The 114835-nt window shown below is 70.7% G+C and carries 109 protein-coding genes, 4 pseudogenes and 1 CRISPR repeat array (2 of these 114 cut by a window edge); of the genes and pseudogenes, 49 read left to right on the top strand and 64 right to left on the bottom strand.

Features of this window, described 5'->3' with window-relative positions; genetic code table 11:
* Window positions 1-628: the 3' portion of a type I-E CRISPR-associated endonuclease Cas1e gene (gene cas1e / locus EMA09_RS01530; protein WP_206306026.1), read on the top strand. Its footprint begins 293 nt before the window's first position; the window shows 628 of its 921 coding nt (coding positions 294-921); its start codon lies off the left edge, out of view; the stop codon is at window positions 626-628.
* 3 nt (window positions 629-631) lie between these two features.
* Window positions 632-949, top strand: a complete 318-nt coding sequence (gene cas2e, locus EMA09_RS01525; RefSeq protein WP_129838119.1) for a type I-E CRISPR-associated endoribonuclease Cas2e — start codon at window positions 632-634, stop codon at window positions 947-949.
* A gap of 18 nt (window positions 950-967) precedes the next feature.
* A CRISPR array of direct repeats spans window positions 968-4110; the repeat unit is 29 nt; unit sequence GTGCTCCCCGCGCAGGCGGGGGTGGACCG.
* 314 nt (window positions 4111-4424) lie between these two features.
* On the opposite strand, the pseudogene EMA09_RS29405 reads toward cas2e, so the two are convergent.
* From EMA09_RS29405 to EMA09_RS01435, 18 genes and pseudogenes are all read right to left on the bottom strand, one after another.
* Window positions 4425-4613: pseudogene (locus EMA09_RS29405) on the bottom strand (DnaB-like helicase N-terminal domain-containing protein); the annotation flags it as partial.
* Entirely contained in the window at window positions 4613-5713 is a 1101-nt protein-coding gene (locus EMA09_RS01515; RefSeq protein ID WP_129838117.1) for a DNA cytosine methyltransferase, read from the bottom strand. The pseudogene EMA09_RS29405 and the gene EMA09_RS01515, both read right to left, overlap by 1 nt.
* A 246-nt stretch (window positions 5714-5959) precedes the next feature.
* Entirely contained in the window at window positions 5960-6820 is an 861-nt protein-coding gene (locus tag EMA09_RS01510; RefSeq protein ID WP_129838115.1) for a hypothetical protein, read from the bottom strand.
* Between the two features lie 19 nt (window positions 6821-6839).
* Window positions 6840-8630, bottom strand: coding sequence for a type IV secretory system conjugative DNA transfer family protein (locus EMA09_RS01505; RefSeq protein WP_240796186.1), 1791 nt, complete (start codon window positions 8628-8630; stop codon window positions 6840-6842).
* A gap of 52 nt (window positions 8631-8682) precedes the next feature.
* Window positions 8683-9468, bottom strand: a complete 786-nt coding sequence (locus EMA09_RS01500) for a DUF317 domain-containing protein (RefSeq protein ID WP_240796185.1) — start codon at window positions 9466-9468, stop codon at window positions 8683-8685.
* On the bottom strand, window positions 9465-9854 hold the full coding sequence (locus tag EMA09_RS01495; protein ID WP_129838113.1) for a hypothetical protein: 390 nt from the start codon (window positions 9852-9854) through the stop codon (window positions 9465-9467). The genes EMA09_RS01500 and EMA09_RS01495 overlap by 4 nt, the downstream gene beginning before the upstream one ends.
* Window positions 9855-9887: 33 nt before the next feature.
* On the bottom strand, window positions 9888-10283 hold the full coding sequence (locus EMA09_RS01490) for a hypothetical protein (protein WP_129838111.1): 396 nt from the start codon (window positions 10281-10283) through the stop codon (window positions 9888-9890).
* 6 nt (window positions 10284-10289) lie between these two features.
* Window positions 10290-10997 (bottom strand): hypothetical protein, encoded by a 708-nt coding sequence (locus EMA09_RS01485; RefSeq protein WP_129838109.1) that lies wholly within the window; start codon window positions 10995-10997, stop codon window positions 10290-10292.
* A gap of 43 nt (window positions 10998-11040) precedes the next feature.
* Window positions 11041-11463, bottom strand: a complete 423-nt coding sequence (locus EMA09_RS01480; RefSeq protein ID WP_240796184.1) for a hypothetical protein — start codon at window positions 11461-11463, stop codon at window positions 11041-11043.
* Window positions 11464-11644: 181 nt separating this feature from the next.
* Entirely contained in the window at window positions 11645-12052 is a 408-nt protein-coding gene (locus tag EMA09_RS01475) for a hypothetical protein (protein ID WP_129838107.1), read from the bottom strand.
* Window positions 12053-12220: 168 nt separating this feature from the next.
* Window positions 12221-12619, bottom strand: coding sequence for a hypothetical protein (locus EMA09_RS01470; protein ID WP_129838105.1), 399 nt, complete (start codon window positions 12617-12619; stop codon window positions 12221-12223).
* A gap of 33 nt (window positions 12620-12652) precedes the next feature.
* The gene (locus EMA09_RS01465; protein WP_129838103.1) at window positions 12653-14134 is read right to left on the bottom strand and encodes an ATP-binding protein; all 1482 of its coding nucleotides are present in this window, start codon (window positions 14132-14134) and stop codon (window positions 12653-12655) included.
* The gene (locus EMA09_RS01460; RefSeq protein WP_129838101.1) at window positions 14131-14565 is read right to left on the bottom strand and encodes a DUF6238 family protein; all 435 of its coding nucleotides are present in this window, start codon (window positions 14563-14565) and stop codon (window positions 14131-14133) included. The genes EMA09_RS01465 and EMA09_RS01460 overlap by 4 nt, the downstream gene beginning before the upstream one ends.
* Window positions 14562-16031, bottom strand: coding sequence for an SCO6880 family protein (locus EMA09_RS01455; RefSeq protein ID WP_129838099.1), 1470 nt, complete (start codon window positions 16029-16031; stop codon window positions 14562-14564). Before EMA09_RS01455 ends, EMA09_RS01460 begins: the two co-directional genes overlap by 4 nt.
* 83 nt (window positions 16032-16114) lie before the next feature.
* Window positions 16115-17416, bottom strand: coding sequence for an ATP-binding protein (locus EMA09_RS01450; protein WP_129838097.1), 1302 nt, complete (start codon window positions 17414-17416; stop codon window positions 16115-16117).
* 69 nt (window positions 17417-17485) lie between these two features.
* Window positions 17486-18160: a hypothetical protein gene (locus tag EMA09_RS01445; RefSeq protein WP_129838095.1), complete on the bottom strand. Its 675-nt coding sequence runs from the start codon at window positions 18158-18160 to the stop codon at window positions 17486-17488.
* On the bottom strand, window positions 18160-18462 hold the full coding sequence (locus EMA09_RS01440; RefSeq protein WP_129838093.1) for a DUF6112 family protein: 303 nt from the start codon (window positions 18460-18462) through the stop codon (window positions 18160-18162). The genes EMA09_RS01445 and EMA09_RS01440 overlap by 1 nt, the downstream gene beginning before the upstream one ends.
* 70 nt (window positions 18463-18532) lie before the next feature.
* Window positions 18533-19537 carry a C40 family peptidase gene (locus tag EMA09_RS01435; protein WP_240796183.1) on the bottom strand — a complete coding sequence of 335 codons (1005 nt, stop codon included), beginning with the start codon at window positions 19535-19537 and terminating at the stop codon, window positions 18533-18535.
* A gap of 377 nt (window positions 19538-19914) precedes the next feature.
* Here EMA09_RS01435 and EMA09_RS01430 point away from each other — a divergent pair, with 377 nt between their 5' ends.
* The 13 genes from EMA09_RS01430 (at window position 19915) to EMA09_RS01370 (ending at window position 38321) form a co-directional block, all read left to right on the top strand.
* Window positions 19915-20670 carry a site-specific DNA-methyltransferase gene (locus tag EMA09_RS01430; protein WP_129838089.1) on the top strand — a complete coding sequence of 252 codons (756 nt, stop codon included), beginning with the start codon at window positions 19915-19917 and terminating at the stop codon, window positions 20668-20670.
* A gap of 108 nt (window positions 20671-20778) precedes the next feature.
* Complete coding sequence (locus EMA09_RS01425) at window positions 20779-21399, top strand: DUF4913 domain-containing protein (protein WP_129838087.1); 621 nt, start codon at window positions 20779-20781, stop codon at window positions 21397-21399.
* A complete protein-coding gene (locus EMA09_RS01420; protein ID WP_129838085.1) occupies window positions 21396-21848 on the top strand; it encodes a hypothetical protein in 453 nt (150 codons plus the stop codon). Before EMA09_RS01425 ends, EMA09_RS01420 begins: the two co-directional genes overlap by 4 nt.
* Window positions 21845-22231, top strand: a complete 387-nt coding sequence (locus tag EMA09_RS01415) for a DUF3631 domain-containing protein (RefSeq protein ID WP_129838083.1) — start codon at window positions 21845-21847, stop codon at window positions 22229-22231. The genes EMA09_RS01420 and EMA09_RS01415 overlap by 4 nt, the downstream gene beginning before the upstream one ends.
* Window positions 22228-22965, top strand: coding sequence for a hypothetical protein (locus EMA09_RS01410; protein ID WP_129838081.1), 738 nt, complete (start codon window positions 22228-22230; stop codon window positions 22963-22965). Before EMA09_RS01415 ends, EMA09_RS01410 begins: the two co-directional genes overlap by 4 nt.
* Window positions 22962-23675, top strand: coding sequence for a hypothetical protein (locus EMA09_RS01405; RefSeq protein WP_129838079.1), 714 nt, complete (start codon window positions 22962-22964; stop codon window positions 23673-23675). The genes EMA09_RS01410 and EMA09_RS01405 overlap by 4 nt, the downstream gene beginning before the upstream one ends.
* A gap of 131 nt (window positions 23676-23806) precedes the next feature.
* Window positions 23807-24214 carry a hypothetical protein gene (locus EMA09_RS01400; protein WP_129838077.1) on the top strand — a complete coding sequence of 136 codons (408 nt, stop codon included), beginning with the start codon at window positions 23807-23809 and terminating at the stop codon, window positions 24212-24214.
* Window positions 24215-24237: 23 nt separating this feature from the next.
* Window positions 24238-25065 carry a winged helix-turn-helix transcriptional regulator gene (locus EMA09_RS01395; RefSeq protein ID WP_240796609.1) on the top strand — a complete coding sequence of 276 codons (828 nt, stop codon included), beginning with the start codon at window positions 24238-24240 and terminating at the stop codon, window positions 25063-25065.
* Complete coding sequence (locus EMA09_RS01390) at window positions 25062-25874, top strand: DUF317 domain-containing protein (protein ID WP_129838073.1); 813 nt, start codon at window positions 25062-25064, stop codon at window positions 25872-25874. The genes EMA09_RS01395 and EMA09_RS01390 overlap by 4 nt, the downstream gene beginning before the upstream one ends.
* 186 nt (window positions 25875-26060) lie before the next feature.
* Window positions 26061-26414, top strand: coding sequence for a DUF317 domain-containing protein (locus tag EMA09_RS01385; RefSeq protein ID WP_240796182.1), 354 nt, complete (start codon window positions 26061-26063; stop codon window positions 26412-26414).
* A gap of 1 nt (window position 26415) precedes the next feature.
* Window positions 26416-26661, top strand: coding sequence for a hypothetical protein (locus EMA09_RS01380; RefSeq protein WP_129843772.1), 246 nt, complete (start codon window positions 26416-26418; stop codon window positions 26659-26661).
* Between the two features lie 116 nt (window positions 26662-26777).
* Window positions 26778-27449 (top strand): DUF317 domain-containing protein, encoded by a 672-nt coding sequence (locus tag EMA09_RS01375; protein WP_168220618.1) that lies wholly within the window; start codon window positions 26778-26780, stop codon window positions 27447-27449.
* Between the two features lie 495 nt (window positions 27450-27944).
* Window positions 27945-38321 carry a LamG-like jellyroll fold domain-containing protein gene (locus EMA09_RS01370; RefSeq protein ID WP_129838069.1) on the top strand — a complete coding sequence of 3459 codons (10377 nt, stop codon included), beginning with the start codon at window positions 27945-27947 and terminating at the stop codon, window positions 38319-38321.
* 850 nt (window positions 38322-39171) lie between these two features.
* On the opposite strand, the gene EMA09_RS28775 is transcribed toward EMA09_RS01370, so the two are convergent.
* The 12 genes and pseudogenes from EMA09_RS28775 to EMA09_RS01320 all read right to left on the bottom strand — a co-directional run bounded on the left by EMA09_RS28775 (window position 39172) and on the right by EMA09_RS01320 (window position 50144).
* Window positions 39172-39528: a hypothetical protein gene (locus EMA09_RS28775; protein WP_240796181.1), complete on the bottom strand. Its 357-nt coding sequence runs from the start codon at window positions 39526-39528 to the stop codon at window positions 39172-39174.
* Between the two features lie 84 nt (window positions 39529-39612).
* Window positions 39613-40014 (bottom strand): hypothetical protein, encoded by a 402-nt coding sequence (locus EMA09_RS28770; protein WP_240796180.1) that lies wholly within the window; start codon window positions 40012-40014, stop codon window positions 39613-39615.
* The gene (locus EMA09_RS01360; RefSeq protein ID WP_129838068.1) at window positions 40014-41024 is read right to left on the bottom strand and encodes a thiopeptide-type bacteriocin biosynthesis protein; all 1011 of its coding nucleotides are present in this window, start codon (window positions 41022-41024) and stop codon (window positions 40014-40016) included. The genes EMA09_RS28770 and EMA09_RS01360 overlap by 1 nt, the downstream gene beginning before the upstream one ends.
* Window positions 41025-41078: 54 nt before the next feature.
* Window positions 41079-42272 carry a lanthionine synthetase C family protein gene (locus tag EMA09_RS01355; RefSeq protein ID WP_240796179.1) on the bottom strand — a complete coding sequence of 398 codons (1194 nt, stop codon included), beginning with the start codon at window positions 42270-42272 and terminating at the stop codon, window positions 41079-41081.
* Window positions 42269-43276: a thiopeptide-type bacteriocin biosynthesis protein gene (locus EMA09_RS28765; protein ID WP_240796608.1), complete on the bottom strand. Its 1008-nt coding sequence runs from the start codon at window positions 43274-43276 to the stop codon at window positions 42269-42271. Before EMA09_RS28765 ends, EMA09_RS01355 begins: the two co-directional genes overlap by 4 nt.
* A 51-nt stretch (window positions 43277-43327) precedes the next feature.
* A pseudogene (locus EMA09_RS28760) lies at window positions 43328-45339 on the bottom strand (lantibiotic dehydratase family protein); the annotation flags it as partial.
* Between the two features lie 92 nt (window positions 45340-45431).
* Window positions 45432-45587 carry an FxLD family lanthipeptide gene (locus EMA09_RS01345; protein WP_206305883.1) on the bottom strand — a complete coding sequence of 52 codons (156 nt, stop codon included), beginning with the start codon at window positions 45585-45587 and terminating at the stop codon, window positions 45432-45434.
* 55 nt (window positions 45588-45642) lie between these two features.
* Complete coding sequence (gene fxlM, locus EMA09_RS01340) at window positions 45643-46881, bottom strand: methyltransferase, FxLD system (protein ID WP_129838066.1); 1239 nt, start codon at window positions 46879-46881, stop codon at window positions 45643-45645.
* Between the two features lie 14 nt (window positions 46882-46895).
* Complete coding sequence (locus EMA09_RS01335) at window positions 46896-47228, bottom strand: hypothetical protein (RefSeq protein WP_129838064.1); 333 nt, start codon at window positions 47226-47228, stop codon at window positions 46896-46898.
* Window positions 47229-48037: 809 nt separating this feature from the next.
* A complete protein-coding gene (locus tag EMA09_RS29400; protein WP_346655863.1) occupies window positions 48038-48328 on the bottom strand; it encodes a 2'-5' RNA ligase family protein in 291 nt (96 codons plus the stop codon).
* Window positions 48329-48453: 125 nt separating this feature from the next.
* A pseudogene (locus EMA09_RS29395) lies at window positions 48454-48525 on the bottom strand (2'-5' RNA ligase family protein); the annotation flags it as partial.
* 257 nt (window positions 48526-48782) lie between these two features.
* Window positions 48783-50144: a hypothetical protein gene (locus EMA09_RS01320; protein WP_240796177.1), complete on the bottom strand. Its 1362-nt coding sequence runs from the start codon at window positions 50142-50144 to the stop codon at window positions 48783-48785.
* A gap of 129 nt (window positions 50145-50273) precedes the next feature.
* On the opposite strand from EMA09_RS01320, the gene EMA09_RS01315 reads away from it, so the two are divergent.
* Together EMA09_RS01315 and EMA09_RS01310 are read left to right on the top strand one after the other, a co-directional pair.
* Complete coding sequence (locus tag EMA09_RS01315; RefSeq protein WP_129838062.1) at window positions 50274-50873, top strand: GNAT family N-acetyltransferase; 600 nt, start codon at window positions 50274-50276, stop codon at window positions 50871-50873.
* Window positions 50874-50915: 42 nt separating this feature from the next.
* Window positions 50916-51530: a hypothetical protein gene (locus EMA09_RS01310; RefSeq protein WP_129838060.1), complete on the top strand. Its 615-nt coding sequence runs from the start codon at window positions 50916-50918 to the stop codon at window positions 51528-51530.
* A 27-nt stretch (window positions 51531-51557) separates the two neighbouring features.
* Here EMA09_RS01310 and EMA09_RS01305 read toward each other — a convergent pair whose 3' ends face one another.
* The 3 genes from EMA09_RS01305 to EMA09_RS01295 all read right to left on the bottom strand — a co-directional run bounded on the left by EMA09_RS01305 (window position 51558) and on the right by EMA09_RS01295 (window position 53361).
* Window positions 51558-52190 carry an NUDIX domain-containing protein gene (locus tag EMA09_RS01305; RefSeq protein WP_129838058.1) on the bottom strand — a complete coding sequence of 211 codons (633 nt, stop codon included), beginning with the start codon at window positions 52188-52190 and terminating at the stop codon, window positions 51558-51560.
* A gap of 82 nt (window positions 52191-52272) precedes the next feature.
* A complete protein-coding gene (locus EMA09_RS01300; RefSeq protein WP_240796176.1) occupies window positions 52273-52671 on the bottom strand; it encodes a gamma-glutamylcyclotransferase family protein in 399 nt (132 codons plus the stop codon).
* Window positions 52672-52833: 162 nt separating this feature from the next.
* Window positions 52834-53361 carry a hypothetical protein gene (locus EMA09_RS01295; protein ID WP_129838054.1) on the bottom strand — a complete coding sequence of 176 codons (528 nt, stop codon included), beginning with the start codon at window positions 53359-53361 and terminating at the stop codon, window positions 52834-52836.
* A gap of 460 nt (window positions 53362-53821) precedes the next feature.
* On the opposite strand from EMA09_RS01295, the gene EMA09_RS01290 reads away from it, so the two are divergent.
* A protein-coding gene (locus EMA09_RS01290) for an IS5 family transposase (protein ID WP_240796607.1) occupies window positions 53822-54651 on the top strand; the annotation gives its coding sequence in 2 pieces (ribosomal slippage) (window positions 53822-54161 and window positions 54161-54651; 831 coding nt in all).
* Between the two features lie 197 nt (window positions 54652-54848).
* Here EMA09_RS01290 and EMA09_RS01285 read toward each other — a convergent pair.
* From EMA09_RS01285 to EMA09_RS01275, 3 genes are all read right to left on the bottom strand, one after another.
* Window positions 54849-55367, bottom strand: coding sequence for an endonuclease domain-containing protein (locus tag EMA09_RS01285; protein ID WP_240796175.1), 519 nt, complete (start codon window positions 55365-55367; stop codon window positions 54849-54851).
* A 65-nt stretch (window positions 55368-55432) separates the two neighbouring features.
* A protein-coding gene (locus EMA09_RS01280) for an IS3 family transposase (RefSeq protein ID WP_240796174.1) occupies window positions 55433-56625 on the bottom strand; the annotation gives its coding sequence in 2 pieces (ribosomal slippage) (window positions 55433-56352 and window positions 56352-56625; 1194 coding nt in all).
* A gap of 69 nt (window positions 56626-56694) precedes the next feature.
* Window positions 56695-57096: an ATP-binding protein gene (locus EMA09_RS01275; protein WP_276324151.1), complete on the bottom strand. Its 402-nt coding sequence runs from the start codon at window positions 57094-57096 to the stop codon at window positions 56695-56697.
* 13 nt (window positions 57097-57109) lie between these two features.
* On the opposite strand from EMA09_RS01275, the gene EMA09_RS01270 reads away from it, so the two are divergent.
* The 4 genes from EMA09_RS01270 (at window position 57110) to EMA09_RS01255 (ending at window position 59616) form a co-directional block, all read left to right on the top strand.
* The gene (locus tag EMA09_RS01270) at window positions 57110-57679 is read left to right on the top strand and encodes a GNAT family N-acetyltransferase (protein ID WP_129838050.1); all 570 of its coding nucleotides are present in this window, start codon (window positions 57110-57112) and stop codon (window positions 57677-57679) included.
* Window positions 57680-58165: 486 nt separating this feature from the next.
* Window positions 58166-58567, top strand: coding sequence for a DUF317 domain-containing protein (locus EMA09_RS01265; RefSeq protein ID WP_129838048.1), 402 nt, complete (start codon window positions 58166-58168; stop codon window positions 58565-58567).
* Window positions 58564-58818 carry a hypothetical protein gene (locus EMA09_RS01260; protein ID WP_129838046.1) on the top strand — a complete coding sequence of 85 codons (255 nt, stop codon included), beginning with the start codon at window positions 58564-58566 and terminating at the stop codon, window positions 58816-58818. Before EMA09_RS01265 ends, EMA09_RS01260 begins: the two co-directional genes overlap by 4 nt.
* 117 nt (window positions 58819-58935) lie before the next feature.
* Window positions 58936-59616: a DUF317 domain-containing protein gene (locus EMA09_RS01255; RefSeq protein WP_346655800.1), complete on the top strand. Its 681-nt coding sequence runs from the start codon at window positions 58936-58938 to the stop codon at window positions 59614-59616.
* 153 nt (window positions 59617-59769) lie between these two features.
* On the opposite strand, the gene EMA09_RS01250 is transcribed toward EMA09_RS01255, so the two are convergent.
* The 7 genes from EMA09_RS01250 to EMA09_RS01220 form a co-directional block, all read right to left on the bottom strand.
* Entirely contained in the window at window positions 59770-61881 is a 2112-nt protein-coding gene (locus tag EMA09_RS01250) for an FtsX-like permease family protein (RefSeq protein ID WP_129838042.1), read from the bottom strand.
* Window positions 61878-62552 (bottom strand): ABC transporter ATP-binding protein, encoded by a 675-nt coding sequence (locus EMA09_RS01245; protein WP_240796173.1) that lies wholly within the window; start codon window positions 62550-62552, stop codon window positions 61878-61880. Before EMA09_RS01245 ends, EMA09_RS01250 begins: the two co-directional genes overlap by 4 nt.
* 154 nt (window positions 62553-62706) lie before the next feature.
* Window positions 62707-63048, bottom strand: a complete 342-nt coding sequence (locus EMA09_RS01240; protein ID WP_129838038.1) for a hypothetical protein — start codon at window positions 63046-63048, stop codon at window positions 62707-62709.
* A 1256-nt stretch (window positions 63049-64304) separates the two neighbouring features.
* Entirely contained in the window at window positions 64305-66365 is a 2061-nt protein-coding gene (fxlM, locus tag EMA09_RS01235; protein ID WP_129838036.1) for a methyltransferase, FxLD system, read from the bottom strand.
* Between the two features lie 31 nt (window positions 66366-66396).
* Window positions 66397-67662 carry a lanthionine synthetase C family protein gene (locus EMA09_RS01230; protein ID WP_129838034.1) on the bottom strand — a complete coding sequence of 422 codons (1266 nt, stop codon included), beginning with the start codon at window positions 67660-67662 and terminating at the stop codon, window positions 66397-66399.
* Window positions 67659-70757, bottom strand: a complete 3099-nt coding sequence (locus EMA09_RS01225) for a lantibiotic dehydratase (RefSeq protein WP_129838032.1) — start codon at window positions 70755-70757, stop codon at window positions 67659-67661. Before EMA09_RS01225 ends, EMA09_RS01230 begins: the two co-directional genes overlap by 4 nt.
* A 101-nt stretch (window positions 70758-70858) precedes the next feature.
* Window positions 70859-71017 (bottom strand): FxLD family lantipeptide, encoded by a 159-nt coding sequence (locus EMA09_RS01220; protein ID WP_129838030.1) that lies wholly within the window; start codon window positions 71015-71017, stop codon window positions 70859-70861.
* Window positions 71018-71242: 225 nt separating this feature from the next.
* Between EMA09_RS01220 and EMA09_RS01215 the strand changes: the two genes are divergently transcribed.
* The gene (locus tag EMA09_RS01215) at window positions 71243-72535 is read left to right on the top strand and encodes a helix-turn-helix transcriptional regulator (RefSeq protein ID WP_129838028.1); all 1293 of its coding nucleotides are present in this window, start codon (window positions 71243-71245) and stop codon (window positions 72533-72535) included.
* Here the strand turns inward: EMA09_RS01215 and EMA09_RS01210 are convergent.
* The 10 genes and pseudogenes from EMA09_RS01210 to EMA09_RS28755 form a co-directional block, all read right to left on the bottom strand.
* Window positions 72521-73153 (bottom strand): HAD-IA family hydrolase, encoded by a 633-nt coding sequence (locus tag EMA09_RS01210; protein ID WP_129838026.1) that lies wholly within the window; start codon window positions 73151-73153, stop codon window positions 72521-72523. The two genes, EMA09_RS01215 and EMA09_RS01210, sit on opposite strands and share 15 nt — an antisense overlap.
* Window positions 73154-73162: 9 nt before the next feature.
* On the bottom strand, window positions 73163-73816 hold the full coding sequence (locus EMA09_RS01205) for a hypothetical protein (protein WP_129838024.1): 654 nt from the start codon (window positions 73814-73816) through the stop codon (window positions 73163-73165).
* A gap of 73 nt (window positions 73817-73889) precedes the next feature.
* Window positions 73890-75613: pseudogene (locus EMA09_RS01200) on the bottom strand (mobilization protein).
* A gap of 17 nt (window positions 75614-75630) precedes the next feature.
* Window positions 75631-76149: a plasmid mobilization relaxosome protein MobC gene (mobC, locus tag EMA09_RS01195; protein ID WP_240796172.1), complete on the bottom strand. Its 519-nt coding sequence runs from the start codon at window positions 76147-76149 to the stop codon at window positions 75631-75633.
* A gap of 98 nt (window positions 76150-76247) precedes the next feature.
* Window positions 76248-76532: a hypothetical protein gene (locus EMA09_RS01190; RefSeq protein ID WP_240796171.1), complete on the bottom strand. Its 285-nt coding sequence runs from the start codon at window positions 76530-76532 to the stop codon at window positions 76248-76250.
* The gene (locus tag EMA09_RS01185; RefSeq protein ID WP_129838020.1) at window positions 76519-76707 is read right to left on the bottom strand and encodes a hypothetical protein; all 189 of its coding nucleotides are present in this window, start codon (window positions 76705-76707) and stop codon (window positions 76519-76521) included. Before EMA09_RS01185 ends, EMA09_RS01190 begins: the two co-directional genes overlap by 14 nt.
* Window positions 76704-78086 carry a hypothetical protein gene (locus EMA09_RS01180; RefSeq protein WP_129838018.1) on the bottom strand — a complete coding sequence of 461 codons (1383 nt, stop codon included), beginning with the start codon at window positions 78084-78086 and terminating at the stop codon, window positions 76704-76706. Before EMA09_RS01180 ends, EMA09_RS01185 begins: the two co-directional genes overlap by 4 nt.
* A complete protein-coding gene (locus tag EMA09_RS01175) occupies window positions 78083-78664 on the bottom strand; it encodes a WhiB family transcriptional regulator (protein WP_129838016.1) in 582 nt (193 codons plus the stop codon). Before EMA09_RS01175 ends, EMA09_RS01180 begins: the two co-directional genes overlap by 4 nt.
* Before the next feature lie 103 nt (window positions 78665-78767).
* Complete coding sequence (locus EMA09_RS01170) at window positions 78768-79487, bottom strand: ATP-binding protein (protein ID WP_240796170.1); 720 nt, start codon at window positions 79485-79487, stop codon at window positions 78768-78770.
* Between the two features lie 32 nt (window positions 79488-79519).
* On the bottom strand, window positions 79520-79903 hold the full coding sequence (locus EMA09_RS28755) for a hypothetical protein (RefSeq protein ID WP_240796169.1): 384 nt from the start codon (window positions 79901-79903) through the stop codon (window positions 79520-79522).
* A gap of 1342 nt (window positions 79904-81245) precedes the next feature.
* Here EMA09_RS28755 and EMA09_RS01160 point away from each other — a divergent pair.
* From EMA09_RS01160 to EMA09_RS01145, 4 genes are all read left to right on the top strand, one after another.
* Window positions 81246-81710 carry a helix-turn-helix domain-containing protein gene (locus EMA09_RS01160; RefSeq protein ID WP_129838012.1) on the top strand — a complete coding sequence of 155 codons (465 nt, stop codon included), beginning with the start codon at window positions 81246-81248 and terminating at the stop codon, window positions 81708-81710.
* A 250-nt stretch (window positions 81711-81960) separates the two neighbouring features.
* A complete protein-coding gene (locus EMA09_RS01155) occupies window positions 81961-82506 on the top strand; it encodes a hypothetical protein (RefSeq protein WP_129838010.1) in 546 nt (181 codons plus the stop codon).
* Window positions 82503-83708, top strand: coding sequence for an MAB_1171c family putative transporter (locus EMA09_RS01150; protein WP_129838008.1), 1206 nt, complete (start codon window positions 82503-82505; stop codon window positions 83706-83708). The genes EMA09_RS01155 and EMA09_RS01150 overlap by 4 nt, the downstream gene beginning before the upstream one ends.
* The gene (locus EMA09_RS01145; RefSeq protein WP_129838006.1) at window positions 83705-84283 is read left to right on the top strand and encodes a phosphatase PAP2 family protein; all 579 of its coding nucleotides are present in this window, start codon (window positions 83705-83707) and stop codon (window positions 84281-84283) included. Before EMA09_RS01150 ends, EMA09_RS01145 begins: the two co-directional genes overlap by 4 nt.
* 179 nt (window positions 84284-84462) lie before the next feature.
* On the opposite strand, the gene EMA09_RS01140 is transcribed toward EMA09_RS01145, so the two are convergent.
* Together EMA09_RS01140 and EMA09_RS01135 are read right to left on the bottom strand one after the other, a co-directional pair.
* Window positions 84463-84687: a DUF397 domain-containing protein gene (locus tag EMA09_RS01140; protein ID WP_129838004.1), complete on the bottom strand. Its 225-nt coding sequence runs from the start codon at window positions 84685-84687 to the stop codon at window positions 84463-84465.
* Window positions 84684-85556: a helix-turn-helix transcriptional regulator gene (locus EMA09_RS01135; protein ID WP_129838002.1), complete on the bottom strand. Its 873-nt coding sequence runs from the start codon at window positions 85554-85556 to the stop codon at window positions 84684-84686. The genes EMA09_RS01140 and EMA09_RS01135 overlap by 4 nt, the downstream gene beginning before the upstream one ends.
* Before the next feature lie 292 nt (window positions 85557-85848).
* Between EMA09_RS01135 and EMA09_RS01130 the strand changes: the two genes are divergently transcribed.
* The 5 genes from EMA09_RS01130 (at window position 85849) to EMA09_RS01115 (ending at window position 88828) form a co-directional block, all read left to right on the top strand.
* A complete protein-coding gene (locus EMA09_RS01130) occupies window positions 85849-86280 on the top strand; it encodes an ATP-binding protein (protein WP_129838000.1) in 432 nt (143 codons plus the stop codon).
* A complete protein-coding gene (locus EMA09_RS29225) occupies window positions 86280-86408 on the top strand; it encodes a hypothetical protein (RefSeq protein ID WP_276324150.1) in 129 nt (42 codons plus the stop codon). The genes EMA09_RS01130 and EMA09_RS29225 overlap by 1 nt, the downstream gene beginning before the upstream one ends.
* A 451-nt stretch (window positions 86409-86859) precedes the next feature.
* Complete coding sequence (locus tag EMA09_RS01125) at window positions 86860-87213, top strand: hypothetical protein (RefSeq protein WP_129837998.1); 354 nt, start codon at window positions 86860-86862, stop codon at window positions 87211-87213.
* Window positions 87214-87233: 20 nt separating this feature from the next.
* Window positions 87234-88511 carry a hypothetical protein gene (locus EMA09_RS01120; RefSeq protein WP_129837996.1) on the top strand — a complete coding sequence of 426 codons (1278 nt, stop codon included), beginning with the start codon at window positions 87234-87236 and terminating at the stop codon, window positions 88509-88511.
* The gene (locus tag EMA09_RS01115) at window positions 88508-88828 is read left to right on the top strand and encodes a hypothetical protein (protein ID WP_129837994.1); all 321 of its coding nucleotides are present in this window, start codon (window positions 88508-88510) and stop codon (window positions 88826-88828) included. The genes EMA09_RS01120 and EMA09_RS01115 overlap by 4 nt, the downstream gene beginning before the upstream one ends.
* 349 nt (window positions 88829-89177) lie before the next feature.
* On the opposite strand, the gene EMA09_RS28145 is transcribed toward EMA09_RS01115, so the two are convergent.
* Complete coding sequence (locus EMA09_RS28145; protein ID WP_168220617.1) at window positions 89178-89345, bottom strand: hypothetical protein; 168 nt, start codon at window positions 89343-89345, stop codon at window positions 89178-89180.
* Between the two features lie 319 nt (window positions 89346-89664).
* Between EMA09_RS28145 and EMA09_RS01105 the strand changes: the two genes are divergently transcribed.
* From EMA09_RS01105 to EMA09_RS01075, 7 genes are all read left to right on the top strand, one after another.
* Window positions 89665-89910 carry a helix-turn-helix domain-containing protein gene (locus EMA09_RS01105; protein ID WP_240796168.1) on the top strand — a complete coding sequence of 82 codons (246 nt, stop codon included), beginning with the start codon at window positions 89665-89667 and terminating at the stop codon, window positions 89908-89910.
* 327 nt (window positions 89911-90237) lie between these two features.
* A complete protein-coding gene (locus EMA09_RS01100; protein ID WP_240796167.1) occupies window positions 90238-91287 on the top strand; it encodes a site-specific integrase in 1050 nt (349 codons plus the stop codon).
* 27 nt (window positions 91288-91314) lie between these two features.
* Window positions 91315-92145, top strand: a complete 831-nt coding sequence (locus EMA09_RS01095; protein ID WP_129837988.1) for a HipA family kinase — start codon at window positions 91315-91317, stop codon at window positions 92143-92145.
* Window positions 92142-92528, top strand: coding sequence for a DUF3037 domain-containing protein (locus tag EMA09_RS01090; RefSeq protein ID WP_129837986.1), 387 nt, complete (start codon window positions 92142-92144; stop codon window positions 92526-92528). Before EMA09_RS01095 ends, EMA09_RS01090 begins: the two co-directional genes overlap by 4 nt.
* Before the next feature lie 101 nt (window positions 92529-92629).
* A complete protein-coding gene (gene fabG / locus EMA09_RS01085) occupies window positions 92630-93430 on the top strand; it encodes a 3-oxoacyl-ACP reductase FabG (RefSeq protein WP_129837984.1) in 801 nt (266 codons plus the stop codon).
* Between the two features lie 184 nt (window positions 93431-93614).
* Window positions 93615-94283: a uracil-DNA glycosylase gene (ung, locus tag EMA09_RS01080; protein WP_129843766.1), complete on the top strand. Its 669-nt coding sequence runs from the start codon at window positions 93615-93617 to the stop codon at window positions 94281-94283.
* Window positions 94284-94424: 141 nt separating this feature from the next.
* Window positions 94425-95330, top strand: coding sequence for a Gfo/Idh/MocA family oxidoreductase (locus EMA09_RS01075; RefSeq protein ID WP_129837982.1), 906 nt, complete (start codon window positions 94425-94427; stop codon window positions 95328-95330).
* Between the two features lie 17 nt (window positions 95331-95347).
* Here EMA09_RS01075 and EMA09_RS01070 read toward each other — a convergent pair whose 3' ends face one another.
* Window positions 95348-96259, bottom strand: coding sequence for an undecaprenyl-diphosphate phosphatase (locus EMA09_RS01070; protein WP_129837980.1), 912 nt, complete (start codon window positions 96257-96259; stop codon window positions 95348-95350).
* A gap of 144 nt (window positions 96260-96403) precedes the next feature.
* On the opposite strand from EMA09_RS01070, the gene EMA09_RS01065 reads away from it, so the two are divergent.
* Complete coding sequence (locus tag EMA09_RS01065) at window positions 96404-97279, top strand: fused MFS/spermidine synthase (RefSeq protein WP_240796166.1); 876 nt, start codon at window positions 96404-96406, stop codon at window positions 97277-97279.
* Between the two features lie 8 nt (window positions 97280-97287).
* On the opposite strand, the gene EMA09_RS01060 is transcribed toward EMA09_RS01065, so the two are convergent.
* Entirely contained in the window at window positions 97288-98355 is a 1068-nt protein-coding gene (locus EMA09_RS01060; RefSeq protein WP_129837978.1) for a hypothetical protein, read from the bottom strand.
* A gap of 114 nt (window positions 98356-98469) precedes the next feature.
* On the opposite strand from EMA09_RS01060, the gene EMA09_RS01055 reads away from it, so the two are divergent.
* Window positions 98470-98925, top strand: coding sequence for a DUF4442 domain-containing protein (locus EMA09_RS01055; protein ID WP_129837976.1), 456 nt, complete (start codon window positions 98470-98472; stop codon window positions 98923-98925).
* A gap of 20 nt (window positions 98926-98945) precedes the next feature.
* On the opposite strand, the gene EMA09_RS01050 is transcribed toward EMA09_RS01055, so the two are convergent.
* A complete protein-coding gene (locus EMA09_RS01050) occupies window positions 98946-99806 on the bottom strand; it encodes a DMT family transporter (protein ID WP_129837974.1) in 861 nt (286 codons plus the stop codon).
* A 133-nt stretch (window positions 99807-99939) separates the two neighbouring features.
* Between EMA09_RS01050 and EMA09_RS01045 the strand changes: the two genes are divergently transcribed.
* The 6 genes from EMA09_RS01045 (at window position 99940) to EMA09_RS01020 (ending at window position 107131) form a co-directional block, all read left to right on the top strand.
* Window positions 99940-100515 (top strand): XRE family transcriptional regulator, encoded by a 576-nt coding sequence (locus EMA09_RS01045; RefSeq protein WP_129837972.1) that lies wholly within the window; start codon window positions 99940-99942, stop codon window positions 100513-100515.
* A 34-nt stretch (window positions 100516-100549) separates the two neighbouring features.
* Window positions 100550-101104, top strand: a complete 555-nt coding sequence (locus EMA09_RS01040; protein WP_129837970.1) for a YbaK/EbsC family protein — start codon at window positions 100550-100552, stop codon at window positions 101102-101104.
* 83 nt (window positions 101105-101187) lie between these two features.
* Complete coding sequence (locus tag EMA09_RS01035; protein WP_129837968.1) at window positions 101188-101985, top strand: SDR family oxidoreductase; 798 nt, start codon at window positions 101188-101190, stop codon at window positions 101983-101985.
* A 179-nt stretch (window positions 101986-102164) separates the two neighbouring features.
* Window positions 102165-104831 carry a DUF6531 domain-containing protein gene (locus EMA09_RS01030; protein ID WP_168220616.1) on the top strand — a complete coding sequence of 889 codons (2667 nt, stop codon included), beginning with the start codon at window positions 102165-102167 and terminating at the stop codon, window positions 104829-104831.
* Entirely contained in the window at window positions 104768-106720 is a 1953-nt protein-coding gene (locus EMA09_RS28750) for an RHS repeat-associated core domain-containing protein (RefSeq protein ID WP_240796165.1), read from the top strand. The genes EMA09_RS01030 and EMA09_RS28750 overlap by 64 nt, the downstream gene beginning before the upstream one ends.
* Before the next feature lie 12 nt (window positions 106721-106732).
* Window positions 106733-107131 carry a hypothetical protein gene (locus tag EMA09_RS01020; RefSeq protein WP_129837962.1) on the top strand — a complete coding sequence of 133 codons (399 nt, stop codon included), beginning with the start codon at window positions 106733-106735 and terminating at the stop codon, window positions 107129-107131.
* A gap of 3 nt (window positions 107132-107134) precedes the next feature.
* Here the strand turns inward: EMA09_RS01020 and EMA09_RS01015 are convergent, their stop codons facing one another.
* The 4 genes from EMA09_RS01015 to EMA09_RS01000 form a co-directional block, all read right to left on the bottom strand.
* Complete coding sequence (locus EMA09_RS01015) at window positions 107135-107776, bottom strand: response regulator transcription factor (RefSeq protein ID WP_129837960.1); 642 nt, start codon at window positions 107774-107776, stop codon at window positions 107135-107137.
* Complete coding sequence (locus tag EMA09_RS01010; RefSeq protein ID WP_129837958.1) at window positions 107764-109002, bottom strand: sensor histidine kinase; 1239 nt, start codon at window positions 109000-109002, stop codon at window positions 107764-107766. The genes EMA09_RS01015 and EMA09_RS01010 overlap by 13 nt, the downstream gene beginning before the upstream one ends.
* 65 nt (window positions 109003-109067) lie before the next feature.
* Window positions 109068-109868 (bottom strand): nucleotidyltransferase domain-containing protein, encoded by an 801-nt coding sequence (locus EMA09_RS01005; protein WP_129837956.1) that lies wholly within the window; start codon window positions 109866-109868, stop codon window positions 109068-109070.
* A 61-nt stretch (window positions 109869-109929) separates the two neighbouring features.
* Window positions 109930-111246 carry a PHB depolymerase family esterase gene (locus tag EMA09_RS01000; RefSeq protein ID WP_129837954.1) on the bottom strand — a complete coding sequence of 439 codons (1317 nt, stop codon included), beginning with the start codon at window positions 111244-111246 and terminating at the stop codon, window positions 109930-109932.
* 27 nt (window positions 111247-111273) lie between these two features.
* Here EMA09_RS01000 and EMA09_RS00995 point away from each other — a divergent pair, with 27 nt between their 5' ends.
* Complete coding sequence (locus EMA09_RS00995; RefSeq protein WP_129837952.1) at window positions 111274-112356, top strand: helix-turn-helix domain-containing protein; 1083 nt, start codon at window positions 111274-111276, stop codon at window positions 112354-112356.
* Window positions 112357-112594: 238 nt separating this feature from the next.
* On the opposite strand, the gene EMA09_RS00990 is transcribed toward EMA09_RS00995, so the two are convergent.
* On the bottom strand, window positions 112595-113530 hold the full coding sequence (locus EMA09_RS00990; RefSeq protein WP_129843764.1) for an alpha/beta hydrolase: 936 nt from the start codon (window positions 113528-113530) through the stop codon (window positions 112595-112597).
* Window positions 113531-113758: 228 nt separating this feature from the next.
* Between EMA09_RS00990 and EMA09_RS00985 the strand changes: the two genes are divergently transcribed.
* Window positions 113759-114835: the 5' portion of an SGNH/GDSL hydrolase family protein gene (locus EMA09_RS00985; protein WP_129837950.1), read on the top strand. 258 nt of this gene lie beyond the right edge of the window; 1077 of the gene's 1335 nt are visible here — the first part of the coding sequence; it begins with the start codon at window positions 113759-113761; its stop codon lies off the right edge, out of view.

Here is a 114835-nt window from a genome sequence, read left to right as displayed (position 1 = left end):
CCAGGCCCGAGCCTGGGGCGATCCCATCACCCGCGCGGAGGTCGCCCGCCGCATGTACCGGCGACGCTTCGGGGAAACCGCGCCTCCCGACGCGACCGTGGGCACACTTCGTGGCCTGGAAGGCACACGGATGAAAGCCCTGTACCGCACGCTCGCCAGACAACACGGTCTCAGCCCCTTCAAACGCTCCTACGACCCCGCGGACTGGGACAGCCAGGACCCGGTGAACAAGGCACTCTCGGCCGCGAACACCTGCCTCTACGGCATCGCGCATGCGGCCATCACCGCCATCGGGTGCACCCCGGGCCTCGGCTTCGTTCACACCGGGAAGTCCCACGCCTTCGTCTACGACATCGCCGACCTGTACAAAGCGAGACTCGCCCTTCCCTTGGCCTTCTCCCTTCATGCATCCACCGATCCAGAGGGCGACGCTCGCCGCTCCTTCCGTGAAGATCTCCGTCTTTTCCGGCTCCTGCCGCGCATCGTCGCCGACATCCAGAACCTTCTCGAGCCCGGAACAGGCCCCACAGACGACGACATCGAGGAAGCCACCGAAGAACTCACCCACCTATGGGACCCCGAACTCGGCAACATCCGCGGCGGGATCAACTACGGCGACAAGGACTGAACCATGGCCTCCATGACCGTCATCTCCACCACGGCCGTGCCCGACCATGTCAGGGGCGCACTGTCCCGCTGGATGCTGGAAACCATGCCCGGTCTCTACGTCGGGACCCTTTCCGCCAGGGTGCGCGACGAACTGTGGAAGGCCGTATCCGCCACTATCGCTGACGGCGCAGCGGTCCTGCTCCACCCCCAGGCGAACGAGCAGGGCTTCACCTTGGCCACCGCAGGCACCCGCCGCCGCACACCCATCGACTTCGATGGGCTGACTCTGGTCGCGATGAACCCCCGCGAATCACATAACGACATGGCAAAGCCCGCATGAAACCGCAGGTCAGTAAGTGTGCTCCCCGCGCAGGCGGGGGTGGACCGCCCATCAAGGTCTACCGCCTCGCCGAGGTGGCGTGCTCCCCGCGCAGGCGGGGGTGGACCGCCCACCCCAACACCCCTAGCCAGCCATCCGGTGTGCTCCCCGCGCAGGCGGGGGTGGACCGCGCCGAGGCCGAGGCCGGCCGGGGCGCCGCACGTGCTCCCCGCGCAGGCGGGGGTGGACCGCCACCCCGAGGGCTTGACCAGCCCCCGCGCGGGTGCTCCCCGCGCAGGCGGGGGTGGACCGCACTGAGCACTATTCGACTGGTGCAGACCTCGGTGCTCCCCGCGCAGGCGGGGGTGGACCGGTGCAGCAGCGGACGACGCTCGGTGCGGCGGCGTGCTCCCCGCGCAGGCGGGGGTGGACCGTGTCGGACGCCATGCAGCGGAACCACGCCCGCGGTGCTCCCCGCGCAGGCGGGGGTGGACCGTATGCGCGGATCAGGAAGAGCAACGGCAACGAGTGCTCCCCGCGCAGGCGGGGGTGGACCGCCGCCGTCCCCGATGGAAACCGTCAATGACATGTGCTCCCCGCGCAGGCGGGGGTGGACCGCGACGCGCGTACCAGAGGCATAGCCCGGTTCCGTGCTCCCCGCGCAGGCGGGGGTGGACCGGCTCGCGCGGGCCGGACGGACGGACGGACGGGGTGCTCCCCGCGCAGGCGGGGGTGGACCGCTGTACGGTAGCCGTGCAGGTTGAGGGAGAGGGTGCTCCCCGCGCAGGCGGGGGTGGACCGCCGCTCTCCCTGATGCGGGAACTGGTACGCATGTGCTCCCCGCGCAGGCGGGGGTGGACCGTTGACGCCCTCGGCGTAGCGGCCGTGCGCGGCGTGCTCCCCGCGCAGGCGGGGGTGGACCAGAGGACTTCCTTGGCCGCGTCGCGGTCGGTCATGTGCTCCCCGCGCAGGCGGGGGTGGACCGAGGCGGCCGATGGCCTGCCAGGTGGTGCCCTCGTGCTCCCCGCGCAGGCGGGGGTGGACCGCCCCGGGCCGTCCGCCCCGAGATCGGTCTACTGTGCTCCCCGCGCAGGCGGGGGTGGACCGCCGCCGCCGAGCGCCGGGCCGCCGAAGCCGCGGTGCTCCCCGCGCAGGCGGGGGTGGACCAGACGCGGCGATCGTCCAGATCCGCCCGACCGTGTGCTCCCCGCGCAGGCGGGGGTGGACCGGGCGAGCGGGCGGCGACGTCGGTGGGTCGGTGGTGCTCCCCGCGCAGGCGGGGGTGGACCGACGACCACGACCACGGCGTCGGTCACCGAGTCGTGCTCCCCGCGCAGGCGGGGGTGGACCGCTCGACGCGCAGCTCGCGGTCCTCCTGGCGACGTGCTCCCCGCGCAGGCGGGGGTGGACCGAGGCTCTTGCCGCCCGCTGTGGCGGCGCCCACGTGCTCCCCGCGCAGGCGGGGGTGGACCAACTGCTGGACCGCCCTCTACCCCGACGGCCACGTGCTCCCCGCGCAGGCGGGGGTGGACCGTCCCCCGTGATGAGATGCCACGGAGGACACTGGTGCTCCCCGCGCAGGCGGGGGTGGACCGCCGTCGCAGTCCCCGCAGGACCCGGCGGCGGTGTGCTCCCCGCGCAGGCGGGGGTGGACCGGAGCTGTTCCGCGCGGCCAAGCAATGGTCGCCGTGCTCCCCGCGCAGGCGGGGGTGGACCGACGTTTCTCCCGGCACACCGTCGGCGTCCGCGGTGCTCCCCGCGCAGGCGGGGGTGGACCGAACGCGAGCATGGGACGGCTCGGTCTCAGCGGGTGCTCCCCGCGCAGGCGGGGGTGGACCGCGATGCCGCGCCTCGGCATACAGCACGCCCGGGTGCTCCCCGCGCAGGCGGGGGTGGACCGATGGCGTCCAGGTCGTCGGCCGCTGACGCGCTGTGCTCCCCGCGCAGGCGGGGGTGGACCGGCGACGGGCTTGTCGTCGGTGTCGGGTGGCCCGTGCTCCCCGCGCAGGCGGGGGTGGACCGCAGCGCGCGATTAACGTCAACATCACCAAGAAGTGCTCCCCGCGCAGGCGGGGGTGGACCGCCGGGCGAGCTCGACGAGATCGAGCTCTTCTAGTGCTCCCCGCGCAGGCGGGGGTGGACCGTGAGGTCTCCAATGGACTGGGAACCTGCGGCGGTGCTCCCCGCGCAGGCGGGGGTGGACCGGACGGCGACCGCATTCCGTCTGTCCGCCAGATGTGCTCCCCGCGCAGGCGGGGGTGGACCGGGCGTGCTCCTGGTCCCCGTCGCCCTGGTCCTGTGCTCCCCGCGCAGGCGGGGGTGGACCGCGCCGGACGGACCGGGTTTCGTCATGACGAAAGTGCTCCCCGCGCAGGCGGGGGTGGACCGTGCCGGGTGAGCGGCTGGCGGTGCGGTGCGGGGTGCTCCCCGCGCAGGCGGGGGTGGACCTACTGCTCGCCCAGCGCCCCGCCGAGGAGCGCCGTGCTCCCCGCGCAGGCGGGGGTGGACCGCCGGAGCAGATGGCCGACGGGGTGGGATCGATGTGCTTCCCGCGCAGGCGGGGGTGGACCGCCGGTGGTGACGGTCATGACGGTGTCCTTCCGGTGCTCCCCGCGCAGGCGGGGGTGGACCGCGCTCCTGGATCTGCTCGTGGCCGTTCTCGGCGTGCTCCCCGCGCAGGCGGGGGTGGACCGGCGGCCACGTTCGTGTCGAGCGGGTTGCTCGTGTGCTCCCCGCGCAGGCGGGGGTGGACCGTTCCTGCACGCCCGGGGCGGGACCGCGACGACGTGCTCCCCGCGCAGGCGGGGGTGGACCGGCGCGGTGGGGCGTGCGACGCGTCGCACTGGTGTGCTCCCCGCGCAGGCGGGGGTGGACCGTCGATGAGCCTCCAGTGCTACGACTTCGCGAAGTGCTCCCCGCGCAGGCGGGGGTGGACCGGTACGCGGATATGACGCGGACTACTCGGGCCAGTGCTCCCCGCGCAGGCGGGGGTGGACCGGTACGCGCCGGCACCTACCAGGACCCCAAGCGGTGCTCCCCGCGCAGGCGGGGGTGGACCGAGGCGGCACGCCCAGCTCATGAGCGTTGCCAAGTGCTCCCCGCGCGGGCGGGGGTGGACCGTGGAACGGGATGATCGACTGGTTCAAGGGCCTGCGCTTCCCCGCGCGGGCGCCCGTAGTGGGTGTTGAGGACGTGGTTGAGGAGTGCCTCGTGGGCGCTGGGCAGGGGGCGGACGAGTGTGTGTATGTGAGGATTTTGTCGGTGGCGCTGGTTGCGTCATATGCGTTGAGGCGCGGTTGCTGCGGGTGACGATGCGCGTGGTGGTGCACTGAGGCATGCGGCGAACGGGCCGGGGGCAGGTGAGGACGAGGGTGTGCAGCAGGGCGGCGGTCAGTCCGCGTGCGGATGTGCCGGCGGTGGCGAGGACGGTGTCGAGCCAGGCGGGGTCGGCCTGGTGGAGTGCGGGGTCGGGGAGGGGGAGGGGGAGGGTGCGGATGGCGTGGAAGAGCGCGCGGTGGCCGGCGTTACCGAAGTGCTCCGGCCGCAGGTCGCGGATGTCGGCGCGCCGGTGCGGTTGGAGGAGGAGCGCGCCGAGGAGGGCTTGTTCGGCGTAGTGCGCGGGCCGGGTCGGGGGCAGGTCGGCGAGGCCGGTGTCGGGACCGGGCGGGGGTGTGGGGTGGGGCATCAGGCTGCGAGGGAGAAGTCGCCGGGCGTCACGGTCGTGTTGAGGTGTGGGGCCAGCAGGTGGGCGGCGAGCAGGGGTGGGACGGCGTTGCCGATCTGGGTGAAGCGCTGGCTCTGATTTCCCTGCCAGGGGTAGTCGGCGGGGAAGGTCTGCAGGACGCCGGCTTCGGCGGACGTGATGCGGATCGCCCCGCGGCCGGTCGGGTCGCTGGTGTGTTCGGGGATCCAGACGCATGCGTTCGAGCGGTGTCCGAAGAACAGGGTTCCGGCTGGTTCGTCGGCGCGCCGGGTGGTGGCGTGGGGTGGGTTGGTCCAGTGGCCGTGGTCGCGGGCGTCGGCGAGGGCTTTGCGGGAGCCGGAGGGGAAGGGTTCGGGGCCTCCGCCGGGTCCGCCGCCGGCGCAGAGTGTCGGCACGGGGCGCTGGGTTGCGCCCCATCCCAGGGCTTCGGCCATGGACACCCATCGGCGGCGGCCTGGGCCGAACAGGGACTCGGGTTCGGCGTCGCGGGCGTGAGTGGGCGGCGGCGGGGTCGCGGTGCGGGTGCGGGAGGCGAGGAGGATCGCGCGGCGCCGGGTCTGGGGCGCCCCGAAGTCCGCTGCGTTGAGGATGCCGGCCCAGACGGAGAAGCCCCAGGTCCGCAGGGTGGCCGCGTACTGCCGCCACAGGGCGAGGACGGCGGGGACTTCTTCCATGACGGCCCATTCCGGCTCGCCGACCGTGTTGAGGGCGTGCAGGTAGCGCATGGGTTCGGCGGCCAGCAGCGATCGCTGGTCGCGGCAGGCCGTCAGGAGCCGGGCGCGGGTGTCGCGGCCGGCGGCGAGGTCGGCGATCGCTTGGTGGACGAGCGGCTGGTCGACCAGGCCCAGGCGCCTTCCGGCCGTGGACCACGCCTGACAGGGCGGGCTGGCGATCAGCCCGCGGGTGCGGCCGAGGAAGGGCCGCACCGGGTAGACGGCCGCGTCCGTACGGACGGTCAGGTGGCCGGCGGCGGCGCGGGTCCGGCACGCCCACCGGTCCCACTCGATACCGATGTCCCGCCTGCCCAGGACCCGCAGGGCGTGCGACCAGCCGCCCGGCCCCGCGAACAGGTCCAGGATCAAAAAGCCAGTCCGAAGTCGTCCTGCTCCGCTGCCGCGCCACGGCAGGCCCACGGGGAGCAGCCGTCGGCCGAGAAGGCGAGCATGGCACTGGACTGGACGCTCGCGCCGAGAGAAAAGGCACGGAAAACAGGCTGTTCGGGCAAGAAGAGATCCAGAGGAAGAAGGGTGAGTTGTCGGAGGGCCGACCTGGTACTGGGCGCGCAGGTTCGGACCGGACGGGCACGGCTCGTCCGCTGAGGCAGGGGATTACTGCGCGCGTCCGGCGCGGGGCCGGAGCGCCGACGCTGCTGGAGTGAGCGCGGTGGTGTTCGCCGGAGCGGCACGGTGATGGTCGAGCGCCCTGCGGCCTTCTGTCGTGAGGGCGATGCTCTTGCCCTCGTACAGTGATGTGCGGTTGTCGACGCGGATGAGGGAGCGGGTTTCCAGGGCGCGGAGTGTGGCCTGGGTGATCCGGGTGCCGTCTGCTGTGGAGACGCGGGCGGTTCCCGGCCGGCCGGTTTCCCGCAGGCGTGCGCCGCCGCGGGCGATGGCGTTCAGCGCCGTGTACTGCGGCTCGGTCAGCCTGGCCGGCGGCGACAGGTCGGTTGCCCGGTGGGAGGCGGTCGTCGTGGCCGTCGTGCTGGTGGCCTGGTGAACGGCGGCGGCCGTGTATTGGATCGCAGTCGCGCACAGGGCGAGCTGGTCGGCGGCGTCGGCGAGATACCCGGCGACGGATGGTGCCGTCTTCTTGTGCCGGGCTACGCGGGCCGCGGTTTCGTCGCTGGCGGGGCCGTGCGGGGTGGCGTGGCAGGGGTTGTCGGCCAGGGCGGCGGCGAGGTCGGCGCCGGCCAGCGCGGCGGACACCGTGACGGAGGCGAGTGCGTCGAGGGTCTCTTGGCTGCCGGGGACGGTGGTGTAGGGGCTGGTGGCGAGGGTGCGCAGTTGGGCGAGGAGGCGTCCGGTCGCCTGTTGCACGTCCTGCAGCGGTGGGGAGATGACGTCGAGAGCGTCGGTTGCCGGGGTGATGGTGAGGTTGCGGACCCGGTAGCACAGGGCATCGAAGTCGACGGCGAGCTGCCGCAGGTCGCGGACGGGGTCGGTGAAGTCGTTCACGGGCGTCTGTTCCATGGGGCGTCAGGGGTGATGGTCAGGCTGCTTCCCGTGGCTGGTCGGGTGGGGGAGCGGTCTTGGCGATGGCTCGGGTGGTGATGTCCTGTGAGGCGGTGGTGGATGCGGTGGCCAGGGCGTCGGCGTCCGGTTCGAGGTACCAGGGGCGCAGAGTGAGCATGGCTGGGCGCATCCCGGTGGCGAAACACAGTGCGGTGCCTTTGGGCAGGGCACGGATGGCGTCGGCCGGCAGGATGCGTTCTTGCCGCGTCGAGATGCTGGTGGACTTCCCCGAGTCGGACTGGGACGTGGAGGTTGTCTCGACGTCGTGGTCGCCGATGAGCCTGCTGAGTTTGTCGGCGAAGTCGGGGTCGTCGATGCCGCTTCCGATGACCTTGACGGTGGCGGCGGACCACATGGCGTCCATCCCGGCGTCGCCCCAGACTTTCTGGCCCTGGCGGTAGGACTGCAGGATGGTGATCGGGATGATCCCGCGCGACCCCAGGTGCGAGTAGAGGTCGGGGAGGTCGGAAATCTTGCAGACGTTGGCGGCCTCGTCGAGGATCGCGAGCATGGGCGGGTCCAGGCGTCCGCCGGTGCGTTCGGCTTGGGTGGTCGCGGCGCGCATGACGGCGTCGGCGCAGGCCGCGATCAGGGCGGACGCTCCACCGCCGCCGTCCTTGGACAGCAGGTACAGGGTGTCGCGGGAGCTGACGAACGTCTCGGGCCGGAACTGGTCGGCGTCCGGCTGCGGGGTGACCCAGCGGGCGGTCTCCGCGTTCAGCAGGGCGGCCGCGTACTGCCGGGCCGTCTCGTAGATGCCGTCCCTGGTTTCGGGCGGACCCTCGACGGTGCCCTTGAGCTGGGCGGCCACCCCGGCGAAGTCGTGGTCGCGCAGGATGTCCAGCGGCGTGCGGTCACCGGGGAAGGCGAGCCAGCCCATCACATCGGTGATCGGCCGCCCGCCCAGCGCGGCGGCCAGGAAGAGCTGCGCGAGGATGTTCGAGCCGGCCTTGGACCAGAAGTCGCCCTGCTGCGACGCGTCCACCGACGCGGCCAGGAAGTGGCCGGCGAGCCGGTTCGCGCCCTCCAGCGTCGTGGCGCTCTCCAGCGGGTTCCACCACATGGTGCGCTCCGCGTGGGCGATCTGCTGCGGGTCCAGCGTCCAGGCCCGCCCCACTTCCGCCCGCGCCTGCAGAGTGGCGGTGTAGGCGTCGCCGGCGGCCTTGTTGGAGGTGAGCAGGACCGCGCCGGGTGCGTTGAGGATCGAGGGGATCGCCAGACTGGTCGTCTTCCCCGACCGCGGTGCCATGATCGCCACGGCGACGTCCTCGAATCCCATGCGCACCTCATGGCCCGTGCCCTGCAGATTGCCCAGCAGCACGCCGGTGTCCCGAGCGGCGATGTGCCGGACGTGGCTGAGGCTCGGCCGCAGCGACCGGGCCTTCGCGGTGACGGCCTTGCGCAGCAGCGGCTCGACGTCCATGGGCGTGGCCATGTCCGCCACCGGCCCGCGCCGGCTACGCCGCATCCGGTGCGCCCACCATGCGCATGCGCCGGCGCCGGCGGCCAGGGCGACGGCGGGGATGATCAGCGCGCCGATCAGCAGGGCGGTGGGTCCGGTGCGGGGCCACAGCTGTTCGCGGTGCAGGAGAGCGTCGGCCGGCAGATACGGCGCCCACGGGTCGGCGCCGGTGAGCCGGGCGGTGAGATTTCCGCCCAGCCAGGCGAGATGGGCCAGCGGGACGGCGACGGCCACGGTGGCGAGCAGGATCTTGAAGGCGATGTCGTAGCCGTCACCACCGCCGCGAGCGGACAGGGAAGGAGCCAAGAGGAAGAGCTTTCGGGCTGGTGTTCAGCGGGCCGGGCGTGCGTCCCGCCGGTCAGCGCCAACGGCTGCTGGCGGGGCGACGGGTTGGCCGGGCGGGGGGCGTGTTACGTGCCCAGGTGTCGGCGCGGGCCGTGGTGATCCGGTGCTGCTGCCACCCTCCGAGTTGCCGCGGAGTCAGGGGTACTGGTTCGGCGTGCAGGAGGGTGCTGGGCGGGAGGTGGTTGTGCGGGCGCAGTACGGGGTCCGGTGAGGTGAGTGCCACGGTGAACGCCGTCACGAGGTGGCTCGGTGTGGTGGGGGTGAGCACGGCTTCCCACGCGACGCCTTGGTCGCGTACGCCGGTCCACCAGATGGGCTGGCCGTGGGCGTCCTTGTGGTAGCGGAACCGCGCGGTCGCGTCCGGGCTGGTCGCGGTGTGCTGGGTGCGGTGCTCGATGCGCCAGCCGCCGTTGCGCAGGGGCGTCCAGGGATTGGCGGGGTGTGTGGCGTGGGGCCGGGTGAGGCCGTCGGTGAGCCCGGCGATGATCTCCACGGGGGTCTGCCGGCCGAAGGTCGCGTGCCACGCTTCCTGGCCGGCCGTCGGCCGGCCGGAGATCGTCCACCCGCCGGGGATGGCCTCCATGTCGTAGCCGACGCGGACGGTGCGGTCCGGGCTTTCCAGGGCGAGGCAGCCGGTCGTGGGGCCGTGCGGGCGGAGCGTCTTCCAGCCCGATGCCCGCAGGAAGGCGGTGACGTGGCCGAGGTCGCCCCCGCCTGCCAGGTGGCGGGGAGAGACCAGGTAGTGGAGCATCGTCTGCTGCTGATCGTGCTGTCCCCAGCCCGGCCAGTCCCGTTTCACCGGTGCCTCCGCACAATCAGGGGCGATGGCTCGGACGGTCGCTGGGATGGGGAGCCGGTCGCCGGGGTGCGGTTGGCGGCGGTGCGGAGAGCCTCGGCGTGGGGATCGAGGTCGAGGGTGGTGTCGTGCAGCTCGTTCGACGCTCGGCCCAGTGCGAGCCATACCTCGGCGGGCAGCGTTCCCCGTTCGGCGTGCGGGCGGACCCGGTGGGAACCGGTGGCCATGAGCGTGGCGACGCGCCCGAGGATGCCGTCGTCGGCGTCAAGGAGTGCGCTGATGATCCGTACGGCGTCAGCGGCCGGGGCAGTGATCAGGTGTTCGTTGAGCGCACTGAGGTCGTGGGCGATGGAGTCGGCGAGACGGACGCCGTCCCGGGAATCAGGCATGCTCCTCCAGCATGTCGGGATCGGAGGGTGACGTCAGCGGTGCCTCGCGGGCGGGAGCGCGGGACCGGCCGGACCATGCGGTGCTGGTACGGGGTTTGGTCGGCGTCGGGTTTCGGCGAGAGCGTCGTTGAGTGCGGTCCGGGAGAGGAGTGCCCGGTCGATGTGGGTGACGTGGCCGGCCGCGACGAGTCGCACACAGGCGCGCGCCAGGAGCTGCTCGACGTCCTGTTCGCCGAGTGCCGCAGGGACTTCGTGCCAGGTGTAGACGGGGCCGGACGTTGTCACGCCCTGTCGCTCGAATCCCAGTGTGTCGAGGAGGTCGAGGAGACTGGGCGGGGCGCCGGTCGGGGTCTCGACGCGGATGGTCCGGGAGAGCGGCACGCGGTAGATCTCCACGTCGGTTCCGTTGTCGTCAGCGCGGTTGCTCATGCGCGTTCACCGGTGCCGCAGTGCGGGGGAGGACGCGGTGCGCGCCGGCGCCGTCGGCTCGGGTGGCGCTGTTCGGATGGCGAGGCCGACGCCCAGTTCGGCCAGGCGGGTGGCGGCGTCCCGTACGGCGGCGGCCTGGCGCGCGCTGTCGGCGCCGGGGAGTACGAGTGTGCCGTCGCGGGGTTCGAAGCCGGAGCGGATGAGGGCCTCGGTGACGGCCGCCGGACGGGCGTGAACCCGCAGGTCCCGCCCCGTCCACGTCAACATGACCCGGTCGGTGTCCGTCTTCACCGCCATGGCCTCGCCGGCACGCCGTACCTTCGCGAGTGCTACGTCATAGCGGGGGAGCAGGTCCGAGGTGATGGATGCGGCGGCGAGGGCCGGGTCGTCCGCGCTGATGGCGATGCCGTCGGGTTCGCGGACACCGCGGAACGCTTCCGGCTGCACGCCGGCGGGGGCCATCGCGGCGGCCAGGAAGCCGCGGCCGTGCTCGATGAGGAACAGACGGCGCGGAACGTCGCCGTGGAGGACAGCGCAGTGCTCGACGCGGCGGCGGGCCAGGGCGTCGGCCATCAGGTCGAGGTCCCACACATCGTCGGTCAGTGTCGAGTCCCGATCGCCTGTCAGGTCGTGAGTGGTGGCTTGCCAGTCGCCGGGCAGTTCCTCGGCGAGGATCTCCGCGTAGGTGGTGAGATCGGTGACGGGTTCGGGCATGGTCTCCTCGGTGTCGGGATGAATGAACGGGTGCAGCGGCGCGTCAGCGGTCGGCGATGTGCACGAGCTGGTCGAGGGAAGTCCGGGCGTACCAGCCGGCATCGACGACGGCCTCACGTGCGGTCCTGGGACGGAGATGTTCCTGCAGCGCCCTGAGATGGATGAGGCAGTCGGCGCATCGGCGCCGCACGTGCACGAGGTAGCGCGGGTGCGCGGTGACGTAACTGTGCTGACCGCCGTCGGGATCACGCAGCCGCCAGCCGGCTTCGTCGGTGGGGGTGTGCCAGGACGGCGCGACCACCCGCATCGCATCCCCCCACAGCTTTCCCCGCGCCACGCCCCGGATGACGACGATCTGTTCGCCGGGCCGGAAGTGCTCGTGCGTGATGTCCCTGTGCGGCGTGAGCGGATCGGGAAGCACACGGCGCGTGGTCGGGATCTCAGGGAGAGGCAGTGGATCGATCACGGGATTTCCTGGTGGGAACCGGACAACGACGTGTTCAGGGTCCGGTGGTGCGCCGGTTTCCCCAACCGGTGTCTGTCGGGTAGGTGCCTGCCAGGACCGGAGATCACTGCCGCGACGTGGCTGCGGTGAGGAAGGCGTCTGCCCGCGAGGCCGCTTGTCCGGCCACTTGGTCGCTTCGCGTTCAGTGTCGGTGTGCGGTCCGGGAGGTGGGTTCCGCACGGGCAGGTGTCGCCTTGCCGCGTCCGGCTGAGGGAGTCCTGCGGGCGGGCGCCCACCGTGCCGGATCGTCGCTGAAGGGGGACAGGGGGTTGGTGTCCCAGGGGGCGAGGGCGTTGTAGCCCTCGGGGAGGTGGATGACGTGGATACCGGCCGGCCGCAGCAGGTAGGCCCACTCCAGTCCTTCCGTGTTCGCCTCGGTGGTGGTCATGCGCTGCGGTGGTGTCCCGTCCGGTGTGTGGAGGACGAGGTGCTGGCTCGGGTGGGGGCTGTCGATCAGCCGTGTCCTGACCTCTTCGGGGGCGCCGTCCAGGAGATCGGTGCCCAGTGCCTCCCACCCGACGGCGACTTCGTCGATCAGGTACCGGGACATGGCGTCGAGGTCGTTGTTCCACCGGTGGTTGTAGGCGGTGAGCAGGAGCGGGAGCTGATGGCTGGGGTAGCCATCGAAATGGCAGTAAATGCCAGTGAACCCGTTGTTTCCGTTGGGGCGGGCGATGACGGATCGTGTGGACAGAGCAGGGCCTCCTGGGGCGGGGTGTCAGCGGCGGCGGGTGACGGGAGCCGCTGTGCGGGGAACGGGCGGGGGCTTCGTGGCGGCTTCGGCCGGCGCCTGATCGTGGGGGCGCTGCGGGGTGGCCGTGCCGAGTGAGCGGAGACGGCGGACGGGTTCTTGGAGGTCGTTGCCGAAGTCGCGGAGAGCGGCTGCCGCGTCCTGGAACTCGTAGTGCAGGTCGAAGCCGTCGTCCGCCTCCAGCCCTCTGGCGTGCTCGGCCGCGGCCTCGAAGAAGTCGGCGAGACGTTCGAGCAGTCCGGTCTCCGGGTGGATGACGAGGCGGATCAGGTCGGCGGCTCGTACGGTGTCGGTCGTGGCGTTGAGTGCGTCGGTGAGGTCGGGCACGCGCTCGTGCGGGGCTTCGTGGCCAACGGGAAGATTCATGGGCCTGCTGCCGGTCGATGGGGCACGGAGGGCTCAGTGCATGCGGGTGTCGGTGTCGAAGTATTCGGCTTCGGTGGGGTGGAGGAGGTGCTGGACGATGAAGGAGCGTCCGGCGACTTTCCACAGGCCGCGGCCCCGGTTGAGGTGGGCGATGGCGTCGGTCTCGACTGTGGTGAGGCCGAGGAGGTCGGCCGCGGCGTGGAGCTGGTCGGTCTCCTGGCGGTAGATGATGCGGGTGGAGCAGTCGGCGAGCAGTCCTTCGGCGAGTGCTCGGGGCGCTGTTCCGGCGTCGCCGGCCGTCAGCAGGTCGGAGAGGCGGTGGATGATCGCGAGGTTGGCGATGCCGAGTCCGCGGGCGAGTTTCCACTGGGCCTGCATGTGGTGCAGGAGGCTGGTGTGTCGCATCAGCCGCCATGCCTCGTCGTAGATGATCCAGCGCCGGCCGCCGTCCGGATCGGCCAGGGCGGCTTCCATCCACGCTGAAGCGCAGGTCATGGCCAGCACGAGGGCAGTGTCGTCGCCGGTGTTGCCGAGGCGGGAGAGATCGATGGTCAGCATCGGGGCGTCCGGGTCGAACCGGAGGTTGGAGGGCGCGTCGAACATGCCGGCCAGGTCTCCCTGGACGAGGCGGCGCAGTCCGTGCGCGACGTCCCGTGCCGCGTTCGTGAGCTGTCGGGAGGCGTGCTCGTCGTCGGGGTCGAGCCGTCGGCTGGTGAGGACGAGCGCGACGTCGCCCAGGAGCGGAGGACGTCCGGCGCGTGCGGCGTCGGCGACGGCGGTGTCGAGGGCGACGTAGAGGGCCGTGTGCTCCATGGGCAGCAACTCCCGGGACAGGACGGTGCGGGCCAGGGAGGTGAGCAGCAGCAGGCGGCGGCTGCGGACTTCATCGGCCCAGTCGGCTTCCGGGACGCCGGCGGGGCGCGGGGCGGTGTCCAGCGGGTTGAGCCGTCCCGGCTGGCCGGGGCCGAGTGCGATGGTGGTACCGCCCAGAGCGGCGGCCACGGGCGTCCATTCGGCCTTCGGATCGCAGGGGACGTAGACGCGGTGGCCGAAGGCGCTGCTGCGCAGGGCGAGGCTTTTGGCGAGCGCGGATTTGCCCTGGCCGATGACGCCGGCGAGCAGCACGTTGGGGTTCGTGAAGCCGTCGATGGTGCCGTAGAGGCGGAAGGGGTCGAAGCAGAAGCTCGCCTCGGCGTGGACGTCGCGCCCGATGTAGGTGCCTTCGCCGCCCAGGCCGCCTTCGGCGAGGAACGGGTAGGCGCCGGCGGCGATGGCGGTGGTGAGGTGGTGGTCGGGCAGCCGCAGTGTGCCGGCGCGGGCGGAGTCGGGGCCACGGCGTCCGCCGGGCGGGTGGACCGGCGGGGGCAGGGCAAGCGCCGTGCCCGTCGTGGTTGTGTCGGCGGCCCGGGAGCGGGCGGTGGCCTGGGCGAGGAGGCGGCGTGTCGCCGCGCGGGCCGTCCTGCCGTCGCCGCGGGGGACGAACAGCGGGGCGGCGGTGCGGGAACGGTGGGTCACCGGGGCGGTCCTTCGCGGGTCAGGTCCGAGGGAGTGGTGTGGCGGCGGACGGCGTGGCTGGCCGAGAGATGGCGGCGGCAGATGGTCAGTAGGGGCGGGCCGTCGGCGGGTGCGGGGAGGTGATGGAAAGCGGCGTGGATGCCGGTGGCCGCTTCCCACAGCCGGTTGCGGGCTTCAGCGACGGACCGGCCGGCTGCGGGGTGCTGGGGCCGGACGGTGTTCGTGAGGTGGTCGAGCAGCCGCAGCAGTTCGACGAGGTGGGCGTGGAGTTGGTCGAGATGGTCGCGGGTGGCCGGATCGGTGCCTCGCCGGGTGAGTGCCCGGGTGTGGTGGCGGATGCCCGCGGTGGCGGCCCGCAGATAGAGATCGGCATCGTCCGGATGGGCGGAGGCGACGGGAGTCCTCCTTTCTGCCGGGACATGGTGGTTCACGCGGCGGTGCGGGCCAGGGGCAGCGCGGCCAGGAGGAACGCCTCGGCCTGCTGGTAGGAGAAGCGCCGCAGGTCGATCTGAGCGGCGACGGCGGCGGTTTCGATCTGGGTGCAGGCGGCGTCCAGCGCTGTGTCGTCAGGTGCCGAGATGGTCAGCAGGCCGGTCAGCCCGACGGAGGCGTGCCCCGCGATGAGCTGCCGTTCGCGGCTGATCACGTCCTGGTACTCGACGTCGTCGGCCTCGGCGGCGACCTGTCCGCGGCGGGCGCGTTCGGCGGCGTCCGCCAGGATGCCGGCCTTCGTGCGGCGGATGTCGCGCAGGGCACGGTCGAGATCCTGCGGGGTGTGGATGAGGGACAGGCAGCGCCGCACGCCGCCGGTGAACAGCAACCCGTGCAGGAACGAGGCGCCGGTCTCGGTGCGGGGCCAGTTCTCCACCCAGTAGGTGACGTGCCGCGCGGTGTCGGTGGCGAGCCGGTCGTGCTCCTCGATCTGCACGACGGGTCCGGCGGCGGCCGGATCGGCTTCCGTGCGGCCGGAAGGGGACCACTGCTGGAGCGCCGTACGGGCGGTGGGGTCGTAGGCGCTGCGGATGACGCCGGCGACCTGCGGGGCGGTCAGCCAGCCGGTCACCGTCAGTCCGGCGTTCCGGACGGCCTGGGTGACGCCGGCGGTGGTCTGGGACAGCACGGTGAACGCGCCGCCCAGGCCGCCGCCGGCCTGGCCGATGAGCCGCCGGGCCGCCTTGAGGTCCAGGGCGACCGCGAGATACGTCTCGTGAGGAGCGGCGGCCGGTCCGGCCGCGGCGACCAGTTCGCCGTAGATGTCGGCGGCCGGGCCGGTGTGGTGCCCATGGCGCCTCCAGTGGCGGGCGACCGCGTCACCGGTCGAGTCGGGGACGGTGCGCTCCAGCACCTGGATGGCGGCGATGTGCTCCGTGCGCGCCAGGCTCGCGAGCACGCGTCCCCACCCGGCCACGTGCTGGTGCTGCGTGGCGGGATCGAGCAGGACGTAGGCGCGGGAGGTGACCCGGGCGATGGCGACGAGGACGCGCCGGTGCGGGTCGTACACGGCGGCGGCCTGGTCACCGGGGCCGGAGGGGCTGAGGACCTGGAGGGAGGCGGCGCTGCCGGGCAGGTGCAGCAGCCCTTCGCGGCGGGGCCGGGTGACGGGGCGTGCCAGCCACCGGGTCTGTCCCGTTCGGCGCCGCAGGGCATAGCGGGCGATGACGGGGAGCCAGTCGATCAGCGGGCGTCCCGAGCGGCGGACGGTGACCAGCGTGGCGACCGCTGCCCAGACGGGGCCGAGGGCGACGGCGCTGAGGAGGCCGGCGGACAGCAGGGTCAGCAGCAGGAGCGCCAACGCTGATGCGGCGAGGACGAGTTGGGGGAGGGAGAGGCCGTAGAGGACTCCGCGTCTGGGTCGGTGCGGGAAGACGACGGTGGGAGGGGCGAGCTGTTCGGGCAAGGGAGAACGGTTCCGGGCGAGGACGGGCGGGGCGGCACGCGGACGGGTCCGTCATGGCGTGCCGCCCCCTGGAAGGTGCCGGGTCAGGTGCCGTCGGGCGGGGGCCCGGCAGGTCCGATGGGACCGGGGCTGGATGGACCCGGGGCCGGCTGCGGACGGGACGCGGCGCCCGGGGAAGGCGCCGGGGCGCTCCCGCGGGGGCCGGTGGGCTCGCGGGAGGAGGGCGTTACTTCCGGCCGGCGGCGCCCGGAGTTCCGGCCGGGTAGCGTGCCGGCTCCCTGATCGACGTCGGGCGGCATCGCGGCCTTCGTCATGCCGACCGCAGCTCCTTCGCCGCTGACATGTGCGGTGGCGGCGGGAGAACGGGGGAAGGTCCCGGTCGGAGAGTCCGGCCCTTGGGGTGCGGTGCCGGAGGCGGCAGCCGCACCGCCGACGCCGCTGGCGGCCAGGGCGGCAGCGCGCCGGCCGACATGGGAGGCGTGCTGGCGGGCGACCTGTGCGCCGGAACCGCCGGCGCGGTGGATGTCCTCGCCGCTGGTGCCCTCGGAGGCCCAGTGGACGAACCGGAAGGTCGCGTACGGGCACAGCAGCACGAGCGCCATGATCACGGTGCCGGCCAGGACGTCGGCGAGGGCGCCGATTCCGCCCTCGGCTACGCTGCTGCCGATCGCGCTGATGCCCAGGACGAAGATGACCGTCATCAGCAGTTTCGAGACCACGAGGGTCGCGGTGGCCTCGATCCAGCCCCGGCGCCATCGGCGGGCAACTTCCCAGCCGCCGCCGGCTCCGGCGAAGACGGCCAGGGTGACCAGGACGAGGATCCCGACCTTGCGGACCATCATCACGCACCAGAACAGTGCGGCGCCCAGGGCGGCTGCCAGGGCGGCGAAGACCGCGACCAGCCAGCCCAGGTCGGTGAGTCCGGTGATCTGCCCCACCGACACGACGCGGCGTACGGCGTCGGAGACCGACTGCCCGGATGCGGTGAACAGCCCGTCGCTGAGGGCGTCGGTGACGTCCAGGGCGACGGTGGTCAGTGCGATGGCGGCGAAGGAGAACAGGACGCCGGTCACCGTGCCGGTGAACGCCTGGGCGAGGGCCTGGCCGTCGCGCCGGAGCGCCGCGCGGGTCAGCTGGGCGCAGAAGGTCGCGACGATCAGGACGAGGCCGATCGGCAGGAGCATCTGGTAGTTGTCGATGAACCACTGGGCGCCGAGATCGACATGGGTGGTGGCGTCGACCGCGTCGGCGGCCAGATCGGCGGCCGCGGCGGCGAGTTCGCCGGCGCTGTCGGCCATCCACTCGCCGATGGCCTTGCCGGGATCGGCGGCGAATGCGGCGGCGTCGCCGACCGCGTCGGCGGCCCCGCCGATCGTGTCGACCATGTCACATGCCGAGCCGACGAGAGGAAGATCGCAAAAACCCACGCGCTTCCTTTCTATGTGTGGGTCCGGTCAGGACATGACGGTGGGGGAGACGGCGACCAGGGCGCAGTCGTGCGACGGGCGGCACTGGACGGCCAGGGTGATGGCACGTTCCTCCGAGCCCGCGGCTTCCGTCCCCCCGTCCGGATCGGTCCAGGCGATGCTCTGGGTTCCGTTGACGGTGACGGCGTAGATGTACGCCTCGGTGATGCCGGCGGGGTGTTCCGCGAGTGCCTGCTGGAACGCGGCGGGGAAGTGACCCTCGGGCTCGCGGGCAGCGGTGTGCTGGTCGGAGTCGGCCATGCGGGACCACAGCACGGCGTCAGGCACCTGACCGGCCACGGAAGACCAGTCGGCGTAGCGTTCTTCGCCGGTCATCCACTGTGCCAGGGCGGCGAGGTGCTGCGCCCGGGTCGTCGTGCGGGTGTCGTAGGACCACAGTGCGGTAGCTGCCGCCTCCGCGAAGGCGATGGGCTCGTCGATGTGCGGAGGGCGCGGAAGGCCCTCGGCGGTCGAGGGTGCGGACGGCGACGGAGTGGCCTGCTGGGCCGGTGAAGGGCCGCCGTCCGCCTCGTCATGGCCACCGTCGCCGGTGCGTGCGGTCAGGAACGCGGCGCCGGCGGTCAGGGCGAGCAGTGCGGCGAGCGCGAGCGCGAGCAGCACGACGCGCCGGTTGATCCGCGTGCTGGCGAGGGGGTTGCGCATCAGTGGACCTCCGTGCCGAGTGCGGAAAAGAAGGCGACGATGCCGTTGGCGGCGCCGAGACCGAGCGCGGCGCCGGCGGCTACGACGGCGCCCTTCTTGCCGTTGGCCTCGGCCTGATGGCCGCCGGTGTGGTGGCCCCAGGCCCACACACTCAGGGAGACGGCGAGGGCACCCACGACGGCGAGGATGCAGAACAGGTTGATGCTGTTGACGACCTCGCGCAGGACGGAAAGCCCCGGCAGGCCGCCTTCGGCGGGCGTAACGCCCGGGTCGTACGCGAGGGTGGAAAGGGGAGCGGGGATGGCAACTCCTTGCGGGCCAGGGCCATGTCGTCGGCCTGGCGGGAGAGCGGGATGGGAGAAGAGGGTGCTGTCAGACGACGTGGCGCACGACGAGGACGTCCCAGTCCTCCAGCGGCGTGATCCGTACGGGTTTGCCGGTGCGCGGTGCCTCGATGACGAGTCCCGCGCCGATGGCCATGCCGACGTGTTCGGGCCGTTCGGCGGTGCCTCGGCTGAAGACCAGGTCGCCGGGAGCGATGTCGTCGGGGGAGACGGCCTCGCCTTCCGTCACCTGGGTGTAGGTGGTGCGGGTGAGCGATACGCCCGCGTGGGCGTACGCCTGTTGCACCAGGGAGCTGCAGTCGCAGCGGGCCATGGGGTCGGGGCCGTGCGGGTCGGTGCACGTGCCGCCCCACTGGTAGGGGGTGCCGAGCTGCCCCATCGCCCAGACGATCGCCGTTCGTGCCGCCGGACCGGCGCTTGCGGGGATCGCGTACCCCTCGGGCACGGTCCCTTCGGGGATGGTGTCCCAGTCGGTGCTGTCGCTGTCGGGGCATGCGGCGCCGTCGGACTCCACGGCGGTCTCCGCCAGGACTTCCTGCAGGGCGGTGGCGAGGTCTTCCCACTGGGCGTAGGCGTCCGGATAGGCGGATCGCTGTACGGCCTGAGCGGCCTGCGCGACGGTGAGCTGCTGCCAGCCGTCCACCTGCACCAGCGCCTCGTAGAAACGGGTGCTTGCCGAGGCGGGTTCGAGGATCTCCTCAGCCGTTCCCCAGCCCTGGGAGGGGCGTTGCTGGAAGAGGCCGAGCGAGTCCCGGTCTCCGTAGGGGAGGTTGAGGAGCCCGGACTCCTGCATGGCGGTGGCCAGCGCGATGACCTGCCCACGGGCGGGGATGTCCAGCAGCCGGCCGGTGGAGACGATGACCGAGGCGTTGGCGACCTGCTCGTCCGGCTGGTCCAGCTCGGAGAGCTCCTCGGCGATCGACGCGGCGTCGAGGGCGTCCTGGCAGGCCGTGGGCGACGCGGAGACCGCCGCGTGGCCGGCGAAGGCCACGAGTGCCGTCCCGGTGATGAGAAACGGGGAAAGAACGAGCACCGCCGTTCCGATGAGGACGCCCTTCACGCTGTCCCGTCACCGGGCGGCGGCAAGAATGCGGGAGCGATGGAAGGTGTCACGGTAATCCTCGGAATGAGATCGGCGGCGTCTGTGGCTTCGGCACAGACGCCCGGTGCGTACTGGTGCAATCCCCGGAGCACGGGGCGCCGAGTGGTGCAAGCACCGTAAGGACGGTTCACCGGTTGCCGAAATCAGCCGGATGAAGCGAAGCGCGGCCCGACGGCCGATGAGGCCCGACCGGGGATCCGGCCGTAAGGTGACCGTTCCCTTTCTCGTCACCGTTCCCGAAGCAGGCAGTCTTCCGGGCGGGAGGGGAGGGAATCGCCTTACTCTTTCCCGAAACCCGCGAGGTGTCTTTGTCTTTTTCTCTCCATCATGGTGACGCGCTGAACGTGCTTTCCGGGCTGCCCGACGCTTGCGTGGACAGCGTCATCACCGATCCGCCCTACAATTCCGGCGGCCGCACGGCGATGGAACGCACGTCTCGCAGCGCACGACAGAAGTACAGCAGCGCCGAAGCCAAGCACCGGCTGCCGGACTTCACCGGCGAGAACATGGACCAGCGCTCCTACGGCTTCTGGCTGACCCAGATCATGACGGAAGCCCACCGTCTCACCCGGGACGGCGGGACAGCGCTGCTGTTCAGCGACTGGCGGCAGCTTCCCGTCACAACGGACGCGATCCAGGCAGCCGGCTGGCTGTGGCGCGGGATCCTCGCCTGGCACAAGCCCACGAGCCGACCGCAGAAAGGCCGGTTCACGCAGAACTGCGAATTCATCGTGTGGGCCAGCAAGGGCGCCATCGACGGGGACCGCAACCCGGTCTACCTGCCCGGCCTCTACAGCGCGTCCCAGCCGTCCGGAAAGGCGCGCTGTCACATCACCCAGAAGCCGGTTCCGGTCATGCGTGAGCTGGTGAAGATCGCGCCGCCCGGAGGGACAGTGCTCGACTTCTGTGCCGGCAGCGGCTCCACCGGTGTCGCCGCCCTGCTCGAGGGGCGTGACTTCATCGGCGTGGAAAAAACAACGCATTACCACGAGATCGCCGCTCGGCGGCTCGACGAGACGCTCCAGCAGACCGGAGATCCCGGGGACTTCGAGTTGACGAGCTGACAACTCGCATTGTCGTGGCCGCATAGCAGAGGCGGCCCGGTTGGCGAAATCGGGTCCCGTGAAGACCCTGGGCAGCGGACGATCCCTTCCTGGAATGGAGGAATTCCCTTGCCCGAACCGACCCAAGCCGAAAGCGGAACGGCGCGGCCCGTACGCATTCCCGAGGCTGACCTGGAGACGATCGAGGCCAGCGTGCGCAAGCTGCTGGACCGGTCGGCCGAGCAGGCACGCCGGCTCGACGCGCTCGCCGAGGAGAACCCGGTCCCGTTCGGAGCCGTGGGCAGGCGCCTTCCGTCCGCCCCGGTGCCGGCCGCCCCGCCGGAGCCGCGTCCGATCCTCGAGCTGGACGGCCCGGAACTCGACGACGAGATCGACGCCCTGACGGGCTGGGTGGACGGGTTCCTGATGCCCACCCACGGCGCCGAGGTCACCACCGCGTCACCCTGGTGCCGGCGATGGCAGGAACACCAGGACGTTCTCGCCTGGCTGCACGCCCTGTGGCTGGCCTACCAGCAGCACGCCGAACCCGAAGCCGGACCGGCCGGGATGCTCGTGTGGCACCGCGACTTCCTCACGCACACCATGGCGGTGATCCGGGCGCCCGGCGGGCCGCTGTCCGCCTGCATGACGGACCCGGACCGGCCGGCACACCGCCTCCTGCCCCGGCCCCAGCCCTCGACGCGCACAACGGACAGCGGCACCGACGAGGAAGACGGGGACACCCGGTGACCGGCAGCGAGCTGTTCGCCCTGTCATTCGACCCTCGTGCCCTCTCCGACCTGCTCCAGGCCCCCGGAGACATCCGCGACCTCGCCCTCGCCCAGATCCAGGACGCGGTCAGGGCACAACTCGTCGGCCGCCGTCTCCACGACGACCTGACCGGGTACCGGAAGCTCTACGTGGACTCCCGCAACGCCTGGCGCACGGTCTACACCCAGCGGCCGGCGCCCCGGGGCTCCGCCCGCAGGGTCGAAATCCACGTGGTCGCCTTGCGGCCGCGCGCCGGATACGACATCTACCGCACCGTCCGCGAGCGTCTCGGCCTGGCGCACCCGCCCGTCGGCCCACGCCCCACGGCAGCCCGCACGCGCTCCCCACAGCGTGCCGCTCGGACCGGAACCGAGTCGCGTATTCAGCTTCCCGCTCCACCCGCACGCCAGAAAGGCCCCCTTCCGTGAAGTCACCGATCGTCCTGATCTGGCCGGAGCCCGGCCAGCGCGTCGTCCTCGTCGCCGAAACGACGCACGCGACGCCCCGCTGCTCCTGCACTCAGGCCGGGCGAACCGATTCTCCGGAGCCCATGTCGCTCCTGGACGCGTGCCTCACCGCGTTCTCGACCGCGGGCGATCCTGCCGCCATGGCCTCGGCCGATCTGGTGGCCGGTCTGCGGCACCTGCCCGGAACCGCCGAGGGGCGCTGGCTCTACCGGGACCTCACCCAGCAGCGCCTCGCTCACCTGCTGGCCCCCTACCGCATCCACACCAGGGACACCCGGCTGGGCAACGGACGCCGCCTGAAGGCGTACCACCGTGCGGATCTCGCTGCCCTGGGCAGGCGATGACGGGATCTTCCGGAGGGCGGGCGCCCGGTGCGGTGGAGACGGCGCTGGACGCACAGATTGCCGAGGCGGCCGGCTGCACGGCCGGCGAATTCCTACGGCTGCTGGAGCGCGGACTGCTGGACGGTCCGCGCCTGCGCCTGGCGAATGCCTACCGCCAACTCCTCGAAGCCGAGAAGACGGTCACGTATCAGCTGGCACTCGTGCATCGCCTGACGTCCACGGGGCCTGTCGACCGTTTCCTGCTCACGCGGGTCGACCGTGCTGTCGGGCATCTGCGCGACGCGGCGCGTGACCGGGACGTCCGGCAGGAAACGACGGTCGCGGCCCTGGCACGGCTCGGAACGGTCCCGGAGCGCGGCCCGCGCCCGCCGGGTGAACTGTCGGCCAGGGATACGGCCGCCCTGATATGCATCAGCCGCGGCCAGGGAACCACACTGAGGGAGAACGCCCTCACCCACCGGCTCACCGTCACGACCACGACAGGAGAGTCCCTCTCGCCGGCGCAGGTGCACGACCTGCGAAAGGCGGGGCTGGTACACCTGAACACCTCGCGGACGCTCCTCGCCGGACAGTCGGTCACCCTGACCGCCGCCGGCCGCCACGCCCTGCTGGCAGCCCTCCAGCCGCCGCGCCCGACGAACGCGGCCCCCCGACCTTCTCCAGGGACCTGGCCCCTCACCGACCGCCCCATCAGCGCAAGTCCCGGGCCGGGACGCATCGGGAAGCGGAGATGACCGACTCTCTCGCACTGTCCGACCGGCTTCGTCTGGACGGCTATGAACCGGCACGCGGGGAAGCACCGGGCGAATGGGAATCCCAAAGTTTCGACCTGGACGTTCTGGCCCAACATCACACGGCGGATGACGCACACAGCTACTTTCTCCTGCACGACACTTCCGCCACCTGGGGCTATCCCGGAATGCCGCAGATCGCCGCTCTCCACCTGACGCGGGACCCGGCGAGCATGACATTCTGCTCCGACTTCGTCCGGCTCCCCCTCCCGGCGATGGCCCAGTCATGGCTCATCGCCCGGGGATGCCCGGCCGATGCGATCCAGCTCGGCGAACAGGTCGGCACGAGCGCCGCGGACGATGTGACCCGAGCACTCGAAACCCGGCTGACCTCGGACGGCGATCGGTTCGCGCTGCTCCACAGTTACACCGAAGACTCCGAGCCCGTGCGGATCGCCGCGCTCCTGCGAGCCGTCGACGGGAGCCGCCCACCCTTCCGGATCCTGCTGGAGACGACCGACCTGCAGGCAGGCACCCACACCCTGCGCGAGGCCCCGTTCGCCACCTACGAGGCAGCTACCCAATGGTGGGAGAAATACTGGGAGGGCGAGGTGACCACTCTCCCTGATCCCGCACAGACCACGTCTCTCACCCTTCGGCCGAGCGAATACCCACCGGGCTGCTCCGCCCCGCCCGGACCGAGCCGTCGATAGCAGCGACTTAAGTCGCACGGCCGGTTAGCGAAATCGGCACCGATGCAGACGATGGTCCCGTAATTCCCCCGTTCTGCCGTCGCTGCCATCTCCGTGTTCCGCGACCAAAGACCTGGATCCGAGGCTGCGCCTTGCCCGTCACCCACGAGAAACCCTCCGTCGAGGCCGTCGTCGAGCGGATCGAAGCCCTCTGGGGCCGGCCGATCGCCGAGCTGCGCGCCGAGGCCGAGCAGCGTCCGGAGTCCATGCTCGCCGCGCTCGTCGAAGGACACGACGCCCTGCACCTGGCGGACAGGGCCATCGACCAGCAGCGTCAGCGACTCCACGAACTCACCTCCCCACAGCGGACGTTCGACGGTGCCGACACGGGCCACATCCTCGACTGCTCCCGCCGCATCGCCGACTTCACCGCGATCCGAGACACCCACATCCAGGTCCTCACCGCCGTCCTCCGTGGCCTGCGCCGCGTACCGGAACCCACCGCTCCTGCCCCGACCCGCCCCGCCTCGCCGACCCGCTCGGCCGCCCCAAGCCGCTGACCCCGAGGAACAACCACGTGGCCATGAACGACCCCGACCTTCGCAGAGTCACCGAGACCGTCGCCATGCTCAACGCACGGTGGACCGTGTGGACGCTGATGACCCTCGCCCCCGGCCCTCTGCGCTACACCGAGATCAAGACACGACTGCCGTGGCTCGCAGACGGCCAACTGCACCCACGCCTGAACAAGCTGGCCGCCTCCGGCCTCGTCGAACGCGTCGAACACCGCTCCCATCACGTCACCTACGGCCTCACCCAGCGCGGTGCCGACCTCCGCCCCGCTCTGTCCATACTCGCGAAGTGGGGGAGCGAGCACCTCGAAAAGCCCCTCGCCCCCGACGACGCCGGAGCGCTGCGCCCCCGGCCCGTCCCCGCCGCCGAGGAAGCCGAGGACACCCTCGCGCTCATCTCCGGCCGGTACGCCACCCCGATCCTGTGGACGCTCAAAGCCCGGGGCGCCACCAGCGGCCCGGCCGTCACCGCGGCCGTGGTGACGGCCGGGCGCACCACCACGGCCTACCCACAGTTGCGGCAACTCGAGGCCGACGGACTCGTCGAAGAGGCGGACGACGGCCGTTTCCGCCTCACGGCTACCGGGCACGCATTGGCCCCCGTCTACCAGGGCCTGTCCACCTGGGCCGCCGGCCGCCCGGTCGGCAGCCGACCGGATCATCCTGTCTGGCCGAGCCATCAGCCGCCCGCCGTACCGCGCGTCCGTACCGGACTGACCGTCACCCCCTCCGCCGTAGCACCGACCGTCCCCGCCTGGCGGCCCGGGGATCTCTTCTCCCACCGGCCCGTTCCACCTCCGGCCCGCGCCGCCGTCTCCACGACTGGACCGCGTCGATGAAGTACGACCTGGACGGGGACGTCTACGTCTCCCCCCGCCACCTCGCCGGCACGACTGGAATAGGAGACCCGGCGCTCACCCCCCTCACCGATGCCGGTTTCCACCTCACCCACGACGAACTCGGCAACGCCTACTGCTCATCACCCGACCACCGCGTCCGCCTCGGCTTCCTCCCCGAAGGAGCCGACGACGGGCTGTGGCGTATCACGGCCGCCGCCGAGCCGTTCGACGTCCCGGCGTGGGCCGTCAGTTTCAACGACGCCTGCCCCACCGAATTCGTCACGGCGTTCACCACAGCGCTGGCCCAGGCATACACCGACGGACCTCATGCCTACCTCGCGCCGTGCCACCTGGATATGTCACCCCCCATCCGACCGCTGCTGGAGCAGCAGTGGAGCTACGGAAGCGACGACGTGACGCTCGTCTCCCTGCATTCCCCCGACCGTCTGGCCAGCCTCCAGTACAAGCGATGGCCGTCGAACCGTACGGCCGAGCTGACAACCCTCGATACCAGATGGCTGCTCCAAGGCGGACCGACAGGCAGCCGGTGGTACGCGAGCGCATCCTCCGCCACACCCGTCGAACTCGTCACCGCCATCACCACGTCCGTGGCGGATCCGGTCCCCCTCCTGCGTTGGAAGGAATTCCTCGCCCGCCCACTGAAGGCCGTCGCGCAGCTGACCCCGGTGCAGCCGACTCCGACGCCCCTCGACATCGCGCGCTCCACCCGCGGAGCCACGCCGCCCAGCATCACTCGCTGGAGCACCGCGACACCTCCTCGCCAACCGTCCACAGCACCCAGACGCTGACGGACACGAGTGCCCGAAAAGGGCGCGGTCGACAGAATCGCCATTCTGTCGACCACGCCCTTTTCCCATGCACGCAGGCAGTGGGAGTAGTTCGCTTCGGGCAGACGGGAACGATCTGGCCGAAAGCCGCAGCGCATGTCAACCTCGACCTTCCCTGCCGCAAACCGAGAAGGAGAGGTACCGCCCTTGCCGAACGAAACCACAGCGAAAGACGGCGTCCCACGGCGAAGGCGCTGGAGCCTCGACCCCGGCGACCCGGCGCTCGTCACCGACCAGTTCGCCGCCGACGACTTCGCCCTCGTGGTCGATGACCGGGCGGACACCCACATCAGCAGCCGGGACGGCAGGTGCTACCTCGGCTGGTTCCCGGCCGGCCGTTGCGGCAGCGGGGAGGGCTGGGTGCTCGCGGTGACCGGTACCGCCTCCCAGCCCGGGTGGAAGGTCACCTTCGCCCCCTCGACCCCCGCCGAAGTCGTCGCCGCGGCGGTCGCCGCCACCCTGAACGCCCCCCACCCCGAGAGGGAAGGCAGCAGTGACTGAGATGACCGCGGGAGACCTCGCTGCCCAGCTCTCCGTCCTTCCCCCGGACACGCCGGTACGCCTGGCGCTCAACCCCTTTTTCCCCATGGCCCACCGCATCGGCGCACTCGTCGCGAGCCATGACGAACACGGCCGGGCCATCGCCTTCGTCGCCCAGTACCCCGACGACGAATCGGACACCCACCTCCCACCCGACGTGGCGGAACGGCTGATGTGGCACCCGCCCACTCCCACACCACCGCGCTGATGAACCCGCCGGCGCAACCGGATCCCGGCGTACGGCCATGAGCACCTGGAGGCGACCTGGACACACACTCGACTCCTGACCCGCCCCCCGAGCGCCCCGCGACCCCGGTCTACTGGGTGACTCCCCGTCACCTCGCCGGAGATGACGGGACGCTCGCCACCACGGTGGGCGAACACCTGGCCGACAACGGCTGGACCATGTGGCCCACCGCCCACGCCACCCTCCTGTACCTCAGCCCCGACGGCCTCACATCCGCAGAGTGGGTAAAGGCCGGCTACCCGATCGAAATCGGCGCCCTTCCCGTGGCCTGGCAGATCTCCGCCCGCAGCCACACGCATACGGCTGCGACCGAATGGAGCGCCTACTTCACCGAGGGAATGCCCTTCGAGGCACTGATCGGATTCCTCGACGCCCTCCAGCCCAACGGGCCGAGCGAGGGCAGCGCCGGAGACGAGACAGTTCTCACCGCCCTCACTCGGCTCGGCTGGGAACGCGATATCGACTACCCGGACGCTGCTTCACCCCCCGGACTGACAGCCACCGTCTCCCTCGAATCGGAGCCGCCGCTGATCCGTGCATCCGACCCGCGCGAGACACGCAGAGGCTGGCAGGCATGGGCGGAACCAGCTATCGGAGCCTCCTACCTCTGGTGCGCCTGCTTCTCCGCCGGCTCACCCCCAGACCTCGTGGCCGCCTTCGCGACATCCCTCGCTTCACCCGAGCCCGTCCCTCGGCGCACCCTGCCGAGGAGCGCACAGGGCCATCTCCGAATCGTCCACCGCACATGAGATGGATCGATCGCCCAATAGCACTCGGTGCCAGCCGTGAGCGGCGCCGCCGTCCACATGCGGTGTATGTCGTGTGCAGGTGCGTAGGCGTCGACGCGAGGGTGTGGTCCACTCCGAGTGACACGGCGAGTGACACGGCCTACCGAACGTCCGAGGTGGAGTGGATGCGGTCCACCTCCGGCAGAGGCGAATGAAATGGGCGAGAGTATGCCGAAATGATCATTCGTATGCAGAGGGGCGCTGGTCGGTGCATACGTGCGGTGAAAAGCCAAAGCGCCTTTATGTCTGTATAGCCCTGTCTGAGGGTTATCCCCCATTAGTAGATTGCCCGCTGTCGACTTCTTGGTGTCGAGCGGGTGGACTCTTGTTGAAATCCCAGCCCCAGCATTCCCTGTTGATGTTGAGAGGGGGAACCATGGCGTGGTTGTTTTTCCTGTGCCGTGTGGGGGGATCGTGCGTCGTTTTCGTTCGCTTGTTGTGACGGTCGCTACGCTCATGGTCGTCACAGCGGCTTCGGATCCGGCCGCAGCCGCCGCCCGCCAGTTGCGGGCCTCTTCGTCGCAGCAGGCAGGTGAGTTGCCTGTCCAGGAGTGGTCGGACGCGGCGGGGCGTGGTCACTCTGTCGGAGCGGAGGAGACGACGGCGGACACTGAACCGGACGGCACCGATCCCGGGCGTGCGTCCGACGAGCTTCCGCTGGCACCGAGCGAGTCAACTGTCGAGGATCTGGGGGAAACTGAGCCGTCGGTCGCCGTCCCCGACCCCGAGGTAGTGGAGACCGAGCCGACGGAGCCGGCCTCCGGTTTCAGCGAGGAAACCAGCGTCGAGCTGCCTGCCGAACGTGACGAGCAGTCCCGCACCTATCTCAACGCGGACGGCACCTACACCACCCGGTACTACAACGAACCGGTCAACTTCGCTCTTGGCGACGGTAGTTGGAAGCCCATAGACACCGCGCTGACGCGCACCGCCGAGACCGCGAGCAGTTGGACGACCGAGGCTACCGACGCCGGAATCGCCTTCGCCGCGGAGGCCGACGACGCTCCACTCGTGCGGATGGACCTGGACGCGGAATACAGCGTGGCCTATTCCCTGGCCGGCGCTGCGGCGAGCGTCGGCGAGGTCGACGAGTCCGTCATCACCTACCGTGACGTCTTCACGGAGGCCTCCGTGGAGTTCATTGGCGGTAATGACACGGTGAAGGAAACGCTGGTTCTCGGCTCTCCAGCGGCGCCGAGACAGTGGCACTTCCCTCTGGAACTCGTGGGGCTCACGGCAGCCCTGGACGAACACGGGGGAGTCACCTTCGCCGACGCCGAGGGGATCGTTCGGGCATACGCGCCCACCGGGTGGATGGAGGACGCCGACGTCGGGGAGAACTCAGGACAGGGTGCTATCTCCGCGGGGGTCAGCTACAGCCTTAGTCGGGATGACCAGGACCGCCAGGTTCTGACCGTCACCCTGGACGACGAGTGGCTCGACGCGCCGGAACGGGTCTACCCCGTCCGTGTGGACCCCTCCGTGACTCGTGTCGAGGCTTCCTCCTCCACCTACGTCCAGCGGCCCTACAACACGAACTTCTCCACCGACACGGTTCTCAAGACCGGCACGTACGACGGAGGGGCGCACGCCGCGGCCTCCTTCCTCCGCTTCTCGGGTGTCGAGTCGAGTCTCCGCAACGCCTGGGTCCTGGACGCCAGGCTGGCCCTGTACAACACCTGGTCGTACTCATGCACGGCCCGTCCTGTCACGGTGCGGCCGATCACCGAGAACTGGTCGGCCGGCACACTGGAGGACTATCCCGGCCCTTCCACCGGGGCCGCCCTGGCCACTGACCGCTTCGCGCACGGCTGGCGAGCCGACGGGTATTCCTCGTGGGCCTGCGCACCGGCGTGGGAGACGATTTCGCTGGGCAGCAGCGGCCGCCGCCTGGTCGACGACTGGACGCACGGGCGCAAGAACAACTACGGCCTTGCGATCACTGCGTCCACCACCGACTCACTCGGCTGGAAGCAGTTCGGTTCGACGCGCTACCCCAATGGCGCCCCGAGCCTCGACGTGACCTGGATCGCCTACGGAGCGACCTACCGTGCCGGACAACTGACGGCCGCGGTGACCTCGGCCGGCGAAGGCGTCCAGAAGATCACCGTCACCAACCAAGGGCGGGAGACCTGGCCGGCGAACGGCAAATACACGCTGCGCTACGACCTCTACGACGAGGACGGTACGAAGCTCACTTCCCCCGCACTCCAGCGCGGCGCCGTCATGCCCGAGGACGTATCACCAGGCGAGACCGTCACCCTCGACGCCCGGATCGCTCCACTCGACCCAGGCACCTACACGCTCGACTGGACTATGGCCGTGAACGCGACACGTTTCACGGATCTGGGAGTCCCCGGCACCGCGGTACGGATAGAGGCCGTCAATATTCCCCCGCGCCTCACATCGGCCGCACCGGGCAGCGGCGTCGTGCTCGACACCCTGACACCCACCCTGTGGGCGGAAGGCACCGACCGCGATCACTACCCGAACGCACGCGTGCAGTACAGCTTCGAGGTCTGCGAGGTCGACGGCGAGAACGTCCGCAAGAACTGCCGCACCGGCAGCCGTTCCACCGCCCAGCAGTGGGCCGTACCCAGCGGCTGGCTGTCCTGGAACAAGACTTACGCCTGGTATGCCTACGTCAATGACGGTGAGAGCACCTCGCTGCGCCCGAATCCCTCGCTTTTCACGACTCAGGTTCCCCAGCCATCGGTGACCGGGCACCTCGGTGGCGAGGACGGTCACGAGTTCAGTGGCACGAGCGGCAACTATGCGACGTCCGCGACGGATGCCGCGGTGTCGACGGTAGGCCCCGAGCTTTCGGTGACCCGGACGTACAACTCGCTCGACTTCCGCACCGATACGGCGTTCGGCCCCGGCTGGACGACGCGTTGGGACATGAGAGCGCGCACCGAGGCAGACGGCAGTGTTCTCATCACGCTCCCTGAAGGGAGCCGAGTGCGCTTCGGGCGCAATGCCAACGGCACCTACACCGGTCCCGCGGGTGGCAGCGGGACACTCACACCCGTCTCGGGAGGTGGCTGGGTCCTGCGGGACACCTCGGGCGCGACCTACACCTTCGCCGCCGGGGGCACGTTGAGCACCGTCACCGACAGCGCCGGAAGACAGCAGAACCTCACCTACGACGGTGATCAACTGGCCACCGTCCAGGACATGACGTCGGGTCGGACACTGACTTTCGACTGGCAGGACGGAAGAGTGTCCACGGTGTCCACGAACGCCGTCGCTCCGGACGAACCGGGTCTCACCTGGTCGTACACCTACACGGACGGCCAGCTCACGCGAGTGTGCCCGCCGAGCGGCGAAGAGGAGTGCACCGAGTACACCTACGAGGACGGCTCCCTGTACCGCAGCGCCGTGCTCGACCGGAACCCAGTGGCCTACTGGCGGCTGGACGAGAGCGGCGGAGGCACGGCCGCAAGTACGGCGCCCTCACGAACCGGCTTCAACGATGCCGACTACTACAGCATCGGCTACAGCGCTGAAGGGGCTCTGACCGGCACCTCCGACACGGCGGCCACTTTCAACGGCACCGACTCCGTCGTCCGCCTGCCGCACGACACGATCCGCAACACCACCTTCCTCAGCGTCGAACTGTGGTTCAGGACCACCTCCCCGGGCGTCCTCGTCGGTTTCCAGAGCGACCGTCTGGAGGACGGCAAACCCACATCGTGGAGCCCGCCGCTGACGGTCGACACGAACGGAAAGCTCAGGGGCTACTTCTTCACCGGCGACCGCGGGAACATCACCCCGATCACGAGCAGCGCCAGCGTGACCGACGGCGCCTGGCACCACGCCGTGCTCACCGGCGAAGGCACCTCCCAGACCCTCTATCTCGACGGCGACGAGGTCGGTTCACTCGCCGGACCGATCGACCACCTGGACATGTCCTTCACCTACCTGGGCGCCGGCTACTCATCGTCCGGGTTCGACGGCGCGGCCTCCGGTGTCCGCCGATTCTCCGGCGAGTTGGACGAAGTCGCGGTGTACCACCGCCCTCTGGACGCGACGACCGTCGCCGAGCACTACGCCTTGCGCAACGCCACCGGCCGCATCACAAACGTCACCCTCCCCACCGGCCGCACGCACGCGCACAACGTCTACGACGACATCAGCGGCCGCATCACGGAACACACCGATGAGGACGGCGGCACCTGGCAGATCTCCGCCCCCACCTACAGCGGAGGCTCGGCCGTCTACGCCGACACCGTCCGGGGCCTGGCGCCGTCCGGTTACTGGCGCCTGAACGAACGCAGCGGCGCCGTCGCGGCCAGCGCCCTCGGCGAGAACCTGCCCGGTGAGTATCTCGGTGACGTCCGTCTGGGCGGCCCGGGACCGTTCGCGGACGGCGACACCGTCGCCCCCTACTTCACCGGCGCGCGGGACAGCGCGGTCGAGGTGCCGCGGGAAGCGTGGGGTACCTCGGGAGAACAGACAGTCGAACTGTGGTTCCGCACCAGCGAATCCGGCGTGATCGTCGGCATGCAGAACACACCGATGACCGAGACACCGACCGGATGGTGGCCGGTTCTCCTCGTCGATGGCAACGGGAAGCTCCGCGGACGTCTGCGGCCCGGTGAGGACGCGACCCTCACCTCTCAGCGGCGTGTGGACGATGACCAGTGGCATCACGTCCTGCTGTCCGCGTCCGCCACCGGGCAGAACATGCGGGTGGACGGCACCCTGGTCGGCACGAGCACGGACGGCACCGACACCAGGGGCATGAACTACACCTACATCGGCGGTGGCTACTCCTCGGGAAGCTGGGACGATAAGCCCAACGGCTACCGCCCCTTCACGGGCCAGATCGCGGAAGTCGCCTTTTACGACCACGCACGTCTCGAACTCCCCGAAGCCCTGACCGCCTACCGCGCAGGCATGGGACAGATTTCGGGCAGCGGCGCCGCCTACCGCGGTGCCGTCACGGGGGACGGCCCCGTCGCCTACTGGCGCATGGATGACACGGACAACATCGTCACCGACGAGACGGGAGAGCACCCCGGGACACCGACCGGACAGCTCACCGTGGGCATCAGCAGCATCTTCGCCAACGGGGACGGCGTGTCCACGTACTTGAATGGCGAAGCCATCGCCATCCCAGGGAACCTGCTGACAGGCACTTCCGACGTCACCGCGGAGATGTGGTTCCTCGCACGTGGCCCCGGCGTTCTCTACGGGCTGCAGAGCGCACCTTTGGGCGAGACACCCGCGACGTACCGCCCCGTACTGAATATCGACGAGGCAGGGAAGCTCCGAGGACAGTGGTACGTCCTGGGCGGCAGCACGACGCCCATCACGTCCAGCCAATCCGTGCTGGACGGCAAGTGGCACTACGCCGTCCTCACGGGATCGGGCACCACACAGAAGCTGTACCTCGATGGTGCGGTCGTCGGGACGCTGAACGGCACGGTCACCGGCCAGGGCCAGTCCTACGGCTATCTCGGCGCGGGCGCGGCGAACGACAGCTGGATGGGTGTGCCGGAAGGCACCTACTACTTCAACGGCCATCTCGATGAAGTCGCCCTCTACCGGCACGCCCTGACAGAGGGCGATGTAGCAGCGCACTACGCCGCCCGGAGCCGGCACGCTGCCTCCGCGCTCGGCGCGACCGTCACCGTGACGGACCCCCTGGGGCACACCACCAGCACCACATACGACGCACTGCGCGGCCATCGGAAGGTCGCATCCACCGACGCCGCTGGCGGAGTCACCACCTACGCGTACGACACAGGCGGCTTCCTGCACACCGTGACCGATCCAGCGGGGAACGTCACCATCACCGGCCACGACGCTCGCGGCAACACGGTCTCCAACACCACTTGCCGCGGCCCTCACAACTGCCAGACGTCCTACACGGACCACTACCTCAACGCCGGCGATCCGCTGGATCCGAGGAACGACCGCCCCACCGCCACGGCGGACGCCCGTTCCACCGGGCCGGCCGATCCCGCCTACCGCACGACCATGTCCTACTCGGCCCAAGGCCTCCCCACCGAGACGGTTCTTCCCGACGGCCGCACTACTCGCCGCACGTACACGACGGGAACCGAACCGGCGTTCGGTGGCGGAACAACCCCGGCAGGGCTTCTCGCGACCGACGAGCAGGCCGACGGAACGATCACCCGCTACGCCTACTACGCCAACGGCGACACCGCACGGACCACTCACCCTTCCGGCCTGGTCACCGAGTACACCTACGACGGTCTGGGCCGCGTCCTCACCGAGACCGAGATATCCGACAGCGAGCCGGACGGCGTCACCCTCACCCTGACCTACGACGAACTCTCCCGCGTGGTCACCGAGACCGACACCGGCAGCGAGAACGCGGTGACAGATGAACTGCACACCGCGGAAGTCACCCGCACCTTCGACGCGGACGGCAACCAGCTCACCGAGACGATCGCCGACATCACCGGTGACGACCCACCGCGCTCCACTTCCTACCGCTACGACGATCACGGGCGTCTCGACCGCACCATCGACGCGGAAGGCAACACGTCTTACACCGTCTACGACGAGATGGGCCGAGTGGTGGAGAACACCGATCCGGCCGGCACCGTGATCCGCTACACCTACACCCCCCTCGGCCAGCACGCGACGTCGGTTCTCGAGGACTGGACCGGCGACCCGACCGGCGAAGTCCGCGACCTGACTCTCGAGTCCCACGCCTATGACCCCGCCGGCCGCCTGGCCGCCTCCACCGACGCGATGGGCGCGACGACCGCCTACACGTACTACGGCGACGGCCTGGTCGCCACCGTCACGGCCCAGGACGTCGACGGGCGGGACATCGTCATCGAGGACAACACCTACGACCGGGCTGGCCATCTGCTGCAGCGCGTGAGCAACGGCGGGCTCACCACGGTCAGCTTCGAGGTGGACACCACAGGACGGACGATCGCCAGCGTCCTCGACCCCGACGACCTCAACCGGCGAACCACCTACACCTACGACGACGCCGACCGTCTGCTGGAAGAGCGGCGGCACGGGCCGACCGAGGAAGAGTTCCTCGCCACCGCATACACCTACGACTCCCTCGGCAACCCGCTCACCGAAACGGTGAGCGACGCCGACGGCGAGAGCGTGACCCAGCACACGTACGACCAGCGAGGCCTGCTCACCTCCACCACCACCCCACGAGGAAACACGACCGACTTCGCATACGACGCCCTCGGCCGCCTCACCACTGCCGTCGGCCCCGAGGCCGACGGCACACGCCCTCGCACGGTCACCGGTTACAACACCTTCGGCGACATCACGCACACCAGGGACCCGCTCAACGGCGTCAGCCGCACCGCCTACGACGACCTGGGGCGCCCCACCTCCGTCACCCGGCCGGATTACACGCCTCCCGGCGGCGGCACCATCACGGCCACCGAAACGATCGCCTACGACTCCCTCGGCCGCGTCGCCTCCACATCCGACGCCCTCGGCCGAACCTCCACCTACACGTACGACCAACTCGGCCACCTGATCCGCCGCACGGACCCGGATCCGGGCACCGAGCAACTGCCCTCGCTGCTGTTCACACCTACCGAGACCGAGCCGATCCTCCCCGTCCCCACCGTCACCACCTACAGCTGGACACCGACCGGCCTGCAACTGTCGATGACCGACCCGACCGGTGCCCGTACCGAGGCCACCTACGATGCCCTCGGACGGCAGCTGACCCAGACCGTCATCGAGCGGTACCCCACGACCGCCAACCTGACCACCACCTACACCTGGGACGACGCCGGCAATCAGATCACCTCCCGCACCCCTGCCGGCCGCACCGCCACCGCCACGTACAACGCCGCAGGGGAAGTCCTCACCGTCGCCGACGGACTCGGACACACCACCCAGTACGGCTACGACACGTACGGGCGCCAGACAGACGTCACCGACGCGACAGGCCACCACAGCCGTACGCACTTCAACCACCTGAACCTGGCCGTCACGACGGAGGACTACGGCACCGGCGACACCGTGCTGCGGGCCATCCGGGCCGAATACGACGCCGACGGCAACACGACCGCCACTACTTCGGCGACCGGTACCCGCACCCTCAACACCTACGACGCCCTCGGCCGCCTCACCCAGCGCACCGTCCCGGTCGACGAGGACACCTCGATCACGACCGGCTACGGCTACGACGCCGCAGGCAACCGCACCACCATGACCGACGGCCGGGGCAACACCACCCGATACACCTACACCCCGTGGGGACAGCCGGAGTCCACCATCGAACCGGCGACCGACACCCACCCCGAGGCCGCCGACCGCACGTGGACCACGATCTACGACGCTTCCGGTCAGGCAGTCACCGAGCTGCTCCCGGGCGGAGTCGAACGCCACCGCACCCACGATGCCCTCGGCCGGATGACCCGAGAGACCGGCAGCGGAGCCGAAGCCCCGACCACCGACCGAGTCTTCACCTACGACCTGGCCGGCCGCATGACCGGACAGGCTACGGGCGACCTCACGGGCGGCAACACCTACACCTACAACGACCGCGGCCAACTCCTCACAGCGAACGGCCCCGGCGGCACCTCGGCATACGAGTACAACGCCGACGGCCAAATGACCAAACGCACCGACGCCGCCGGCGCGACGGTCTTCGCCTACGACTCGGTCGGCCGACTCGACTGGGCAGGCGAGGACCTGTATGCCCTGCGGGCCGACTACTACTGGGACGACGCAGGTCGACTCCTCAGCCAGACCTGGATAACCCCCCAGGACGATGCGACCAGGTCAGCCAACTGGGAGATCCACGCCACCCGCCACTACACCTACGACGACCTCGGCCGCCTCACCGGTGACGAACTGGTGAGGGGAAGCGACGACAGCCGTATCACCGCGACCACCTACGACTACGACCTCGACGACCGCCTGACCACCCGGACGACCGACGGAATCACCGACACCTACGGCTACGACGACGCCGGCCGCCTCTCCAGCTGGACCAGAGGTGACACCACCACCGACTACGGATGGGACGCCTCAGGCAACCGCACCTCCGCCGGCGACACCACAGCCGTCTACGACGAACGCAACCGCCTCCTGACAGACGGCGACACCACCTACACCTACACGCCCCGAGGCACTCTTGCCTCCACAGGCGAACGCACCATCACCTCCGACGCGTTCGAGCGCCGCATCACCGACGGCGAGACGACCTACCGCTACGACTCACTGGACCGTGTCACCCAGCACAACGACACATCGTTCACCTATGACGGCGGCTCCAACAACCTGGTCTCCGACGGCACGGCCCTCTACCGGCGCGACCCCGGCGGCGCGCTCCTGGAAGCGGACGGCCAGCCCCTGGTGACCGACCAGCACAGCGACGTCACCGCCATCCTCACCGACAACGGCGCCACACTCAGCGGCACACGCAGCTACGACCCATTCGGCCAGCCTCTCACCGAAGACGGAACACTCCCCGCCCTCGGCTACCAATCCGGCTGGACGGACCCCGACAGCGGCGACGTCAACATGGCGGCCCGCTGGTACCAGCCCGGAACCGGCAGCTTCGCATCCCGCGACACCTGGCTCGTCGAAACCAACCGCTACGCCTACATCGCAGGCTCCCCCCTCAACGGCACGGACCCGACCGGCCACTGCGTCGATGGGTGTGTTATCGAAGTTGCTGTCGCGTTGCTCGGGGCGGCAGCAATTGCCAGCATCGCGGGCTATGTTAGCCAACAGGCTGCCTCGATCGACTGGACGGGTTGGTTGAGCGTGTCTTCCCCATCGTCGTTCTACGATTCGCTAACGGACCTTGTGAGAGATCAAAAGGCCGCAAGGAGCGAGGCAGCGAAGGCCCATTTGGAGGCCGCCAGGAGCGCTCGCGCGCGTGCATCCGAGCTGGAATTCCTACGGAGGGCAGCGCAAAACATCGGTCGCGGCATCAGTACGGCTCGCCCATCGACTGGCTCTGCCGGGTCCTACAGCGGCTACAGCGGCTACAGCGGCGGAGGCGGAATACACAGCGGTTCGTACGCCGGATACGCATCCGCACCTGTCATCACGCCACCCCCGCCCCCACCACCGCAGAACCCGAATCGCGGCCCCAACCCCACCCCCGCCCCCGCCCTCCCGCCAGCCCAACCGCACTGGAACGCAGACGCCGGACGCTGGGAACTTTCCCAGGGGTGGGCCATGTCTATGGGCCGGCAGGCGGTCCTCGATCTCATCGAGGCTAACCGATACGTGCCTGGTGAAGATGAGGATGGTCTTCCTGAGGCGTTCCCCGACGAGTCCAGGGAGCCTGGCGGTGAAAATGGCAATAGTGAAAAATGTGATGACGCGGGCGAGAATGCTCGAGGGAATATTGTATATCTCCCGAGGGAGCGTTTCCGCCCCGGACCGGATGGTTGTCGGGCCACCGGAATAATAGGGATCTTTGACGAGCCGGAGGACATGGAGGGTGGGACCCCAACGGCGTGGAATAATAACTGTGCGATGGGGATGGTGACGCCGTCAGATTATTGGCAGCTCCCCAAGGGGGCTAGGGCTCGGGGGCATCTTGCCGGGTGCCAGTTCGGCGGCTCGGGGACGGACCTGCGTAATCTCGTACCGCTGCATATGAAAGCGAATGCTCCAGCGATGAGTACCATCGAAAACCGTATCGCTGAGCAGGTTATCGCTGGGCAGGATGTGCGCTATATTGTGACTCCCGTCTACGATCCAACGGCCGCTTCAGGGGTACCTGCTTATGTGCATTTGCAGGCTTACGGGAATCGAGGTATGGCCGTCGATTGTTACGTGCATAACGTGGCGCAAAAGGAGTCTCCGATTTGCCTGAATCGGACTTATGTGAGGTGATGGGATATGGATATTGCCACAGTGCTTGGCGATAGGCGCCGGTGCGGGGGTGTCCCTGATGTGAACTGGCGTGAGATTGAGGAGTGGGTTGGCGAGGAGCTGCCCAGTGACTATAAGGCGCTGGTGGAGGGTTATGGCGATGGAGTGATAGCTGGTCACTTGTATGTCTGGCGTTCCGAGCCGGCCAAGTCATTGCTGGACCTCATGAGGGGGGAGAGAGGTGATCTCCATCAGGAGTTTGAATCGGTGGCTAGGCTGCCGGAAAGGGTGACCGCGGTCTGGGATCGGATGGTACCTTGGGGTTACCATGATTGGGACGGTGATACGTGTGTCCTGTTGCCGCCAGTGAGCCCGGACGGAGAGTGGGCGGTCGCTGTCGCCTTTAGGCAGTGTCCCGGATTTCTGGTCTTCGAAGGGGGAGTCGTGGATTTCCTTGCTCAGCCGCTCGTTCACGGGAGGTGGCCGCGAGGATGGCCGACGAATTGGCCTGCCTGGTTGCCCGCTGACGACCCTCGTCTTTCTGGCCCGCCTCAGTGATCCGGTACGGTCTTCATCGCCGCTGCAGCGAATAGAGGAATGGGAACGATGTCTGCAGCGGCCGGAGGCGGTAGCTGAACGTCGGACCGGGTTGACCTCCCGACCGGCAAAGTTCTTGTCGGTCTCGGCCGCCGGTCCGGCGGGAACGGGTTATCGCCTTCGAGTCGCGCGGTACGACTTTGGCTTACAACGGCTGACACAATGAGATGTATCGGGAAAGGGACGGCACCAAAGCTCCTGCCCGGTCGCCCAGGCATCGGCAATTACTCCCAGACGCAGTGCCGTTGATGGCGGTCAGGTCGCCCTCGCCGCCTCATGTGAAGGACAGCAACACGGCTGCCCGCTGGCGGAGTGGTTCGGCGAGTGGGAGGTTGTCGCCGTGGGTGGTGCCTTCGAGGAGTTCGGTGATGACGGCAAGTTCCGCGAAGCGGCCGGCGGGTGTGTTCAGTACGTCCGCGAACTCGCTGCGGATGCGCCGGGTGACGGAGGGGACGAGGAGGCTGTAGCTGTGGAGGGTGGCGGCGTCGTAGCCGGTGGGTGCGCGGCCCCATCCTTCCCAGTCGAGAATGACGAGTTGGGGTGCGCAGAGATTCGCCCAGTTCAGGTCGCCGTGGGCGGTGCTCCAGGACGGGGCTCGGGTGTCGACTGAGGGACCGAGGAATTTCGGCATGGCCCAGTCGAGGTACTGCTGGTCGGTGGTGTGGCGGTCGGTCGGGATCGTGGCGATGGTGCCGAGGGCGGTACGCAGGGATGTTCAGCACGACGTGCGGAGGTCGGGGTCCGTCGTCAGGATCGGGGAGGTCGCGACAGGGTGTTCGTCGACGTAGTCGTAGAGCTCGGCGCGGTAGCGCCACGGTGGCTCGTTCCAGTCGTGGATCGTGCGCAGGCGGGGGTGGGGCACGGTCTCGGGGATGGTGTTGTGGGCGTCGCGTGAGCCGTTCCAGAAGGTGGAGTCGCGCTGGTTGAGGGGTGTGGCGGCGAGGCGGAGCCAAGCCTGGCCGTCGGGGGTGGTGACGGGGTGGCCGAGGGTGCGGCCGTGCCAGCCCCATGCCTCACGCCCGCCCGGATGGAGCCGTGCGTCAAGGGCGGTGCGGGCTCGATGGTGGGCGGACCGCATCCGGGCGACGACTTGGGGGGCGTCGGGTTCGGGGTGCATTACGGCTCCGGGCGTTCGTCGGGCGTGGTGATCAGAGTGGTGCGGGCGGCCCGTGCGAGTACGGCCTGGGTGGCGGCGGGCAGGCCGAGGCGGTTCCAGTGGAAGATCACGTGGCTGGCGAGCGTGTCGCGCAGTCCGCGTTCGAGGGCGCCGTCACGGGCGGCGTCGGCCAGGCGCCTGCCGGTGGTGGCGAAGGCTTCGGACCATTCGGCTGCGAAGGCGAGTGGGTTGTCGGTCGAGAAGAGGGTGCCGGTGGGCGAGGTGTCCAGGCTGATGAGCCGTCGCAGGCCGGGACCCATGGCGTTCAGCTGGTCCGGCGAGGGTTCGCCGGACAGGGGGCGTTCGCGCACGACGCGGTGCCAGACGTCGGCCTGCTCGCCGGTGTCCTGGCGGTCGCCGCGGAACAGGGTCGTGCACAGCAGCACGGACAACTCCCGTCGGCCGACGGTGGGTTTTTTGATGCCTCCTGGCGTGTGCCGCAGGTAGTCAAGGATTCCGCGGCTGTCGGCGTGGAAGAGGGCGTGCGCGAACTCCATGCTCACCGGCCCGCCGAAGGTGATCTCTTCGGGTTCGTAGAGCGATTCCCACCAGCGTTCGACGGCGCCGTCGGCGGTCATGGTGTCCAGCACAGTGCCGACGGCGGCCGTCATCTCGCCTCTGGTGGCCTTCGGGCCGGGGCGGCACCGCAGTCTCCAGCAGGGGTGCTTGCGCAGGAACCACCACTCGGTGATTGTCCCGGCTTCCTGGGCTTGCCGCAGCTGCGGGCCAAGGCGGACGGCGGCGGCCTGTTCGGCACTGTTCCAGTCGGTGAACTGGATCCGGACCTGATACCAGTCGCAGAGGCCGCTGGCCCTCGCGTAGAGGGCCGCGCGTCCGGCGGCCTTGTATACCTCGACGGCCTCGGCGAGGTGGGCAGGCTCCATGGCGGTCTGAGCGGCGGCCGTGTCCAGCGGCGTTCCCGCGAGGACGGCTAGGACGAGAGCTTCTGCGGTGCGGGGGTTCGGGAGCATGCGTGGGCCTCTTCTCGTCGTTCCGGACGGGACCTGCGGCGATGGCGGGCGCGCTCAGCCGGACAGCAGGCAGGCGTCCCAGCCGGAGACGGTGACGCCGTTGCTCTGGTCGGTCAGCAGGGAGAGTTCCCGTCCGGCCTCGCCGTCGAGGAATCCGTCATCGGTGGCCGGCGGCTGTTCCAGGAGCAGGGTGCGCAGGCCGGGTAGGTGCGCGTCGAAGCCAGTCAGGATGGCGTCGCGGGCGACGCGGTGGGTCGTGTGGAGCAGGCCGGCGGCGCCGTGGCAGATCCCGGCCTCGCGGATGCGGCCGAGCTGATCTGGATCGGACAGGCAGGCGAGCAGGGCGCGTTCGGCGAGGCGCTGCCGCTCGGTGTCGCCGAGGGCGAGAGCGGCGAGTTGCTGGGCGCGGGCGAGGCCGGGGGTGCCGTAGCACCAGCTCGGCCGCAGCGGACCGGACTGTGTCACCGTGCCGGTGCCGTACTCGGCCAGGGTGATCCACTGCGGCCACCAGGGGCTGGTCTCGGTGCCCTGCCGCCAGCGGTCCAGAAGGCCGCAGATCCGTTTCATCGCCGCGATCTGGCCCTCCACGACCACTCCCGCCCGCGTACTGATGGCCAGAAGGGACAGAACCCCGGTGACGCCGTGTGCCATGCCCAGGTTCCCGTGCCCGCCGGGGAACTCCGCGGTGCGATGGCCGGAGGGGCCGAGCTCTGTCCACCATCCTGGGAGTTGGTCCGCATCACCGTCGAGGGGAAGCGTGAGTCGCACCAGGTAGGTGAGGACTTCGCGCACGATGGGGGCGGCCCTCTCGCGGCTGAGCAGGTAGGAACCCAGCCCGGTGAGCCCGTAGAAGAGGTCGAACTCGCCGACGCGGGGGCGTATCCGGCGGTCGATGCGCTCATGCGCTGCTTGGATGCGCTGCCGGGTGAGCTGGGTGATCCGGGAGTCGAGGGTGTGCAGGGCACCGGTATAGCGGCCGGTGCCCCGGGCCGCGGAGTGCAGGGCGAAGGCGATGGCCGGGGCGCCGACGTACAGTGAGGCGCTCCCGCCGGCAATGAGGTGCTTGGCGCAGGACGCGAGGTGGGTGTGCACGTCGGCCCAGGGGGTGAGGCCGTGGTGGGCGCGCTCGATGTGCGCCAGCGCGGTGCCGGCGGTGCCGTGGGCGAGCGACTGGGCGTGCAGTGCGCGGGCGGCGGGGTCGTGGCCGGGGGCGGAGTGGTCCGGGCCGGTGGCCGTGGCGGGGTTCACTCGGGGGCTCCTTGATTTCGGGCAGTGTGGGCCAGGGCGGCGGAGCGGGCCAGCCGTGAGCAGACGTCCTCGCCGGCCGGGTCGATCCCGGCCTTCCGCAGGTGGTTCAGGTGCATCAGGGACGGCAGTACCGTCTCCGGCGCCGTCGTTCTGCCCGCCTCCAGGGCTGAGCGGTAGTGCCGCAGGGCCTGGCGGCGCACAGCCCAGGCGGCGGTGAGTGCTTCACCGCCGGGCAGGGCGCGTACGGAGGCGAAGTTGTCGGACGGGTCGGCCAGGCGCATCGCTTCTCGGTGCACCGGGCGGATCGGGTGCGCGGCGCTCGGGTCGATGTGGTCGATCAGCCAGCGCATTGCGGTCGGGGTGTCGCCGGTGAAGGAGACGGCGAGGTCGACGAGACCGGCGGTGGCCACGGCGTGCGGGTCGGCCCCGCTGTCGGCCACGCATGCCAGGTGAGCGCGGGCGGCGGTGGAGTCGGCGGCGAATACCGTCTCGGCCGCCGCCATGGCCGCCCCGGTGCCGTAGCGGCCGGTCTCGGGGTAGTAGGTGTCCCACTGAATGCGGCCGAGCAGCCCGTGGCGCCGCAGTTCGGCTGCCCAGGCGCCGGCCTTGGCCGCCATCTCGCCGAACGCGTCGGGGTGCGGGAGGCGCAAGCGTAGCCGCAGGTGGTCGTGAGGGTCGCGGTAGCGCACGTACCACCACTGGGGCATCTCCTCGAAGACGTCGAGGAGGCGGGGCAGGTGGCGGGTGAGGATGTCTGGGATGCGGTCGGGGTGTGAGTAGAGCTTGAGATAGGCCCACCGGGTCGTGCCGGGCAACTGTCCGTGATCCCGGCCGACGACCGCCCCGCCTCCCGCTGTCTGCCGGGGTGCGGCGGGCGGGGCCGTTGAAGCGAGCGCGAGGGTGATCTCGTGGGGGCGACCGTCGATCCACCCCCAGGCCGCCTCGTCGGCCGCCTCGCGCAGGACGGCGTGTCCGGCGCGGTCCAGTTCGGCGCGCAACAGCATCGCATCAGCAGGCTGTCCCAGGTCCAGCCGCAGGCGCTGGTCGTCGTCCCCGAGGTGCACGGTGGCGGGAACAGTGAGGCGATACCGCCAGGCGTTCAACCGATCGCCCCAAGGCGCGAACCCGGTGCCGGACGCGGGGAGTTCGGCGGCGGTGAGGCGCCAGGTGGCCAGGCTGAGTACGGAGCGGCCGTGACGGATGCGAGGCAGGAAGGGCAGGCGAGCGGCGGCGCCCCAGGCGAACGGGCCGAAGGCCGCGGCGCGGGCCCGGGGCAGTTCGACCAGCAGCCGGGCCAGCGGGTGGGTGAAGGTGCCCAGGTCCACCGCGTTGAGCGCGAACGGCTCGATCACCCGGCCACTCGAGAGCTGGAGAAGACGGAAGCCGGTGGCGTCAGCGGTGACCGCCAGGTCGTCCAACTTCAGCGTGGCGCCCGGGTGGTGCTCGGCAATGGATATGACGTCGGGTTCCAGGGCAGGGGCACGGCCGACGTTGTCCGTACGGATGTGCAGCGCAGGACTGGAGACCTGTGCCCGGATGGCGCCGACGGTCAGGGTCGGCAGACCGGTGTACGCGGCGGTCATGCGGTTACGGTCGGCGTCGTCGAGGAGGTCGAGGAAGCGGCCCGCGGTGGCCCCGGCGGCCGGGCCGATGCCGCCCGCGTGGAGAGTGAAGTCGCCGTCCTCGATGGCCTGGCGGGTGGGGGCCTGGAGGTGGAAGCGCAGGTCGATGTGCGGCAACGGGACGCCGGCGGTGACGTCTTGCAGGCCGGCGAGCATCGCGTCGGTGAGGCGGACCTCGTGGACGCCGTCGAGGGCGGCGTGCTGGGCGAGCGCGAGGAGTTGTTCGTCGCGGGCGCTCAGGGCCGGGGCGGGCCGGGCATGGCGGGAGCCGCGGTATCCGGCTGGGAAGTCCAGGCCGGTATCGGCGTCGGTGAGCTGACAGACCGGGATCAGGGCGCCGGGCCCGTAGGTGTCCAGGAACCGGGCGTGGTAGTCCTGCCAGGATGCCGAGCCGGACGGGAACGGCGTCAGGCGGGCCAGCACGCTCGCGGCCTTGGCCGCCTCGTGGGCCACCGATCGGGGCAGGGCCAGTGCGGCATCCAGCCGCAGGTCGACGGACAGGGGCCCCCGGCGGCCGGGGCGAGAGCGGTCATCGCCCCGGCCGCCGAGATACGCAGACGTCGTTGCTGGGCTGCGGGAGCTGCATCGTGGCGGTTCAGCATCGCCCGGATGTCCTTGAGCGCGTCTCGGAGGGGCCGCGCAGCGTCGACATGAACAGCGCCTGCCGATTCCAGTACGGCGACGACGTGGCCCAGGGGGTCGGTGGTGGTCATCGGCGGACGCAGGGCGGTGAGCAGGACGCGGCGGGCCACCAGTTCGGCCAGCAGGGCGTCGACGGCCCCGGTGGAGGCGGAGGGGTATTCCGCTGCGACTTCGGCGGCCAGATCGCCGATCGTGACGGGCACGGCGGCGGCCATGACCATCTGCACGGCACGGGTGTGCCGCACGCTCACCTCGCCAGGACCTCGGTCGCTGTCGCGGTCAGGCCGCTGGCACGGAACGACCAGGCGGCCGTCGCGTACGAAGCAGGTGGGGTCCGCGACGACCGGAAGGCGCCGGAGCAGTTCGGGGATTGTCTCCAGGCGGTCGATGACGTCCGCGAGCCACACGGAGTCCACGCGTGCGGTGGACCGGTGCACGTCTGCCCAGTCGAGGGCGAGTGTGTCGGCGATGCGGGCGGGTGCGATGCCGGCGAACAAGCCGAAGGGGGTGGAGCGGTGCCGGAACCGCAGTACGTAGCGGGCCAGCGCAGCGGCGGCCCGCCGCACCTGCTTGGACCGGTGCACCTGCCCGGCACGGATTTCCTCGAGGCGGTGGGCGAGCGCGGGGCTGGCCAGCTCGACCGCTTCGGCGACCGCATCGTTGGCCCACACCTGCGTGATCCACTCCCGCCACCGTCCAGTGTCCGCCTCCGCGTCGCCGGTCGGCTCGGGCCGGGGTGGGATGGCCAGCCCGCTCGGGTAAGCGGCGGCCCGTAGCAGGGCCGCATCCACGTACCGGTACATCCGTAGGTGCCCCTCCCCCTTGTGTGACGTGATCGGCCCGGTGCCGGACCCCATGGGACGGGGGCGCGGCACCGGGCCTGGGGTCACGCTGATCAGTCGGTGATGCAGCCGGCGCAGGCGCTCTCGCTGGTGCTGCCGCAGTTGTCGCTGGTCTTGTTCATCAGCTCCGCGATGACCGAGCCCTTCTCTGCGAAGGTCACGTCCAAGTCGAAGTCGCTGTCGGTAGTGCTCAGTCCAACGGTGTCCACTGTCCCCTCCAGGGATTCGTGATGGATGTGCACCTGCACCTGACCTGCCAGGACGTCAGTCTCGCGCGGGCCAGGAGATCGTGAAGCGGAAGGCGGTCCGCTCCAGCACCGCCCCGGTGGGCAACTGCTGGTCACCGGTACCGGCCGGGAAGGCCCTCAGCTCGGGCTTGTGGCCACGGTGGTCGCAGTCCCACGTACGGATCTGAGCGACCAGCGTCTCGGCGGTCTTGGCGGCCTCGGGGCCATGGCCGACAGCACCGAACTCGAACACCTGCCGCTCGGGCGTGGTCGGGCGCATCGTCAGATAGGCGAAGGACCCCGAAGCGCGGTCGAGGAGCGTCGCCACCCCGCGGCGGGACCACGAGGCAACTACGCCGCGGTCACGGGCCTCGCGGTTCGCGGCCAGCAACGCGAACTCGGGCAGTGCGGAGACCAGCCAGAGCTCCAGGTCGTCGTACGGCAGTCCCAGCCCGAGCGTCACCGAGGACCATGCCTCGGTGCGCGGTCCGGCCAGGGCCTTGCGCATCGCCCCGGCATCGACCTGTCCCTCATCCAGGCGCAGGCCGACCTCTTCGTCCGCACCGTCGTGCAGCACGACCAGACGCTCGTCGCGGGCACCGGCTCCTCGCATGGGCACAAACCCGCAGACCTCGAAGTCCCGCGCAACCAGCTCGGTGTCCTCGCGCTGGAATGCGACCGACCAGGTCAGGCCCCGCAGCCGAAGCGGCACCACGATCCGCCCATGCGCGGCGAGCTGATCTACCCAGGCCGGGGCGAGATCGGCCGCCTCGACGGTGACCACGATCCGGTCGTACGGGGCGTGGACTGGTTCGCCGTCGGCGCCATCGACGACAAGCGCGTGCACCCGGCTGTATCCGGCGGCGGGCAGCAGCTTCTTGGCGCGGTCGATGACGTCGGCGTCGATGTCGATCGTGGTGACCTCGCCGTCCTCGCCGACCAGCTCGGCAATCAGGGCGGCGTTGTAGCCGCCGCTGCCGATCTCCAGCACCCGCATGCCGGGGCGGATGTAGGCCTGTTCCAGCATGAACGCCTGGATGCGGGCGGCGCTGACGGAGCTGAGGGACACCCCGTTCTCGTCCCGCTTGGTGACCAGGGCGTGTTCGGCGGCGTACGCCTTCTCCAGCGTCTCCTCGGGCATGAACAGGTGCCGTCCGACGCCGCGGACCGCCCGCTCGACGGCGTCGGTGCGGATCGCGCCCAGGTTGCGCAGCTCGGCGATCATCTCCTCGCGCAGGGCATCGATGCGGGCAGGGTCGGGGGTCTGAGTCGTCATCGGGCTGAGTGTAGTCACGCGGCTACTCCTTGGCGGTGCGTCGTGTGGGGGTGGCCTGTCCGGGGCGAGCCGGTCTGTTGCGGCGGCACGGTGCCGCGACGCAGGATCTGGCTGACCGGGGTGATGCTGGTTGGATCGGACAGGGACTTGACGGCGGTCTCCAGCCGCACGGCGTCGGCATCCAGGTGCTTCACAGCGGCCGAGGTGAGGGGCTGGGCGAGGTTGTGTTGGAGGAGGGCTTCGTGCCGGTGAACGGCGACCTCGGCGGCCAGCGTTTCCAGCGAGCTGGTCTCCTTGCGTCGCGTGATCTGCCGGGGCGGGATACCGAAGGTCTTCCACACCACCACCTGACCGGTGGAGGTGGCGAACTCGATGCGGAACGGAACTGCGCAGGACGCGGATCAGGCGCAGATCCTCCCCTGGCACGGCAGCCGACCCGGGACTGCTTGCCGACCGGGGTGACGGTCAGCTCCCAGCCAGGGCGAGGACGTCAAGCAGCTGGTCCCGTCGGTCGCTGCCACACCCACGACCGTCACGACCATGCGGACTACCGGCGGGGAAGTCATCGAGAAACTCCTCGGGCGAATCGCTGAAGGCCAGCCGAGGCCTGCTCCCTCCCCAAGCCCGGAGAGTGCAGGCGCCAGCATCACCACGGTGACGGGAATCGCTCCGCACCGCTATGCCATTCCGTGGCCACTTAGTGGTCACTTCGGCTGCGATGAGACGTCAACGAGCGGTCACTATGTGCCGCTTTGCGACGTTTCCTTTGGCCGTAGCCATTCGATCTTCCGGTGCAAGTGGCGAAGAAGTGGCCACGGTTCCGTGACCGGTGCCACGGGGTTTCCGTCATGGTGGAAGCGAGATTCCGGCCACGCCGCAGGGCGTATCGAGCGCGAGGAGACGAGGGTGCCCCCGACAACTGCCGGACCGGTGCAGGACCGGAGCTTCGGAGAACTCTGGATCCATCGCGTCCGTCGTCTTTGGCTGCCCAGCTCCAGGAGAACTTCGGCTGCCTGAACGGTCCGGCGCTCAGCGTTGACGAGCTGGGTTCGCTCGCCGAGACCATCAACCGGATCCGCGGGTTCCCGCGGATTCTTAGGCCAACGTGCGACCGGGCGCTTGCCCCTTGCAAGTCCGTGAGCCCTTGGGTCGGGCTCTACGGAGAAGCAGTCGACTGAGGCGTTGCGGGCCGCAGGTGGAGCGAGCGGGCCGTCTCCCACCGGTAGGCCCTGCCCTGGCGGCGCAGTTCAACGAGGTCCACTGACCTGATCACGAGAGCGACCGGGGGCAGCGAGCGAAGTCGTGAGACCGCGTCGACGACGGAAGCTGCCGGCCGTTGCCGGTTGTTGTAGGCGACGCCCAGGTGGGGCCGGAACGCACTCGTCGCCCGGCCGCCGGGGACGCGAGCCTGCTGGCCGGCGGTGCTGAGGGCGGCGTGGAGGTGGATGAGTGGTCGCCAGGGGAGAGGCTGAACCGGACGGCGCCTCGTGAGCCGGTGAGGGGGTGGGCGAGCAGCTCGAACTCGCTGACGGGCATCTTCTCGGCCATGTTGAGCAGGTGCTCGACCTGTGCCTGCGATACGCGGTCGATGTCGCCGACACGCAGCATGGTCACGTGGAGCCCGTCGGCGGGGACTGGGTCCATACCCAGGTGCTGGAGTGCCTCCTGGCAGTGCTCCGCCCGGCGCGACAGTTCGATGGCGTTCGAGAAGGTCAGCATCCAGTAGTACGTGCGTCGCCTATCCGACCATCCAGGTCGATCCCAGTGGTTGCTCATGCGCTCGACCGCCTGGAAGGAACGCCAGTCGTGCTCGACAATCACCCCTGGGTCGTCGAGGTCGGCCGGTGGTGCGCTGGGGAAGGCCCCCGAATCGACGTCCAGCTCGGGCGTCACGTAGCTCCTCAAGGTCGGTCGGGTGCGACCTGTGCGTGCGAGCCGATGGTGGCCATCCCGATTTGCTGTGACCGCCAGGTGCGCAGTTCCTCGGCATAGTCCCCCACATCGGGCTCGTCGTGCCACTGCTCGGCACTCTCGTAGAGCTCGGCGGCCCTTTCCCAGACCGACTTGATGGGTGGGGTGGCGCCGGCTCTCAGCGCACGGCGGCCCAAAGCCATGGCGTGCTCGATCTCGGGGGAGCGCTGCTTGAGCAGGGCGGACGCCACGTCCAGGCTGACTAGGGCGCGGCTCCACTCGGAGTGTGATTGCTCGACCAGGTCCTCGATCTGTTCGGCGTGGGTCAAGACCTCGGCCGTGTCTCCGAGCGAGAGGCGGGTGGTGACGGCGTTGGCGAGTGTTCTGGCCATGGAGTACGGCTCGAAGCTGATGCACGAGGTCAGTCCATCCGGGAGCGAGTGCCGGTCGGACAATTCGAGTGCCTGTCCGACGGTTTGCTCGGCCCCACTGCGGTCGCAGAGGCGGGCCAGGGCGCGGGAGCGGCCGTTGACGAGCAGCCTGATCGTCTGAGCATTGTCGGGCGCCAGCGCGATCCCGGCCGCTGCGGCGTCATCGGCCTCCAGGTAGCGCTTGTGGTAGTACAAGCCAAGCGAGCGGGTGCCGCACGCCCACATCTCCATGGAGACCTCACCCACCTCGCGGGCCAACTTCTCCGCTTCTGTGCAGTACGCATCGACCACGTCAAATCGAGCGCCGGCGTTGACGGCCATGTAGCCAAGAAGTCCCGCTGCTTGAGAGGCGAGCCGGAACAGCTCTGCCCGCACGCGCGGGGGCTGCTGGCCGGCGAGCACGCCGTGCAGCATCTCCCGGACGACCCGAGCCTCGCCCGCGAGATGCTGAGGTCCGAGAAGCTCGTAGCGGGCCACGATGCCGGCGATCGCCTGGGTCACCATCGTGAGAAGAGAAGTGTCGGCGTTGGCCGTGGTCAATCTGTGTGTCTGCGCGACGATGGTGAGGGGATCATCGAAGCCGGGAAGCATCGGCGAGAGGCCGGCAGTACCGGTGCTCACGGTCGCGGACACCCTGGAACCCGAATCGACGTGCTGGAACAGCCGTTGTACTACCTCAGCCAGCACTAGGTCGACGCCGAATCGGGAGCCGCGCTCGTCGACCTTGCCCAAGTCCACCCCTCCCGCGCCCGCCGGCTCCTGGCCGAAGCGACCGGCCTGCTGGCTCCCCTGGCTGAGCAGGCGCCCCGCGGCGGGTACCTGCGCTCCGCCGTCCTGCACGGAACCCACCTTGCTCGAGCCCATCTCCTGGCCCGCGACGCGAACGCTGCCACCGCCACTCTCACGCACCTGGCCGGCCACATCCCCCACCTGGCAGTCCATCCGCTGCCGGCAACTCGTGGAGCACCTCGGCCGCCACGCTGGCAGGCGGCTGCGCGGGCCCGACCGAGCCGATGCGTTGGAAGCGGTGAGCGCGGCACTATCAGGGGCATGACCCAGCCCTCGCCCGTCACCCGGCCAGCCGCCCTTCCCCCGGCAGCGCTGGTCGTCGTTCCATACGACCATCCCGAGGCTCGCCGCCTCACCCGCGCGTTGCACGTTGAGCAGCGCGCGTCGTACGGCTTCGCCGACAGCCCCGACGACACCCCGTCCAGCGAGTTCGCCCCGCCGGCCGGGGAGTTCGTCATCGCCCAACCCGGCCCGACGGCCCAGGCCATCGCCTGCGGCGGGTGGCACACCCTCAGCCCCGGCACTGCCGAGATCAAGCGGATGTACGTCCACCCGGACGCCCGGGGACAGGCACTGGGCCGACAGGTGCTCACCCACCTGGAAGCCAGTGCCGCCCGCGCCGGCGCTACCCGCGTCATGCTGGAGACCGGCCGCGAGAACCGCGCCGCGCTCGCCCTCTACAAGAGCTTCGGCTACCGCCCAATCGCCCCCTACGTGCCCGGACGGAACGAGGACATCAACCGCGCCCTGGCCAAGCCGCTGCCCTGGCACGCTCTGCGCTCCCCGACAGCGGCGGGCGGCACTCTCGATGCTTCGACTTCTGGCTCGACCGAGGCCACGGGGCGCGCGCCGACACGCTGAAATCGCTGGCGTCCGAGTGCCGGCAGCCGGAGACTCTTCTTCGTGTCTGATGCTCACACCATCGTCGGCGGCTATGTCCTGGCTCGTGCGGTGCCGCGTAACCAATGGCAGGAGCAGCAGCTGATACCGGCGGAGTTCCTCACCGTAAGCCGGTGCCTGGACGATACGCCGCGACCGGAGTTCTACAGCTGGTTCCTGACGCCTGAGGACGCCGGGTGGGTGGGGGCCGCACTGGACCCGAGGCCGCGGCTGCTGACGGTTGGCCTGCGCCCCGCCGACGCCCAAGCACTGCTGGAGGTGGAGTCGGCCGACTCCACCCCGACTGACGCCACCACCGACTTCGGTCCTTTTCAGTTGCTGGCCACCGCGGCGCCCATGCCGGGGGATGCTCGGCTGCTGGGGTTCGAAGTCGTCGGCCTGGGGTGGGCGCTGTCGGAGTTCCACTCCTGGCTGTGCCACAGCTACGAGCGGGAGGTCTGGGAGACCTTGGGGATTCGTCCGAACGCCGTCGGGTTATTGGACACCTACGAGCAGGCGAGCGCGATCGTCACCTGGATGGAGGACCAGCCTCCCGATAAGGCTCCGGAGCCGATGTTCTGGACCGCCGTGACCATCGCGGAGCTGCCTCTGCCCGGAAGAGGCAGTGCGGAGGGTTGACGAACTGCCGTCGACGGCCACGGGAGGTCACCGCGAACTGCGCGGCTCTGGGCGGTAGAAGGTGGCGCAGCTGCGGTCACGCAGGAGCGCCTCTGGGCTCGGCGGGGCCAGGTAGACCATGCTGATGCTCCGGTGCTGACACCGGGTCACCGCCCACAGGACCAGCTCCCCACTCTCTCGATCGAGGCCGGTCTCCTCCAGCAGCTCCCGTGCGGCGTGGCTGCGGACCTCAGCCTCGTCAAGGCCCTGCCCCGGCCCCGGCGGCTCCAAGGACCCACCGGGGAGCTGCCAGCGGCCCGGGGCGGCCGTGGCGGAAGACATCCGCGCCACCAGCACGCGTCCGTCGACCGTCGGCTGAACGATGTTCACGAACATCGACGGCAGCCAGGACGTGCAGCCCGGGACCCGACGCAGCACGTAGTGCCGGTAGGTGACCCGTGCCCAGGACACCAGGAGGTCGGCCGGCCCTTCCCACTCGATACCCGCGCAGGCCACCACCGGACCATCGAACAGGTGCGGATTGGCCAGGACCGCCTTGTCCCACAGCAGGTCTCTGGCCGCCTCGTGCTCTGTCGTGAGCTGCGGAGCGGGTACCTCCTGGAGGCGGAGCCCGCGGACGTCCCACAACTCGAAATTGACAGAGGGTAGTGTCTCGGTCACGGAATCATCGTAGGGTGATCTGCGGAGTGCCTCGATCGCCCGCCAGTAGCGAAGCCGCCTCGATGTCTCGGTGCTGGCGGTGCTACCGGAAGCGCGCGATGTACGCAGTGAGATGCTGCTGCTCGAAGTGCCGTAGGTCCCAGCCCGTGGTCAGGACTTCGTCGAGGGCCGTCCAGACGTACGCCACGGCGTGCCGGCCGCTGGCCAGCCTGAGGGGATGGAGCGCGTAGTGCGCGTCCTCGAAGTCGTCCAGCGTCCGCCACTCGGGCGGCGTGAGGTCGGTCAACACGAGACCGGAGGCCGCCCCGCCGCCGGGGACGAGTCCCGGGTAGACCCGGTCGGCGAGACGGGCTACCCGCCAACCCGGTGCACTGTCGTGGACGCCGCATGGTGTTCGGCGTATCAGTCCCTGCAGCACGGGGGCGCAGCGCAGCGTGCCGTAGACGAACAACGCCGTCGGTGCCTCATCGAGTGACCCCACACGGTCCCTCCGGATTGGAGGTTCAGGCACGGGGACGTCCCTTCTGCGTGACGGTGCCATCGATCGGGCGGGGGCGCCAGCGCGAGCGTGACGCTGGCGCCGCCTGCACGAAGGGCTGCACAGGGTGGGTGGACCAAGCCGATGCCGCCCGGCCCGAGCCCGTTACTCAGACTGCCCCGGCGGGCCGCTGCTGAGAATCTCCCGCACAAGCTCGTCGGTGAACCCGGGGCGTTCGGTCAAGCTGTCGATGAGGTCGGCCAACAGCCACAGAACGAAGCCGTGGATCAGACTCTCCTTCGGCGGGATCGGCCCGTACTGATCCCGCCAGGCCACCGCGTCCATCCCCATGGCTGCGGCCATCAGCACGCCGGTGACCATCGGCACCTGCCCCGGGTCCGCCATGCGGAAGCTCGGCAACCTGCGGATCACCGCCGGGATCAGGTCGCTCAGTGGATCAAGACGGTCCTCCTCGGGAACGCTGGCCTGCTCGTTGACCACGTAGCCGGTCAACGCACCTATCAGCAGGATCGTCGCCCGCGCCACCTCCTCCCGGCCGCACGTCTCCATCGCGGCCCGGACACGCTGCTGCGCCTGATCGCGTTCCTGCGCCGGGGTGCGCTTCTTGAGGAATCGGTAGGAGTCCCAGGCGGCCTGTAGGGCCTCTTCTGCAACGATGCCGTTACTGGTCATGCGCCGACGGTAGTCGGTCCGATGCCTTCGGATTCTCCTGGGCGATTGTTTCAGCCGCCCAGGGCCCAACGTCAAAGAAGCCCAACGTCCCGGGGCTTGCTTGCCTCGGGCTTGTTCTGTCGGCGTCCCAGCCGGGGAGGATTGGCTCGTCCGTACATGCTTCATTCTCTGTGGGGACCGGAAGTCATGGCTGGGACATACCGCTACCGATCTCGGACGCCAGGCGGCAGGGGATGCCTGGCCGTCGATCTGTGCGCCGAGGCGCATCTGCCTCCCGCCCCTATCGACCGCGGTGTCCGGGTCTACCGGTCTGTGTGGCTGGTTGTGGCGGACGGCACATACTGGCGCGGCCTGGCTCGGAGCAGGTGTACTCTCCGGGGCGGCGTTGATGCAGCGGTGCCCCTCGGGTGTCCTAGGCGGTGTCTTCAAAAGATCTTGCATGGTGGATCATGGTTGGGTGATACGTCGCCATGAACTGTCGGATGCCGAGTGGGAGTTCGTCCGGCCGCTGTTGCCCGTGTCGGTGCGGGGTAGGAAGCGGTCGGACGACCGTACGGTGCTCAACGGGATCGTGTGGAAGTTCCGCACCGGGACCGCTTGGCGTGACGTGCCCGAGCGGTACGGTCCGTGGGCCACATTGCACACCCGGTTCCGCCGGTGGGCACTGGACGGCACGTTCGAGCGGATGCTCCGAGCCGCCCAGGCCCGGGCGGATGCAGCCGGGGACATCGACTGGCTCGTGTCGGTCGACTCCACCGTCGTCCGTGCCCACCAGCACGCCGCCGGGGCGCGAAAAGGGGGCTCCGCGACCCCGCGCTCGGACGCTCCAGAGGTGGCCTGACCAGCAAGATCCACCTGGCGTGCGATGCTGTGGGGCGTCCGCTCGCCTTCACCGTCACTGGCGGGAACACCAACGACTGCACCCAGTTCACGACCGTGATGGAGGCGATACGGGTGCCTCGCCTCGGCCCCGGACGGCCACGGAACCGGCCCGACCACATCCTGGGCGACAAGGGCTACACCTCCAGGGCCATCCGCGACTGGCTCAGGCAGCGGAGCATCGGCCACACCATCCCGGAACGGGCCGACCAGATCCGCAACCGGCTCCGGCGCGGCAGCCGCGGCGGACGACCGCCGGCCTTCGACAAACGGCTCTACAAGCAGCGCAACGAAGTCGAACGCTGTTTCAACCGCTTGAAGCAATGGCGAGGCATCGCCACCCGCTACGACAAGACCATCGAGTCCTACCAAGCAGCCGTCACCCTCGCCTCGCTCCTGATGTGGGCCTGACATTTGAAGACAACCCCTAGTCGAGGTGCACGAGCTGTCCTACCCGCCGGCGGACTATCGATCGGAAGCCGCCGCTCTGGCGATGGACGGCTGGCTGAGATGGCGATTCGATCTCCCTCCCAGCATGGCGAGAGTCGAATTCTCCGACCGGGGAATGGCGTTCAACTGGGGCGACGGTTGAGGGAACGCCCACGCGGTCACGCTCGACTGATGAAGGAAGACCTAAGGCAGCTCGTTCCGCGGGCCCCCGGGTTGGCCTTTGCCTGTTCGACGTAGGCGGTCAACACGTCGGTAGCCTCGCTCGCGGGCATCGTGTGCTCCCACCTCGGCGTCTCCGGGTGACCGGGGCACTCGAACGCACACCGCATCCCCCCGTCGGGCAGCAGGTCGAGGAACATGACCAACGGAGCGCACTCACAGCCATCATGACGCTCGGTCGCCCGCAGTTGAGCGGCGATGGCCTGCTGACGATACCGCTTCGGTAGGACACTGCCCTCGCGGCAGCCACGGCACCGCAGCAGGTGCGCGAGAGCTCCTTCCCGGCAGAGGAAGCGGATGCTGTGCCCTTCGTCGGTGTTGCATACCGCGCACACCGGCCCTCGAATGAAGCCGTGATCGTGGCAATGGTCCCAGCCGGCGGCGCGGCGAGGTTCCGGGCACAGGCTGCAGAGGAACGTGTCGGCCCGGGAGGTTGAATGGAGGCTTGAGTACAGCACCCCCTGGAGGTGGCCGCGGTACTCCTCGAGCTGCCCCGAGTTTTGTAGAGTCCGATCTTGATGGTTCAGGCGGACTGTTGGACTTGTTCCTGGCTCTGCCAGAAGGCTTGCTCGTATTCGGCGGGCGGTACGTAGTCGAGTGCGGAGTGGAGGCGTTCTTCGTTGTACCACGTGATCCACTGGAGGATCGCCCGCTCTACCTGGTCGACGTCCTTCCAGGGGCCTTGCATCTCGATGAGCTCGGCCTTGAAGGTGCCGTTCAGGGCCTCGGCCATCGCGTTGTCATATGAGTCCGCGACCGAGCCGACCGACGCTGAGGCGCCGATGTCGGACAGCCGGTCGGTGTACCGAATTGATACGTATTGTGACCCGCGGTCGCTGTGATGAATGAGGCCGGAGTCCTTCTTGATTCTCCGTCTCCACAGCGCCATCTCCATTGCGTCCAAAGGGAGTTCGGTCCGCATGTGGTTCGCGACCTGCCAGCCGACGATCATCCGTGAGTACACGTCCAGGACGAATGCCACGTATGCCCAGCCGGGCCAGGTGCGGACATACGTCATGTCCGCCACCCAGAGCTGGTCGGGCCGCAAGGCGGTGAAGTCGCGGTCGACCAGGTCCGGCGGGCGGGGTGCCGACGGCTCGGGGATGGCGGTACGCCGCCGCCGGCCACGGATGACGCCCTCGATACCGAGCTCGGCCATCAGCCGCTCGACGGTGCAGCGGGCCACCTCGTGGCCCTTGCGCTGAAGGACACGGGTGATCCGGCGGGCGCCATAGGTGCCGCTCGAGTCCGCGTGGACCTGCTCGATCAGCGACATCATCTGCTCGTCGCGGAGCCGGCGAGCCGACTTCGGCCGCTTCTTGCGAGCGAAGTACGCCGACGGCGACAGCTGGAGCACCCGGCAGACGGGATCGACCCCGAGACCTCTGTCACGCAGGTGGTCTATCACCTGCTCGGCCTCGTCCGGGGACGGTCGATCTCCTGGGCAAAAAACACCGAGGCGGCTTTCAGGATCTCGTTCGCCCGCCTCAACTCGGCTACCTCTTTGTGGAGTTGTTTGAGCTCGTCCTGCTCGGCGGTGGTCAGCCGGTCGGCGCGCTCGCCGCGGTCGGCCTCCGCCTGGCGGACCCAGCCGCGCAGGGCCTCCTTGTGGATGCCTAGATCCTTTGCGACGTGCGCGATGGGGCGGCCGGTGGCGCGGACCTCACGGATCGCGCGCTCACGGAGCTCATCGGGGTATTTACGGGGTGCTGGCATGGTGCTGGTGAATCTCCTTCGCCAGGGTCGTAACCCTGGCATCAGGGACTCCACCAAATTCAGAGCAGCTCAGTCGTCGGCCTGGGTTGCGTTGAGCTGGCGCATGGCGAAGTCGTCGAGGATGAGGACGTCGGGACGTACCAGTTCGCGGATCCGTTTCTCCCAGGTGCGGTCCGCGTGGCCGCCTGCGAGGTCCGCCAGGATGCGGCTGGTCTTGGCGAACCGGACCTGGGCGCCTTGACGGACGGCCAGATGCCCGAGGGCCTGGGCGATATGCGTCTTCCCCACCCCGACCGGGCCGAACAGAATCACGGACTCGCCGGCGTGCAGCCAACGCAGGGCGCCCAGGTCACGGATCTGGGCCGCCGCGTGGGTCTTGACGAGTTCGCCGTGTGCTGGTCGCCGCGGCCTGCCCGGCAGTCCGGGTTGCAAGCCGTCCAGAACTCGATCCATGCCGATCGGACCGGTCATAAGCTTTCATACCATGACGACTGTTGACGACATGGACTACGAGTTCCGCACTGCCCGGCCTGAAGACACCGAGGCCATCAAGGCACTCGACGGATCCTTCACCACCCACACCGTCTTCCAGGTGGCCATCACCGAGAATGGGTTCGCCCTCCAGGAAATCCCGGTGGACCCGCCCATCCACAAGGTCTTCCCAGCCGAGAACACCGACGACGCCGATTCGCCCGTGGCCGAGGGGGATCCGAACAGCCGCACCTTCGTCGCCGTCGACACCGACGGCAGTCTGGCAGGCTTCGCCACTGTCTCCTACGCTTCGTGGAACCGACGGCTGGCCATCGAGGACATCGAAATCGCTCCGGCACATCGGGGCCAAGGCGTCGGCCGCGCCCTGATCGGCCACGCCGTCAAGTTCGCCCGTGAGTCTGGTGCCGGGCACATCTGGCTGGAAGTCACCAACATCAACGCCCCGGCGATCCACGCCTACCACCGAATGGGATTCACCTTCTGCGGCCTGGACACGACGCTCTACGACGGCACACCCTCATCGGGCGAACAAGCCCTCTACATGGGCATGCCCTGCCCTTAAGAAGCCAGCCGGCGGCTGACAGCGGAGGCCGATACGTCGCCCGGCGCGACCGTCATCCCCCTGGGGAAACGTGACCGTGAGGGTGGGGAATTATCTGATGCCCAACCCACTTCAGGTGGGGAATTCCATGACCGTCGACACCCTCCTGCGTTGGAAGGAATTCCTCGCCCGCCCACTGAAGGCCGTCGCACAGCTGACCCCGGTACGGCCGACTCCAACGCCCCTGGATGTCGCACGGTCCACCCGTGCAGCTCCGCAGCCCAGCATCACCCGCTGGAGCACCGCCACAGCTCCTCACCCACCCTCCACAGCGTCCAAGCGCTGAGGGGAACAAGCGTCTGTAAAGGGCGTGGCCGGCAGAATCGCCATTCTGCCGACCACGCCCATTTCCATGTTCACAACCGGGTTGCCGAGGCCCGGCGCGCACGCGCTCAGGGGCAGTTCGCTTCCGGCAGACGGAAACGACCTGGCAGACAGCCGGAGTACATGTCAACCTCGACCTTCCTGCACGAAAGCCAAGAAGGAGAGGCACCGCACTTGTCGTCAGGAACCACCACGAAAGTCGACACTCTGGGCCGGAGACACTGGAGCATCGACCCCGGCGACCCGGCGCTCGTCACCGACCAGTTCACCTCCGAGGACTTCGCGCTCGTTGTCGATGACCGGGCGGACACGCACATCAGCAGCCGGTACGGCAGGTGCTACCTCGGCTGGTTCCCGGCCGGCCGCTGCGGCGGTGGCGAAGGCTGGGTGCTCGCGGTGACCGGCACCGCTTCCCAGCCCGGATGGAAGGCCACGTTCGCACCCTCCACCCCTGCCGAGATCGTCGCCGCCGCGGTCGCCGCCGCCCTGAACACTTCCCGCCCTCGAGAAGGGCAACCGCAGTGACTGAGACGACCGTGGGCGACCTCACCGCCCAGCTCTCTCCCCTTCCCCCGGACGCACCGGTACGCCTGGCGCTGAACCCCTTCTTCCCCATGGCCCACCGCATCGGCGCACTCGTCGCGAGCCATGACGAACACGGTCGTGCGACCGTCTTCATCGCTCAGCACCCCGACGACGACTCGGACACCTACCTCCCACCTGACGTGGCAATACAGCTGATGTGGCACCCGCCCACTTCGGCACCGCCGCGCTGATGAAGCCCGCCGGCGCAACCGCACCCCGGCGCACCGTCGTGAGCACTTGTAGACGACCTGGACACACACTCGACTCCTGACCCGCATCCCGAGCATCCCGCGACCCCGGTGTACTGGGTGACACCCCGCTACCTCGCCGGAGACGACGGGGTACTCGCCACCACGGTGGGAGAACACTTGACCGGCGAGGGCTGGACCATGTGGCCCACCGCCCACGCCACCCTCCTGTACCTCAGCCCCGACGGACTCAAGTCGGCGGAATGGGTAAAGGCCGGCTATCCGATAGAGCTCGGTGGGTTGCCCGTGGCCTGGAATGTAACGACTCGCCGCCGACCGAACAGCGCCTTGACTGAGTGGGCGGCTTCCTTCACGGAAGGCGTGCCGCCGGAGGTACTGATCGAGTTCCTGACCGCACTTGACGACCCGCATCGCCGCGACGACTACGCAGACTCTGAGGCAGTGCTCGGCGCGCTCACGCGGCACGGATGGTTGCGCGACGCGGACTACCCGGACGCCGCCTCGCCGCCTGGTCTTACCGCCACTGTTTCCCTCGAACCGGAGCCGCCGCTCATCCGGGATTCGGATCCGCGCAAGCCACAGAGGTGCTGGCAGGCATGGGCCGATCCTTCCTTTGACACTCCCTACTTGTGGTGTGCCTCCTTCACGGCGGGCACGCCTCACGGTCTGGTGGCCGTCTTCGCGACCTCGCTGACCACACCCGAACCGGTACCCCGCCACGTGCTGCCGTCGGTCGCAGAGAGCCACCTTCGGATCGTGGGACGCACCGTGGAGGGTTAGACCAGTGGTCCGCTGACGAAGACGAATCGCCCGAGTTCATCGAGAGAGCGGTGAGGCCACGGCAGTACCGGCTTGTGGCGAGCTCTTGGGAGCCAGCCGTCGAGGGTGATGTTGGCGTCCCGGTCCGGTGACGTTCGGGGCCGACTGACAATCTCACCTTCCTGGTTCCTGGTCGGAGAGGTGGACGCCGAGGAGGCCGATGGCGGCGAGGGCTGCGGTGATCGTGGTGGTGACGAGTTGGACTTCCAGGGGGTAGGTGATGGCGGGGTCGAGCTGAGTCCAGGCGAGGGAGGCCACGATTCCTGCCGTCATGCCGGTCCCTGCCACGACTCCGTAACCGATGAGGAATTCCTGTCCGTTGAGGGTGCGGATACGGCGGCGGGTGAGGCCGAGTGAGGTCAGCAGGCGGGCTCCGCGTCTGCCGTCCGCCGAGCGGTCGATCAGCCCGGTCGCCAGCACGAGGAACACCAGGGTGCTGAAGAGGGTGATGCCGCCGAGGATCCAGGGCACGAGGTCCGATTCCTGGAGCTGGTGGTCGGCTTCGGACAGGACGGTGAGGGCGCCGGGCTGGGCGAGTGCGGCGCTGCGGAGCGTGGACTCGGTCCCGGGGCGCCGGGGTGTGAGGACCAGGAGGGTGTCATCGGCGGTCAGAGCGGTGAGGTCTGGTGGGACGAGGGTGACGGAGACCTCGGCTGTTCCGGCGACCAGCAGACCGAGGCGCCGTTCGGCGGCCGTGTCGAGTCCGTCGCTCGTACACACGGGGCGTTCCAGGAGGCGGTCGAGGTCGGCGCAGGAGGCGCCGATGCGCGCGGCGGTCCGGTTTCCGGGACCTGGTTCGACGGTCAGGGGCGCGGCGGTGGCGTCCGGCAGGTCGTGCAGCAGGGTGTCGAAGTCCGTGTGGCTGAGGGCACCGCGCAACTCGAAGGCTTGGACGGTGGGGTCGGCCGGCGGTGGTGGGTCGATGGCTCGGACGGCCGTGATCCAGGCGGCGATGACCGGTGTGATGACGAGGAGGGCGGCGATGCCGTAGAGCGGGCGGACGGCGGAACGGGGGTCGTACTGGAGGCGCCGGCCGGCCAGGACCCGGCCCGGAGAGGCTGGGTTCTTGGCGAGGCGGTCCCCGGCCCGACGGGCTATCAGGGGGAGGGCAAGGGGAATTCCGGCTGCCAGCAGAACGACGCCGGCGAGGGTGGCGGTGGCTGCCCATCTGCCGTCGCGGAGTGCGGCCGCGGCGAGGAGAGCCGTACCGGCGAGGGCCAGGCCGGCGCGCAGTCCGCTCAGCCGGGGGCGTCCGGCGCGGGGCCGGGGCGCGGTGGCGTGGCGGTCGTCCCGGTGGCGGCGTTCGGTGAGCACCGAGAGGGCGGCGAAGACCATGGCGAGGAAGGCGATGACCGCGGTGGTGGACCACACGGGCGGTACGAGGTCTCCGCCGGTGATGGGGCGGTCCACCACCGGGATGCGCGTGATGTGGGGCGCCAGCAGGTGCCAGGCCAGGGTGCCGAGGGCCAGGCCGGGGAGGAAGATCGCTGCGGCTTCCAGGACCACGAGGGTGCGCCGCCGTCGGGTGGGGACGCCCAAGGCGTGCAGGAGGGCCAGCCGGTGCGCGCGCAGGGGGGCCGAGACGGCCGTGCCGGCCGCGGCCAGCAGGAGCAGGGGCAGGCCGACGAAGCCGGCCAGGGCCAGGGACATCGCAGGGATATCCAGTTCGGTGTCGTCGCCGATCGTGGGGCCGGGGCCGCCGAAGCCCGTCGCGTCGACCGCGTACTCGCCCAGGAAGCCGCCGGCGGGAATGCGGCGGTAGGCCAGCAGCTCACCGGGGTGCAGCACGCCCTCACCGGTGAGGACGTGCGGATCGGGGAAGCGTTCCGCCAGGTCCGGGTGGTCCTCGGCCAGCTCCGCAAGACCGGGTGAGACGACCCAGCCGCCGGGCTCGGGCCACGAAACCATCCCCGGAGGCAGGGCTGCCGGGTCATCCGTGTCGACGGGGTCGAGCCACACCACCGGGTACTGGGTGAGCCCCCACGTGTCGTCCCGGCGATCCACCCGAACAGCCACGTCCTCGCCCGGCGGGGCGAATCGAACGGTCCGGTCCTCGAAACGCCCGCTCTCCTCCGTCAGCGCGTGTAGCACACCGGCCGTGAACAGGGCGGTCATCGCCGTCACGAGGGCCACCGTGCCCAGCAGGATGACGCGCAGCCGCTGCTGGGGATGCCGTGCGCGGGCGAGGCGCAGCGCGAGTCGGGCGGTCGTGCGCCAGGGCTTCACCGGGACCGCCCCGCTGTGTCGGGACGCGGAACGAGGAGCCCGTCGCGCAGCAACAGTGTCCGGTCCATGGCGGCAGCCACCTCCGGGTCGTGAGTCGCCACCAGCAGCGCGGCCCGGTTCTCCCGGCAGACGTCCACCAGCAGGCCGGTGATACGGCGGGCGTTGGCCTCGTCCAGCGCCCCGGTCGGCTCGTCGGCGAGGACCAGTCGAGGACCGCACACCAGCGCCCGGGCGATGGCGGCACGCTGTGCTTCGCCGCCGGACAGTTCCTCCGGGGCACGCTGCTCGTAGCCGGCGAGGCCCACCAGGTCCAGCAGCCGCGTGGCGCGTTCGGTGGCGTCGGGGTGGCTGGCGAAGGCGGCGGGCAGGGCGATGTTCTCCAGGACGCTGAGTTCGGGCATCAGTTCACCGAACTGGAAGACCATGCCGATGCGGGACATCCGCACCGCCGCCGACCGGTCCGGCGGGGCGTCGCTGACCCGCTCACCACAGATGTCGACCGTGCCGCTGTCGGGACGCACGAGGCCGGCCAGGGTGTTGAGCACGGTCGTCTTTCCCGAACCGGAAGGACCCATCAGCGCGACGCACTCACCGGCGGCCAGCCGGAGGTCCAGGCCGTCCGCGATCCGCCGCCCCGGCACCTCGACGACCACCGACTCGGCCAGCACCACCCACTCACCGGCCCCCGCATCACGATCCCCCGGTAACACTCGGCGGTCCCCTGCCTGCGCTGCTCGTCTTCCCATCCACCCGCCCCTTTTCTCCGTGGCCTGCCCGGCCCGCCGTCACGCATTGGCGTGGGCGGGCCGGCACTGCGCCGGTGTCTCAGTAACGCTGCCAGTTCCCGCAGGTGTCCGGCCAGAGGTCCGGCGTCTCACAGGTCTGGTGGCCTGAGATGGTCCGTCCGCCCGAACCTTCATGAGCGCACAGGCCATTGTCGCCGTCGTCGTCGCGAACGCTGTCCTGGTCCCCGTTGGTCAGTTCATAGACCCCCTTCACCCCAGTACTGTCCGATTCGTTATCGCAGGTGCGTATGCGCGAGCGGGACTCGTAGTCATTCGTGTGGTCCTCACCGTTGTAGCTGTAGATGGCGTTCGCTGCCGTCGGGGCGGCAAAGAAAAGCGTGAGAAGCGTGGCGCCAGCGATCGCTACCTGCCTCTTGCGCATGATGAGACCCTTTCAGCGTGGCCCTACTGCGAGCCGGGTACGCAGAGCATGTCTGACGTCACGTTAAGCGTCAACGGCGCACCTTATTCACCTTCAAGCGTGCTTCTATTCACCGAGCGGCAGTCGGTGCGTGGTGAAGGTGGCGCAAGCCTCAAAATGCTGGATGACCGAGGGAAGGGCGGAGGCAGGTAGCGGAGTACCCTTTGCTCGGCTGCGGTGCTGTGGTCGTGCAAGGCGAGAAGGTGCGACGTGCCAATGCAGTGAAGCGTGGGGCCATGGAGCGGCTCGTCAGCCACTTTCCGCGCACAGCTTAGCTCGTGTTCCAGGGGTGCTCCCCCCGCCATGTAGTGCGATCTGTTCCTGGATCGCTGCACACCATAAAGACGCTGAACTGTGGGAGGCTGTCGCCCATTTTTCGAAACTCTATTTCGGGAGAAAGGTAGACGCAGGCGTCATGCGGGTTTGCAGCGAACGTCGACCGGGGCAGCTCGGAGCGCCCTCTGAGTCGAGTCTTGTCGCCTCGCTAGGCGCGTCGACGTCACCCCCTCAGCGAGGGGCAATCTTCGCTGGAGCGGCTGCCCAATACTCTCGGACGAGTAATGCGTGAATCGCTGGACAATGATCAGGAGGGGCTTGCACTCGCGGTTTCTTTACATTATCCGCATCGCCCTTCGAGGCGCACGCGAAACCACCGATTGGAAAACTGCCACGCCGAGACTCCTTGCCGCGCCCTCCGGCCGTTGGCCCAATCGGGCGAGTGCTCGACTCGTTGGCAGCAGCGGGGCCACCGTCCGGCCGCGTTCGCCATGCCTATGGCCTATAGGAACGGCGCCTTGTGCCCAGCTGGGGCGCGCGTTCCCAGCGGCGGGCGCGGAAGAACTAGTAGATCCCGGGCGGGTTCACGGGCCGCTCCCGCATGCGCACGGTATGGAACAGCTCTACATCGGCCAGGGTGAATACGAGCCCCGCCTTCTCTACGCCTCTCTCGAGAGGCAGGCGGCCGTGGTCGCCGCCTCACAGCAGCCCGCGAGCATGTGCCGGATCCCGGCATACACTGATTCCGGGTGCCGAAGGCCCAAGCACCTGGCTTTTGCGTTCCGTATAGAGCGCCTCCACCGCAGCGTGGCCTGCAGCCGCCACCGGTCCCTTCCTCCCAATATGAGTTACAGCCGTCGGCGTGGAGCGAATGGCTCCTGCCGACGGTTGGTGAAGTCAGAACGGGCGTGTCCCTGCGGTTAGTCCGGGTGGCCTGGAGGTCACCAGCCGATGGTCAGACGGGTCTCGGGGCGGGTGACGCGGGCGCCTGGGGCGAGGCGGTCGTCGGGGGTGCCGGCGGGATAGGCGGTGACAACCGGCTGTGCGGGGCGCTCCCGGCTCCAGCGGTACAGAAGGTCGTTCACCTGGCCGGTGATCTTGCCGGTGTCCGGGCCGTGGGTGATGATGCCCAGCTCGTGGGTGTCGTCGTCGACGGCGCGGACGGTGAGGTACGAGAGAGTGCCGCCTTGGTAGAGGCCGGCGCCGGACCACCGGCGGGCGGGGGAGGCCAGTCCGAGTTCGCGGGCGGCGTCGGAAACGGAAAGCTTGCCGAAGCTGAGGCCGCTGGGGACGGTGGCGAGCCAGAGGTCGAGGTGGGCAGCCATCTCGTCGTGGCGGACCTGGATGCCGGTCCAGTGCCGGTGTGCGGGGTGCGTGAGAGCCTTGGAGAGGGAGGCTTCGTCGGGCAGATCGTCGGCGTCGACCTTGAGGATGATCTCGTCGGCGAGCCGGACGTGGATCTCGCCCATCTCGGTGGCTCCTCGCATGGGCACGAACCCGCACGTAGCAGCGTTCGTGCTGACCATCGTGGCGTTGTCGGTGCGGTCGAAGGCGAGCGAGCGGGTCAGGCCGCTGCCGTGCAGGCGCAGCGGGACGACGAGGCGCCCGTCGGCGGCGAGTTGCTGCCACCAGGCGGCGGGGATGTCCCAGGCACCGGCGGTGACGATGATCCTGCTGTAGGGGGCGCCGTCCGGGTCGCCAAGGGCACCGTCGCGGCACAGCACCTTGACCTGCGGGTATCCGGCCTTGGCGAGGTGGGCGCGGGCGCCTTCCGCGAGGTCGAGGTCGAGTTCGATGGTGGTCACCGTGCCGTCCGGACCGACCAGTTCGCTGAGCAAGGCGGCGTTGATGCCGGTGGCTGCGCCGATCTCCAGCACTGTGTGCCCTGCGGTGGCTCGGAGCTGCTCGAGCATGATCGCCACGATGTTGGGGCTGGAGGCGGAGGAGACGGCGGTCCCGTCGGCCGCGCGCTTGGTCACCACCTGCTTGGGCGCATACGCCGTCGCCAGGTCGACGCCAGGCAGGAAGAGGTGGCGGGGCACGGAATGAAAGGCGTTCTTGACGGCCGGGGTGCGGAAGGTTCCGAGGCTGTCGATCTTGGCGACGAGGGTCTTGCGGAGCGCTTGTGGGTCGGTGGTGATGGGGGTGGCGTCCATGGTCACTGGCCTGACTGTAGTGGTCTGGTCGGAGGTGTTCGGGGCGCTTCGTGGTACCGGGGTGCGGTGGAAGACGACGCGGCTGGCGGAGGCGGCGAGAAGGGCCTGTTCGGTGGCGGAGACGCCGAGGCGGTTGAAGGCGAACAGGACGTGGTCGGTGAGGATCGCCCGTAGGCCGCGGGTGAGGTGACCATGCTGGGCGACCAGGGCGAGGGACCGGCCGGCGTCCTCGAACGCGGCTGCCCAGGCGGGGAGGTGGGTGAGCGGGCTGTCGAGGTTGTCGTTCCGGGCGGTGACGAGCATCTGTACTGCGGTGAGAGTCGCCGGGGACGGCTCGGGGCTGTCGGTGGTGGTGCGGTGCTCGGCGAGCGCGGCCCAGATGTCGCCATGTTCGTAGAAGTCCTGGCCTGCAGCGTTCATCAGCCGGGTGGCGAGCCGCACGCCGAGTTCGCGGCGCAGGTCGTGTCCGTCCTGGGCGGCGGCGAGATGGGCGAGGATGTGGCGGCTGTCGGTGTGGAACAGCGTGTGGGCGATGTCCATCGCGTCCCGGCCGCCGAAGCGGCGGGCTTCGGGCTCGTAGACGAGGCGGGCGTGCTCCCGGACCGTGGGGTGGTCGGCAAGCCGCGCGAGGACGGCGTCCGCGTGCTGTTCGCGCCCTGGTGCGGGCAGGGAACGGAGCCGCCAGGTTTCGCGCTTTCGGATGAACCACCAAGCGGTGAGGATCCCGTCGCCTTCGGCCGCGCTCAGCAGTGGGTGGAGGTGTTCGACCGCCGTTTGCTCGGCGGTCCGCCAGGAGTCGTAGCGGAGGTTGATCTGACGCCAGTCGGCGGACGGCTGGGTGGCCATCACGGTCCTTCGGTTCGCGGGCGGAAGGGGTTCAGGCGAGGAGGAGGCAGGCTGGCCAGCGGCTCGGTGTGCCGGTGGCGATGGTGTGCAGGGTGAGGGCGATGCCCGCATTTCCTTCGACGAGGCCGGGGAGGCCCTCGGGCACGGTGTCGAATGCATGCTCAAGCAGGGGCTGGACCAGCGTCGGGAGCAGGTTCACGAGGGTGTCGGTGGCCGCGTCGGCGGCTGCGTGCCAGGTGGTGGCGACCAGTCCAGCCAAGCCGTGGCACAGGGCTGGGTCGGTGAGGCGGGAAAGCTGGACGGGATCGTTGACGCACCGCACGAGAGCCACTTCGGCCGCCTGCTGGCGGGCGGTGTCGCCGGTGGCGAGGGCGGCGAGCTGCTGAGCGCGGGCCAGGCCCGGGGTGCCGTAGCACCAGGACGGCCGAAGCGGACCCTGTTGACCGGGACGGCCGGTGGCCAGTTCACCGAACGTGATCCGCTCGGGCCACCACCACCCCGCCGTCCCGTCCTGCCGCCAGGCATCGAGCCAGCGGCAGATGCGCGCGATGGCTTCGCGGTGTCCGTCGACGCGCACGCCGGCCAGCAGCGCCAGGGAGAGGGCGGCGACGATGCCGGAACAGCCATGAGCCATACCGAAGTCGGCATGTCCGTCGGCGTAGGCCGGGTCGTGCTCGTTGGCAGGGATGTCGCCGGTCCACCAGCCCGGCGCGGCACTGCCGACTGGATCTGCCGCGTCGACCGGCTCGGTCAGCCGGACCAGGTAGTCCAGCACTTGAGTAAGGAGGTCACCGTCCGGAGCACCGTGAAGCAGGTATGCGCTCAGTCCGGCGAGTCCGCGGGTCAGATCGAACTCGTACGGTGAGGGACGCAGGCGGGCGTCGATGCGGGTGTGGGCGGCTTGGAGGCGGGTCCGGATGAGCTTCTGGACGGCGGTGTCGAGTTCGGCCACGGCGCCCGCGTACTGGCCGGGTGCGGCCAGATGCAGGGCGAAGGCGATCGAGGGAGCACCGAACCACAGGCCCGCGCCCGGGCCGGCGGTGAGTTCGTCGCGGGTGGCGCGTGACAACCATGCGTGCACCGGCCCGACGCCTCCGCGCCCGAGCTGGGCACGCAGGCCATGCAGGACAGCGACGCCGGCGGCCCCCTTGGACAGTGACTGGTCGCGCCACCGTGGACTGTCGGGGCGGTAGTCGTCGCCGTAGTCCACTGACGGGGGCACGGCCAGAGCGGCAGCGAGTTTGTCCGCGAGGGCTGTTGCGGCCTCGCGGAGGCCGGGGTCCTCCAGCGCGGTCATCGATCGCCCCTCGCGATGGTCGTGCTCCCGGTGCTCCGGCGGGTCTGCGACAGGGCGACGGCCCGCGCCAGCTTGTACGTGACCGCTTCGGCCTCGGCGTCGATCCCTGCAGCGCGGTTGTGGTGCATGTGGAGCAGCGAGCCGAGCACGGATCCCGGGGTGAGCCGGTGAGCGGTGAACTCGAGGCGGTTGGTGTAGCGGGAGGCCGCCGCCCTGCGGGCCGCCCAAGCGGCGGCGAGATCCGCACCGCCCGGCAGCACGGGCAGCGTCTTCTCTTCGGCGAGGCGGAGTGTCTGGCGGCGTAGCTCGCGGTCTTGCGCGGTCGTGGTCGCCGCGTACTGGGGGTGGTCGAGCAGCCAGTGCAACCCCGCTGACCGGTTGCCCGTCACCGCACCGGTGAGATCGACCATGCTCGCCGCGGTCAGCGCCTGCGGGTGCACGTCCCGGTTCGCGGTGAGGAAGGCGAGCTGGGCGAGGACGGCTGCGGAGTCGGCTGCGAACAGCTCTTCGGCGGCGGCCAAGGCGGCCCCGGTGCCGTACCGCCCTGTCTCCGGCAGGTAGGAGTCGAAGACGATCTCACCGCTCAAGCCGCGCTGCCGGAGGCGTTCTGCCCAGGCTGCAAGGTACCCGGCGGCGCGGGCACCGTCCGGATCGTGCAGCCGGATTCTCAGGTGATCGATGGGCTGGCGGTAGCGGGCGAACCACCACCGAGGCGGGCTCGCCCACCGTTGCAGCAGCTCGGGCAAGTGCGCGCTGAGGATCTCGTCGTGCACCGCAGCGGGCGCGCAGAGCTTGGCGAACACCACCCCTGGCCCGGTGCCAGGGCCGGTGACGGGCGCGGGCCGGGCACTGGTCAGGAACGCCGGGGCAACGTCGGCGGAGGCGGTCGCCGCGAGTGGCACGACAAGCTCGTGGGCCCGTCCCTGGCACCATCCGTACGCGGTGGCGAGCGGCGCTTCGGCCACGGTGAGCGGGCCGTCGGCGGCCTTCAGATGGTCGCGGAGGACGGCCCGGTCCATGGCTTCGCCCAGGTCGAGCCGCAGCTGACGGTCCGCGGAGCCGACCGCGACGCCGGCGGGCAGGCGACGCTGTTCACGCAGCCTGTCCAGAGCCTTCTCCCAGGCAGCCATGGGCACGTCGGGGCCGGGGAGTTCTGCCGGATCGAGGCGCCACTGCGCGGGGGCCAGGATGCTGCGGCCATAGCGCACGCGGGGCCGAAACGGCAGGCAAGCGGCCATCCCCCAGTCGAACGCGGTGACCCCCGGGTGGGGCGAACGTGGGGTCTCGAACAGCAGCCGAGCCAGCGGCGGCATGGTGTGCCGGGCTCCTGCGTGCGGCAGGGCGGGTTCGATCACCTGTCTCCGGGAGCGTGAGACGACGTACAGTCGCTCCGCATCCGCGGCGATGGCCAGGTCCGACAGCGGTAGTTGGCTGTCGTGATCCGTGCGGTGTTCGGCGAGCGGGATCAGGCGCTCGTACACAGCAGGGACACGCAGAACGTTCTCGGTGCGTGGATGCCGGGGTGGGAAGGACAGCTGAGCGGCCACGGCGCCTTTCACACTGGTAGGCAGCGTGGTGTACAGAGTGGTCGTCTTCTGACGGTCGCCAGCGTCAAGCAGGTCGAGGAAGCGGCCGGAGTTGGCCGCGATTCGGCCGAACCCGCACACGCCCAGTGTGAAGTCGCCTGCGTCCACCGCCTCCGGAGTCTCGGCCCGCAGGTCGGCCCACAGCTCCGCCGCCGTCACCGGCCGCCGCGCTTCACGGCCGGGAGAGAGGGAATCGAGCAGCCCGGCGTCCAGTGCGATCTCCTCGACGCCATCAATGGCGGCCTGTTGGGCGAGCGCGAGCAGGACCTCGTCCCGCGGTGAGGCAGCCGGACCGCCGGGCTGTTCGGCGAAGTGCCGGGGGAACCCGAGACCGGATACAGAGTCGGTCAGCTCCGTCACCGGTACCGGGACGCCGGGGCCGTAGCGGGTGAGGAAGTCGCGGTGGTATGTACGCCACGAGGTGCTCGACGCCGGCTGCGGACTGAGACGGATGAGCGCCTCGGCCGCGCGGGCGGCCTCGTCGGCCACCGCCTGCGGCAGCACCAGGTTGGCGCCGAGCAGCAGGTCCACGGCCAGTGTCGGCTCGGCCCTGCCGGTCACCCGTCGCATCCGGTGGACAAGCACACGCCGATCCCACTTGGTCTCCCAGTCGCCGTCGCGGCCGATGCGGCCCATCGCGGCGTGGATGAGCTGCAACTCACCGACCAGGGTCTTGGTCTGTGGCAGGTCACCCACGCCCGCTTGGTGCAACTGGTTGAGCAGATGAGCCAGGGCGTCGCCGGTGGTGGCCGGGGCACGCAGGCTGGAGATCAGCACACCGACGTCCACCAGCTGTCCCACCACCTGCTCCAGCGCGGAGCGAACTGCGCCGGGATGCTCGGCGGCCACCTTGTCGACCAGGTCGGCGGTGCGGATCGGGGAGAGGGCCGTGTGCCGGATCGTCTCCATCACCGGGATCAGCCGCACCGACTTCTCCACCTCCTCGCCCGCCCTGTGCGAGCGGACGCTCTGATGCGGCTGCCAGGTCACGACGAGGCGTCCGCCGCGGGCGACGGCGAGCGTGTTGATCTGTACCGGTAGTCGGGCGAGAAGCTCGGGCACGGCTTCCAGGCGGGCGGTGACGGCGGCCAGCCAGACCGCGTCCGCCCGGGTCCGGAGCCGGTGGTTCTCGTTCCACTGCCAGGCCGTGTGCGGGCCGAAGGACGCGCCGGCCACTCCGGCAAAGGTGCCGAAGGGGGTGGCCCGGCCGCGCAGCCGCAGGCAGTAGCGGGCCAAGGCCCGGGCCATGCGACGGGCCGCGACGGTCTCGGTGGGCCGCCCGGCGAGGACCTGCTCGATCCGGTCCGCCAGAACAGGACTGGCGAGGGCCACAGCCTCGGCCAGGGTTCGGTTCGACCATGCCGCCGCGAGCCACATCCGCCATGGTCCGGCGCCGGTATCGTCGCCGGGCCAGGGCGGCAGGTGCATGTGCGGGGCGTGCGTGCTCGCGCGCAGTACGGCCGCCGGGACGGGTCGGTAGTACGGAGTGCGTCCGCTGCTCGCGGTCACTTATTGTGCCTCCCCAGACGGCCGGGTTCGTGGACTGTTGGCGCGGGGCGGCGGCGCCGGGTGCTTCCGTCACCGCCACCCCGTGGTTCGGGTCAGGAGAGTCAGCAGTCGCCGTTCTTGAGCGTGTCGCAGCCGTCGTCGGTGCTGGACAGCAGGGCCGCCGCGACGGGGCCGGCGGTGACGATGCTGATGCTCAGATCGAGGTCGACCTCGGTGGTGGCCGGAACGGCCGCCTCGGTCTGGTGGGTCTGGACGTTCATGGCGAGTCCTCCTGCTCATGGGGGTGGTTACTCATGTCGGTGATGCCAATGGCGTGCAGTCGGCGGCGTGCTGACGCCGAACGTGCCTTGCGGGACACGCGGCCACGGACGCGGGATCGGCCAAGTCCATCGCCTTGTGTGCTGAGACGAGCACACACCGCCAGGGCACGGGGGACAATGACGTGACCCGATCCAGTACCGATCCCAAGCAGGAGAGGCCGCCTGATGCCCGAACAACTGCGCGATGACATGCGGGAGGCGCGCAGGGCATCCGGCATGGTGTGGGCGAGATTCGCCCGTGAAGCGGGCTTTGGCGAGGCGTACCTGCGCAATGTGGAGAACGGCAACCGGTCCGTGACCGCAGGGGTTGCCGCCGCCTACGACAGGGTGTTACGCACCGGCGGCACCTTCGCGGCGGCGCTGCACGGCTCCGGCGCGCCGGGTGCCACAGACATGCCGTGGGACCAGCCCGGGAGCCTGACCGTTCTCACCGATCTGCTGAAGGGGAGCAGTGTGGATCGCCGAGGGTTCCTGTCTGCCGGAGCGGTGCTCTCCGGCTCGGCGAGGAGCTGGTCCAAGGCCCTGGAGACGATCGGGCCGACCAGGACGTTCTCTGCCGTCCTCCACGGCCCCGCTCTCCTGGCTCATGTGGACGACCGTCTTGATCACCTACGGCATCTTGACGACGAACTCGGCAGTGGCGAGGTGTACCAACTGGCCCGCAGCGAACTGTCCCTCATCGTCCGCCTGATCACGTCGCGTCGGTACGACGGTCCGACCGTGGACCGCTTGCATGCGATGGCCTCCGAAGCTGCTCGACAGGTCGCGTGGGCTGCCTTGGACCAGGGCCGCCCTGGCGTTGCCCAGCGTTACTTCGACGGAGCACTGCGCGCCTCCGCAGATGCCGGCGATCCCGTCAGCGGCGCCTACGGACTGTCCTTCGCCGCCATCCAGTGCTACTCCACCCCCGGACAGGCGGGCAGAGCGGTATCGCTCCTTCAGACGGCACAACAGCAGGTGAAACGGTTAGCGACTCCACGCATGCACGCCATGCTGGCCGCCCGCACCGCCCGCGCGCTGTCGATGACCGGCGCGAAGAAGGAGTGCGCCCACCAGCTCGACCTTGCCCGCGCTGCACTGGACAAGGGGACCCATGACGACGATCCGAAGACCCTGTATTGGGTGGACTACGGCGAGATCGAGATGATCGCCGGTTCAGCAGCCCTGTACCTCGGGGACCCAGCGGAAGCGGTACGCCGTTTCGAGGCCGCCATGAAAGCCTCGTACCCGGGCGATGAGGAGTACCCGCGCAGTAACGCGATCTACCTGGCCCGTGCCGCCGAAGCGCACCTTGCCATGCGCGACCTGGACGCCACAGTCGCCAAAGCACGCCACGCAGCCCGCTGCGTCGGCTCGGTGGACTCCGCTCGTTCAGCCTCCGAGCTGAAGCGACTCCGCGAGAAGCTGGCCCCGCATACCTCGCACACGGGCGTGCGCGAGTTTCTACAGGTCGGGTAGTTCGAGCACGTCACGGAGACGCTTGGCCGCCACTTGCTCGTCCAGTGCCAGCAACGGCGTGATGCCGAGCCGGTGGGCGGCAGCAAGATTCTCTTCGCTGTCGTCGACGAGCAGACACCGCTCGGCCGGGACGCCGAGCTTGCCGAGCACCAGACGGAAGATGGCCGGGTCGGGCTTGCGCACACCGTGCTCCGCAGAGAGCACGACCTCGTCGAAAGCGCCCTGCAAGTCGAACCCCGCATACGGGTCGTAGGGCTCCCGCCCGAGGCTGTTGGACAACACCGCGGTCCTGATCCCGGCAGCCCGTATCTGCCGCGCCACTTTGAGCATCTGGTGGGCCGGAAAGGCATCGTGGAGATAGCGGGCCATCAGGTTGTCGGGCCCGATCCCGATCAGGGCCGCGAACCCGGCATTCCAGTCGGTCTGCGTGATCTGGCCGAGCTCCAGCTTCCGGAACAGTTCCTGGCCTCGTGGGTCGGCCCAGGCACGAAGAAAGGTCCCCCGGGCGAGTCTCTCCCGGTCCTCGAAGTAGGAGATCACCTCGACCATGTTGAAGGTCAGGACCCCGAAGAAGTCGAAGATCACGCCCTCATACGCGGGCTTCGCGGATGTCGCCATCCCCAAAGCCTACGGTCCGTAGGGAAGTCGCGGCATCGCCCGTTCCTGTCGGCGCGGAGCAGGCGCGAGGGGGAAGTCCGCGACGACCTCCCATGTGTAGTAGCCGCGCTGGGGATGTTGACGCTGGTTGACGAGGTGGACTCGGTCGATGGTGATATCGACGCGTTCGGGGCGGAGTGCCCGGAGTTCGCGGTTCAGGGTGTGATCGTCGAAGTCGTGCCGGGCGTAGGCCAGGGTGCTGTGCGCCCAGAACTTCCGTTCGGTCGGCCGTAGCTTCACTCCGGGAACGGCGGCAGCCGCGTAGCGGGCGCGTCGGTTCAGAAGCGTCATGCCGTCTTCGGGATAGATGGCGGTGGTGATGGCGGTGATGCCTGGCCATACGGGGCCGCACTGTATGCGGAAGGGGCGGATGTCGCGGAAGGCTGCACGGGCTGCGGTGGTGAGCTGTTGTAGTTGGTCGGGGATGAGGGGGTGGTGGATGCCCTGCACGGTGGCGTGGAGCCATGGTTCTGGTATCGGGGCCAGGTGTGGGGCGTATCGAGTGAGGAGCTGGTGGTGCGCGCGGGCGTAGGCGCGGTATCGGGGGTGTTCGTTGAGCAGGATGAGGAAGTGTGGGAACGGGCCGGACTTCCACAGCCGTTCCTTGGTGAAGTAGTTGTGCAAGGTGATCTCGGAATGCGGGGGCCAGGGATTCGAAGTAGGTGAGGGGGCGTTCGTGGTGGCAGGTCGGGGCGGGTCAGCGCGTTGTGCGGCTGGTCTTGTCGTTCTGCTGCTGGCGAGTAGCCGGGCGTCCGGTCTCCGGGGAGACGGCGGGTCGGTGGCGGTTCAGCCGGCCGGTGGTGGGGAGGGCGGCTGTGCGTCGTAGCCGCCATGTCAGGACGTCGCTGATGGAGTCGGCGGTGTCGAGTTCGCGGTGTGCGGCTACTGCGGCGAGGAGTGTGGTGGGAGGGTGGCCGGCGGCTTCGGCGTCGTTGAGGGTCGCCGCGAGTGCGGGCCAGCCGGGTTCGGTGAGGATCCGTTCGGCCAGTTCGGGGATGGCTTCGTGCACGGTGGCGGCTTGTCTGCGTTGCTCGTGCCGGGGGAGGAGCCGTCCGCGGTGCTGCAGGGCGTTCAAGGGGGCGGAGGCTGCGGTGCGGTAGGCGGTGCGTAGGTGGTTGGCGGCCTGGCGGGCGGCGTCGGCTTGCTGGGCGTGGTGCCGTCTGGCGTGCCAGTGCGCTGCGGCGGTGATCAGGAAGAAGAGCATGTCGATGGCCATGGCTGTGGTGGCGCCGTCTTCGCCGCGGCCGAGGGCGGGGCCGCCGTGGACGAGGTCGCGGGCGGCCTGGCGAAGGGCGCGGTCGTGGCCGTGTTCGGCGCGTACGTGGGATCGGGAGGCGCGTTCGTAGGCGAAGGCGGCTTCGCGTAGTGCCTGTCGGGTGTTCGCGGCGGCCGTTGCGGCGAGTGCGTCGAGGACTTCACCGGCGGCGGTGATGTGCGTGGCGACCTCGCCGTCGTTCCCGCGGTCGATGATCAGGAGGGCTTCCCACGTGGCTGTGGCGGCCTGGTGCCGTGCCCGGGCGGCTCGGCTTGTCGGAATGCCGGAACTGCGCGCCGGCCGTGCTTCTCCCGTTGTTTCTGCCGGTGCGGTGGATGAGAAGCGCTTCCGGACGCGGGGGAGGGACAGGTCGGGGGCGAGGGCGGAGCCGGGGAAGAAGACGGGTTCACCGTGCTTGTTCCGGTCGTCCGGGAGGGCGACCTTGTAGCCGAGGAGGTCGCCGGAGGGGCGATGCGTGTGCGGATCAGGAGGCCGGCGGCGGCCAGGCGGTCGAAGAACTCCTGCTCGCTCCCTGTGCCGGCCAGGGCGCGCCGTACCGTTTCGCGGAGTTCTTCGCGGGCGGTCCGTTCGCGGCCCTGGCGTTCGGCTTTGTGGCGTTCGGCGCTTGTGGGGCGCTTGGCGGCGGTGCCGTCACCGGGGAGGAGCCGTCGTAGGCCGAGTTCGGTCTCCAGGAGGCGCGCGGCGGCTTGGACGCGGGCGGCGTCGCGGTGGAGGCGTGGTTTGCGGCCGTCTTCGCGGGCGAGGGTGGCGACGATGTGGATGTGATCGGTGGCGTGGCGGACGGCTGCCCAGCGGCAGCCGGGTTCGCCGTTCCCGGGGTCGATGCCGGCGGCGGCCACCATGCGGTGGGCGATGTCGCTCCATTCGTCGTCGGACAGGACGCGGTCGCCGGGGGCGTTGCGCACGGAGAGGTGCCACACGTGTCGGGGCGGCCGGCGGTCCGGGGAGAGGGCGACGACGGGCTGGTCGAGGAGACGCTGCAGTTGGACGAGGGTGGCTTGCCGATCCCGGCCGGGATCGGGGGCGTGGCCGTCGAAGGAGGCCACCAGGTGCGGGTCGGTGTGTTCCTCGTGCGTTCCCGGTCCGTAGAGGTAGTGGAGCAGGCCGATGGTGCGCTTCCCGCGCTGATGGACTCGAGGGATCATGCGGGCCGTGCGTTCCTTCAGTTCCGGTCGAGCAGGCGGTCCGTGGCGTCCTGGATGCGTGCCACGGCCCGGTGGACGGCGGCGAGCACGACGTCCAGCTCCTTGGGCGTCGCGCCCGAGTTGATGGCGCGGGCCACCTGGTTGAGGTTGTTCCCGACCTGGCCGAGGTGCCGGCGCGCCGCGAACAGCTCGGCGACCAGCTCGCGTCGGCCGGCGAGGCTGGCGGCTGTCCGGTCGAGGTCGCGGGCGGCGCTGAGAGCGGAACGGGCGAGGAAGCCGGAGAGGGTCAGGCCCGCGGCCTCGGCCCCGGCGGTGATGCGGGCGAGTTCACCGGCGCTCAGGCGGGTGGTACGGACGTACGGGCGCTGCCGGTGCCGGTATGCCCGGCGCCGGGCGCGGTGCACGGCGCCGGGGCTGCTCGGCGGGACGTCTCCCGTCGCTCCCTGCTGCGGCCTGCCCTCGGCCGCGGCTTCTTCCTCCGGCGTCCCCCGGCGCCGGATGCCCGCCGTCCCCGGGGCGGTGCTTCCTTTGGACACTCCGCCCGCAGCGGAGTATCCAAAGGGATAACTTGCTCGCCCGGCAACGGAGTTGGGCGTCGCGACCGGATCCGGGTCGGGAGGCCGTGTCGGTCCGGTCATCGGGTGATCCGCGTACGCCGGTGCTGCTGGATGGCGGCCGTCAGACCGAGCAGTCCGGCGTCCTCCAGGAGGTGGACGGGAGAGTGCTGGGTGGCCTGTACGAGCCATGGGCCGGCCGGGGTCCGGACGGCGGCGTGCAGCAGTCCGTGACGGACGAGGACGTCCGCCCACGCGTCGGCTTGCGCCGGATCGTTCAGCAGCGGTCCGGGTTCGATGATGGCCTCCTCCGGTCGGGCCGGGCGGTCGCGTCGCCCGGCGTGTGGCGCTTCAGCCGCATTCACGGCAGCGCCGCAAGTGGTGGTTGAGGGCCTGGGCCATGCGATGCCGTGCCCCGCGAGCGATGTTCGCGCTGGCCGCGGCGGCGGGGCTGTGCCGGCGTTCGGCATGGTCGTTCAGGTACTGGATGTCGCGCATGTATCCGGCCCGGATGGCCTCGAAGCGACGGCAGGTCTTCACCTGCTGCTCCCTTCCGGGGAGGTGGGTCGGTGCTCGCGCAGGCGTTCCAGGACGGGGGCGAGGTGCTCGTTCCGTCTGCCGGGCAGGCCGTGGGTGCGCAGGATCTCCCGGAGCTGGTCGCGGTTGAGGGTCTCGTTGCCGTCCCGTTCAAGCACGGCGGGGACGTGGGGACGGACGCGTTCGACCAGTTGCTCGGTGGTCAGGGGACGGGCGGTACGGGTCCGGTCCCGGGCGTTCTTCGGTCGCCCGCGCGGGGGAGCGGGACGGTGACGATCCCGCCCCGGGGGGCGTTCGACCTCCGGGTCCGCCTCCCTGTTGCCGCACTGGGCCGGTGATGTGCCGGCAGGGCGGAGTTCTGAACCCCGCTGACCTGCGGTCCCCTGCGGCGAGTCCCACGCGGCCGTCCCCGTCCCGCTACGGGTCCCCGTTCCGGCCCCGGTCTCTGTCCCGGCCGGTCGGGGACGGGGGACGTGTTCCTTTCGCGGGACGGTGCGACGGGACTGGCGTTCGGGGACGGTATGGGGACCGTCCCCGGTGGGAGGTTCCCAGGGGACGGGGAGTTCCATGGTGGCGAGTGCGAGGGCGTGCCGCCGGTCGGCGAGGGTACGCAGCAGCCGATCGCGTTGCTCGGGGTCGGTGGACACGCCGGAGCGCGCGAGGGCCGAGGCGAGTCGGCCGGCGACTCTCCGCCCCCGCCTCGACGTGCGCCAACGGGGTGAGTGCTCGGCGAGGCGGGTGGCGAGGGCGACCGCTCGGGCGGTGGCGCGGTCCCGGGCGATCTGCTCGGCATCCCGGCCGCGTTCGACACCGAGGCGGGCGAGCATCCGCTCGCGGACTTCCCGCCCGAGCGTGGCCAGCAGGCTGCCGGATTCCGCGTCGGGTCGGCGGATCCGCAGCTCGATTCCCATGGCCTGGTGCCACAGGGTGGCCGCCATGATCGGGCCGATGACGGCTCGCACTGTCCCGCCGACCGGCCCCGACTCGGCGTAGGCGGGGATGATCTGGACCGTGGTGATCAGCCACACCAGGGCACCGGGAAGCCCCGTCGATCCCCGGGTGGAAAGGTGCTGGCGGGCCAGCAGCGCGCACGCGAACAGGGCGAGTTCGGCAGTGGCGAACATGGCGGCCCGCTCGGCGACTCTGGCCATCTGCAGCCGGTCGGCTGCGAAGTTCCACGAGGTGTCGGCGCTGTAGGCGGTGCAGCAGATCGCGGCCAGGGCCGCGACCCGCACCGCCGGCGAGCTTTGGTTCGAGGCGCTCGCGCGGGAACGGCGTCGGCGGTGGGCCACCATCACCACCGCGGCCAGCAGCCCGGCGCAGGCCAGGCCGGTGATGAACAGGAAGCCGGGGGATACGGCGGACAGTTCGTCGGGGGTCATGCAGCCCTTCCGAAGACGCCGGCCGTCGCGGGGGCGGTCTCGCTGCGGACCTGCCCGTCTTCGTTCGTGTCGAACAGACCCCAGTAGCGGTCGCGGTCGTCCACGGTGTGGGCGGCGTTCCGCATCAGGTCCTTGGCCCAGTCGAGGTCGAGCCGGAGGGTGTAGGCGAGGCGCTCGGCGCTCCAGCCGCGGACGTAGGCGTGGAGTACGACGGTCTCGCGCTCGGCCTGGCTGAGGTGGACGTCCCGGCCCATGAACGTCGCGCGGATCCGCCGGTAGTCCATCCGCTGGGCGACGCCGTTGTGCCACGGGCGGCGCTCCGTCTCGGTCAGCCCGCCCCAGATGCCGTGGCGGAGGTCGTTGTCGAGCGCGTAGTCCAGGCACGCCTGCCGTACGGGGCAGCGTCCGCAGGTGGCCTTGGCTTCGGTGATCTGCGCGTGGGCGCGGGGGGTGGGGAAGAACAGCTCGTCGGCGTCGGCCGGGTCCATGCCGTGGCACAGGCCACGGGGCTGCCAGCTGTGATCCGCGATGCCGCGCAAGGTGGTCGGCGGTGCGGCATTGGTCGTGAGGTAGCGCATCGAGGTCTCCAGGGGGAGCCGCGCCGCACGGCGGGCAGGCGCAGGCTGAACTGGGCGCAGGTGAAGGGGGCCGCGCCACGAAGCAGAGAGGGTGGGGCAGGGGTCAGTGGCGCTGGAAGCGGCGGTCCGGTCCGGTCAACCGGATCGGCGTGCACATGCCGGACAGTCGGCTGAGGACCCGGTCGCCGACCGCATCGCGCAGCACGGGCTGGGACGCGGGGACGTCGGCGGAGCGCACGGGCGGCAGGTTCGTGGTGAAGAGGGTCGGCAGACGGTGCTGGCAGCGCCAGTTGACCAGCCGGAAGAGGATCTCCTCGGTCCACGCGGTGCCGCGTGCCGCACCCAGGTCGTCGAGCAGGAGCAGCGGCACGCGAACCGTTCGGCGCAGCAGGAACTCCGGGTCGGTGCCGGGGCGCGGGCGCAGTTCGGCGAACAGGTCGGCGACTGTGGTGGCCTGCCAGCGCACGCCGCACCCGGCAGCGGTCAGCGCACGGATCGCTCCGTAGGCGGTGTGCGTCTTGCCGGTCCCGGTGCCGCCCCACAGCAGGAGGCTCGGTCCGTGGCCGATCTGCCGGCGTCCGCGTGCGCCGTAATGCGGGTGCAGTCCTCCGGTGTGCGGGGGCACCGCGGCGTCGGCGACCGCCCGCACCCACGCTTTGACCTGCGGATGCTCGGGAAGCGCCTGGCGATAGACGAACGGGATGCGTTCTTGCGCGGCGACGAGCGCCGGCTCGGGCTCGGTGGGCTCGATGACGGCGGCTGTCCCGTCGATCCCCCGCTTCGCCAGCGCGGCGGCCAGCCGGGTGCGGAGCCGTTCCGACACCGCTGGCGAAGGACCGGCATGACGCACGGGGGTCACAGCTCACCTCCGAAGCTCTTCGGCTCCGACGCCGGATCGAGGTAGGGCCGGTACGCACCGGCTCCGGCCCATGATGTCGAGGACGCGGTGGAGCGCGGCGCCGATGGCGCGTTGACAACCTCGTTCACCAGGCTCGGCAGGACGCTCGGATGCAACCCCTTGGCCCGAAGCCGCTCCAGCGCCGTGCGGATGTCGTCGGGGGAGAACCCCTCACCCAGCAGCGTCCTGATCTTCCGCCCGAGGTGCCCGAGGACATCCTCCGGCGGCCGACGCACGCAGCTCGCCGCGTACTCGCCCACCAGGCTCCTGGCGGAGATCGATCCCTGCCCGGCGACGGGCGGGGGCGCCTCGCGCCCCGAAGGAACAGATCCAGGATCCACGATCCTAGATCCAGAACCCGACTCCTCCTGTCCTCCTCCCGGAGCACTCCCGGAGTCCTCCGGGAGTGGGGGCTGACCTGCACTCTTGCCGCGTCCGGCCGACGGACGGCGAGGTCCGGTCGCCACCGGAACGTCACAGACGTCCACGGGCGGTCCGGAAGGCTCCGCACCTCCGCTCGCTGCGGGTTCGCCCCTCGCCGGAGCCGTCCCGGAGCCCTCCCGGAGGAGTCCGGGAACTGGTACGGAGGAGGACGGGGAGCGCGGTGAGCGCTCCGTGGCACGGCAGTTCGCGGACTGACACTGCCCGCACCGGTGGCCCCCCGGATGCACGGGGCAACTCGGCGCGCGCGAGGCCGTCGGCTTGCTGATCTTCTGGTGCCGGTCCCACGTCACCACGTGGAGCCAGCCACGCCCGTCGCACCCGGTGTAGCGGCAGATGAGCCCGGCAGCGGCCAGTTCCTCCAGATCCTGGGCGACGTGCGCGGCGGTGTGTTCGGGACGCAGTGCCCACAGGCGCCCCGCGATCACCGCGGGCATGTCGCGGAACCGTCCAGCGTCGTCCGCCTGCGTCAGCAGGCCGTAAAAGGTGCGCTCGGCGGTGATGCTCACCGAAGCCAGATCCTCCGATTCGAAGGCCTCCGGCTTGATGGTCCGTATCCGGGCCATTCAGACATCACCTCGGCGACGAGACCGGGGCTCGGCGGCATGTATCCGGCGTCCGTGAGGATCGGACGGAGGGCCGGCTGTCACGCTGGCCACGGTGGTCGACGCCTTGCACGAGGTGGTCGACATGCGACACTCTCCTCTGTAGTACGGCCGCGCCGGTACGCCCTCGGCAGGGTCGGCGCGGTCTTCGTGGATGGGGCTTCAGCCCTGGCTGGGGCCGGAGTCCCACATGGCGTTCGGCGTCTGGGAGTGGCTGCTCCCAGGCGCCGGCGCGTGCTGTACGGCTACCGCCGTTCGCTGCGCTCCTTCGGCTCGGCCGAGCGGTCGGCCCGGCGGGCGACACCGAACATAAGACGCTGCCCGTCCGAAGATCCAGACCTGGCTCAAAGGCTCCGCACAAGTCCCCACGGCGGCAGTGTCATCGCATCAGCAGTCCGGTCGGCGACCTCGCCCACGGATTCCGACGGAACGCATCTGGTGGATTGGCCGTGAACTCATCGAACTCCCTGACCTGCGGCTTTGACCGGTCCATCCATACTGGTTGACCGAAGTTCGATCACCATAGACCGGCGAAGAGCCGCCCTGTCAACTGGTGTGGATGGGCAACTTGCTGCCGGGCGTGTATCGTCCCTCGTGAGTTGATGGCGAAGTGGCGTGCAGGGAAGGTGGGCCGTTGATGGATGGAGGCGTGCCGACCGAGCTGCGGACCCTCGCGCAGAAGATCGACTATCTCTTCGAGACTGTGCACCCCAAGCACCGTGGGCCGTACACGCACGAGGAAGTGGCCACGGGTATCAGGGAACGCGGCGGCCCCACCATCTCCGCCAGCTACATCTGGCTCCTGCGCAAAGGCCAGAAGGACAACCCGACCATGAAGCACCTGCAGGCGCTCGGGGACTTCTTCGGCGTCCCACCCGCGTACTTCTTCGACTCGGAAAGCTCGCGGCGCATCGCCGAGGAGCTGGCGACGCTCGCCGCCATGCGGGACAGCCAGGTCCGGTCCGTCGCCCTGCGGGCACAGGGCCTCTCCCCGGAGACGCTGCGCACCATCCAGGGGTTCATCGAACGCGCACGGACCCTCGAAGGGCTCCCGGACGAAGATCCACCGGAAGGGCGGCCGGAAGACAGCGGTGCGACGTAGGCCACACTCCGCCTGTGACCTGCCCGTGTGCGAGTGGGCCGACGCGGACGTACCTCTGACCCAACTCGGTTCTCTCCCGCTCTCCTTGCGGTTGCAATGCTGACCGTCAATCCGAAGCGGGAACACGCAGGGTGATCCAGGGGGCGCTTATTGCGGACCTTCCCGAGAGATTTCTCGTGTCGTAAGGTGCCTGGACCCCCACCGGAAGACGGCGCGTGAAGAACGCGTACCGCATAAGCACCATTGCGGAGTGAGCCAGTTGAACCTGCGCAATCGACGCGACCGCCCGCGAGGCGAGCAGCGCGTCAGGGATTCTTTCGAAAGACTCCTCCCCTCGATCGATATCCCTGAGCCTTTCGATATGCAGGTTTTCTGCGACCGTATAGCCGCACGACGTGGCCGTCCGCTCCACCTGCACAGCGTGCCCGGTATAACGGGCGCAGACGCTCTGTGCGGAGTGTGGATCGCCACGGAAACCAGCGACCACGTTTTCCATGAGGCGGCCACAAGCCCGCTCCACCGCGACCACATCGTTCTGCACGAGATCAGTCACATGCTTCTCGGGCACAGCTCGATCATCGACGGCGCTGGCGCCGGGAACGCGCAACTCTTCCCGGACATCGACCCGGCCACAGTGACCAGCCTCCTCAACCGGGTCAGCTACACGAACAGCGACGAGCAAGCCGCCGAACGCCTCGCCGGCCTCATCGCGGCCAAGATCGAGAACGCCGCGGCGAAGAAAGACGGCCCTGGCCGAGATCTCCAGCGCATCGACGATGCCCTCAGCGACTCATGACCTTGTCGATCGGCGCCACGGCGCTCCTGTGGGCAGTGACACTGTGGCGAGCCCTGTCCGCCCGGGAATCCACTGCGAAACGAGCCCTGTGGGTCGCCTTTCTCATGCTCGCCTGTGCCATGACCATCCGCCCCACTGATATCGCCACCACGCTGGACGATCGGCTCGACATCCCGAACCTGTCATTCCTCATCAAGCACCTGTGCGCAATCTCCGCGGCAGCCGCCCTGGCCTCCTTCGTGCGGGAGATGGCCGACCCCGAACCGCGGACACGCGGCCGGGTATGGTGGCGCACCGGCGTCACCATGGGTTCGGCGCTCGCCCTGATCGCGCTGTTCTTCGCCACCCCGCAGCACGGCGAGGCCGAGGACCTCGTCACGGACTACGCCGACGACTGGCGTATCGCCCTCTACGGCCTGATATGGACCGGATACCTGGGGATCGCGCTCTGCGGCGCGACGCGTCTGTGCTGGCGATACAGGAAGGTGCCCCGGAGGACATTCCTCGGACGTGGACTGCGTTATGCCGGTGTCGGAACAGTTTTCGGCATCATCTACTGCGCGTTCGACATCACCTCCATAACGCTACGCTACTTCGAGCTCGACCCGGTCATCGCTGACCCCGAAGAACGCATCAGTGGGGCGCTCCTGATCGCCTCGCTCTTCTTCGTTCTCCTGGGAAGCACGTTTCCCGCCTTCGCGCGGCTTGTTCGATGGGCGAGGGATTATAGAGATCTTCTCCGTCTTTACTCCTTGTGGAGAGAACTTACAGACGCTGTTCCTACGGTGAGGCTGGAGACACCACGTGGCCGACTCGTTGAAACGATCTCATTGTCGAAAGCTCGCAGTCGTCTCTACCGCCGCGCCATCGAGCTGCGCGACGCTATCCTCGTACTCGGAGCGCACGCGCCCGGGCCGCTGCGCCAGGAAGCGCACGTCCATGCGGAGTCATGCGGCCTCAGCGGCGAAGAGGCCCGTGCCGTGACAGACGCTTGCTGGATCCGAGTGGCAAGAGCGTCGAAGCTGCGGGGGGACCCGCCCTGCGATGCATCCGACCGGATTTCCTCGCTCACGGGCGGGGGCGGAGACCTCTCCAGTGAAATCCGGACGCTCAGGAATCTTGCCGCCGCATACGACGATCACCACACCCATGCGTTCGCGGAAAACTACCGCACCAGCCTGCTGAAGGAGACGGCAGAGTGAGCGAGAACCGTACTGCCCGTCTCGTGACGGACACGCTCTCACCGGTATACCTCGTCGCTCTGGTACTGCTGGTCATCGGCTGGCATGCCGATCAAAACCTCAGCGGCACCGGATGGGGACTGTTCGCGGCACTCTTCTGCGCCGGGCTTCCCTATACCTTCATACTGCTGGGAATACGCAGAGGGAAATGGACCGACCGGCACGTGCGCATACGCCGGCAGCGCACGATTCCGCTGCTCGCAGCGATGCTTTCCGTCCTCGTCGGCATCGCCTTCCTGGTTTTTCTCGGAGCGCCGAAGGAACTGCTCGCCCTCGTCACGGCGATGCTGACCGGCCTCGTGCTGACCCTCCTGGTCACCACATGCTGGAAGGTCTCCATCCACACGGCCGTGGCCGGCGGCGTAGCCGTTGTCCTGACGATCGCCCTCGGCCCCTGGGCGGCCCTCTCCGTGTTCGGCGTCGCCCTCGTCGGCTGGTCCCGCATAACCCTGCGCGACCACACACCCGCCCAGGTCGTCGCCGGCGCCGCGCTCGGCGCCCTGGCGGCCGCCCTGGTCTTCACGACCATGCGCTGAGGCGCTGGCCACGAACTGCCCCGGGCGCACGGATCATCCACCACATCTGGCGTCCTCGCGGCCGGCCGGCCGTGGGGCGGCGTCGGTCGGAGATGAGGCATGGACAGATGCGAGTAGTCGCCCCCCTCGCGGGCGGAACTACTCGCAACTGTCAGTACGGTCGATGACCGGGGTGCCTGTCAGAGCAATCCCTCGGCAAGGCCGGTCTTGAATGCGTGCCATTCGTCGGCGGTGTAGCGCAGCGCTTCGCGTTCCGGGTTCTTGGAATCACGGATGGCGATTCCGCCTCCCGGGAGATCGGTAATCTCCACGCACTGTTCAGGCCCGTTGCTGAGCGGTGATTTGCGCCATGTGGCACTGCTCAGGTCGATGGCGTACAGATCATCCTTCGTGTTCGGGTTCACGGCCCGGTCCTTTCCATGATTTTCAGAATCCTCGCGCGGGAATCGTCGACAGAGAGTGCTGCGGCAACGACCCGTTCAAAAGCGGCCTCGAACACTTTGACGTCGTCAGTGCCCTCGACGAAATTCCCGCCCCTGATGTTCTCGATGTTGATGATGGTGGGGGATGGGTGCGGGAAGCGCACGACCTCGAACAGCCCCAACATGCCCGGGTGTGGGCTGGCTGCGACTGGCATTATCTGGATGGTCACGTTCGGCAAGGTGGCCATGTCGAGCAGGTGGCGGAGCTGGTCTCGCATCAGCGTCGGCTGAGAAGCGAAGCGCTGGTGCAGGCTGGCTTCGTGGATGACCGCCCATAGCCTGAGAGGGCCGCCCTGTCTGGCCGTGAGGATGGCCTGGCGGGCCTTGCGTACTTCCGCGAGAGCTGCAACCTCCTCCGGCGTTCGCGTTGCCGACATCGCTGCGATGATCTCACGGGCATATGCGCCGGTCTGCAGCAGACCGGGGATCAGCCCGGGGGAGTAGATGTGGATGCTCTCCGCGTCGGTCTCCAGCGTGATGTAGTCCCGGTAGCTGAGATCCACCACAGCGCCGTATGCCTGCCACCAGCCCTGGTGGCCCGCGTCCTTGGCCAGTCCTTCGAGGGCTGACACGACGTCCGGGTCATCCACGCCGTACTGCTTCAGCAGCGGACCGACATCCTGCCAGCGCAGCCGAGCCTTGGCGTTCTCAATCCGGGAGAGCTTGGACTCGTCCCACCCCATCGCCCTGGCCGCCACCTCGAGGCTCTTGCCTGCTGCGTTCCTGTGCTTGCGAAGCGCGTCGCCGAGGCGGCGTCTGCGGAGAGTCGGGACAGCCCGAACATTCGGCATGGTGACAGTTCACACCCTCTCGGTGTCTGTGAGAAGTCGCAGGTGCATGTTGACGCCCTTGCGGTGCACAAGTCCCTGGTCTGGTGCGCCAACTGTGGCGAATATAACCGACAAGGTTGCGAGCTGGAATGCCGAGCATGCATCGTCGATTGCGTGAACGCACCTCAAGGTCACACGACTGTGAGGCATGCGTTCGGCCGATCCCCAACGGCAACAAGCGGTCGCCATGCCCACGCCCTCGCGGACTCCGGTTGCTGACCGACGAGGGCGTGCCGGCAGTTCAGGAGGTGTCATGACGGTCCCGGTGCAGATCGCCGAGCGGCATGTTTTCGCTTGGGATCTGCTGGCTGCTTTTCGGCAGGTGGAGACGTGGCGGCGGACGGTGTCGTTGGTGTTGGGGGACTGGGACGCGTCGCCGGATGCGATTGAGGTGGCGCGCCTGGGGGTCTCGGAGTTGCTGACGAACGTGGCGCGGCACGCGGGTGATCCGTGGTGCCGGTTGCGGGTGGCGCGGCGTGACGGCCAGGTCGGGGTTGCGGTGCGGGATCGGTCGCCGGTGTTGCCGGTTGTGCGGGAGCCGGACTGGGACTCGGACTGCGGGCGTGGGTTGTGGCTGTTGCGGGAGATGTGTCAGGACTTCGGGTGCCGGCCGGTCGCGCGGGGTGGGAAGACGGTGTGGTTCGTCGTGCCGCTCGTCCCCGAGGCCGCTGAGGCGGTGGTGTGATGCCGGCCGGTGTGGTGGTGGGGCGGGTGCTGGCGGTCGGGTTGGTCGCCGCGGTCGGTCTGTTCGTCGCGTGGGTGGGCCTCTTCCTCTGGCTCGTGCGGGTCCTCGCCGAGGAGGAGGACCGGTGACCGGCACGGGCACCGTGGAGGGGATGGGCGTCTCGTGGGTGATTGGGGCGTGCTGGTTCTACTGCGGTGAGACGAGGCTCGTGCTGTGTGTGGGCACGGTCATGACGTCTCCGCCAACCCGGCAGGCTCCTCTCTACGCCTGCGGTCCGTGTCTGAACGTGCTGGAGGGGGCCGTGGAGGACTACACCGAGGCCGCAGCGCACCTGCCGGTCGATGAGCAGGGTGCCGAGGTGCGGCTGTACGCGTCGCCGGAGGCGGGCCGGCCGCGGGGAGTTCGGTATCGGGCGGGTGGGCTGCACCGCCGGCCGCGCACCGGGCTGGGGCGGCAGTGGTGGGGGTTGATCACCGGCCTGACGAAGCCTCGTCCGTCGGCGGCCGAGATACCCCCGTCTCCCGGTGGTGGAGCCGTGCCGGCCACCGCCGGGGGACGGGCCAGCGGGGAGTGCGGCTGATGCGCCCCGTCGTGTGCGGCCGCGAGGTCCGGCTCCCGATGTACCTGGCCATCGCCCTCGGCGCAGGGAGCAGGATCGTCCGGTGCGCGCTCGCGGACCATCCGCCCGGCCGCCAGCACGCCGGCTACGCGGCCGAGTGGCCGGCATCGCCCGACCAGGCGGTGTGGGTGATCTGGTCCGAGCTGGACCTCGACCTGCGGTGGGAACCACTGCGCGACTGCCCGCCGCGCCCCGGTGCGGGCGAGGAGTGCTGCGTGCTCTACGAGGGCCACCCGCCGCCGTGCTCCTGGGCGATGTTCGACCCGCAGCACGCCGTGGACTCCTTCCTCGCCTCCCTGCCCCCGACGACATGACGTGTACCGGAGTGAGTGTGATGGTCAACAGCCCTGTGGCCGGGAGTGCGGCCCGGCGTGCTGCCGTCGAGGCATCGCGGGCCGAGGTGGTCACCGCCTACCTGGCGGGTGAAAGTTTTCATTCGCTGTGCATCCGGTGGGGTGTGTCCAACACCTGGCTGACCAAGCAGTTCGACGCGTGGGGGATCATCCGCCGCACTCAGGCCGAGGCGTTCGCCCTCGCCAGGAACGGGGGACCGGCCGGCGCCGCCGCGATGGCGGGGCGGACACGGGACGCGACGGAACTGGAGGAGCGGGTTCGGCGGGCCGTCGCCGTGGCCTGGCCGGGCGGCCAGGTGCGGGTGTCCTCGCCCCTCGGGTCCCTGGGCGCTCATGTGCGGCGGGTCATGGTGTCGGGGGACGGTGAGTGGTACGCAAAGGTCGCCCGGGGAACGGACGACGCCGGCGTTCGACGGGAAGCGGCCTGCCTGCGTTGGCTCTCTCCGCTCGAACCCCGGGTGCCGTCCGCCTGCCTCGTCGACGATGTGCTGTTCACCCGGGCGGTGACCGGACCCTCCCTGGCCTCCCGCCTGACGGCCGAGCCGGAGCGGACAGTCGAACTGCTCGCCGTCACGCTGGCCGAAGCCGGCCTGCTGGCACGCATGTGCGGTCACCTCCCGCTCCCGCTGGACATCACGCGCATCCAGACCGGCACCGGCCTGCACACCGACTTCCTGACCCGCTTCGCCACACGGCCTTCGGACACCGCGACCGGCCCGTCCTGCGGGCTGCTCGACCAACTGCACCGTGCGGTCGAGCCGCTGATCGGTGGCTACCGGCCTCCGGCGAGACGAGAACTCAGCCACGGCTCCCTGTGCGTGGAGCACGTGCGCTGGCCCGCCCCGAACACGCCCACACTGCTGTCCCCGAGGCTGCGCATGGCTCCCATCGACGATGATCTTGCCCAGCTCCTCTCCCGGACCCTGCTGACCGCCGCGGTCATGGACCCGATCGACATGAGACGCTCACGCATCCTGCACGGCGTCGACGCCGTCATCAACGACCGCGAGCGCCAGGTCCGCGGCCAGGGGGCGACCCGCCGCTGGGCCGGCCACCTGCTCGTGCGCTGCCTGATGGACATGGCCTGCCACACCGCCGCCTGCTTCAGTGCCCCACGCCCGTACTCCCCACACGTCAGGCGGATCATCGACCACGCTCTGCCGCTCATCGCCTTCTTCGCCCGCTCGACCCGGATGGCGCGGGACGACGGCCGCGCGTGGACACGCATGCTCGAACACGTCGGGGCGGTGTATCTGTGACCAGACGAGACCCGTCCTCGCGGCGCGGCCGTACGGTGGTCCGTACGGCGGCCGTCCTGGCGGCCGGCATCGCCATCGGAGCGACCGCCCGCCCCGCGTCCGCCACCACGCGCGCCACGGCCCGCCGCGTCCTCGCCGTCCTGGACCGCTCCTGGTGGTGGTTCTCCCACGAACTGCACATCGCCCTGGACGACGACACCGCAGAACCCATGCCCGACCCCGCGCTCCACGAAGCCGACGACACAGCACTCGGCCTCGCAGTCCTGTCGGTCCTGGACGACGCAGCCGCACGCAAGGAACAACCCGAAGAAGCGTGAGGCCCGTTTTTGCAGGCGGCCACTGTGAGGGCTGAAAACCGCTCGTTCGCAGACGCTGAGCGAACTCGAGGTGCCGGAGGGGTTTCAGCTCCTCGCGTTCGGCTGTCGTGAGCCGGTCATCGCGGTCCCCGGTGTCCGCCTCGGCCTTGCGGACCCAGCCCCGCAGGGCCTCCTAGTGAACCCCGAGATCCTTCGCGACGTGCGCGATCGGCCGCCCGGTCACCCGGTCACCCGGACCTCACGGACCGCACGCTCACGGAACTCATCGGGATACTTGCGTGGTGCCGGCACTGCGGTGGTTCTCCTTACGCCCCGGCGTCATAGCCAGGCTTCAAGGTCTCCACCGAATTCAGAACAGCTCATCGCGCAGTTGGGCGAGGTCGCCCTCGACGCCGAGGGGGCCGTGGTCGGGGCGCAGTGACCATAACAGGCTGGCGATGACTGCGGCCTGGTCGCGAAACCGGCCGCGGTCATCGGCCTGCGTGAGCAGCCCGAAGAAGGTCCGTTCGGCGGCCACCGCCGCAGCTCTCGGAGTCGCGCCGCAGAACTACTCGGGGATGGCCCCGCGCGTCATTGCGGAGCAAGCGGCGCAACATAGCCGACGATCGCCGCTTGGCCAAACCGGCGATTCTCCGGATCATTGATGTGTCCCTGGCAGTCACGTCTTTCCCTTCGAGTTTCCGACCCTTTGCCTGAGTGAGGGAACTATCCCGCCGATCCATATTCGAATGCGCGCCAAGCGTGACTGCCCTGCTCCCAGCAGAAGGTACTGAATGCCCACCGCTTGGTCCTCCGTTCCCCCTGTCGCTGCTCCGCTGTCGCAAGCTGTCTTTTTCTTGAACGTCAAAGGAGCTGCCGAATACCTCGGCCTGTCCCCGCACACCCTCTACGTCTGGCGCCACCGGCGCCAGGGTCCACCCAGCTTCCGGATGGGCCCCCGCGGGCGCGTCATGTACCGGCGGAGCGCCCTCGACGCCTGGGTCCGTGAACAGGAGCGGTCCGACTCCCGCTCCAATTCCGAGCTGAGTCCTCTCAGCACACCCCCGCAGCAGCGCCCCGACCGCGACCACCGCAGCGTCTGACGCACCGCCTCATCGCACCTGCCCGCTCAACCAAACGCTCCCGAGGAGGAGACGGCCCTGGCCGGCTACATAGAAGACCGTTGGGTCAAGAAGAAGAAGGACCCCGTCACCGGCAAGCGCGAGCGGACCGCGCGCTACGGTTCCGGGAAGCGGTACAAGGTCGCCGGCATCCCCGGCGTCCGGGACCGTTCGTTCGCGACGCTGGAGGATGCCAAGGCGTGGCTGCGCCGGGCGGCCACCGACGAGGAGCGCGGCGAGCTCGTCGACCCGCGCGACGGATCGATCACCCTGGCCGACTACATCGCGCAGCACTGGGCGCCGGGGCGGGTGGGCGCCCCGAAGACCCAGGACAACCAGGAGCGGCGAGCACGCCTCCATATCGTCCCGCACCTGGGTCATCTGCCGCTCAGGAGCATTACGGCGGCCGATCTGCGTGCCTACATCGCGAGGCTGGACGGTGTCGTCGTCTCGGTCGACTACCGCCGTGGCATCTTGTCCGAGCTGTCCTCCATCCTGGAGGCGGCCGTGGACGACAAGCGACTCACCGCCAACCCCATGCGCGCGAAGTCCGTGCGGTGGCCGCGGGCCGAGAAGGAGCGCCGCGAGGCATGGCCGCTGGAGACCGCGCTGCGCGTCCGCGACGTCATCAGTCCGCGTAGCCGGATCGCCGTCGTGCTCGGGCTCGGCTGCGGGCTCCGGCAGGGCGAGGTGTTCGGGCTCAGCCCCGAGGACATCGACTACGGACGCGGCGTGCTCCGTGTCCGACGCCAGGTCCAGGCGATCAAGGGAAGGCTGTACTTCACCCTGCCCAAGGGCAAGAAGACCCGCGTTGTCGACATGCCTCCCATGGTGGCCGAAGAGCTTGAGCGCCACATCGAGGCGTTCCCGCCGGGGGAAGCCGAGTTGCCGTGGGGGAAGCCGGAGGCCGCGCAACGGAGAAAGCACTCCCTGCTGCTCACCACCCGCTACGGCAACGCCATCGCGGTGAACACATGGAACACCTACACCTGGAAGCCCGCGCTGGCCAAGGCCGGTGTCATCCAGCCCCAGGCCGAGGGGGCGAAGCAGTGGCAGTGGGAGGCTTCCCCGCAGGACGGCTTCCACGTGCTGCGGCACACCTTCGCCTCGATCATGCTGGAGGCGGGGGAGTCCGTGGTGACCGTGGCCCGCTGGCTGGGGCACTCTTCACCGGCGATCACCCTCGGTTACTATGCACACTTCATGCCAGAGGCCGGGAGCAAGGGTCGCACGGCCATCAACGGACTGCTGGGGAGAGGGGAGAGCAGCATGCCGAACCAAACTCCCCAGATTCTCCCCACGGCTGATCCCGGAAGACCCCACTCCAGAAACTGTCCGGGAGGCGGTCGTGGAATGTAAGGCCGGGGAGTCGGATAGCCTGGCGAAATGCTGACTGAGGTCGCCGCCACCCGCTATGTCACGCCGTTGCGGGAGGGCGGGTCGCTGCCCGGGATCGTCGAGGCCGATGATCTGGGGACCTACGTCATGAAGTTCACCGGCGCGGGGCAGGGGCGGAAGTCGCTGGTCGCCGAGGTCGTCTGCGGCGGGCTCGCCCGGCGGCTCGGGCTGCGTGTGCCCGATCTGGTCCGGATCTGGCTCGATCCGGTCATCGGGCTCGCCGAACCGGACCAGGAGGTGCAGGCGCTGCTCAAGTCCAGCGGCGGTCTGAACCTCGGGATGGACTACCTCCCCGGCTCGCTCGGGTTCGATCCCCTCGCCTACGAGGTCGGCCCCGCCGAGGCCGGCCGGGTCCTGTGGTTCGACGCCCTCACCGCGAACGTCGACCGGTCCTGGCGCAACCCGAACCTCCTCGTCTGGCACGGCGACCTCTGGCTGATCGACCACGGCGCCGCCCTCATCTGGCACCACAACTGGCCCTCCGCGGACGCCTCGGCCGCCCGGCCGTACGACGCGTCCGACCACGTCCTGGCCCCGTTCCGTCCGGACCTGGCCGGCGCCGTCGCCGACCTCGCGCCGCGCGTCACCCCGGACCTGGTCGCCGACGCCCTGGCCGACGTGCCCGACGCCTGGCTCGCCGACGAGCCCGGCTTCGACGCGCCCGACGACGTGCGCGCCGCGTACGTCCGCGTCCTCACCGCCCGCGCGGCCGGCATCCACGAACGGATCACCATCGGCCCGCCCACGCCCGACCGCCCCTCCCGGGCGCCTGGCTGGCTCACGGGGCGCCTCGACCCGACCCGCGGGGGCACGAAGTGAGCGCGGCGCACGACGTCTTCGAGTACGCCGTGCTGCGCGTGGTGCCGCGCGTCGAGCGCGGCGAGTTCATCAACGCCGGCGTGCTCCTGTACTGCAGGGGCCGCGCCTTCCTCGCCGCGCGGACCCACCTCGCCGAGGAACGGCTGCGGGCGCTCGACCCCGCGGCCGACGTCACCGGTGTCCGCGCCGCGCTGCACGCCGCCGAGTCCGTGTGCCGGGGCGGCGCACCGGCCGGGGCGGCGGCGGGGGACGAGATCGGGCGGCGCTTCCGCTGGCTCGTCGCGCCGCGCAGCACGGTCGTCCAGCCGGGTCCCGTCCACACCGGCCTGACGGACGATCCGGCCGCATCCCTCGACCGGCTCCTGCACGTCCTGGTGCGCTGATCCCACGGCGGCGTCGCCGGCCACGTTGACACGTGGCTGCCCGGCTTTTAGCGTCACCCGTGGTTACCCGCGGGTAGACGCGGGGCGGAGGAGGGGCACCCATGGCGGAGCGTACCGGCACTCACCCCGGCGGCGGCGAGGCAGGGGCGGGGCGGCCCCGTGTCGCCCTGGTCACCGGCGCGGCCCGGGGCATCGGCGCGGCGACCGCTGTCCGGCTGGCGGCCGAGGGGCGCGCGGTCGCCGTCCTGGACCTGGCCGAGGACGCCTGCGCACGGACCGCCGACCGCATCCGCGCCGCCGGCGGCACCGCGCTGGCCCTCGGCGCGGACGTCACCGACCCGGCGGCCGTCACCGCCGCCGTGGACCGCGTGGCGGCGGAGCTCGGGCCGCCCGTCGTGCTCGTCAACAACGCCGGCGTCATCCGCGACAACCTGCTGTTCCGCATGAGCGAGGACGACTGGGACACCGTCATCGCCGTGCACCTGCGGGGCGCGTTCCTCATGGCACGGGCCTGCCAGAAGCACATGGTGGACGCGGGCTTCGGGCGCATCGTCAGCCTCTCCTCCAGCTCCGCCCTCGGCAACCGCGGCCAGGCCAACTACGCGGCGGCCAAGGCCGGTCTCCAGGGCTTCACGAAGACCCTCGCCGTCGAGCTGGGGAGATTCGGCATCACCGCGAACGCCGTCGCGCCCGGCTTCATCGAGACGGACATGACGGCCGCGACCGCGGCACGGGTCGGGATGGACTTCGAGGACTTCAAGACGGCGGCCGCCGCTTCGATCCCGGTCGGGCGCGTGGGGCGGCCGGAGGACGTCGCGGGCGCCGTCGCGTACCTCACCGGTGACGACGCCGGTTTCGTGTCGGGACAGGTCCTGTACGTGGCGGGCGGTCCTCTCGACTGATCCCCGCCGGGCGTGCGCAGGACCGTGCGCCGGACGCGGTGTCAGTGGGGACCGGTACGTTGGGACCGTCAACGGAACACGGCCCGCGGGCCAGGGCGAAGGTGGATGCACGGTGGGTACAGAGGTGGTTTCGGGCGTGGTGCCGCAGGCGGTTCCCGGAGCGGCGGGCGCGGGGGCGCCGCCGCTGCCCGAGTCCTGGCGGGCGGCCGTGGGCGGCGAGTTGGAGCAGCCCTACTTCAAGGAGCTGACCGCGTTCGTCGAGGAGGAGCGGGCGCGCGGGCCGGTCTTCCCGCCGCGCGACGAGGTCCTCGCCGCCCTGCACGCCACCCCGTTCGACCGGGTCAAGGTGCTGGTCCTCGGCCAGGACCCGTACCACGGCGAGGGTCAGGGGCACGGCCTGTGCTTCTCCGTGCGCCCCGGCGTCCGTACGCCCCCGTCGCTGCGCAACATCTACAAGGAGATGCAGGCCGATCTGGGGCACCCGGTCCCCGACAACGGATACCTCATGCCGTGGGCGCAGCAGGGCGTCCTCCTGCTCAACGCGGTCCTCACCGTGCGCTCCGGCGAGCCCAACTCCCACAAGAACAAGGGCTGGGAGCGTTTCACCGACGCCGTGATCCGCGCCGTCGCCGCGCGCCCCGAGCCGGCCGTGTTCGTCCTGTGGGGCGCCTACGCGCAGAAGAAGCTGAAGCTCATCGACACCGAGCGGCACGCGGTCGTGGCCGGGGCGCACCCCTCGCCGCTGTCGGCGAAGAAGTTCTTCGGGTCGCGGCCCTTCAGCCAGATCGACGGCGCGCTCGCCGCCCAGGGGCACGAGCCGATCGACTGGCGCATCCCCGACATCGGGCGCTGACCCCGCAGTTCCCCGCCCGGGCCGCCGCCGACCGGCCCGGGCGCCGGACGGTCACCGGGGCGGCCCCCCACGGCGCGCGGTACCGCGCGTATGCTTCCGCACCACGGCCGCGCTCCCGCGCCCACCCCGGAGGATGACGTGTTGAAGGTCGGCGTGATCGGGCTCGGCGACATCGCCCACAAGGCCTATCTGCCCGTGCTCACCACCCAGCCCGGCGTCGAACCGCTCCTGCACACCCGCACCCCGGCCACCCTGGAGCGCGCGGCCCGCGTCCACCGGGTGCCAGCCCACGCCTGCCACCCCACACTCGACGGGCTCATCGCCGCGCGGCCCGACGCGGCGTTCGTGCACGCGCCCACCGACACGCACGCGGAGATCGTGACGCGGCTGCTCACCGCCGGCATCCCCACGTACGTCGACAAGCCGCTCGCCCCGCGTCTCGCGGACGCACGGCGCCTCGCCGACCTCGCGGACGCCCGCGAGACCAGCCTCGCCGTCGGCTTCAACCGCCGTCACGCCCCGGCCTACACGCACTGCCTCGACCATCCCCGGGACCTCATCGTCCTGCAGAAGCACCGGCGCGGTCTCCCGGAGGACCCCCGGCGCATGGTCTACGACGACTTCATCCACGTCGTGGACACGCTGCGCTTCCTCGCCCCCGGGACCGTCGAGGACGTGACCATCAGCACGCGCGTCCGTGACGGGCTGCTGCACCACGCCGTGCTCCAGCTCGCCGGTGACGGCTTCACCGCGATCGGCGCCATGAACCACCTGTCCGGCTCGGCCGAGGAGGTCCTGGAGGTCTCCGGCGCGGACGCCAAGCGGGAGGTCCGCGACCTCGCGGAGATCACCGACCACAAGGGGCAGCCCAGCGTCCGGCGGCGCGGCGACTGGGTGCCGGTCGCCCGGCAGCGCGGCATCGAGCAGGCCGTGACCGTGTTCCTCGACGCCGTCCGCACCGGCCGCACCCTCGACGCGCAGGACGCCCTGCGCACCCACGAGCTGTGCGAGCGGGTCGTCCTCGCCGCGGAGGACGCCGGCCGGTAGGGCGGACCGGGCGGACGTTAGCCCTCGGTCTCCGAGGTCACGTGGTCGCCCGTGCCGATGTCGCCGCCCGCGTCGGGGTCGACGGCGCCCACGGTGATCAGCACCAGCAGCAGGGCGCCCACGGCGATCCGGTACCACACGAACGGCATGAAGCTGCGCGTCGAGATGAACTTCATGAACCACGCGATGATCGCGTACCCGACGACGAAGGCGATCACCGTCGCGAAGATCGTCGGTCCCCACGAGACGTGGGACCCCTCCTCGCCGATCGACGCCAGCTCGTATCCGCCGGACGCCACGACCGCCGGGATGGCCAGCAGGAACGCGTACCGCGCCGCCGCGTCGCGCCGGTAGCCGAGGAACAGGCCGCCGGTGATCGTCGCCCCCGAGCGCGAGACGCCAGGCACCAGCGCCAGCGCCTGGCACAGCCCGTAGACGAGTCCGTCCCGCACGCTGAGCTGGTCGAGGGTCTTGCGCTCGCGCGCCGCCCGGTGCCGTCCGCCGGTCGCGTCCCGCATGGCCATGCGGTCGGCGACGGCGAGGATCACGCCGAGCACGATCAGGTTCGTCGCGATGAGCCGCAGGTCGCGGAAGGGTCCCTCGATCGCGTCCTGCAGCGTGAGGCCGAGGACGCCGATCGGGACCGACCCGATGATGACGAGCCACCCCATCCGCGCGTCGGGGTCGGAGCGCAGCGAACGGTCGGTGAGCGAACGGAACCACGCGGAGATGATCCGCCCGATGTCCTTGCGGAAGTAGATGATCACCGCCGCCTCGGTACCGATCTGGGTCACGGCGGTGAACGCCGCCCCCGGATCCTTCCAGTCGAACGCGACGGCCGTCAGCCGCAGGTGGGCACTGGACGAGATCGGCAGGAACTCCGTCAGCCCCTGGACGAGCCCGAGAATCAACGATTCGAACCAAGACATGGACTCTGCGGCATCCCGGGGGAGGTCGGCTACGGGGAGGGGGTCGAGCGAGATCACTCTAAGCCAGACGGTGGGGTGCCTCGCACCACGGGCCGGTCCACCGGGCGTCCGGGCGGCGGCACGGCGCGCGTGGAGAATGGGACGGTGTCCGAGCCCCCGCACGTGCCGCCGCCCGAGCCCGTCCCCGTCGTCCGGGAGGTGGACCTGGGCACCGCCCGGCTGCTGCCCGACCTCGACCGGCCGCGCGCCTGGCTGCTCACGGTCGACGGTGCCCCGCAGTCGTATGTCGATCTGGACGATCCGCTGCACCTGGAGTTCGAGTACGTCCGCCGCCTCGCCCATGTCCTGGACACGGCCGCCCCGCCGGGCCTGCCTCTCGACCTGCTGCACCTCGGCGGCGGCGGTCTCACGCTGCCCCGGTACGCCGCGGCGACCCGCCCCGGGTCACGCCAGCACGTCGTCGAGGCCGACGGCGCCCTCGCCGCCCTCGTCACCGGCCACCTGCCGCTGCCGCCCGGCAGCGGGGTCACCGTGACGACGGCGGACGCGCGTGACGCCGTGGCAGCGGCGGCCCCCGCCAGCGCCGACCTGGTGATCGCCGACGTGTTCGGCGGCGCCCGCGTCCCCGCCCACCTCACCACGCTCGGGTACGTACGCGCCGCCGCCCGTGTCCTGCGCCCCGGCGGCTGCTACGCGGCGAATATCGCGGACGGCGCCCCGTTCACCTTCCTGCGGCCCCAGCTCGCGACGCTCCGCGCCGTCTTCCCCGAGGTGTGCCTGATCGCCGAGCCCGCCGTGCTGCGCGGCCGCCGGTTCGGCAACGCGGTCGTCGTCGCGTCCCGGCATCCCCTGCCGCCGGCCGGCCTCGCCCGCCGGGCCGCCGCCGACGCGTTCCCCGCCCGCGTCGTCCACGGCGCGGCGCTCGCCGGGCTGGCCGGGGACGCGCGGCCCGTCACCGACGACACGGCCGTGCCGTCCCCCCGGCCGCCGGCCGGAGCCTTCGGCACGCCCCGGGCGTGATCCGGCGCTCAGCCCTGCTCCTCCTCGACCGGGTAGGGCCGCAGGCTGTGCAGCATGCGGTCGATCGTGGCGTCGTCGAGTTCGTCCGGCACACCGGCGTCCGCGACGACGACCCAGGTGGCGAGGTTGCTGTCCAGGTCGAGGTAGGAGAACGCCACGACCTTGCCGTCCGTCACGCCGCACGGCTCGGGGTTGTCCGGGTCCTCGGGGACGCCGGTGACGGTGGCCCGCACCACATGGCCGCTGATGCCGTGGTCGCTCTCGAACGGTTCGGCCTCCGAGACGTCGAGGGTGCCCAGCTCCCGCTGGTCGTAGGCGGCGCGCGCCCAGTTCACGGCCTCGTTGTGCGCGGCCTCGGCCGTGCCGGTCGCGCCCTGGCCGCCCTTGCTCCCTGCCATCGCGCGTTCGCTGGCGCCGCCGGCCTCATCGCACCAGCCTTCCTTGTAGATCGCGACGGCGGCCATGGCGACGAGCGGATCGCCCGCCTCCTCGGCGCCGGGCCGGTCGTCCTCGTAGCCGACGTAGACGCCCTCGCGGCCGATGGTCCAGTCGTCGGGCGGCACATCGAAGGCGTTGTGCCGGTTCTCGCTCGTCTGGACCTGCCAGTCCGGCGCGACGACCGGGTCGGGGATCCGGAGGATGCCCCGGCGCGGGTCGTCCGGGCCGTCCGGGGAGTAGGTCTCCCCGTCGGTGCCGGGGGTCTCCCCGGGGGACGGCGTGCCGCCGGCGGAGGGGGTGCCGCCCCCGCCGTCCCGCAGCACGATGACGCCCCCGACGACGGCGGCGGACAGGACGGCCACGCCCGTCACGATGCCGAGTGCCACCCGTCCGATGCCGCCCTCCCGGCCGCCGCCGTCCCCGCCGTCGTCACCGCCGCCCGCCGGGCCGAGACCGGGCACGGGCGGTCCGGGGGGCGCGGCCGGCGGGTACGCGGACGTCCCGCCGTACGGGGTCGCGGGCGTTTCGGCGGAGGGCGGCCCCTCGTACGGGTTGGGCTGCCGGTAGCCGGGCTGCTGGTACGGGTTGGGCCACGAGGGGACGGGCCCGCCCCCCGCTGGCTGCTCTCCAGGCCTCATGCAGGCGACCTTAAGCGGGCGGTCCCGCCCGGAGCCCGCCGGCGCCCGCATTGCTACCGGTTCGCGACGAACCGCGCCCTTCCCCGTGTTATTACCCGCTGGTAATGTGCGGGTATGGCGGATTCGACGCGGCCCGGCCCGGGTGAACTCCTGACGTCCCTGGTCCCGATGGTGCGGACCCTCGGCCTCGTGTACGAGGAGACCGGCCCCGAACGCGCGGTCCTGCGGCTGCCCGACCTCCCCGAGTACCGCAACCACCTCGGCGGTCCGCACGCCGGTGCCATGTTCACCCTGGCCGAGTCCGCGAGCGGCGCGGTCGTGCTCGCAGCGTTCGGGGACCGGATGGACCGCGCCGTGCCCCTGCCGGTGCACGCCGAGATCTCCTTCCTGAAGGTCGCCAAGGGGCCGGTCACCGCGACCGCCGAGCTGGGCCGCCCGGCCGCCGAGGTGACGGCCGAGCTGGACGCGGGCCGGCGGCCCGAGTTCCCCGTGACGGTGGCCATCCGGCGCGCGGACGGCGCCGTGACCGGCGAGATGACCGTGCGCTGGACCCTGCGTCCCCACGGCTGAGCCGCCGGGGACGCCGCCGCTCAGCCGGCGGCCAGCAGCAGCGTCCCGGCCATCGCGAGACCGGCCCCGGCCGTCTGCACCGGCCGGAGCCGTTCCGCCAGGACACCGCGTGCCGCGAGCGCGGTGATGACGGGGTAGAGGGAGGCGAGGACCGCGGCCACGGTCACCGGCCCGATGCGCGCCGCCAGGGCGTACGTCGCGTTCGCCGCGACGTCGGACAGTCCGACGAACGCGAGCGCGGGCAGCGCGGCCGTGACGACCCGTGCGCCGCCGGGGGGCAGCACGGGTCCGCCGCGCCGCGCGCCGGCGAGCAGGGCGGCGCCGCCCGCGACGACGTTGCAGGCACGCTGGACGAACAGGGCGAGGATCAGGCCGGTCGTCGTGGTCGACGCCTCCGCGATCAGGGCGAGGACCGCACCGAAACCGAGGGCGGCGACCAGCGTGTACGACATGGTGCGCCGCTGGATCGTGCCACCGCCCCGCCCGGGACCCGCGGCCAGCACCACGCCGGCGAACGCGACGAGGATGCCCGCGTACTGCACCCACCCGGGCCGTTCGCCCGCGAGCAGGGCGACGCCGACCGGCACCGCCACCGCCGTGGCCGCGAGGGGTGACACGACCCCCATCGGACCGAGGGCCAGCGCCCGGTAGAAGCTGAGCATGGCCACCGGGCCGATGAGCCCGGCCGCCACCGCGAACCACAGCCGCGGCCCGGCCTCCGTCCAGGCGCCGGTGACCGCCACCAGGGCGCCGAGCACCGCCATGGCGAGGGCCTGGGAGACCACGACCACGGTCAGGGCGGGCATGCGCCGGGTGAGGAGACCGCCGCCGAAGTCGGCCAGTCCCCACATGAGGCTGGTGGCCAGAGCCAGGACGACCATCGTGTCTCCTCGTTCAGTACAGTCGGGAAGGGTGCCGGGGGCGGCCGGACGGCGGACAGTCCACTGGAGTGAACCGCATAGGTCAAAATATTAATCCCGCTCCTCCCCGACCCGTCCGACAAGAAGGTGCCGTGTGACCGATCTCGACGAGCTGACCCAGTCGCTGGCCCGGAACCTCAAGCGGCTGCGCCTGGAGCGCGGACTCACCCTGGACGCCCTCGCGGCCCGCGCCGGCATCAGCCGCGGCATGATCGTCCAGATCGAGCAGGCCAGGACCAACCCGAGCGTCGGGACGGTCGTGAAGATCGGCGACGCGCTCGGTGTGAGCATCCCGACGCTGCTCGACTTCGACCAGGCGCCCGCCGTCCGCTTCTTCCCGCCGGAGGCGGCCGTGCGGCTGTGGTCCACCGAGGCGGGCAGTCACAGTCTCCTGCTGGCCGGCACCGAGGCCCCCGGGCCGCTGGAGCTGTGGCACTGGCGGTTCATGCCGGGGGAGGGCAGCGACTCCGACCCCCACCCGGTCGGCACCACCGAACTGCTGCACGTCACCACCGGTGTGATCACCCTCACGCTCGACGGGGCCGACCACACCGTGCCGGCCGGCACCTCCGCCGCGTTCGAGTCGCACGTCCCCCACGGCTACCGCAACGACGGAGCCGAGCCGGCGGAGATGACGATGGCCGTCTCCGTCCCCGGCATCAGCCGCTGACCCGGCGCCCCGCGGGGCTGCTACCGTGCCGCGCATGCGTGCTCCGATCGGCCGGTTCGACACCGTGGCCACCGCACCCGCGTCCCTCGGCCTGCTGCCCCCGCCGGTGGCCGGCGCGATCCGCTCCTGGAGCGGGCCGGCCGGTGCGGAGGAGATCGTCTTCGTCGACACGGAGCCCGACGTCGCCGACACCGCCGCCTTCGTGGCCGCCTACGGGGACGAACTCGCCGCGTACTCGGCCAACTGCGTCATCGTGACCGGCAAGCGGGCCGGCAGTGAACGGCTCGCCGCCTGCCTGGTGCCCTCGGCCGCCCGGCTCGACGTGAACGGCACGGTCCGCCGGCTGCTCGACGCCCGCAAGGCGTCGTTCGCGCCCCATGACGTCGCCGTGGGGGAGACGGGCATGGAGTACGGCGGCATCACCCCCGTGGGCCTCCCCCCGGAGTGGCCGCTGTTCGTGGACGCGGCGCTGATCGACCTGGACTGGGTCCTCCTCGGCAGCGGCCGTCGCCGCGGCAAGCTGATCCTGCCGGGCAAGGCGCTGACGCAGATCCCGGGCGCGCGGGTGATCGAGGGCCTGGCGCGCTGAGTCCGGCGCGGCCCGCCGTGGTTGGCTGGGACCCCCGGGCGGTCCCGGACGGAGGGCGGCCCCAGCACGGAAGGCTGCACCTCATGCGGATCGACCTCGCCGGCAGGACCGCGCTCGTCACCGGTTCCACGCAGGGCATCGGCCTCGCGATCGCCACCGCCCTCGCCCGCTCCGGCGCCCGGGTCGCGGTCAACGGCCGGACGCCGGACCGGGTCGAGGCCGCCGTGGCCCGCCTGCGCGCCGCGGCCCCCGACGCCCCCGAGCCCGTGGCAGCCGCCGCCGACGTGGCGACGGCCGAGGGCGCCGACCGGCTCCTCGGCCTCCTGCCCGAGACCGACATCCTCGTCAACAACCTCGGGATCTTCGGCACGCGGCCGGCCCTGGAGATCACGGACGACGACTGGCGGCGCTACTTCGAGGTGAACGTCCTCGCCGCCGTCCGGCTCACCCGCGCCTACCTGCCCGGCATGATGCGGCGGGGCACCGGCCGGGTCCAGTACATCGCGAGCGACTCCGCCGTCGTCGTCCCCGCCGAGATGATCCACTACGGGATGACGAAGACGGCGCTGCTCGCCGTGAGCCGCGGCTTCGCCAAGGAGGCCGCGGGCAGCGGCGTCACGGTCAACTGCGTCCTGGCCGGCCCGACGCACACCGGCGGTGTCGAGGACTTCGTGTACCAGTTGGTGGACCGCGACCTGCCGTGGGAGGAGGCGCAGCGGGCGTTCATGCGCGAGCACCGGCCGCAGTCCCTGCTGCAGCGGCTGATCGAGCCCGAGGAGATCGCGCACATGGTCGTCTACCTCGCCTCCGGCTTCGCCTCGGCCACGACGGGCGGCGCACTGCGGGTGGACGGCGGTTACGTGGACTCGATCCTGCCCTGACGCGCCCGCGGTCACCGGGTCATGTCCCGGTGACATGGCGCGGACAGTTTCGCTACGCACGCACGATTGCCTGCCGTCCGTCCCACGGCTACCGTCGATTGACGGTTGGTCATGTGAAGATCGTCACAACACGGGGGGTGTTGGCGATGGTTCGTGCGTCTGATTGGTCTCCGGTGGGAATGGAGTCGGATCCGACTCCGGGGAATCCGGACGAGGTCCGGACGCTGGCGGACGAGTTGCAGACGTTCGCGGACGACGTGGGCGAGGCGCTGGGGAAGATCCGGGGGCTTGCCGGGGACAGCGCCGTCCAGGACTGGTCGGGGTTGTCGGCCGATGCGTTCCGGGACGAGTTCGACGGTGTCCCGGAGAATCTGACCAAGCTCCAGGACAGCTACGACCTATGTGCGCAGGCGCTGCAGACGTATTGGCCGAAGCTGGAGACCGCGCAGGGGGACGCGGATCGTGCGCTGGAGCGGGCGATCGCCGCGCAGGCGGATCTCACGGCCGCGCAGAACGCCCTGGGTGATGCGCAGGATTGGGTGTCGCGCGCCGGGGACGAGGCCGACCGTCTGGAGCGCGAGGGCGAGGGTGCGCAGCCGCCGGACGACTCGGAGGTCCGTGCCGCGACGCGTGACCGGCAGGCGGCGCAGCAGGCGCAGGAGTCGGCTCAGGGGCGGGTGGACGACGCGCAGGGCCGCCTCGACGCCGCCCGCCAGTTGGCCGAGCAGGCGCGGGAGATGCGGGAGGACGCCGCCCGCGAAGCGGCGCGTGACATCGACGAGGCGTCCGACGCCGGTATCCAGAACCGCAAGTGGTGGGAAGACGCGATCCACTGGGTGACCGAGAACTGGGACACGATCGTCGATGTCTGCAAGGTCATCGTCGCCGTCCTGGGTATCGTCGTGATGATCATCGGCGGCCCCCTCGCGTGGGTCGTCCTCGCCGCCGCCCTCGTCGTCCTCGCCGACACCCTCATCAAATACGCGAACGGCGAAGCGTCCCTGTGGGACGTCGGCTTCGCGCTTCTCGACTGTATTCCCGGGATGAAGGGCCTCACCACCCTCGGCGGCCTCGCCAAGGGACTCCGTGGCCTCGCGTCCACGGGGCTCCGAGGCATCTCTGCCGGTCTGCGCGGCCTGGGGCAGTCGATACGCGGCCTGGGGCGCAACATCAGGGGCCTGGTCACGCGCACCGACCCCATCGACATGGCCACGGGCGAGATGGTCATGTCCGCCACCGACGTGGAACTGCCCGGCACCCTGCCGGTCGTCATCGAACGGCACCACCGCACCACCGTGACGACCGGCCGGTGCTTCGGCCCGTCATGGGCGTCGACCCTCGACCAGCGGCTCCGCCTGGAGGAACACGGCGTACAGCTCATCGCCGAGGACGGCATGGTCCTCCACTACCCGAGGCCGCTGCCCGGCGAGCCGGTGATGCCCGTCGAGGGACCGCGGTGGAGCCTGACCTGGGACGGCGAGCCCGGATCCGAACTGTCGGTGCACCAGCGCGAGTCACGCCGGACCCTGTGCTTCCGGCCGGTACCGGGCCGCCCCGTGGACGAGCTGCCGCTGACCGCCGTGCACGACCCGGACGGCAACCGGTTCACCATCTCCCACGACGCGGCGGGCGACCCCACCGACATCGTCCACGACGGCGGGTACCACATCGGCGTCACCACGGCGGGCCATCGCGTCACCGAACTCCGCCTGCTGAGCCACCCCGACCGCCCGGTGCTCGCGCGCTACGGCTACGACGCGAACGGCGACCTCACCGAGGACTACGGCGCGTCCCGCACACCGCTGCGGCTGCGTTACGACGCACGCCACCGCATCACCGGCTGGGAGGACCGCAACGGCACCTGGTACCGGTACGTCTACGACGACGCCGACCGCTGCGTGGCGACCGAGGGGGCCGACGGGGTCCTCGACAGCCGGATGACGTACGACACGGAAGCCGGCCGCACCGTGCTCACCGACTCGCTCGGGCACACCAGCGTCTTCGAGTTCGACGACTGCTACCGGCTGGTGACCGAGACCGACCCCCTGGGCCACCGCACGCTGCGGACCTGGGACCGCTACGACCGGCTCCTCGGCATCACCGATCCGCTCGGCCGCACCACCCGGTACACCTACGACGCCGAGGGCAATCCGACGAGCGTCACCCGGCCCGACGGCGAGCGCACGACGCTCGCGTACGACGGCGGACGGCTGCCGGTCACGATCGTCCAGCCCGGCGGCGTCCGCTGGCGTCACACCTACGACGCGCGGGAGCACCTGACCTCGTCCACGGACCCCCTCGGCGCCACCACGACGTACCGGTACGGCCCGCTCGGCGCACTCCGGGAGATCGAGGACCCCCTGGGGTTCACGCGCACCCTGGCCGGCGACAGCGCCGGCCGGACCACCGCCACCGTCGACGCCCTCGGCGGGACGACGGCACTCACGCGGGACGAGTACGGCCGGATCACCGCGATGACCGACGCCCTGGGCGGGACGACGACGATGACGTGGACCCCCGAGGGCGGCTGGCCTCCCGCACCCTGCCCGATGGCTCGACCGACCTCTTCACCTACGACGCCGAGAACAACCTCGTCGAACACCGCTCTCCCACCGGCGCGGTCACCCGCTGCACGTACACGCACTTCGCCCAGCAGGCGTCCAGGACCCTGCCGGACGGCAGCAGGCTGGACTTCCGCCACGACACCGAACTCCGCCTGGTCTCGGTCCGGAACTCGGCAGGGCTCACCTGGACCTATTCCTACGACGCCGCCGGGCGCCCGGTGGCCGAGACGGACTTCAACGGCCGTACGGTCGAGTACCGGTACGACGCCGCCGGGCAGTTGACCGAACGCGTCGGCGCCGACGGCAGGTCGGTGCACTATGTGCGGGACGCCCTCGGCAAGCTCGTCGAGCAGCGCGCGGGCGGGTCGGTGACCACCTACGCGTACGCGCCGACCGGTCTGCTGGAGCGGGCGGCCAACGAGGCCGCCGACATCCGTTACGAGCGGGACGCCCTGGGCCGGGTCCTGGCGGAGACGTGCAACGGGCGCCCGCTGGCGTTCACCTACGACCCGAAGGGGCGCAGGACGAGCCGGGTGACGCCGGCCGGGGTGCGCAGCGCGTGGTCGTACGACGCGAACAGCCAGCCGGTCGTCGCGGACATCGCCGGGCACCGCATGGCCTTCGCGCACGACGCGGCGGGCCGTGAGGTGGAACGCCGGCTGGGCGGTGCGGCGGTCCTCACGCACGAGTGGGACGCCAACCACCGGCTGCTGGCCCAGGCCCTCTCCGTACGGGGCGACACGACCGGGACGGTGCAGCGCCGCGGCTACACCTACGACGCGGGCAGCCGTGTCACCGCCGTGTCGGAACCGGTCTCCGGTACCCGGCGGTTCGGCCTCGACGCCCATGGCCGGGTCACCACGGTGTCCGCCGCCGACTGGTCCGAGACGTACGCGTACGACGAGCACGGCAACCTGAGCCGGGCGACCTACCCGTCGGCCGGTGGCGCGGACCAGAGGGCGGCCGTGGTCGAGGACGAGCTGACGCACGCGGGGACCCGCGTCCTCGGGCGCCGGGGCACGCGCTACGAGCACGACGCCTCCGGCCGGGTCGTGCGCAGGATCCGCAAGCTGCTGTCCGGCGGCTCCCGCGTCTGGCGTTACGTCTGGGACGCCCGCGACCGTCTCAGCGAGGTGGTCACCCCGGACGGGAGCCGCTGGCGGTACGCGTACGACCCGTTCGGACGCCGGGTCGCCAAGGAACGGCTGACGGCGGACGGTGCCGTCGCGGAGCGCACGGACTTCACCTGGGACGGGATGCGGCTGGTCGAGGAGACGCACGCGCGCTCCGACGCGCCGGAACGGACGTCGAGGACCTGGGATTTCCGCGCCGGCACCCACACACCCATCGCCCAGACGGTGCGCACCGTCGACCCCGGCATGTCCCAGCGGGAGGTCGACGAGCGGTTCCACGCCATCGTCACGGACCTGGTCGGCAGCCCCGCCGAACTCGTCGGCGAGGACGGGACGATCGCCTGGCGGCGCCGGGCCACCCTGTGGGGCCTTCCGCTCGACGCGCCGCCGGCCGGGGGTCCGGACTGCCCGCTGCGCTTCCCCGGCCAGTACTTCGACGCCGAGACCGGCCTCCACTACAACGTCGAGCGGTACTACGAGCCGGAGACCGCCGGCTACCTCACCCCCGATCCGCTGGGCCTGGAGCCCGCCCCCAACAACTACCGCTATGTCGACAACCCGTTGACCTGGGCGGACCCGCTCGGCCTCGCACCCTGCCTGGTGGGGACGCGGGTCGACTACAACCGGGACCCGCTCTCCTCCGCCGCCTTCCAGGCACGCTTCGACGCGCACGGCAGGTGGACGTTCTCCGCCGACCGCAACGTCGCCGTGGCACGGGTCGAGGGGCACGACGACCTGATCATCGGGTTCAGCCAGGGCGGCGGGTACCACTCCGAGCACCACATCCTCGACCAACTGCAGGAACTCGGCATCAGCCCCGACCGGATCACCCATCTGTACAGCGAGCGGCAGATCTGCCCCGACATCTGCCAGCCCATGCTGAGCAACGTGCCGCTGCGGGACGACCTCCAGGTGACGTACTCCGTCCCCTGGTTCACCAATCAGACGGGCGACGGGCGGTTCCTGAACGGCCAGAGCCAGATGCTCCTCAACCAGATGATCAGGGACAACGGCGGTGTCGCGTTCGACCGCAGTTGATAGCATCCCCGCATGGCCGAGCCCGTCGACAACGAGACACTGCGGCGCATGGAGCGCCTCGCCCAGCGGGTCAGGGACCAGTTGGCGGAGGCGGGGCTGCCGGTGACCGCGGATCTCGACATGCGGTTCGCGGTCGGCGCCGAGGTGCGGATCGACCCCGCGCCGGACGACATCGGCGGTGTGTACGTCGGCTGGCGGTCGCACCCGGCCCTCTCTGCGCGGATCCGCGAGGTGATGCTGTCGGGCGACGTCACCGACCCGGTGGTGCGGCGGGCCGGTGAGGTGAGCCGGGCCATGCTGGAGGCGATCGGGCGCATCCTCGCGGCCGGTGGGTTCACCGTCGGGCCGTCGCGGAACGACATGTCGCCGCAGACGCTGCACGTGACCGGCGCTCCGGACCGGGCCGCCTGACCGTCAGACGCCGAGGTACGCCAGCACGGCCAGGACGCGGCGGTGTCCGCCGTCGGCGGGCGGCAGCCCGAGCTTGGCGAAGATGTTGCCGATGTGCTTGTGCACCGCGTTGTCCGTGACGACGAGCGACCTGCCGATCTCGGCGTTCCCGAACCCGCGGGCCATCAGGGCCAGTACCTCCTTCTCCCGCGCCGTCAGGCGGTCGAGACCGCTGTGCCCCGGGCCGGCCATCAACTGGGCGACGACGTCCGGGTCGAGGACCGTGCCGCCCCGGGCGACCCGCCGCAGGTCGTCGACGAACTGCCCGACGCGGCTCACCCGGTCCTTCAGCAGGTAGCCGACGCCGCCGGCACGCTCCGACAGCAGCTCCCGCGCGTACACCTTCTCGACGTACTGCGACAGCACAAGGACCGGCAGGCCCGGGTGGGCCTTGCGGACGCGCAGCGCCGCCCGCACGCCCTCGTCGCGGAAGGACGGCGGCAGGCGGACGTCGGCGATCACCGCGTCGGGACCGTGCCGGTCCACCGCCGCCACGAGGGCGGGGCCGTCCGTGACGGTGGCGACGACCTCGATGCCCTTGCTGCCCAGCAGGAGTTCGAGGCCGGCCGACAGCAGGACGTTGTCCTCGGCGATCACGACCCGCACGGCAGCTCCACGGTGATGGCGGTCGGGCCGCCGGGCGGGCTGGTGACGTCCACCGTGCCGTCGAGGGCCGCGGCGCGCCGGCGTATGCCGATGACGCCCGTGCCCCGGCTCTCGTCCACACCGCCCGCGCCGTCGTCGGTGACCTCGATCCGCAGCCGTGGCCCCCGCCGGGTCAGGCGCACCCGGACGCGGGAGGCGCCGCTGTGCTTGGCGGCGTTGGTGACGGTCTCGGCGACCGTGAAGTACGCGGCGGCCTCGACCGACGCCGGGAGCTGCCCGAGACCGGCGGCCGTCAGCTCGGTGGGGACGGGCGTCTGCGCGGCGAGCGCCGAAAGCGCCCCCTCCAGGCCGCGGTCGGCGAGGATCGGCGGGTACATGGTGCGGATGACCTGCCGCAGTTCGGTCATGGCCTCCTCCGCGCCCTCGTGGGCCTCGCGCAGCAGCCGCGCCATGGCGCCCGATTCGTCGTCGAGCGCGTCCCGGGCGATGCCGAGGCGCATGGCGATGGCCACCAGCCGGGCCTGGGTGCCGTCGTGCAGGTCGCGCTCGATGCGCCGCAGTTCGGCACCGTGCGCGTCCAGGACGCCCGCGCGGCTCTCCGTCAGCTCGCCGACGCGCGCGGCGAGACGTTCCTCGGCGGACGGCCGCAGCACCGCGAGCACGGCGCGCGCCTGGCGGTCGGCGAGCGCCGGGACGGCCAAGTACGCGAGCGCGGCGCACAGTCCGGCCTGCACGCAGTAGAGGGGGAACGCCGCCTCCCAGCCGTGCACCGGCACTCCGAGCACCGAGGGGCCACCCCCGTCGGGGAGCAGCGGCGACAGCAGCGCCATGACCAGGCTGCCGACCGCCCCGGGCACGGCCAGGACGCCGAGCAGGCCGGCCGGCAGCCCGGTCGCGATGTGCAGGGCGACCCACCGAAGGTCGCGGCGGACGGCACGGTCCTCGCGCAGCCACCGCCACTGCGCGCGCACGCCGTGGGGGAGCGCCGGACGGCGCGGCGGTACGGGCGTGCCGAGGTGCGCGGCGGCCCGCTGCCGGTTCCACTCCGCCCAGTGCCCGAGCGCGACGGCCGCGCGGGGGAACAGCACGAGACCCGCGCCGCCCACGGCGGTGGTGAGCGCCGCGACGACGAGCAGCGGCAGCACCAGCAGGTCGGCGAGCGCCGTCACGAGGCAGAGGAGGAGACGGAGGGTGCCGCGCGCGACCCGCGGCCATCGTTCACGCATGCGGCTCAGTCTGCTGGAGGAGCGGGCGGCGGCGCACTACAGGGGCCCCCACCATCCGGGGACGCTCACCGGGCCGCGGTGACGGCGGCGCGCAGCGTCTCCCCGGTCGTGTCGATGGCACGGGCGAGGGCGGCGGGATCGGGGTCAAGGCCGGTGAGGACGCGGTCGACGGACCTGAGCCCGGCGCGGTCGAGCAGCGTCTTCTCGTTGGTGACCCAGATGCCGCGCGCGGCCAGCACGGCGTGCGCCGCCTGGCAGGCGGCGGTCGCGACGGCCCCGGCGCAGTCGGCCAGCCGGCCCTGCGGGGCGTGCGCGGCGCGCGCGTACGCGAGGGTCAGCTCCGCGTCGTTCCACCAGCGGCCGGGGGCGCTCGCGCGCAGCGCCCCGGGGTAGTCGGGCCGGGGGAGGTCCCCCGACAGGACGCGGCCGAGGGCGAGTTCGGCGACGGGCAGGTAGCTGGGGATGCCCGCCAGGTGGAACATCAGCCGCTCCACGTGGAAGCGGCCCGCCCGTGCCTCGGCCCACCGGTGCTCCACGTCGCCGAGGTCGCGGTAGTGCACGTCGATCCGGCGGCCGTCCACCGTCAGCCACGCGCCGCCGTTGAACACGCCGCCGCCCCAGCCGCCGATCTCCGACACCTCGCCGGGCCAGCCGAGGGCGCGCAGCGCGGCCGGGGAGAACCCGTCGCGGTAGTGGACCGCGAAGTCCCAGTCACTGTCCGGCCGTTCGGTGCCGGTGGCGCGGGAGCCGCCGAGCACGACGGCGACCACGCCCGGCAGGCCGGCGAGGCGTTCGGTGACGTGCGCGAGGAAGGCGTCGTCGTCGTGCGGCGCGTCGGGGGTCGGTGCGTCTGCCGGCGGGTGCATGACGGCGAGCCTACCGACCGGCGCCGGGCGGCGGCTGTGCCCGCCGCCCGGCGCCGCGGCGTCACGCCGTCGTGCAGGCGGCGCCGTTGAGGGCGAACGAGGCCGGCGCTCCCGCGTTGCCCGTGTGCGTGGCCTGGTAGCCGATGCTGACGCTGCCGCCCGGCGGGATGGCCGCGTTCCAGGACGCGTTGGCCGCGGTGACCGTGCCGCCGCTCCCGCCGTAGACCGCGTTCCAGCCGGACGCGATGGACTGGCCCGCGGGCAGCGCGAAGGTGAGGGACCAGCCGTTCACCGGTGCCGTGCCGGTGTTGGTGACGGTCAGGGAGACGGTGAGGCCGGTGTTCCACGCGTTCGTCGTGGCGGTCACCCGGCAGGCGCCCGGCTCACCGGTCGGCGGATCGTCGTCGTCACCATCGCCGTCCCCGTCCCCGTCGCCCGCCTGGTCGAGTCCGAAGAACGTGATCACCCGGGCCGCCATGCCGGACGTCGGCAGCGAGTGCCCCGTGCCCTGCACGCTGATCGCCTCGACCGGCGCCCGCTCACCGGCCGCCCCGTACCGGGTCCGCGTCCAGTTGGCCTGCGGCTGGTCCGTGTACGCCGGGGTCTGCGAGACGCCCAGCACGTTGGTCCACTGCTTGATCTCCTCGCCGAAGTTCGGGTAGCGGAGTGTCGTGTCCGTGGTGCCGTGCCACAGCTGCATGCGCGGCCTCGCGCCGGTGTACCCGGGGTACGCCGCACGCACCATGTCGCCCCACTCCTGCGGCGTGTGGCTGACCGTTCCGTTCGCGCAGGCGCTGTTCCACCCGGAGCCGTCCGTCGTCGCGAAGCAGCCGAACGGCACGCCCATGAACGCCGCGCCCGCCGCGAAGACGTCCGGATAGTCCCCGAGCAGCACGTTCGTCATCATGGCGCCCGACGACGCGCCCGTCACGAAGACCCGATCCGGATCCGTCGCGTACGTCCGCTGCACATAGTCCACCATCGACCGGATGCCGACCGGGTCGCTGCCCCCGTCACGCCGCAGCGCCTGCGGCGACGACACGTCGAAGCACTGGCCGCTGCGTGTCGCGGACGGGTAGATCACGATGAAGCCGTACCGGTCGGCGAGCGACGCGAACTCCGTGCCCGAGTAGAACGCGGGACCCGACCCCGTGCAGTAGTGCACCGCCACCAGCACGGCGGGCCGCTGCTGCACGCTGTCCGGCACGTAGAGGTGCATCCGCAGCCCGCTCGGGTTGTTCCCGAACGACGTCACCTCCGTCAGCGACGCCGCCGCTGCGGGCGGTGCCGACACCAGCAGGGCCGCGAGCATGGGCAGTACCGCGGCGAACAGCGCCGCCACCCATGCGCGGACCCGTTTCCCGGCTCTGTTGGACATGTCCCTGTCCTTCCTAGACTCCCGAACGTGAAGGGTTTGCTGCTGCGCCTTACGTCCCTCGACGCCGACGCCGCCGCGGCGGTGCGGGTGATCGCCCACTTCCAGGCGCTGCTCGGCGGCCGTCTCGACGCCGCGACGCTGCTGCGTTCGACCGCCGCGCTGGCGGAGTGCCCCGCCGGGTACGAGCCGGCCGACGGCCCGCCCCTGCGGTTCGGCCCGGACGGCGTCGAACGCGCCGGCCCGCCCGGGGTCGTCTCCGGCGCCGCGGGGCTCCGCCCGGCCGGCCGGGTCTGGCTGGAGCGGCCGGGCGCGCCCGGACCGTTCGACGACCTGGTGCTCGAATGGCTCGCCATCGCCGCCGGCACCCTGGGCGGCCCGTCCCCGGTGGCCGATCCGGCGCTCGTCGAACTCGCCCTGTCGGCCCGCGAGTCCGACGCCGACCGGTCCCGCGCCCTGCGGCTGCTCGGCCTCGCGCCCGAACGCCCCCTGCGGGCCGTCGTGGTGACCGACCCGGCCCGGGACCCCGACATGACGGCCCTCGCCCTCCTCGGCCGGGGCCGGGCACCGGGGCACCTGCGCGTGGCGCGCGTCGGCGGCCTCGGCGTGGCGCTGCTCCAGGGCCGCGAGGACGCGGGATCGCCCGCAGCCGCCCTGCGGGAGGCCGTCCGGGGCGGCGCCCGCGTCGGCATCGGCGGCCCCGCGCCGGCGCTCGGCGCGCGCGTCGCCTGGGAACAGGCGTGCGTGGCGCTGCGGTTCACCGCAGGCGGTACGACGGCGGGGGACGCCGTCACGGACCACGGCGACCTCGGGCCGCTCGCCCTGCTCGCCGACGTCCCGGCGGCACGGCTCCGCGAGGACCCGGACACACGCGCGCTGGACGCCCTGGCGGCCCGGGAGGGCGGCGACCTGAACATCGCCGCGCTGGCCGCCTTCTGCCGCACCGGGTCGCTGCGCCAGGCGGCGGCGGAACTCCATCTGCACCACAGCTCGGTCGCGGCGCGGCTGGCGCGGGTGGAGGCGGCGCTCGGCCGCAGGCTGCACGATCCGGGGGACCGCTTCCGCGCGCACCTGGCGCTGTACGCGTGGCGGCTGGCGTCGGCCGAACGGTGAGCGGGCGCGCGGGACGGGCGCGCGCCCGGTCCGCCACCGGGCGCCGGTGCCGGTGCAACGGCCGGGTGTCGGGGGCGGGGTGCGGGGCGGACTCGGCGCGCGCGGCTGCCCGTGGGACGGCCGCGTGGCGGGGCGTCGGCCTGTGAGGACCGCTGCTCCGAGCGCGGTTGCGTACCAGCGCCGGCCGCGCGGCGGGTGGGGCGTCGTGCCGCCGTGCCGGGCACCGCGTACGGCCCGGTCACCGGCCCAGTGCACGCCGCAGCACTGTCACCGCCTCCGCCGTCGCACGCTGGACGACCGCCGCGTGCCTGACGAGCGACGCCCCGTGGAACGTCCCGGGGAACAGGTGCAGTTCGACCGCCACGCCCGCCGTCAGCAGGGCCCGCGCGTAGTCGATCCCCTCGTCCCGCAGCGCGTCGAACTCCATCACCGCCACGTACGCCGGCGGCAGACCGGCCAGCTCCCCGGTCCTGGCACGGGACGGCGCGGCGAGCGCGGGAACCCCGGCCGTGCCCCGCACGCCCGCGCCCAGGTAGGCGTTCCAGCCGATCAGCGCGCTCGGCCGGTTCCAGACCGGCGTGTCGTCGAACCTGCGGGCGCTCGGCGTCGTCAGCCGGTCGTCGAGCGCCGGGCTGTCGAGGTACTGGAACCGCAGCGCGGGGCCGCCGCCGTCCCGCGCCAGCATCGCCGTCGCCGTCGCGAGACAGGCGCCGGCGCTGTCCCCGGCGACCGCCATCCGGTCGGCGTCGATCCCGAACCGGCCGGCGTGCTCCGCGACGAAGCACAGCCCCGCGTAGCAGTCGTCCAGGCCCGCGGGGAACGGGTGCTCGGGAGCCAGCCGGTACTCGGGCGAGACGACCACGGCGGGCAGTTCGCGGCACAGCCGCAGGTTCGCCTCGTGGTCCGCGTCCGGCGAGCCGAGGACGAAACCGCCGCCGTGCACCCGGTACACCGCCGGCAGCGGCCCGCCGTGCCCCTCGGGCCGGTACGTCCGCAGCCGTACGCCGTCGTCCGTCGTCACGTCCGACACCGCGACGCCCGCGGTGTCGGTCACGGCGACCTGCGCGGCCAGTTCGGCGGCCTGGGCCGCCCGGGCCGCAGCCAGGTCCGAGATGTCGACCTCCGCCATCATCGCGAGGGCGGCGGCCAGTTCGGGATCGAACGCGTAACGCATGCGCACACCGTCGCAGGCGCGGCGCACGCCGTCACCCGACAGGCGTCGGACGCTCACGGCCGCCCGGCCCGACGGATGTCCCGCCCGCGCGGCTGTCGGGCCGGGGCGCGGCTCCCCCCGACGGCCGTCGGATGCCCGGCGCACGGCGCCCGTGCCACCGTGGTCGCGGCCGGCCGCGCGGCCACGGCCCACCCCGCCCACCGTCATGACCCGTACCCGGGAGCCGTGTTGAGACAGTCATCGAGCCGACGGACGACGTCCCTCACCCGCCGCGCGTTCGGAGCGGCCGCGGCCGGGCTGACCGGTGCCGCGGTGGCCGGTGCCGCCGCGACCCCCGCCGCGGCCGCCCCCTCCGCCGGGCGCGGCGGGCGGGGCACCGTCTGGATCGGCACCTGGTCCACCGCGCCCACGACCGTGCCGGCGGGCGATCACACGGACCTGGCGGACCGGACGGTCCGCCAGGTCGTGCACACCAGCATCGGCGGCGACCGCCTGCGGGTCCGGCTGTCCAACGAGTTCGGCGACGCGCCGCTCGTCGTCGGCGAGGCCCGTGTCGCCCTCCAGGCGGCGTCGGGCGAGGGGACGGACACCGAACGCGGCAGCGACCGGACGCTCACGTTCGGGGGCTCCCGGAGCGCCGTGGTCCCGGCCGGCGCGCCCTACCTCAGCGACCCGGTGGACCTGCGGGTGGCGGGCGGCGCGAACCTCGTCGTCAGCCTCCATCTGCGAGGTCCCGTGCCCCGGCCCACGGTGAACGCGTTCGCGGCCGAGGTCAACCACATCGCGGACGGCAACGCCACGGGCGCGACCCACGTGACGGACGCCGTCACCACCGACCGCTGGTGGTTCCTCACCGGCGTCCAGGTGGCCCGCGGCGCCGGCGACCGGGCGTCCGCCGTCGTCGCGCTCGGCGACTCGATCACCGCGACCACCGGCCTGTCGACCGACCACCGCTGGACCGATCTGCTCGCCGAGCGGCTGCGCGCGGCACGGCACCTGCCGGACATCGGCGTCCTCAACGCCGGCATCAGCGGCAACCGGCTGCGCCACGGCCCGAACCCGCCCGCAGGCTCACCCGCGCAGGAGTACGCGGCGTTCTTCGGCGAGGCCGGGCTCACCCGGTTCGACCGCGACGTGGCGGCCCAGCCGGGCGCCGCCTACGTCGTCGTGCTCCTCGGCGTCAACGACATCGGCCAGCCGGGGACGCCCAACGCCCCCGCGTTCGAGCGCGTCACGGCGGGGGAGGTCATCGACGGGCTGCGGCAGGTGGCCGACCGCGCGCGGCAGCGCGGCCTCACCGTCATC

Source organism: Streptomyces sp. RFCAC02 (genome assembly GCF_004193175.1).
In the GTDB taxonomy this organism is placed as follows: Bacteria; Actinomycetota; Actinomycetes; order Streptomycetales; family Streptomycetaceae; genus Streptomyces.
The sequence above is the reverse complement of the archived record's forward strand: the minus strand, read 5'-3'. Positions and strand labels throughout refer to the sequence as shown.

Coding starts and splice junctions, on each gene's coding strand:
- cas2e (WP_129838119.1), top strand. CDS start 632: ATGGCCTCCATGACCGTCATCTCCACCACGGCCGTGCCCGACCATGTC.
- EMA09_RS01510 (WP_129838115.1), bottom strand. CDS start 6,820: ATGGAACAGACGCCCGTGAACGACTTCACCGACCCCGTCCGCGACCTG.
- EMA09_RS01495 (WP_129838113.1), bottom strand. CDS start 9,854: ATGCCTGATTCCCGGGACGGCGTCCGTCTCGCCGACTCCATCGCCCAC.
- EMA09_RS01490 (WP_129838111.1), bottom strand. CDS start 10,283: ATGAGCAACCGCGCTGACGACAACGGAACCGACGTGGAGATCTACCGC.
- EMA09_RS01485 (WP_129838109.1), bottom strand. CDS start 10,997: ATGCCCGAACCCGTCACCGATCTCACCACCTACGCGGAGATCCTCGCC.
- EMA09_RS01475 (WP_129838107.1), bottom strand. CDS start 12,052: ATGTCCCGGTACCTGATCGACGAAGTCGCCGTCGGGTGGGAGGCACTG.
- EMA09_RS01470 (WP_129838105.1), bottom strand. CDS start 12,619: ATGAATCTTCCCGTTGGCCACGAAGCCCCGCACGAGCGCGTGCCCGAC.
- EMA09_RS01450 (WP_129838097.1), bottom strand. CDS start 17,416: ATGGTCGACACGATCGGCGGGGCCGCCGACGCGGTCGGCGACGCCGCC.
- EMA09_RS01445 (WP_129838095.1), bottom strand. CDS start 18,160: ATGCGCAACCCCCTCGCCAGCACGCGGATCAACCGGCGCGTCGTGCTG.
- EMA09_RS01410 (WP_129838081.1), top strand. CDS start 22,228: ATGACGGGATCTTCCGGAGGGCGGGCGCCCGGTGCGGTGGAGACGGCG.
- EMA09_RS01405 (WP_129838079.1), top strand. CDS start 22,962: ATGACCGACTCTCTCGCACTGTCCGACCGGCTTCGTCTGGACGGCTAT.
- EMA09_RS01395 (WP_240796609.1), top strand. CDS start 24,238: ATGAACGACCCCGACCTTCGCAGAGTCACCGAGACCGTCGCCATGCTC.
- EMA09_RS01390 (WP_129838073.1), top strand. CDS start 25,062: ATGAAGTACGACCTGGACGGGGACGTCTACGTCTCCCCCCGCCACCTC.
- EMA09_RS01380 (WP_129843772.1), top strand. CDS start 26,416: ATGACCGCGGGAGACCTCGCTGCCCAGCTCTCCGTCCTTCCCCCGGAC.
- EMA09_RS01370 (WP_129838069.1), top strand. CDS start 27,945: ATGGTCGTCACAGCGGCTTCGGATCCGGCCGCAGCCGCCGCCCGCCAG.
- EMA09_RS28775 (WP_240796181.1), bottom strand. CDS start 39,528: ATGCCGAAATTCCTCGGTCCCTCAGTCGACACCCGAGCCCCGTCCTGG.
- EMA09_RS28770 (WP_240796180.1), bottom strand. CDS start 40,014: ATGCACCCCGAACCCGACGCCCCCCAAGTCGTCGCCCGGATGCGGTCC.
- EMA09_RS01360 (WP_129838068.1), bottom strand. CDS start 41,024: ATGCTCCCGAACCCCCGCACCGCAGAAGCTCTCGTCCTAGCCGTCCTC.
- EMA09_RS28765 (WP_240796608.1), bottom strand. CDS start 43,276: ATGCTGTTGCGCGCCGAACTGGACCGCGCCGGACACGCCGTCCTGCGC.
- fxlM (WP_129838066.1), bottom strand. CDS start 46,881: ATGACGACTCAGACCCCCGACCCTGCCCGCATCGATGCCCTGCGCGAG.
- EMA09_RS01315 (WP_129838062.1), top strand. CDS start 50,274: ATGACCCAGCCCTCGCCCGTCACCCGGCCAGCCGCCCTTCCCCCGGCA.
- EMA09_RS01295 (WP_129838054.1), bottom strand. CDS start 53,361: ATGACCAGTAACGGCATCGTTGCAGAAGAGGCCCTACAGGCCGCCTGG.
- EMA09_RS01275 (WP_276324151.1), bottom strand. CDS start 57,096: ATGACCGGTCCGATCGGCATGGATCGAGTTCTGGACGGCTTGCAACCC.
- EMA09_RS01270 (WP_129838050.1), top strand. CDS start 57,110: ATGACGACTGTTGACGACATGGACTACGAGTTCCGCACTGCCCGGCCT.
- EMA09_RS01265 (WP_129838048.1), top strand. CDS start 58,166: ATGTCAACCTCGACCTTCCTGCACGAAAGCCAAGAAGGAGAGGCACCG.
- EMA09_RS01240 (WP_129838038.1), bottom strand. CDS start 63,048: ATGCGCAAGAGGCAGGTAGCGATCGCTGGCGCCACGCTTCTCACGCTT.
- fxlM (WP_129838036.1), bottom strand. CDS start 66,365: ATGGCCACCCAGCCGTCCGCCGACTGGCGTCAGATCAACCTCCGCTAC.
- EMA09_RS01230 (WP_129838034.1), bottom strand. CDS start 67,662: ATGACCGCGCTGGAGGACCCCGGCCTCCGCGAGGCCGCAACAGCCCTC.
- EMA09_RS01220 (WP_129838030.1), bottom strand. CDS start 71,017: ATGAACGTCCAGACCCACCAGACCGAGGCGGCCGTTCCGGCCACCACC.
- EMA09_RS01215 (WP_129838028.1), top strand. CDS start 71,243: ATGCCCGAACAACTGCGCGATGACATGCGGGAGGCGCGCAGGGCATCC.
- EMA09_RS01210 (WP_129838026.1), bottom strand. CDS start 73,153: ATGGCGACATCCGCGAAGCCCGCGTATGAGGGCGTGATCTTCGACTTC.
- EMA09_RS01180 (WP_129838018.1), bottom strand. CDS start 78,086: ATGACCCCCGACGAACTGTCCGCCGTATCCCCCGGCTTCCTGTTCATC.
- EMA09_RS01175 (WP_129838016.1), bottom strand. CDS start 78,664: ATGCGCTACCTCACGACCAATGCCGCACCGCCGACCACCTTGCGCGGC.
- EMA09_RS01160 (WP_129838012.1), top strand. CDS start 81,246: ATGGATGGAGGCGTGCCGACCGAGCTGCGGACCCTCGCGCAGAAGATC.
- EMA09_RS01150 (WP_129838008.1), top strand. CDS start 82,503: ATGACCTTGTCGATCGGCGCCACGGCGCTCCTGTGGGCAGTGACACTG.
- EMA09_RS01135 (WP_129838002.1), bottom strand. CDS start 85,556: ATGCCGAATGTTCGGGCTGTCCCGACTCTCCGCAGACGCCGCCTCGGC.
- EMA09_RS01130 (WP_129838000.1), top strand. CDS start 85,849: ATGACGGTCCCGGTGCAGATCGCCGAGCGGCATGTTTTCGCTTGGGAT.
- EMA09_RS29225 (WP_276324150.1), top strand. CDS start 86,280: ATGCCGGCCGGTGTGGTGGTGGGGCGGGTGCTGGCGGTCGGGTTGGTC.
- EMA09_RS01125 (WP_129837998.1), top strand. CDS start 86,860: ATGCGCCCCGTCGTGTGCGGCCGCGAGGTCCGGCTCCCGATGTACCTG.
- EMA09_RS01120 (WP_129837996.1), top strand. CDS start 87,234: ATGGTCAACAGCCCTGTGGCCGGGAGTGCGGCCCGGCGTGCTGCCGTC.
- EMA09_RS01095 (WP_129837988.1), top strand. CDS start 91,315: ATGCTGACTGAGGTCGCCGCCACCCGCTATGTCACGCCGTTGCGGGAG.
- fabG (WP_129837984.1), top strand. CDS start 92,630: ATGGCGGAGCGTACCGGCACTCACCCCGGCGGCGGCGAGGCAGGGGCG.
- EMA09_RS01070 (WP_129837980.1), bottom strand. CDS start 96,259: ATGTCTTGGTTCGAATCGTTGATTCTCGGGCTCGTCCAGGGGCTGACG.
- EMA09_RS01060 (WP_129837978.1), bottom strand. CDS start 98,355: ATGAGGCCTGGAGAGCAGCCAGCGGGGGGCGGGCCCGTCCCCTCGTGG.
- EMA09_RS01055 (WP_129837976.1), top strand. CDS start 98,470: ATGGCGGATTCGACGCGGCCCGGCCCGGGTGAACTCCTGACGTCCCTG.
- EMA09_RS01050 (WP_129837974.1), bottom strand. CDS start 99,806: ATGGTCGTCCTGGCTCTGGCCACCAGCCTCATGTGGGGACTGGCCGAC.
- EMA09_RS01040 (WP_129837970.1), top strand. CDS start 100,550: ATGCGTGCTCCGATCGGCCGGTTCGACACCGTGGCCACCGCACCCGCG.
- EMA09_RS01035 (WP_129837968.1), top strand. CDS start 101,188: ATGCGGATCGACCTCGCCGGCAGGACCGCGCTCGTCACCGGTTCCACG.
- EMA09_RS01030 (WP_168220616.1), top strand. CDS start 102,165: ATGGAGTCGGATCCGACTCCGGGGAATCCGGACGAGGTCCGGACGCTG.
- EMA09_RS01020 (WP_129837962.1), top strand. CDS start 106,733: ATGGCCGAGCCCGTCGACAACGAGACACTGCGGCGCATGGAGCGCCTC.
- EMA09_RS01010 (WP_129837958.1), bottom strand. CDS start 109,002: ATGCGTGAACGATGGCCGCGGGTCGCGCGCGGCACCCTCCGTCTCCTC.
- EMA09_RS01005 (WP_129837956.1), bottom strand. CDS start 109,868: ATGCACCCGCCGGCAGACGCACCGACCCCCGACGCGCCGCACGACGAC.
- EMA09_RS01000 (WP_129837954.1), bottom strand. CDS start 111,246: ATGTCCAACAGAGCCGGGAAACGGGTCCGCGCATGGGTGGCGGCGCTG.
- EMA09_RS00990 (WP_129843764.1), bottom strand. CDS start 113,530: ATGCGTTACGCGTTCGATCCCGAACTGGCCGCCGCCCTCGCGATGATG.